At 71.1% G+C, this 97,475-nt stretch carries 76 protein-coding genes, 1 tRNA gene and 1 pseudogene; 44 read left to right on the plus strand and 34 right to left on the minus strand.

Annotated features, from left to right (window positions below):
- Positions 1–39 precede the first annotated feature (39 nt).
- Both KF708C_RS25745 and KF708C_RS25750 read left to right on the plus strand, forming a co-directional pair.
- Positions 40–261 carry a hypothetical protein gene (locus KF708C_RS25745; protein ID WP_029044416.1) on the plus strand — a complete coding sequence of 74 codons (222 nt, stop codon included), beginning with the start codon at positions 40–42 and terminating at the stop codon, positions 259–261.
- Between the two features lie 43 nt (positions 262–304).
- Positions 305–601, plus strand: coding sequence for an H-NS histone family protein (locus KF708C_RS25750; protein ID WP_059413782.1), 297 nt, complete (start codon positions 305–307; stop codon positions 599–601).
- A 23-nt stretch (positions 602–624) separates the two neighbouring features.
- Here the strand turns inward: KF708C_RS25750 and mdeB are convergent, their stop codons facing one another.
- The 3 genes from mdeB to KF708C_RS25765 form a co-directional block, all read right to left on the minus strand.
- The gene (gene mdeB, locus KF708C_RS25755) at positions 625–3,294 is read right to left on the minus strand and encodes an alpha-ketoglutarate dehydrogenase (RefSeq protein ID WP_059413784.1); all 2,670 of its coding nucleotides are present in this window, start codon (positions 3,292–3,294) and stop codon (positions 625–627) included.
- Positions 3,295–3,595: 301 nt separating this feature from the next.
- Entirely contained in the window at positions 3,596–4,117 is a 522-nt protein-coding gene (locus KF708C_RS25760; RefSeq protein WP_020206814.1) for a hypothetical protein, read from the minus strand.
- Positions 4,114–4,647 (minus strand): hypothetical protein, encoded by a 534-nt coding sequence (locus KF708C_RS25765; protein ID WP_029044415.1) that lies wholly within the window; start codon positions 4,645–4,647, stop codon positions 4,114–4,116. The genes KF708C_RS25760 and KF708C_RS25765 overlap by 4 nt, the downstream gene beginning before the upstream one ends.
- 195 nt (positions 4,648–4,842) lie before the next feature.
- Between KF708C_RS25765 and KF708C_RS25770 the strand changes: the two genes are divergently transcribed.
- Together KF708C_RS25770 and KF708C_RS25775 are read left to right on the plus strand one after the other, a co-directional pair.
- Positions 4,843–5,814 carry a 5'-nucleotidase gene (locus KF708C_RS25770; protein ID WP_059413786.1) on the plus strand — a complete coding sequence of 324 codons (972 nt, stop codon included), beginning with the start codon at positions 4,843–4,845 and terminating at the stop codon, positions 5,812–5,814.
- Entirely contained in the window at positions 5,811–6,128 is a 318-nt protein-coding gene (locus tag KF708C_RS25775; protein ID WP_020206811.1) for a YnfA family protein, read from the plus strand. The genes KF708C_RS25770 and KF708C_RS25775 overlap by 4 nt, the downstream gene beginning before the upstream one ends.
- A 147-nt stretch (positions 6,129–6,275) precedes the next feature.
- Here the strand turns inward: KF708C_RS25775 and KF708C_RS25780 are convergent, their stop codons facing one another.
- Positions 6,276–9,845 (minus strand): indolepyruvate ferredoxin oxidoreductase family protein, encoded by a 3,570-nt coding sequence (locus KF708C_RS25780; protein ID WP_059413788.1) that lies wholly within the window; start codon positions 9,843–9,845, stop codon positions 6,276–6,278.
- Positions 9,846–9,989: 144 nt separating this feature from the next.
- On the opposite strand from KF708C_RS25780, the gene KF708C_RS25785 reads away from it, so the two are divergent.
- From KF708C_RS25785 to KF708C_RS25860, 16 genes are all read left to right on the plus strand, one after another.
- Positions 9,990–10,937: a LysR family transcriptional regulator gene (locus KF708C_RS25785; RefSeq protein WP_059413790.1), complete on the plus strand. Its 948-nt coding sequence runs from the start codon at positions 9,990–9,992 to the stop codon at positions 10,935–10,937.
- A gap of 250 nt (positions 10,938–11,187) precedes the next feature.
- The gene (gene adh, locus KF708C_RS25790) at positions 11,188–12,708 is read left to right on the plus strand and encodes an aldehyde dehydrogenase (RefSeq protein ID WP_059413792.1); all 1,521 of its coding nucleotides are present in this window, start codon (positions 11,188–11,190) and stop codon (positions 12,706–12,708) included.
- A 122-nt stretch (positions 12,709–12,830) separates the two neighbouring features.
- Positions 12,831–13,862 carry an alcohol dehydrogenase AdhP gene (adhP, locus tag KF708C_RS25795; RefSeq protein WP_029043829.1) on the plus strand — a complete coding sequence of 344 codons (1,032 nt, stop codon included), beginning with the start codon at positions 12,831–12,833 and terminating at the stop codon, positions 13,860–13,862.
- A gap of 28 nt (positions 13,863–13,890) precedes the next feature.
- Complete coding sequence (locus KF708C_RS25800; RefSeq protein WP_059413794.1) at positions 13,891–14,277, plus strand: DUF779 domain-containing protein; 387 nt, start codon at positions 13,891–13,893, stop codon at positions 14,275–14,277.
- A 415-nt stretch (positions 14,278–14,692) separates the two neighbouring features.
- Positions 14,693–15,511, plus strand: a complete 819-nt coding sequence (locus KF708C_RS25805; protein ID WP_059413796.1) for a class II aldolase/adducin family protein — start codon at positions 14,693–14,695, stop codon at positions 15,509–15,511.
- 113 nt (positions 15,512–15,624) lie between these two features.
- Positions 15,625–17,190: an ABC transporter substrate-binding protein gene (locus KF708C_RS25810; RefSeq protein WP_059413798.1), complete on the plus strand. Its 1,566-nt coding sequence runs from the start codon at positions 15,625–15,627 to the stop codon at positions 17,188–17,190.
- Positions 17,191–17,221: 31 nt separating this feature from the next.
- Positions 17,222–18,196 carry an ABC transporter permease gene (locus tag KF708C_RS25815; RefSeq protein ID WP_059413800.1) on the plus strand — a complete coding sequence of 325 codons (975 nt, stop codon included), beginning with the start codon at positions 17,222–17,224 and terminating at the stop codon, positions 18,194–18,196.
- Complete coding sequence (locus tag KF708C_RS25820; RefSeq protein WP_059413802.1) at positions 18,193–19,035, plus strand: ABC transporter permease; 843 nt, start codon at positions 18,193–18,195, stop codon at positions 19,033–19,035. The genes KF708C_RS25815 and KF708C_RS25820 overlap by 4 nt, the downstream gene beginning before the upstream one ends.
- Complete coding sequence (locus KF708C_RS25825) at positions 19,032–20,753, plus strand: ABC transporter ATP-binding protein (protein ID WP_082079869.1); 1,722 nt, start codon at positions 19,032–19,034, stop codon at positions 20,751–20,753. Before KF708C_RS25820 ends, KF708C_RS25825 begins: the two co-directional genes overlap by 4 nt.
- Positions 20,750–21,742 (plus strand): 2-hydroxyacid dehydrogenase, encoded by a 993-nt coding sequence (locus KF708C_RS25830; protein ID WP_059413805.1) that lies wholly within the window; start codon positions 20,750–20,752, stop codon positions 21,740–21,742. Before KF708C_RS25825 ends, KF708C_RS25830 begins: the two co-directional genes overlap by 4 nt.
- Positions 21,743–21,850: 108 nt before the next feature.
- The gene (locus KF708C_RS25835; RefSeq protein ID WP_059413807.1) at positions 21,851–23,245 is read left to right on the plus strand and encodes an aspartate aminotransferase family protein; all 1,395 of its coding nucleotides are present in this window, start codon (positions 21,851–21,853) and stop codon (positions 23,243–23,245) included.
- Between the two features lie 25 nt (positions 23,246–23,270).
- On the plus strand, positions 23,271–24,248 hold the full coding sequence (locus tag KF708C_RS25840) for a DMT family transporter (protein ID WP_059413809.1): 978 nt from the start codon (positions 23,271–23,273) through the stop codon (positions 24,246–24,248).
- The gene (locus KF708C_RS25845) at positions 24,245–24,979 is read left to right on the plus strand and encodes a GntR family transcriptional regulator (RefSeq protein ID WP_059413810.1); all 735 of its coding nucleotides are present in this window, start codon (positions 24,245–24,247) and stop codon (positions 24,977–24,979) included. The genes KF708C_RS25840 and KF708C_RS25845 overlap by 4 nt, the downstream gene beginning before the upstream one ends.
- Positions 24,976–26,004 (plus strand): histone deacetylase family protein, encoded by a 1,029-nt coding sequence (locus KF708C_RS25850; RefSeq protein WP_059413812.1) that lies wholly within the window; start codon positions 24,976–24,978, stop codon positions 26,002–26,004. The genes KF708C_RS25845 and KF708C_RS25850 overlap by 4 nt, the downstream gene beginning before the upstream one ends.
- Entirely contained in the window at positions 26,001–27,089 is a 1,089-nt protein-coding gene (locus KF708C_RS25855) for a phosphotransferase (RefSeq protein WP_059413813.1), read from the plus strand. The genes KF708C_RS25850 and KF708C_RS25855 overlap by 4 nt, the downstream gene beginning before the upstream one ends.
- 32 nt (positions 27,090–27,121) lie before the next feature.
- Positions 27,122–28,417 carry an aspartate aminotransferase family protein gene (locus tag KF708C_RS25860; protein WP_059413815.1) on the plus strand — a complete coding sequence of 432 codons (1,296 nt, stop codon included), beginning with the start codon at positions 27,122–27,124 and terminating at the stop codon, positions 28,415–28,417.
- 104 nt (positions 28,418–28,521) lie between these two features.
- Here the strand turns inward: KF708C_RS25860 and KF708C_RS25865 are convergent, their stop codons facing one another.
- Positions 28,522–30,432 carry a sigma-54-dependent Fis family transcriptional regulator gene (locus tag KF708C_RS25865; protein WP_059413817.1) on the minus strand — a complete coding sequence of 637 codons (1,911 nt, stop codon included), beginning with the start codon at positions 30,430–30,432 and terminating at the stop codon, positions 28,522–28,524.
- A gap of 212 nt (positions 30,433–30,644) precedes the next feature.
- On the opposite strand from KF708C_RS25865, the gene KF708C_RS25870 reads away from it, so the two are divergent.
- Positions 30,645–31,052, plus strand: coding sequence for a VOC family protein (locus KF708C_RS25870; protein WP_029043832.1), 408 nt, complete (start codon positions 30,645–30,647; stop codon positions 31,050–31,052).
- Between the two features lie 6 nt (positions 31,053–31,058).
- On the opposite strand, the gene KF708C_RS25875 is transcribed toward KF708C_RS25870, so the two are convergent.
- Positions 31,059–31,313 carry a hypothetical protein gene (locus KF708C_RS25875; RefSeq protein ID WP_059413819.1) on the minus strand — a complete coding sequence of 85 codons (255 nt, stop codon included), beginning with the start codon at positions 31,311–31,313 and terminating at the stop codon, positions 31,059–31,061.
- Positions 31,314–31,500: 187 nt separating this feature from the next.
- Between KF708C_RS25875 and KF708C_RS25880 the strand changes: the two genes are divergently transcribed.
- From KF708C_RS25880 to KF708C_RS25890, 3 genes are read left to right on the plus strand one after another with little or no spacing between them, the layout of a single operon-like run.
- A complete protein-coding gene (locus tag KF708C_RS25880) occupies positions 31,501–32,460 on the plus strand; it encodes an alpha/beta hydrolase (RefSeq protein WP_059413822.1) in 960 nt (319 codons plus the stop codon).
- 9 nt (positions 32,461–32,469) lie between these two features.
- Positions 32,470–34,545 (plus strand): penicillin-binding protein 1A, encoded by a 2,076-nt coding sequence (locus KF708C_RS25885; protein WP_059413824.1) that lies wholly within the window; start codon positions 32,470–32,472, stop codon positions 34,543–34,545.
- A 58-nt stretch (positions 34,546–34,603) separates the two neighbouring features.
- Complete coding sequence (locus KF708C_RS25890) at positions 34,604–35,869, plus strand: arsenic transporter (protein ID WP_059413826.1); 1,266 nt, start codon at positions 34,604–34,606, stop codon at positions 35,867–35,869.
- Positions 35,870–36,086: 217 nt separating this feature from the next.
- Here the strand turns inward: KF708C_RS25890 and KF708C_RS25895 are convergent, their stop codons facing one another.
- Positions 36,087–37,880: a hybrid sensor histidine kinase/response regulator gene (locus KF708C_RS25895; protein WP_059413828.1), complete on the minus strand. Its 1,794-nt coding sequence runs from the start codon at positions 37,878–37,880 to the stop codon at positions 36,087–36,089.
- Between the two features lie 296 nt (positions 37,881–38,176).
- Here KF708C_RS25895 and arsN2 point away from each other — a divergent pair, with 296 nt between their 5' ends.
- From arsN2 to KF708C_RS25915, 4 genes are all read left to right on the plus strand, one after another.
- Positions 38,177–38,608, plus strand: a complete 432-nt coding sequence (arsN2, locus tag KF708C_RS25900) for an arsenic resistance N-acetyltransferase ArsN2 (protein ID WP_082079871.1) — start codon at positions 38,177–38,179, stop codon at positions 38,606–38,608.
- Positions 38,609–38,783: 175 nt separating this feature from the next.
- Positions 38,784–39,509, plus strand: a complete 726-nt coding sequence (gene folE, locus KF708C_RS25905; RefSeq protein ID WP_020204072.1) for a GTP cyclohydrolase I — start codon at positions 38,784–38,786, stop codon at positions 39,507–39,509.
- 50 nt (positions 39,510–39,559) lie between these two features.
- The gene (locus tag KF708C_RS25910) at positions 39,560–40,003 is read left to right on the plus strand and encodes a BLUF domain-containing protein (protein ID WP_059413830.1); all 444 of its coding nucleotides are present in this window, start codon (positions 39,560–39,562) and stop codon (positions 40,001–40,003) included.
- A 77-nt stretch (positions 40,004–40,080) separates the two neighbouring features.
- On the plus strand, positions 40,081–40,872 hold the full coding sequence (locus KF708C_RS25915; RefSeq protein WP_020204074.1) for a fumarylacetoacetate hydrolase family protein: 792 nt from the start codon (positions 40,081–40,083) through the stop codon (positions 40,870–40,872).
- 425 nt (positions 40,873–41,297) lie between these two features.
- On the opposite strand, the gene KF708C_RS25920 is transcribed toward KF708C_RS25915, so the two are convergent.
- The 3 genes from KF708C_RS25920 to KF708C_RS25930 form a co-directional block, all read right to left on the minus strand.
- Complete coding sequence (locus tag KF708C_RS25920; RefSeq protein WP_197090430.1) at positions 41,298–42,689, minus strand: dihydrolipoyl dehydrogenase; 1,392 nt, start codon at positions 42,687–42,689, stop codon at positions 41,298–41,300.
- A 194-nt stretch (positions 42,690–42,883) separates the two neighbouring features.
- Positions 42,884–43,615, minus strand: a complete 732-nt coding sequence (locus KF708C_RS25925; protein WP_059413834.1) for a glutathione peroxidase — start codon at positions 43,613–43,615, stop codon at positions 42,884–42,886.
- A 307-nt stretch (positions 43,616–43,922) separates the two neighbouring features.
- Positions 43,923–46,154 carry a hypothetical protein gene (locus KF708C_RS25930; RefSeq protein WP_059413836.1) on the minus strand — a complete coding sequence of 744 codons (2,232 nt, stop codon included), beginning with the start codon at positions 46,152–46,154 and terminating at the stop codon, positions 43,923–43,925.
- A gap of 817 nt (positions 46,155–46,971) precedes the next feature.
- Between KF708C_RS25930 and KF708C_RS25935 the strand changes: the two genes are divergently transcribed.
- Positions 46,972–50,268 (plus strand): ATP-binding protein, encoded by a 3,297-nt coding sequence (locus KF708C_RS25935; RefSeq protein WP_231586579.1) that lies wholly within the window; start codon positions 46,972–46,974, stop codon positions 50,266–50,268.
- A gap of 40 nt (positions 50,269–50,308) precedes the next feature.
- Here the strand turns inward: KF708C_RS25935 and KF708C_RS25940 are convergent, their stop codons facing one another.
- Positions 50,309–50,947, minus strand: coding sequence for a response regulator transcription factor (locus KF708C_RS25940; protein WP_020204079.1), 639 nt, complete (start codon positions 50,945–50,947; stop codon positions 50,309–50,311).
- Between the two features lie 570 nt (positions 50,948–51,517).
- Here KF708C_RS25940 and KF708C_RS36530 point away from each other — a divergent pair.
- Positions 51,518–52,228 carry a response regulator transcription factor gene (locus KF708C_RS36530; protein ID WP_059413839.1) on the plus strand — a complete coding sequence of 237 codons (711 nt, stop codon included), beginning with the start codon at positions 51,518–51,520 and terminating at the stop codon, positions 52,226–52,228.
- Positions 52,229–52,243: 15 nt separating this feature from the next.
- Here the strand turns inward: KF708C_RS36530 and KF708C_RS35950 are convergent, their stop codons facing one another.
- The 17 genes from KF708C_RS35950 to KF708C_RS26025 form a co-directional block, all read right to left on the minus strand.
- A complete protein-coding gene (locus KF708C_RS35950; RefSeq protein WP_156173951.1) occupies positions 52,244–52,441 on the minus strand; it encodes a hypothetical protein in 198 nt (65 codons plus the stop codon).
- A 307-nt stretch (positions 52,442–52,748) separates the two neighbouring features.
- Positions 52,749–55,184, minus strand: coding sequence for a polysaccharide biosynthesis tyrosine autokinase (locus KF708C_RS25950; RefSeq protein WP_059413841.1), 2,436 nt, complete (start codon positions 55,182–55,184; stop codon positions 52,749–52,751).
- Positions 55,181–55,990 carry a Crp/Fnr family transcriptional regulator gene (locus KF708C_RS25955; protein WP_020204083.1) on the minus strand — a complete coding sequence of 270 codons (810 nt, stop codon included), beginning with the start codon at positions 55,988–55,990 and terminating at the stop codon, positions 55,181–55,183. The genes KF708C_RS25950 and KF708C_RS25955 overlap by 4 nt, the downstream gene beginning before the upstream one ends.
- Before the next feature lie 188 nt (positions 55,991–56,178).
- Positions 56,179–57,921, minus strand: a complete 1,743-nt coding sequence (locus KF708C_RS25960; RefSeq protein ID WP_059413843.1) for an FAD-dependent oxidoreductase — start codon at positions 57,919–57,921, stop codon at positions 56,179–56,181.
- Positions 57,922–58,079: 158 nt separating this feature from the next.
- Complete coding sequence (locus KF708C_RS25965) at positions 58,080–59,321, minus strand: glycosyltransferase (protein ID WP_059413844.1); 1,242 nt, start codon at positions 59,319–59,321, stop codon at positions 58,080–58,082.
- On the minus strand, positions 59,318–60,784 hold the full coding sequence (locus KF708C_RS25970; protein ID WP_059413848.1) for a hypothetical protein: 1,467 nt from the start codon (positions 60,782–60,784) through the stop codon (positions 59,318–59,320). The genes KF708C_RS25965 and KF708C_RS25970 overlap by 4 nt, the downstream gene beginning before the upstream one ends.
- 226 nt (positions 60,785–61,010) lie before the next feature.
- Positions 61,011–62,315 carry a glycosyltransferase WbuB gene (locus KF708C_RS25975; protein ID WP_059413911.1) on the minus strand — a complete coding sequence of 435 codons (1,305 nt, stop codon included), beginning with the start codon at positions 62,313–62,315 and terminating at the stop codon, positions 61,011–61,013.
- Positions 62,316–62,371: 56 nt separating this feature from the next.
- A complete protein-coding gene (locus tag KF708C_RS25980; protein WP_059413850.1) occupies positions 62,372–63,550 on the minus strand; it encodes a glycosyltransferase family 4 protein in 1,179 nt (392 codons plus the stop codon).
- Between the two features lie 19 nt (positions 63,551–63,569).
- On the minus strand, positions 63,570–64,559 hold the full coding sequence (locus KF708C_RS25985; protein ID WP_059413852.1) for a GDP-L-fucose synthase family protein: 990 nt from the start codon (positions 64,557–64,559) through the stop codon (positions 63,570–63,572).
- Positions 64,560–64,600: 41 nt separating this feature from the next.
- Positions 64,601–65,719: a GDP-mannose 4,6-dehydratase gene (gene gmd / locus KF708C_RS25990; RefSeq protein WP_059413854.1), complete on the minus strand. Its 1,119-nt coding sequence runs from the start codon at positions 65,717–65,719 to the stop codon at positions 64,601–64,603.
- A 66-nt stretch (positions 65,720–65,785) separates the two neighbouring features.
- Positions 65,786–68,011 carry a polysaccharide biosynthesis tyrosine autokinase gene (locus KF708C_RS25995; RefSeq protein ID WP_059413856.1) on the minus strand — a complete coding sequence of 742 codons (2,226 nt, stop codon included), beginning with the start codon at positions 68,009–68,011 and terminating at the stop codon, positions 65,786–65,788.
- Positions 68,012–68,083: 72 nt separating this feature from the next.
- Positions 68,084–69,463 (minus strand): undecaprenyl-phosphate glucose phosphotransferase, encoded by a 1,380-nt coding sequence (locus tag KF708C_RS26000; protein ID WP_059413858.1) that lies wholly within the window; start codon positions 69,461–69,463, stop codon positions 68,084–68,086.
- Between the two features lie 110 nt (positions 69,464–69,573).
- Positions 69,574–71,067 carry a mannose-1-phosphate guanylyltransferase/mannose-6-phosphate isomerase gene (locus tag KF708C_RS26005; protein ID WP_043367387.1) on the minus strand — a complete coding sequence of 498 codons (1,494 nt, stop codon included), beginning with the start codon at positions 71,065–71,067 and terminating at the stop codon, positions 69,574–69,576.
- Between the two features lie 200 nt (positions 71,068–71,267).
- On the minus strand, positions 71,268–72,272 hold the full coding sequence (locus KF708C_RS26010) for a GlxA family transcriptional regulator (RefSeq protein ID WP_029044265.1): 1,005 nt from the start codon (positions 72,270–72,272) through the stop codon (positions 71,268–71,270).
- A 646-nt stretch (positions 72,273–72,918) separates the two neighbouring features.
- The gene (locus tag KF708C_RS26015; protein ID WP_020206126.1) at positions 72,919–73,608 is read right to left on the minus strand and encodes a PIG-L deacetylase family protein; all 690 of its coding nucleotides are present in this window, start codon (positions 73,606–73,608) and stop codon (positions 72,919–72,921) included.
- A 40-nt stretch (positions 73,609–73,648) separates the two neighbouring features.
- Positions 73,649–74,707 (minus strand): glycosyltransferase family 4 protein, encoded by a 1,059-nt coding sequence (locus tag KF708C_RS26020; RefSeq protein WP_059413860.1) that lies wholly within the window; start codon positions 74,705–74,707, stop codon positions 73,649–73,651.
- Complete coding sequence (locus KF708C_RS26025) at positions 74,707–75,984, minus strand: oligosaccharide flippase family protein (RefSeq protein WP_059413862.1); 1,278 nt, start codon at positions 75,982–75,984, stop codon at positions 74,707–74,709. Before KF708C_RS26025 ends, KF708C_RS26020 begins: the two co-directional genes overlap by 1 nt.
- 315 nt (positions 75,985–76,299) lie before the next feature.
- Between KF708C_RS26025 and KF708C_RS26030 the strand changes: the two genes are divergently transcribed.
- The 4 genes and pseudogenes from KF708C_RS26030 to KF708C_RS36535 all read left to right on the plus strand — a co-directional run.
- On the plus strand, positions 76,300–77,487 hold the full coding sequence (locus tag KF708C_RS26030) for a glycosyltransferase (protein WP_059413864.1): 1,188 nt from the start codon (positions 76,300–76,302) through the stop codon (positions 77,485–77,487).
- Between the two features lie 165 nt (positions 77,488–77,652).
- A complete protein-coding gene (locus KF708C_RS26035; protein ID WP_231586580.1) occupies positions 77,653–78,366 on the plus strand; it encodes a DapH/DapD/GlmU-related protein in 714 nt (237 codons plus the stop codon).
- Positions 78,367–78,440: 74 nt separating this feature from the next.
- Positions 78,441–79,586 carry an acyltransferase family protein gene (locus KF708C_RS26040; RefSeq protein ID WP_020423976.1) on the plus strand — a complete coding sequence of 382 codons (1,146 nt, stop codon included), beginning with the start codon at positions 78,441–78,443 and terminating at the stop codon, positions 79,584–79,586.
- Positions 79,587–79,632: 46 nt separating this feature from the next.
- Positions 79,633–80,067: pseudogene (locus KF708C_RS36535) on the plus strand (IS3-like element ISAzo10 family transposase); the annotation flags it as partial.
- Between the two features lie 46 nt (positions 80,068–80,113).
- Here KF708C_RS36535 and KF708C_RS26050 read toward each other — a convergent pair.
- Positions 80,114–82,108, minus strand: coding sequence for a hypothetical protein (locus tag KF708C_RS26050; protein WP_059413867.1), 1,995 nt, complete (start codon positions 82,106–82,108; stop codon positions 80,114–80,116).
- Between the two features lie 4 nt (positions 82,109–82,112).
- Entirely contained in the window at positions 82,113–82,736 is a 624-nt protein-coding gene (locus KF708C_RS26055) for a phosphatase PAP2 family protein (protein WP_020206134.1), read from the minus strand.
- A gap of 269 nt (positions 82,737–83,005) precedes the next feature.
- On the opposite strand from KF708C_RS26055, the gene galU reads away from it, so the two are divergent.
- Positions 83,006–84,019 (plus strand): UTP--glucose-1-phosphate uridylyltransferase GalU, encoded by a 1,014-nt coding sequence (gene galU, locus KF708C_RS26060; protein WP_082079877.1) that lies wholly within the window; start codon positions 83,006–83,008, stop codon positions 84,017–84,019.
- A gap of 16 nt (positions 84,020–84,035) precedes the next feature.
- On the opposite strand, the gene KF708C_RS26065 is transcribed toward galU, so the two are convergent.
- Positions 84,036–84,503: a GDP-mannose mannosyl hydrolase gene (locus tag KF708C_RS26065; protein ID WP_059413870.1), complete on the minus strand. Its 468-nt coding sequence runs from the start codon at positions 84,501–84,503 to the stop codon at positions 84,036–84,038.
- A gap of 476 nt (positions 84,504–84,979) precedes the next feature.
- Between KF708C_RS26065 and KF708C_RS35960 the strand changes: the two genes are divergently transcribed.
- From KF708C_RS35960 to KF708C_RS34890, 9 genes are all read left to right on the plus strand, one after another.
- Positions 84,980–85,135 carry a hypothetical protein gene (locus KF708C_RS35960; RefSeq protein ID WP_156173953.1) on the plus strand — a complete coding sequence of 52 codons (156 nt, stop codon included), beginning with the start codon at positions 84,980–84,982 and terminating at the stop codon, positions 85,133–85,135.
- Between the two features lie 692 nt (positions 85,136–85,827).
- Positions 85,828–88,896, plus strand: a complete 3,069-nt coding sequence (gene fdnG, locus KF708C_RS26075; protein WP_155888070.1) for a formate dehydrogenase-N subunit alpha — start codon at positions 85,828–85,830, stop codon at positions 88,894–88,896.
- A gap of 46 nt (positions 88,897–88,942) precedes the next feature.
- The gene (gene fdxH, locus KF708C_RS26080) at positions 88,943–89,881 is read left to right on the plus strand and encodes a formate dehydrogenase subunit beta (protein WP_020203093.1); all 939 of its coding nucleotides are present in this window, start codon (positions 88,943–88,945) and stop codon (positions 89,879–89,881) included.
- Positions 89,868–90,509 (plus strand): formate dehydrogenase subunit gamma, encoded by a 642-nt coding sequence (locus KF708C_RS26085; protein ID WP_020203092.1) that lies wholly within the window; start codon positions 89,868–89,870, stop codon positions 90,507–90,509. Before fdxH ends, KF708C_RS26085 begins: the two co-directional genes overlap by 14 nt.
- Positions 90,510–90,602: 93 nt before the next feature.
- Positions 90,603–91,565 (plus strand): formate dehydrogenase accessory protein FdhE, encoded by a 963-nt coding sequence (gene fdhE, locus KF708C_RS26090; RefSeq protein ID WP_059413872.1) that lies wholly within the window; start codon positions 90,603–90,605, stop codon positions 91,563–91,565.
- A 26-nt stretch (positions 91,566–91,591) separates the two neighbouring features.
- The gene (selA, locus tag KF708C_RS26095; RefSeq protein ID WP_059413915.1) at positions 91,592–93,019 is read left to right on the plus strand and encodes an L-seryl-tRNA(Sec) selenium transferase; all 1,428 of its coding nucleotides are present in this window, start codon (positions 91,592–91,594) and stop codon (positions 93,017–93,019) included.
- Positions 93,016–94,947 carry a selenocysteine-specific translation elongation factor gene (gene selB, locus KF708C_RS26100; protein WP_059413875.1) on the plus strand — a complete coding sequence of 644 codons (1,932 nt, stop codon included), beginning with the start codon at positions 93,016–93,018 and terminating at the stop codon, positions 94,945–94,947. The genes selA and selB overlap by 4 nt, the downstream gene beginning before the upstream one ends.
- Positions 94,948–95,000: 53 nt before the next feature.
- A tRNA-Sec gene (locus KF708C_RS26105) sits at positions 95,001–95,096 on the plus strand.
- A gap of 149 nt (positions 95,097–95,245) precedes the next feature.
- On the plus strand, positions 95,246–96,478 hold the full coding sequence (locus KF708C_RS34890) for a tyrosine-type recombinase/integrase (RefSeq protein WP_082079880.1): 1,233 nt from the start codon (positions 95,246–95,248) through the stop codon (positions 96,476–96,478).
- On the opposite strand, the gene KF708C_RS26110 is transcribed toward KF708C_RS34890, so the two are convergent.
- From KF708C_RS26110 to KF708C_RS36755, 3 genes are all read right to left on the minus strand, one after another.
- Positions 96,450–96,731 carry a helix-turn-helix transcriptional regulator gene (locus KF708C_RS26110; RefSeq protein ID WP_370552857.1) on the minus strand — a complete coding sequence of 94 codons (282 nt, stop codon included), beginning with the start codon at positions 96,729–96,731 and terminating at the stop codon, positions 96,450–96,452. The genes KF708C_RS34890 and KF708C_RS26110 overlap by 29 nt on opposite strands.
- A complete protein-coding gene (locus KF708C_RS35965; RefSeq protein WP_156173954.1) occupies positions 96,709–97,260 on the minus strand; it encodes a GcrA family cell cycle regulator in 552 nt (183 codons plus the stop codon). Before KF708C_RS35965 ends, KF708C_RS26110 begins: the two co-directional genes overlap by 23 nt.
- 9 nt (positions 97,261–97,269) lie before the next feature.
- Positions 97,270–97,475 (minus strand): hypothetical protein (locus KF708C_RS36755; RefSeq protein WP_231586581.1); only part of this gene is annotated, 206 nt, incomplete at its 5' end.

A 97,475-nucleotide genomic window follows, 5' to 3' on the forward strand; every position in this document is an offset into this window, starting at 1 on the left:
CCGCAACCCGACCGCAATCACACCGAACAGGCAACGCTCGTGAAAAATCTGACCTTGATGGCCGCCGGCCTGGCGGCACTCGCATGCTCGCTCGCGGCACTGGCCGGCCCGGACTTCGCCGTCATCGAAAAGGGCCGCGCGGCCAAGCGGGCCGAGCAGCGCGCCCAGCGACGGGTCCTGCAGAGCGACGCCGCCAGCGAGCCGGCCGCCGTCAGGCCGCAGCCGGAACAGGCCGGCGCGGCCGACCAGCGCGGCAGTTGAGCCGCATCGCCACGTTGTCGTCGTCCAACTCCCGGTCCCCCGCATGTCCGTCGAAATCGAACGCCTCTCGGCCATCATCTGGGTGCGCGAGCGCATGGCCGCATACGGCCTGACCATCGATGCGCTGGCCGCCGCCGGCTGCTTTCCGGCCACGATCCCGGCCCCGATCCGGACCACGATCCGGACCACCAAGCCGCCGCCAAAGAGAGAACAGAAGCACTACCGCAACGCCGACGGCCAGACCTGGGACGGCCACGGCGCGATGCCGCACTGGCTGCAGCGCGCCGTCAACGCCGGGCAGTCGATCGAGCATTTCCGCGCCGAGGCCGGCGCGGACTGAGCGGGCCAGGCACGCGGCCTGGCCTAGCGCAGCCAGGGCGCGTCCTGGCCGCCGCCCGCGCCGTAGCGCGCCAGCGCCTGCGCATGCAGGGCCGGCGACACCGCGCGCAGCGCGGCGAGCGCCACGTGATGCCGGTCGACCTCGAAGAAGCCGCGCAGCGCGTCGCGCGTGTCGCTGCGCCCGAAGCCGTCGGTGCCCAGCGCGGTGAACGGCGCCTGCACATAGGAGGTGATCAGTTGCGCGCAGGCCCGCACGTAGTCGGTGGCGGCCACCACCGGCGTGGTGCCGGGCAGGCAGCGCTGCACGTAGCTCCGGGCCTCGCCGCCGGCCGCGAACAGGCCGCCGCGCTCGCATTCGCGCGCGTCGCGCGCCAGTTCGGAGAAGCTGGTCACGCTCCAGATCTCGGACCGGATGCCCCAGTCTTCGGCCAGCAGTTCCGCCGCCGCGATGACCTCGCGCAGGATGGCGCCGGCGCCGAGCAGCCTGACCGCGGCGGCGCCCTCGCCCGGGCCGCGCGTGCCGAAGCGGTACATGCCCTTGATGACGCCTTCGCGCGCATCGGCCGGCAGCGGCGCCTGCGCGTAGTTCTCGTTGTTGACGGTGAGGTAGTAGAACTCGTCGTGCTGGTCTTCGAGCATGCGGCGCGCGCCGTGGTCGATGATGACGGCGGCCTCGCTGGCGAAGGCAGGGTCGTAGGCGCGGCAGTTCGGCACGGTGGAGGCGATCAGCTGGCTGGTGCCGTCCTGGTGCTGCAGGCCTTCGCCGGCCAGCGTGGTGCGCCCGGCGGTGGCGCCGATCAGGAAGCCGCGGGCGCGCTGGTCGGCCGCGGCCCAGATCAGGTCGCCCACGCGCTGGAAGCCGAACATCGAGTAGTAGATGTAGAACGGCAGCATGGCCACGCCGTTCACGCTGTACGAGGTGGCCGCCGCGGTCCAGGACGCCAGCGCGCCGGCCTCGGTGATGCCTTCCTCGAGCAGCTGGCCTTGCCGGCTTTCCTTGTAGTACAGCATCGAGCCGGCGTCCTCCGGCTCGTAGAGCTGGCCGGCCGGCGAGTAGATGCCGATCTGGCGGAACAGGTTGGCCATGCCGAAGGTGCGCGCCTCGTCGGCCACGATGGGCACCACGCGCGGGCCGACTTCGCGGTCCTTGATGAGGTTGGTGAACAGCCGCACCACCGCGGTGGTGGTGGAGACCGCGCGCGCGTCCGGCTCCAGCGCGAAGCGCGCGTACTGCATCAGGTCCGGCATGCGCAGCGCGTCGGCGTGGCGGCTGCGCGCCGGCAGGTAGCCGCCCAGCGCGCGGCGGCGCGCATGCAGGTAGGCCATCTCGGCGCTGTCCTCGGCGGGCTTGTAGAAGCGCAGCGTCTCCACCGCGGCATCGTCCAGCGGCAGCTTGAAGCGGTCGCGGAAGGCGCGCAGCGCGTCCACGTCGAGCTTCTTCTGCTGGTGCGCGGTCATGCGCGATTCGCCGGCCTCGCCCATGCCGAAGCCCTTCTTGGTCTTGGCCAGGATCACGGTGGGCGCGCCCGTATGCTCCTGCGCGGCGCGGAAGGCCGCGTGGAGCTTGCGGAAGTCGTGGCCGCCGCGGCGCAGCGCGTCGATGTCGGCACTGCTCATGCCGGCGGCCAGCGCCTTGAGCTCGGGGTCGCGGTTGAAGAAGTTGGCGAGGTTGTAGTCGCCGTCCCTGGCGCCGAGGTTCTGGTACTCGCCATCGACCATCGCGGCGAAGCGGCGCAGCAGCGCGTGGCTGGTGTCGCGCGCGAACAGCGTGTCCCACTCCGAGCCCCACACCACCTTGACCACGTTCCAGCCGGCGCCGGCGAACAGCGCCTCCAGCTCATTGATGACCTGGCCGTTGCCGCGCACCGGGCCGTCCAGCCGCTGCAGGTTGCAGTTGACGACGAAGGTCAGGTTGTCGAGCTGCTCGCGCGCGGCCAGCGACAGCGCGGCCAGCGATTCGGGCTCGTCCATCTCGCCGTCGCCGAACACGCCCCACACGCGGCGCCCGGCGGTCTCGGCGATGCCGCGATGCGCGAGATAGCGCAGGAAGCGCGCCTGGTAGATCGCGCTGATGGGGCCGATGCCCATCGAGCCGGTCGGGAACTGCCAGAAATCCGGCATCAGCCACGGATGCGGATAGGAGCACAGGCCGCCGCCGGCCACCTCCTGCCGGTAGTTGGCGAGCTGGCTCTCGGACAGCCGGCCTTCGAGGAACGCGCGCGCGTAGACGCCCGGCGCCGAGTGCGGCTGGAAGTAGACCAGGTCGCCCTTGCGCCCGCCCTCGTCGGCGCGGAAGAAATGATTGAAGCCCACTTCGAAGATTTCCGCCGCCGAGGCATAGCTCGACAGGTGCCCGCCGAGCTCGCCGTAGGCCTTGTTGGCGCGCACCACCATCGCCAGCGCGTTCCAGCGGATGATCGAGGTCAGGCGCTGCTCCATGTCGAGGTCGCCGGGATAGCGCGGCTGCTCGGCCACGCCGATGGTGTTCTGGTAGGCGGAGTACGGATGTGCGCGGTGGCCCAGGCCGAGATGGCTGGCATGCTCGGCCAGCCGCTCGAGCAGGAAGCGCGCGCGCGGCGCGCCGCCGGCGCGCACCACGCCGGCCAGCGCGTCGAGCCATTCGCGGGTTTCTTCGTGATCGGTGTCCTCGCCGTGGGCAAGGTCGCCGGCGGCGGCTTGGTGCTGCGCGTGCATGGCTGTCTCCGTGGGGTTGCGTGGCGGGCGGCGGCATCGATGGCGCCGCGTCGCCCCGGAGCGCGGACCGCCTTTCCGGCAAGGTCCGGGGGCCGCGCGGGCAGGAATTCATTGTAGGGAGAGGGGTGCCGCAGAAGCTGCCGAATTCGGGCAGCCGGCGAGCCGCGCGCAGCGGAACGTGCCGCGAAGTGGCGCGGCGGCGGCGTGTCTGTGCCGTGAAGCGGAGAATTGCCGGAACGACGTGCCGCGGCGCGCGCGCGTCAGGCCAGCGCGGCGCCGGCCACCGGCCGGTGGCGACCGGCTATTGCAGGTTGCCCCAGCGCGGCACCGCCGGCTCGGCCGCCGCCCACTTCCAGCCGCCAGGCTGCCTGCAGGCCGTGGTCAGGAACCAGCTGCGCTGCCGCTTGCCGTCGTCGTCCACCGAGAACAGCGCCTCGCGGCACTCGGCCAGCGGCGTGCGGATGACGCGCACCACGCGCACCCAGCCGTGCTGGTTGCCGTAGGGAATGGGATGGCGGATTTCCCAGCGCTGCTGCTCGTCCACCGGCATGGCGCCGATGGTGGCGGCGATGCTGTCCTGCTCGGCACGCTGCCAGTTGCGGAACACGTACTTGGCGCCGGCATCCGCCGCCGCCGCCACGCCGATGCCCACGCTGGCGCCGATGGCCGGGTTGCCGGTGACGGCGCCGGTGGCCACGCCGGCCACCGCGCCGGTCAGGTCGCCCACCGAGGCGCAGCCGCTGGCCAGCGCCGCGGCCAGCAGCGCGGCCAGGGCGGAGGCCGGCGCGGAGACCAGGATGCGCGGCCGCCGGCGGCCGCTCATTGCAGCGAGCCCCAGCGCTCGGTGGCCGGCTCGGCGGTGGCCCACTTCCAGTTCTGGCCGTCGCGGCAGATCGCCGCGATATAGAAGGCGCTCGGCTTGCCGTCCTCGTCCACCGAGAACAGGATCTCCTTGCACGGCAGCGACTTGCCGCCGATCTCGCGGCTGACGGTGACGCGGCCATGCTCGGCCGGCTCCAGCGGCACCGCATGGTCGGTCTTCCAGTCGGCCACCGCGTCCACCGCGAGGCCGCCGGCGGCCTGGGCGATGCGGTCCTGCGCGGCGGCATGCACGCGCCGCTGGCTGTATTGCAGGGCCGCCTTCGCGCCGGCCTGCACGCCCAGGCCGATGCCGGTGGCGACGGCGGCGTTGTCGGTCACCGCGCCGGCCACCGCGGCGCCGGCAATGCCCGCGCCGGCGGCCGTGCCCTCGTTGAGCAGGGAGCTGCAGCCCGCGGCGGACAGGCACAGCGCGGCGGCGGCCAGCACGGCCACGCCACGCAAGGCATGCAGGGGAAGATCGGGACGATTCATGGCAGCAGCGGACCGGCACGTTGACCGGCACGTCGGCCGGCGCATTCGCAAATGCGGGCGAGGATACCCGCGCGGGGTGCCGCGGCCAAGCGGGAAAGTGTCAAAGTTTGTAAACAGCGGACCCGGCGCGGACCCGGTGCCCTGTCGCAATGCGCTGCCTCGGTGCCCCGCCTCGATGCCCTTATACTCGCGCTCATGGCCTACGATCTCACCGACAAACTCGTCATCGGCATCTCGTCCCGGGCGTTGTTCGACCTCGAGCACGAGAACGGCATCTATCAATCCCAGGGCGTAGCGGCCTACGCCGCCTACCAGCGCGAGAACGAGGACCAGCCGCTGCTGCCGGGCACCGCCTTCCCGCTGGTGGAGGCCCTGCTCGGGCTCAACAGCCTGATCCCGGACCTGCGCCCGGTGGAGGTGGTGGTGATCTCGCGCAATTCGCCCGACACCGGGCTGCGCGCCTTCAACGCCATCGAGACGCACCGGCTCGACATCACGCGCGCGGCCTTCACCGGCGGCGCGCCGATCGCGCGCTACCTCAAGGCCTTCAAGGTCGACCTGTTCCTGTCGCGCGAAGCCGCCGACGTGCAGGCCGCCATCGACGGCGGCGTGGCCGCGGCGCAGTTGTACGACGCGCCCGCCGCCTACCGCGCCCCGCCCGGGCAGATCCGCATCGCCTTCGACGGCGACGCCGTGCTGTTCTCGCCCGAGTCCGAGCGGATCTACAAGGAAAAGGGGCTGGAGGCCTTCATCAAGAACGAAAAGCGCCATCGCCACAAGGCCCTGGCCGAAGGCCCGTTCGCCAAGCTGCTGCTGCGCCTGGCCCAGATCCAGGCGCATTTCCCGCCCGGCGAGAGCCCGGTGCGCATCGCCATCGTGACCGCGCGCAACAGCCCCGCCCACACGCGCGTGGTGCACACGCTGCGCGCCTGGAACGTCAGCATCGACGAAGCCTTCTTCCTCGGCGGCCTGCCCAAGGACCAGGTGCTGCAGGCCTTCGGCGCGCACATGTTCTTCGACGACCAGGAAGGCCACGTGGAACTGGCCTCCGCGGTGGTGCCGTCGGGGCGGGTGCCTTACCAGGGCGGCGAGCTCGGCAGCAGCAAGACGCGCAGGCGGGCCAGGAAAGCGCCCACCGCCGCGAAGGTGGAGGAACCCGCGGCGTGAAGATCTTCGGCCTTTACCTGATCACCGCCTGCGCGGAAATCCTCGGCTGCTACCTGCCCTACCTGTGGCTGCGCCAGAACGCCAGCGCCTGGGTGCTGGTGCCGGGCGCGCTGTCGCTGGCGCTGTTCGCGTGGCTGCTGACGCTGCATCCGGATGCGTCCGGGCGCGTCTACGCGGCGTATGGCGGGGTCTATATCGCGGTGGCGATCGCGTGGCTGTGGCTGGTCGACGGCGTGCGGCCCACGCCGTGGGACCTGGCCGGCGTGGCGGTGGCGATTGCGGGGATGGCGGTGATTGTGCTGCAGCCGCGGTGAGTGATCGGGCTGGGGTGGTTTGAGCGGTGGCGCTGTTTGCGGGCGCCGGCCCTCTCCCCCGGCCCCTCTCCCGCGGGCGGGAGAGGGGAGCAAACCCCGAGCGATTGACGAAGCCCGCGAATGGGCCCACGCCGCCCGAGCCAGCCCTCAAGCCGCCACCCGCGCCCCACCCTCCCGATACCGCGCCAGCAACTGCCCGCGCAGCACCGCCGCCTTCTCCATGCTGGCTTCCTTGACGTGGCCGAAGCCGCGGATGTCGTCCGGCAGGCTGGCCAGCGCCACGGCGGTATCGAGCCGCGCGGCGTCGAGCGTGGCGCAGAACTCGTCCACCATCCCGATGTAGTCCTCGATCAGCCTGCGCTCGGCGCGGCGCTCGGCGGTCCTGCCGAACACGTCGAACGCGGTGCCGCGCAGGCCGCGGGCGCGCGCCAGCAGGCGGAACACGCCGAGCGTGGCCGGGCCGAAGCGGCGCTTGACGAGGTGGCCCCTGGCATCGCGCCTGGCCAGCAGCGGCGGCGCGAGGTGGAAGCCGAGCTGGTAGTCGCGGCCCGGCTCGCCTTCGAACCGGGCGCGCAGCTTGTCGAGGAAGGCCGGGTCGGCGTACAGGCGCGCGACCTCGTATTCGTCCTTGTAGGCCATCAACTTGGCGAGGTTGCGCGCCACCGCCTCGGTCAGCGGCAGGCGGCCGCCGGCGCCGAGCGCTTTCTCCGCGCCGCGCACGCGCGCCACCACGGCGCTGTAGCGCGCGGCATAGGCGGCGTTCTGGTAGGCGGTGAGCGTCGTTTCGCGCTGGCGGATCACGCCGTCGAGCGTTTCCGGCATTGACACCACCTGCGCGCGCGCCGCCGGCCTGAGCCGCGCGCCCAATGCGGCTTCGCCGTGATGGGCGAGGTAGCGGCCCCAGTCGAACGCAAGCTGGTTCTTTTCCACCGACACGCCGTTGAGCACGATCGCGCGCGCCAGGCTTTCGCGGCGCAGCGGAATCCAGCCCTTCTGCCACGCAAAGCCGAGCAGCAGCGGGTTGGAGTAGATCGAGTCGGCCAGCAGCGTCACGGCCCAGGCGTTGGCGTCGATGAACGCGCAGGCGTCGCCGACGCTGGCGCGCAGGTCCTGCTCGGCCGAGGCGCCCGGGAATTGCCACCTGGGGTTGTGGATGAACTCCGCCGTGGGCGTGTTGGCGCTGTTGATGGCGGCGGCCGTCACGCCGGGCCGGGTCTTGGACAGGACCTCGGCCGAGGCCGAGACGATGGCGTCGCAGCCGATCACCAGCCGTGCCTCGCCCATCGCGATGCGGGTGGCGTGCAGCGCGGCCGGCGTGGGCGCGATCTGCACGTGGCTGATCACGGCGCCGCCCTTCTGCGCGAGGCCGGCCATGTCGAGCACGGTCACGCCCTTGTTCTCCAGGTGCGCGGCCATGCCGAGCAGGCCGCCGATCGTGACCACGCCGGTGCCGCCCACGCCCGTGACCAGCACGCCGTAGGCACGCTCGAGCGCCGGCAGCACCGGCAGCGGCAGCGCCGAGAAATCGACATCGGCACCCTTGCCGCCCGCGGCGGCCGGCTTCCTGAGTTGCGCGCCTTCGGCGGTGACGAAGCTCGGGCAGAAGCCGTTGACGCAGGAGAAGTCCTTGTTGCACGACGACTGGTTGATCTGCCGCTTGGTGCCGAGCGCCGTCTCCAGCGGCTCCACCGACAGGCAGTTGGACTTGACCGAGCAGTCGCCGCAGCCTTCGCACACCGCGTCGTTGATGAAGGCGCGCTTCGCCGGGTCGGGATAGGTGCCGCGCTTGCGGCGGCGGCGCTTCTCGGTGGCGCAGGTCTGGTCGTAGATCAGCACGGTGACGCCGGCGGTATCGCGCAACTGCAACTGGATCTCGTCGAGCCGGTCGCGGTGATGCACGGTCACGCCGGCGGGCAGCATGGCGCCGTCGCCGTATTTTTCCGGCTCGTCGGTCACGACCACGATCCTGCTGGCGCCTTCTGCCAGCACCTGGTGGGCGATCTGCGGCACCGTCAGCACGCCGTCGACCGGCTGGCCGCCGGTCATGGCCACGGCGTCGTTGAACAGGATCTTGTAGGTGATGTTGGCCCTGGCCGCGATCGACGCGCGCACGGCCAGCAGGCCGGAGTGGAAGTAGGTGCCGTCGCCGAGGTTGACGAACACGTGCTTCTCGCCGGTGAAGTGCATCTGGCCGGTCCACGCCACGCCCTCGCCGCCCATCTGGCTGAAGGTGTCGGTATTGCGGTCCATCCATAGCGTCATGTAGTGGCAGCCGATGCCGGCCATCGCGCGCGAGCCTTCCGGCACGCGCGTCGAGGTGTTGTGCGGGCAGCCCGAGCAGAACCACGGCTTGCGCTCGACCGCGATGCGCGGGCGCGCGGCCTCGCGCTCCTTGGCCTCGATCAGCGCCACGCGCGCGGCGATGCGCGCGCGCACGTCGGCCGGCAGGTCGCGCTTTTCCAGGCGGGTGGCGATGGCCTTGGCGATCAGCGCCGGCGACAGTTCATAGTGCGCCGGCAGCAGCCAGTCGCCGCGCGGCAACGACCATTCGCCGCCGTGGTTGCCGCGCTCGTCGAACTTGCCGTAGATCTTGGGGCGCACGTCGTCGCGCCAGTTGTACAGCTCTTCCTTGAGCGCGTATTCGAGGATCTGGCGCTTCTCCTCCACCACCAGGATCTCTTCCAGGCCGGTGGCGAACTCGCGCGCGTCCTGCGCGTCGAGCGGCCACACGCAGCCCACCTTGAACACGCGGATGCCGACGCGGCGGCAGGTGTCGTCGTCCAGGCCCAGGTCGGCGAGCGCCTGGCGCACGTCGAGGTAGGCCTTGCCGGCGGTCATGATGCCGAAGCGCGCGTCGGGCGAATCGAGCACCACGCGGTTGAGCTTGTTGGCGCGCACGTAGGCCAGCGCCGCGTACCACTTGTGGTCCAGCAGGCGTGCTTCCTGCACCAGCGGCGGGTCGGGCCAGCGGATGTTGAGGCCGTCCGGCGGCATGGCGACATCTTCCGGCAGCTTGATCCGCACGCGCTCGGGATCGATCTCCACCGAGGCGCTGGACTCCACCACGTCGGTCACGCACTTCATCGACACCCACAGGCCGGAGTAGCGGCTCATGGCCCAGCCGTGCAGACCGTAGTCGAGATATTCCTGCACGTCCGACGGGTACAGCACCGGGATGCCCGCGGCCATCAGCACGTGCTCGGACTGGTGCGCCACGGTGGACGACTTGGCGGCGTGGTCGTCGCCGGCCAGCAGCAGCACGCCGCCGTGCCTGGCCGAGCCGGCCGAGTTGGCGTGCTTGAGCACGTCGATGGAGCGGTCCACGCCCGGGCCCTTGCCGTACCACATGGCGAACACGCCGTCGCGGGTGGCGCCGGGAAACAGGTTGACCTGCTGCGAGCCCCACACCGCGGTGGCGGCGAGGTCTTCGTTGACGCCGGGCTGGAACACCACGTCGCTGGCGGCCAGGTGCGCCTTGGCCTTCCACAGCGCCTGGTCCACGCCGCCCAGCGGCGAGCCGCGGTAGCCGGAGATGAAGCCGGCGGTATTCAGGCCGGCGGCGCGGTCGCGCGCCTTCTGCAGCATGGGCAGGCGCACCAGCGCCTGGGTGCCGCTCAGGTAGACCCGGCCCTTCTCCAGCGTGTATTTGTCGTCCAGCGAAACCGTTTCCAGGGACGCCAGTTCGGCTTGCTGGGCGGGGGATAGGGGGGCATTCATCGATGCGGTCTCCGTTCTGCGCTCTGTGGGGGCTGCGCTGAGTGTAGGAAGGCGGCCCGTTATCGTAAAATCAAGAATTCAGAGAACAGGTATGCGCGAGACAGATAATACGCGTTAACCCTGTGACCCATCGGGAGCACAGCCATGCCGAAGGAACGCAGCAGCAGACAGGACGGCGCGCCGCGCCTTGCCAAGGAAATCACGCTGCGGCAGTTCCGCTACTTCGCCGCGGCGGCCGAGACCGGGCAGTTCTCGATGGCGGCCACCGCCCAGCACGTGTCGCAGTCGGCCATCACCAACGCCGTGCTGATGCTGGAGCAGCAGCTCAGCGTGCGCCTGTTCGACCGCCTGCCGCACGGCGTGGCGCTCACCGCCGAAGGCCATCGCCTGCATCAGCGCGCGCGCGACATCCTCGACGCGGTGCAGGACACCCTGCGCGAGCCGCGCTTCCAGGCGCACAACCTCGCCGGCACGGTGCGGCTGGCGGCGTCGTACACCGTGCTGGGCTACCTGCTGCCGGGGCTGCTGGCGCGCTTTCGCAGCAACTACCCGGACATCGACTTCGACCTGCACGACATGGACCGCCCCGGCATCGAGCAGGGCGTGCTGAACGGCGAGATCGAGTTGGGCATCTGCCTGCTGTCCAATATCGAGAAGCTGCAGCGCTTCGCCCATCACACGCTGATCCGCTCGCGGCGGCAGTTGTGGGCCTCGCCTTCGCATCCGCTGCTGGCGCTGCCGCGCCTCACGCTCAAGGACATCGCGGCCCATCCGTACATCCAGATCACCGTGGACGAGAGCGAGCGCGCCACCCTGCGCTACTGGCGCAGCAAGCGGCTGGCGCCATCGGTCGCGTTCCGCACCAGTTCGATGGAGGCGCTGCGCGGGCTGGTGGCGCATGGCTTCGGCGTGACCGTGCTGTCCGACATGGTGTACCGGCCGTGGTCGCTCGAAGGCCGCCAGATCGAGGCGCGGCCGATCGCCGACGGCGTGCCGGACATGGAAGTGGGCCTGCTGTGGCAGCCCGGCCGCGCGCTCGACAAGCCGGCCGACGCGCTGCGCGAGTTCCTGATCCACGCCAGCGGCAGCTAACCCGCGCCTGTGACACCGGCGTGTCACGCTGGCGCACGCGCTGTTCCAGATTGACACACCCGCGCGCGCCGCGTCGCCCGGCGGGCGCCCGCATCTGCGCGCCGCGTGGCGCCGCCACGCCCTTGCCACGCCCCTGCCACGCCGCCGCCCGCCGCGGGCATGCCTCTTGCGGATAAGGCGGCGTGCGCGCGGCATCGCCGCACGGCGGCTGTCGCCCGACAGCGGACCACATCAAAGAACGGAGCGAGACATGGACATGGCGGAAATCGCCCAGCTGGGCGTTGCGAACCCCTACAAGGACCAGTACGAGAACTATATCGGCGGCGCCTGGGTGGCCCCGGCCGACGGCCAGTACTTCGAGGCGATCACGCCCGTCACCGGCAAGCCGTTTACGCGCGTGCCGCGCTCCAACCAGAAGGACATCGACGCCGCGCTCGACGCCGCCCACCGCGCCAAGACCGCGTGGGGCCGCACCTCCACCACCGAGCGCGCCAACATCCTGAACCGCATCGCCGACCGCATCGAGGCCAACCTCGTCACGCTGGCGGTGGCCGAGACCATCGACAACGGCAAGCCCATCCGCGAGACCACCGCGGCCGACCTGCCGCTGGCGGTGGACCACGTCCGCTACTTCGCCGGCTGCATCCGCGCGCAGGAAGGCGGCATCTCCGAGATCGACCACGACACCGTGGCCTATCACTTCCACGAGCCGCTCGGCGTGGTCGGCCAGATCATTCCGTGGAACTTCCCGCTGCTGATGGCCACCTGGAAGCTGGCGCCGGCGCTGGCCGCCGGCAACTGCGTGGTGCTCAAGCCGGCCGAGCAGACCCCGGCCTCGATCCTGGTGCTGATGGAGCTGATCGGCGACCTGCTGCCGCCGGGCGTGCTCAACGTGGTCAACGGCTTCGGCCTGGAAGCGGGCAAGCCGCTGGCGTCCAGCCCGCGCATCAACAAGATCGCCTTCACCGGCGAGACCACCACCGGGCGGCTCATCATGCAGTACGCCTCGCAGAACATCATCCCGGTGACGCTGGAGCTGGGCGGCAAGTCGCCCAACATCTTCTTCGAAGACGTGATGGCCGCCGACGACGCTTTCTTCGACAAGGCGCTCGAAGGCTTCGCCATGTTCGCGCTGAACCAGGGCGAAGTCTGCACCTGCCCGTCGCGCGCGCTGGTCCAGGAATCCATCTACGAGCGCTTCATGGAGCGCGCGCTCAAGCGCGTGGCGGCGATCAAGCAGGGCCACCCGCTCGACAAGAGCACCATGATCGGCGCGCAGGCGTCGCAGGAGCAGATGGAGAAGATCCTGTCCTACCTCGACCTGGGCAAGCAGGAAGGCGCGCAATGCCTGATCGGCGGCGAGCGCAACGCGCTGGGCGGCGACCTGTCCACCGGCTACTACGTCAAGCCCACGGTCTTCGCCGGCCACAACAAGATGCGCATCTTCCAGGAGGAAATCTTCGGCCCGGTGGTCGCGGTGACCACCTTCAAGGACGAGGACGAGGCGCTGGAGATCGCCAACGACACGCTCTACGGCCTCGGCGCCGGCGTGTGGAGCCGCGACGGCGCGCGCGCCTTCCGCATGGGCCGCGGCATCCAGGCCGGGCGCGTGTGGACCAACTGCTACCACGCGTATCCGGCACACGCGGCCTTCGGCGGCTACAAGCAGTCCGGCATCGGGCGCGAGAACCACCGCATGATGCTCGACCACTACCAGCAGACCAAGAACCTGCTGGTCAGCTACAGCCCCAACGCTCTCGGCTTCTTTTGATCCAGCGCAAGAATGCGCGCGCGGCACCGCTGGTGCAGCGCGGCCCGCGCGCGCATGATCGGATCGGCGCCCGCCGCGCGGCGGGCGCGACCGCCAACCGAATCAGCTTCAGGAGTCGACATATGACAGCGATGATGAAAGCCGCCGTGGTGCGCGAATTCGGCGCCCCGCTCACGATCGATGAAGTCCCCGTGCCCGAGCCCGGCCGCGGACAGATCCAGGTCAAGATCGCAGCCTCCGGCGTCTGCCACACCGACCTGCACGCCGCCGAAGGCGACTGGCCCGTCAAACCCACCCTGCCCTTCATTCCCGGCCACGAAGGCGTGGGCTACGTCTCCGCCGTGGGCGCGGGCGTCACGCGCGTCAAGGAAGGCGACCGCGTCGGCGTGCCGTGGCTGTACAGCGCCTGCGGCTATTGCGAGCACTGCCTGCAAGGCTGGGAAACGCTGTGCGAAAAGCAGCAGAACACCGGCTACTCCGTCAACGGCGGCTACGGCGAATACGTGGTGGCCGACCCCAACTACGTCGGCCTGCTGCCCGACAGCGTGGACTTCGTCGAGATCGCGCCGATCCTGTGCGCCGGCGTGACCGTCTACAAGGGCCTGAAAGTCACCGAGACGCGCCCGGGCCAGTGGGTGGTCATCTCCGGCATCGGCGGCCTCGGCCACGTGGCCGTGCAGTACGCGCGCGCGATGGGCATGCGCGTGGCGGCCGTGGACATCGACGACAAGAAGCTCGAGCTGGCGCGCAAGCTCGGCGCCGAAGTCACCGTCAACGCACGCACCACCGATCCGGTGGCCTACCTGCAGAAGGAAATCGGCGGCGCCCACGGCGCGCTGGTGACGGCGGTGTCGCCCAAGGCATTCGGCCAGGCCATCGGCATGGTGCGGCGCGGCGGCACCATCGCCCTCAACGGCCTGCCGCCGGGCGACTTCCCCACGCCGATCTTCGACGTGGTGCTCAAGGGCATCACCATCCGCGGCTCCATCGTCGGCACCCGCAGCGACCTGCAGGAATCGCTGGACTTCGCCGCGCACGGCGCGGTCAAGGCCACGGTCTCCACCGCGCCGCTGGAGAAGATCAACGACATCTTCACGCGCATGCGCGCCGGCGACATCGAAGGCCGCGTGGTGATGGACTTCGCCGCAAGCTGAGCATCCCGACCCGGCAAGGAGCGCCCCCATGTCCGAAGCCATCCCCACCGGCGCCGTGCGGCGCGTGGTCGCCACGCCCGCCGCGCAGGCGCTGATCGAGCGCCTGCGCGCGCAGCACGGCGAGCTGATGTTCCACCAGTCCGGCGGCTGCTGCGACGGCAGCGCGCCGATGTGCTACCCGGCCGGCGAGCTGATCCTCGGCGAGGCCGACGTCCGCCTGGGCGAGATCGGCGGCGTGCCGTTCTACATGACGCGCGCGCAGTTCGAGTACTGGCAGCACACGCGGCTGGTGATCGACGCCGTGCCCGGCTCCGGCGGCATGTTCTCGCTGGAAGGGCCGACCGGCCTGCGCTTCCTGACGCGCTCGGAATTGTTCAGCGACGAGGAGGCGGCGCGGCTGGAGCACGAAGACTGAGCCGCCAGCCAATCCGTGGCGCACGGCGGCGCGGCGCCTGCGCCACGCATCCACGCATCGCCGCCACGCGGGCACCCCGTCCCGCGCGTCCCTTGCGCCACGGCACGCACCAATCGGTGCATCCCGACCGGCGCATCTCTCGTGCATCGCTCCCCAATGCCGGGCCCGGCATGCCGCGGTGCGCCAGCCTCGGGCATGCGCTCGCCGCCCCACGCGCGTGCATGCCGCCCGCCCCGCTCGAGTAAATCCCCGATAAATCAAACAGTTGCCACCGGCTCGCGGCGCCTTGCCCGAGTCCCGGCCGGCATGGCCTGAACTTTGCGTATCGGCGACGACTGCCGGCTGTCGACAGTTGGCAACCAGATCAGCGCGCCACCGATGGCGCCTATCCACGCCTAGCCAAAGGACAGAAAACATGGGCAACACGGTCCCCTCCCTCCACATCCAGGCCGCGGCTGCGGCCACGGTTGCGACCATCTCCGCGGCGGAGCAGCGCGTGCGCGAGGATCTCGCCGCCGCCTACCGCCTGGTCGCGCTGTACGGCATGGACGACAGCATCTACACCCACATCTCGGCGCGCGTGCCCGGCACCGAGGACCGTTTCCTGATCAATCCGTTCGGCACGCTGTTCCGCGACATCACGGCGTCGTCGCTGGTGTGCATCGACCTGGAGGGCCGCATCATCAGCGCGCCGCCGGGCTGCGACGTCAACCCCGCCGGCTTCACCATCCACAGCGCGGTGCACGCCGCGCGCCACGACGCGGCCTGCGTGCTGCACACCCACACGGTGGCGGGCGTGGCGGTGTCCTCGCTGGCGTGCGGCCTCAAGCCGTCGAACCAGTGGGCGCTGCAGTTCCACGAGCGCGTGGCCTATCACGACTTCGAGGGCATCGCGCTGGACCTCGACGAGCGCGAGCGCCTGGTGGCCGACCTCGGCCCGGACAAGCGCGCGCTGATCCTGCGCAACCACGGCCTGCTCACGCTGGGCCGCAGCGTGGCGGAGGCCTTCATCCTGATGCACAACCTGGAGCGCGCCTGCCGCGTGCAGGTGGCGATCCAGTCCAGCGGGCAGCCGGAATACCCGGTGCCCGAGGCGGTCCGCGAAAAGACCGCGCGCCAGTACGAAAGCGGCGACACCAACCGCCTGCCGGGCGCGCCCGATCCCTACGCGCGCGAATGGCGCGCGCTGCTGCGCCGGCTGGAGCCGGCCGCCGCGCCTTCGTTCCGCGACTGAGCGCCAGCGGCTGGACACCAGCGGCTGAACGCCGGCGACCCGGCGCCGGCGCTTCGCCCCGTTTTTCCCTTCTTGCCTGACCCACACATCCCTAGCCCCAGGAGAGTCTCGCCATGAATCGTCGCCAACTGATCAAGATGGGTGTTGCCACCGCGGGGCTGTCGCTCGCGGGCGTGCCCTTGCACGTGCTTGCGCAGGGCAAGAAGGGAGGCGTGATCAACGCGCTGGTGCAGCCCGAGCCGTCCGGGCTGATGATCGGCATCACCCAGAACGGCCCGACCCAGCTGATCTCCGGCAATATCTACGAGGGCCTGCTGCGCTACGACGAGAAGCTGGACCCGCAGCCGGCGCTGGCCACGTCCTGGACGGTCAACCCGGCCGGCACGCTGTACACCTTCAAGCTCAAGCGCAACGTGACCTGGCACGACGGCAAGCCGTTTACCGCCGCCGACGTGGTGTTCTCCGCCGACGTGTTCCTGCGCAAGGCCCACGCCCGCCTGCGCGCCAACCTGGCCGCGGTGGAAACCATCCGCGCGGTGGACCCGTACACGGTGGAGTTCAAGCTCAAGTACCCGTTCGGCCCCTTCCTCGGCATCTTCGAGGTGGGCTCGATGCCGATGGTGCCGAAGCACATCTACGAGGGAACCGATTTCCTGACCAACCCGGCCAACGCCACCCCGATCGGCACCGGCCCGCTCAAGTTCAAGGAGTGGGTGCGCGGCTCCTACATCCAGCTGGTGCGCAACGAGCACTATCACCTGCCCGACGTGCCGCTGGTGGACTCGGTCTATTTCCACGTGATCCCCGACGCGGCCGCGCGCGCGGCGGCGTTCGAGTCCGGCAAGGTGGACCTGGTGCCGGGCGGCGCGGTGGAATACTTCGACGTGGCGCGGCTGGCCAAGCTGCCCGGCGTGCAGGTCACCACCAAGGGCTGGGAGTTCTTCGCGCCGCACTCGTGGCTGTGGGTCAACAACCGCCGCGCGCCGATGGACAACGTCAAGTTCCGCCAGGCGCTGGCCTTCGCCATCGACCGCGACGCCATCGCCAAGGTAGCCTGGCAGGGCTACGCCAGGACCGCCACCGGCCCCTTCAACAGCCACATCAAGTACTACAGCACCGACGTCGCCAAATACCCGCGCGACCTCGCCAGGGCCAAGGCGCTGCTGGCCGAGTCGGGCTACAAGGGCGAGGCGCTGCGCCTGCTGCCGCTGCCCTACGGCGAGACCTGGACCCGCTCGGCGGAGATCGTGCGGCAGAACCTGCTGCAGGCCGGCGTCAAGATCGAGATGACGCCGACCGACGTGGCCGGCTGGGGCGAGCGCCTCAACAAGTGGGACTACGACCTCGCCTTCACCTACGTCTACCAGTACGGCGACCCCGCGCTGGGCGTGGCGCGCAACTACACCTCGGACAACATCGCCCAGGGCTCGCCCTTCAACAACGTGGAGGGCTACCGCAACGCCCGCGTGGACGAGCTGTTCCAGGCCGGCGCGCGCGAGATGGACCCGGCCCGGCGCGCGGCGATCTACCGCGACGTGCAGAAGATCCTGCTCGACGAAATGCCGGTGGTGTGGATGCACGAGCTGAACTTCCCCACGCTGTACCGCAGCCGCGTCAACAACCCGATCAATTCCGGCATCGGCCTGAACGACGGCCTCGGCCGCGCCTGGCTGGCGTGATGGCGGCGCGTTCCTGTTCGAGGGGGAAGCCATGAGTCGTACCCAGCGCATGCTCAACCGGGTGGTCCAGGGCGTGCTCGCCATCCTGGTGATCGCCACCGTCAATTTCCTGCTGATCCGCGCCGCGCCCGGCGATCCGGTCTCGGTGATGGCCGGCGAGGCCGGCGCCTCCGACCCGCAGTTCGTGGCGCAGCTGCGCGCGCAGTTCGGCCTGGACCAGCCGCTGCCGCAGCAGCTCGGCAACTACCTGCTGCACGTGGCGCAGCTGGACCTGGGCTACAGCTACCGCCAGCAGCAGCCAGTGCTGAAGCTGATCCTGGACCGCCTGCCGGCCACGCTGCTGCTGACCGGCAGCGCCTTCCTGCTCTCGGTGCTGTTCGGCGTGGCGCTGGGGGCGTGGGCCAGCCGGCGTGCCGGCAGCTGGACCGACAGCGCCATCACCACCTTCGCCCTGGTGTTCTACGCCACGCCGCTGTACTGGCTGGCGATGATGGCGGTGCTGCTGTTCTCGGTGCAGCTCGAATGGCTGCCCGGCTTCGGCTACTTCACCGTGGGCGCCGACCTGCACGGGCTGGCGCGCGTGGCCGACGTGGCCGCGCACCTGGTACTGCCCGCGCTGACGCTGGCGCTGTTCTACATGGCCGTGTACGCGCGCATGACGCGCGCCTCGATGCTGGAAGTGGCGCAGATGGACTTCGTCAAGACCGCGCGCGCCAAGGGCGTGCGCCCGGGACGGATCCAGCGCGCGCACATCCTGCGCAACGCGCTGCTGCCGGTGGTGACGCTGGCCGGCATCCAGGCCGGCGGCATGATCGGCGGCGCGGTGCTGACCGAGACCGTGTTCGCCTGGCCCGGCATCGGCCGCCTGATGTTCGACGCGCTGCTGCAGCGCGACTACAACCTGCTGCTGGGCTGCTTCCTGGTCACCGCCGCGATGGCGGTCGTGTTCAACCTGATCACGGATTTCGTCTACACCCTGGTCGACCCACGGATCGAGATGCAATGAAAAACACATTCTGGCGGCGCTTCTGCCGCAACAAGGCGGCCCTGCTCGGCCTGCTGGTGATGGCGTGCATCGCGGTGCTGGCGCTGTTCGGCCCGCTGCTGGCCGGCCACGATCCGTGGGACATGGTGCAGCAGCCCTTCCTCCATCCCATGCAGGAAGCCGGCTTCGCGCTCGGCACCGACACAATGGGCCGCGACATCCTGGCCGGCGTGATCCACGGCGCGCGCATCTCGCTGCTGATCGGCGTGGTCTCGACCATGGTCTCGCTGGCGATCGGCGTGACGCTGGGCGCCATCGCCGGCTATTTCGGCGGCTGGATCGACGCCGCGCTGATGCGCTTCACCGAGCTGTTCCAGGCGGTGCCGAGCTTCGCGCTGGCGCTGGTGCTGGTGGCCATCTTCGAGCCGTCCGTCGCCTCCATCGTCAGCGCCATCGCCATCGTGTCGTGGCCGCCGGTGGCGCGCCTGGTGCGCAGCGAGTTCCTGTCGCTGCGCCAGCGCGATTTCGTCGCCGCGGCGCAACTGGCGGGGCAGTCGACGCTGCGCATCATCGTGGCGCAGATCCTGCCCAACGCCGCCTCGCCGATCGTGGTGATGGCCTCGCTGATGGTGGCCACCGCGATCCTGCTGGAATCGAGCCTGAGCTTCCTCGGCCTGGGCGACCCCAACCACATGAGCTGGGGCTACATGGTGGGCTCGGCGCGCACGGTGCTGCGCCAGGCCTGGTGGATGGCGGTGTTCCCGGGCCTGGCCATCCTGCTGACGGTGCTGGCGCTGAACATGGTCGGCGAGGGCCTCAACGACGCGCTCAACACGCGCCTGGGCGGGAGGGGACGATGAACGGCGCCGCCGCGAGCCCGGTGCTCGACATCCAGAACCTCAGCATCCGCCTGCCGGCCGGCGGCGACCGCGCGCTGGCCGTCACCGATGCCTCGCTGACCCTGCACGCGGGCCAGACCCTGTGCGTGGTGGGCGAATCCGGCTCGGGCAAGTCGATGATCGCCAACGCGGTGATGGGCCTGCTGCCGCGCCCGCACGTGGAGCCGGTGGCCGGCCGCATCCTGTTCGGGGGGCGCGACCTGCTGCAGCTCGGCGAGCCGGCCCTGCGCGAGCTGCGCGGCCAGCAGATCGGCATGGTGTTCCAGGAGCCCATGACCGCGCTCAACCCGGTCATGCGCATCGGCGAGCAGATCGCCGAGGTGTTCGACGCGCACCAGAGCCTGGGCGCCGCCGAGAAGCGCCGGCGCATCGTCGGCGCGCTGGCCGACGTGGGCCTGCCCGATCCCGGGCTGCTCTACGACAGCTTCCCGTTCCGCCTGTCCGGCGGCCAGCGCCAGCGCGTGATGATCGCCTGCGCGATGGCGCTGCAGCCGCGCCTGCTGATCGCCGACGAGCCCACCACCGCGCTCGACGTCACCACCCAGGCGCAGATCCTGCAGCTGATCCGCGAGCTGCAGCGCAAGCGCGGCATGGCGGTGCTGTTCATCACCCACGATTTCGGCGTGGTGTCCGAGATCGCCGACCAGGTGGCGGTGATGCAGACCGGCACCATCGTCGAGGCCGGCCCGGCCGCGCAGGTACTGGGCGCGCCGCGGCACGCCTACACGCGCAAGCTGCTGGCCGCCATCCCGGGCGGCCAGGCGCGCGCGCCCGGGGACGGCGCCGAATTCCACCGCGTGCTGCAGGTGCAGGACCTGTGCAAGACCTACCGCAGCGGCGGCGGCCTGTTCAGGCCCCCGCGCGAAGTGCCCGCCGCGCGCAACATCAACCTGGAGCTGCTGCGCGGGCAGACGCTGGGGCTGGTGGGCGAATCCGGCTCGGGCAAGTCCACGCTGGGCCGCTGCATCGTCGGCCTGGCGCCGTTCGACAGCGGCCGCATCCTCTTCAACGGGCGCAACCTGTCGCAAGGCAGCGGCCTGCTGCAGCGCTCGGGCGGCAAGATCCAGATGGTGTTCCAGGACCCCTACGCCTCGCTCAACCCGCGCCACCGCATCGGCGCGGCCATCGCCTCCGGCCCCATCGCCCAGGGCGTGCCGCGCGCCGAGGCGCACGCGCGCACGCTGGCGCTGCTCAAGCTGGTGGGCCTGGGGCCCGAGGCCGCCGAGCGCTACCCGCACGAGTTCTCCGGCGGCCAGCGCCAGCGCATCGGCATCGCGCGCGCGCTGGCCATGCAGCCGGAGCTGCTGGTGGCGGACGAGCCGGTTTCCGCGCTCGACGTCTCGGTGCAGGCGCAGGTGCTGGAACTGTTCGCCCAGGTGCGCGAGCAGTTCCAGCTGGCGATGGTCTTCATCACCCACGACCTGCGCGTGGCCGCGCAGATGTGCGACCAGATCGCCGTGATGCAGCGCGGCGAGGTGGTCGAATACGGCGCCACCGCGCGCGTGCTCGACGCGCCGGCGCACGCCTACACGCGCAAGCTGATCGAGGCCATCCCGCGCCTGGCGCGCGAGGCCGCGCCGGCCGCGCAGCCGGCGCCGCCAGCCATGCCGATACCCGCCGCCGCCGACGGTTTCGCGCCGGGCGGCCTGCGCGCCAGCGGCGCGGGAGGCTACGCATGAGCGCGCAGCCGACGGAGATCGCGGCCGGCGGCGCCGGCAAGCCGCCCTGCATCGCCCTGCTCAGCAGCGTGCTCGACATGCACTACCTGGCCGCGGCCTTCCGCGCGCTGCTGCCCGGAGTGGACCTGCGCCTGGGCAGCACGCCGGAGAGCCTCGGCGCGCTCGGCGAGATCGAGGCCGCGGTGTGCTGGTATCCGCCGCCCGGCGTGCTTGCCGCCATGCCGCGCCTGCGCCTGGTGCAGTCGCTCGGCGCCGGCATCGACCACTTCCACACCGACCCCGAGCTGCCGCGCGAACCGGCGCTGTGCCGCATCGTCGATACCGACATGGCCGGCACCATGACGGCCTACGTGACCTGGGCGGTGATCCACCGGCAGCGTGCGATGGGCGCCTACCTGGACAGCGCCGCCGCGCAGCGGTGGCAGGAGCAGCCCATCGTGCCGCCGGCGCGCCACCGCGTCGGCATCGCCGGGCTGGGCACGCTCGGCGTGGCCTGCGCGCGGGCGCTGCTGGCGGTGGGCTACGGCGTGCGCGGCTGGAGCCGCGGCCCCAAGGCCGGCCTGCCGGCCGGCGTCGAGTCCTTCCACGGCCCGGACGGGCTCGACGCCTTCCTGGCCGGCTGCGACACGCTGGTGTGCCTGCTGCCGCTGACCGCGCAGACGCAGGGCTTCCTCAACGCCGCGGTGTTCGCCCGGCTGCCGCGCGGCGCGCACGTGGTCAACGTCGGCCGCGGCAGCCACCTGGTCGAAGCCGACCTGCTGCGCGCGCTGGACGACGGCACGCTGGGCGCGGCCACGCTGGATGCCTTCGCGCAGGAACCGCTGCCCGCCGGCCATCCGTTCTGGCATCATCCGCGCGTGGTGGTGACGCCGCACATCGCCGCGCGCACCGAAGCCGCCGCCATCGCGCGCCAGACCCTGGACAACCTGGCGCAGCTGCGGCGCGGCCAGCGCCCGGCGATGGCAGTGGACCCGCAGCTGGGCTACTGAGACGCGCCGCCACCGATCCCCCGATACCGATACCGATACCGATACCGATACCGATACCGATACCGATACCGATACCGATACCAACGCCGACCCCGGACCCCACCTGACATGAACGTCGCCCTGCCCCCGCACGCCGGCCTTGCCGCCAGCGACATCGCCGCGCACCTGCACCCCTTCACCAATCTCGCCGCCCACCCCGACGTGGGGCCGCTCGTGATCGCCCGTGGCGACGGCGTCTACGTCGAGGACGACCAGGGCCGCCGCTACCTGGAGGGCATGTCCGGCCTGTGGTGCGCGTCGCTCGGCTTCAGCCACGCGCGCGTGGTCGAAGCCGGCGTGGCGGCCATGCGCACGCTGCCCTACTACCACACCTTCAACCACCGCTCGAATCCGCCCGCCATCCTGCTGGCGGAGAAGCTGCTGTCGCTGGCGCCGGTGCCGATGTCCAAGGTGTTCTTCGCCAACTCCGGCTCGGAGGCCAACGACACCGCCGCCAAGCTGGTCTGGTACTACCACAACGCCATCGGCAAGCCGGCCAAGAAGAAGATCATCGCGCGCCGCAACGCCTACCACGGCGTGACCGTGGCCGCGGCCAGCCTGAGCGGGCTGCAGGCCAACCACCGCGATTTCGACCTGCCCATCGACCGCATCCTGCGCACGGCCTGCCCGCACCACTACCGCGAGGGCGCGCCCGGCGAGAGCGAGCAGGACTTCGCGCGCCGGCTGGCGCGGGAGCTCGAGGCGCTGATCCTGGCCGAAGGGCCGGAGACGGTGGGCGCCTTCATCGCCGAGCCGGTGATGGGCGCGGGCGGCGTGATCGTGCCGCCGGCCACCTACTTCGAGGAGATCCAGGCGGTGCTGCGCCGGTACGACGTGCTGCTGATCGCCGACGAGGTGATCTGCGGCTTCTGCCGCACCGGCGAGATGTTCGGCTCCACCACGTTCGGCATGCGGCCCGACATCCTGACCTGCGCCAAGGCGCTTTCCTCGGGCTACATGCCGATCTCGGCGGTGATGGTCACGGAATCCGTGCACGAGGCGCTGGCCGCCAACAGCGGCAGGATCGGCACCTTCGGGCACGGCTTCACCTATTCCGGCCATCCGGTCGCCGCCGCGGTGGCGCTGGAAACGCTGCGGGTCTACGAGGAAGAGCACCTGCTCGCGCACGTGCGCGAGCTCGCGCCGCGCTTCCAGCAATTGCTGCGCGGCTACGCCGGACGGCCGCTGGTGGGCGAGGCGCGCGGCGTGGGCCTGATCGGCGCCATCGAGCTGGCCGAGGACCCGGCCGCGCGCCGCGCCTTCGACCCGGCCCGCAAGGCCGGCGCGCGGCTGGCGCAACTGGCGCAGGAAGCCGGCCTGATCGTGCGCGCGATGGGCGACACCATCGCCTTCTGCCCGCCGCTGATCATCACCGCCGCGCAGCTCGACGAGCTGTTCGCGCGCTTCGACCAGGCCATGACGGCCTTCGAGCGCGAGCACGGGCACGGCGGGAGCGCGGCATGACGTGCCCGCGCCTGGCCCCGCGCTGATGCCCACCCCCGCCACCGCCGCCACCGCCGCCACCGCCCCGGCACCGGGCGCCGCCGGCGCGCTGCCGGCTTGCCCGGCCCGCGCGCGCCGCGACGGTATCGCGCTGTTCTTCTGCGCGCTGGTGGCGTTCGCCACCTACGACGCCTTCTGCAAGTGGATGCTGATGCGCGGCAACCCGCCGTCGCTGATGAACCTGGCGCGCTACCTCAGCGTCAGCGCCATCGCGCTCGCGTGGCTGCTGCGCCAGGGCGACCTGCGGCTGTGGCGCACGCCGTGCCGGTGGCGGCTGCTGGCGCGCGGGCTGGCGCTGGCCATCGTCGCCACCTGCTTCATGGCGGCGCTGGTGCAGATGCCGCTGGCCGAGGCCACCGCGATCTACTTCACCGCGCCGCTGATGATGGTAGCGCTGTCGCCGGCGCTGCTCGGCGAGCACGTCGGGCGCGCGCAGTGGGGCGCGGTGCTGGCGGGCTTCGCCGGCATGCTGCTGATCGTGCGCCCGGGCGGCGACCTGCCCGCGCTGGGCACCGCGCTGATGATCGTGTCGGCCGTGTGCTACGCGCTGTTCCAGCTGCTGACGCGGCAACTGGCCGGCCAGGTGGCGGGCGCCACCATGTACGCGTGGACCGCGCTGATCTGCCTGCTGGCAACCGGCGTGCCGGCGCTGCTGCTGTTGCCCGCGACCCTGCCGCCGGCTGGCGAGCTGCTGCTGATGACCGCCGGCGGCGCCTGCAGCGGCGCGGCGCAGATGCTGCTGCTGGCCGCGTTCCGCCGCGTGTCGGCGTCCACGCTGGCGCCGCTCAACTATTTTCAACTGCTGCTCGCCGTGCTGATCAGCACCTTCGTCTTCCAGCGCGCGCCCGACGCCGTGGCGCTGGGCGGCATCGTGCTGATCGTGCTGTCGGGCGGCTATCTGGCCTGGCGCGGCCGGCCCGCCGGCGGCGTGGCCATGCCGGGCACCGAAGGATCGAGATCATGACCAAGCCGTCGACCCCGCCGCAGGAGCCGGCCTCGCCGTTCGCCTCCATCGAAGTCTCCGACCTGGTGGCGGCGGTGGAAGCCCAGCTCACCCAGGCCATCGTGGAAGGCCGCCTGCCGCCCGGCAGCCGCATCGTCGAGGCCGACATCGCGCGCCGCATGAACGTCAGCCGCGCGCCGGTGCGCGAGGCCGCGCGCCGGCTGGAGCGCCAGGGCGTGCTGGTCTCGCGCCCGCGCCACGGCTTTGCCGTGCGCACCGTGACCGCGCGCGAGATCGACGACCTGTTCGCGGTGCGCCTGAACCTGGAGACGATGGCGGCGCAACTAGCCTGCCGCCACGCGCCCGAGGCCGGCCTGCAACTGCTCGGCGAGATGGTCGAGCGCATGGTGCAGGAGGCCGAGTCGCTGCCGCAGATCGAGCGCGTGGCGCGCGACCTGGCCTTCCATACCGCGATCTGCGAGCTGTCCGGCAACGCCTACCTGCACCGCGTGTTCTCGCACATGCAGACCGAGATCCGCATGATCGTGGCGCTGATCGACAGCGTCTACCACGATCCCAGGGCCGTGGCCGAGACCCACCGCCCGATCGTCGAGGCGCTGGCGCGGCGCGACGAAGCCGCCGCGGCGGCGGCGCTGCGCCTGCACATCGAGGATGCCCGCGTGCGCGTGCGGGCCGTGTTCATGCAAAAGCAGGGCGCCGCCGAGGCGCCGCAGATGGAGCCAACCCCATGAAAGTCGTCTACAGCGATCATCACCTGGCGCACGATCCGCGCGCCTTCATCGTGCGCGGCCGCATGCAGCGCAGCAACGAGCAGCCCGAGCGCGCGCTGCGCCTGCTGGCGGCCGCGCGCGCCGACGGCCACGAAGTGATCGCGCCGCCCGACCTCGGCGCCGGCCCGCGCGCGGCGGTCCACACGCCCGAATACCTGCGTTTCCTGGAAACCGCCTACGCGCGCTGGCGGCAATTGCCCGACGCCTCCGAGGAGGTGCTGCCCAACATCCACCCGTTTCCGGGCCAGCCCTGCACCTATCCGGAGAGCGTGGTCGGCCAGGCCGGCTTCCACATGGGCGACACCGCCTGCTCGATCGGCCCCGACACCTGGCGCGCCGCCACCGGCGCGGCCAACGCCGCGGCCCACGCCGCCCAGTTGGTGGCCGACGGCGAGCGCGCCGCCTACGCGCTGTGCCGCCCGCCCGGCCACCATGCCTACGTCGACCGCGCCAACGGCTTCTGCTACCTGAACAACTGCGCCATCGCCGCCCAGCACCTGCGCCAGTTCCACGCGCGCGTGGCCATCCTCGACATCGACATGCACCACGGCAACGGCACGCAGGGCATCTTCTACCGCCGCAGCGACGTGCTGACGGTGTCGCTGCACGGCGACCCGCGCCTGTTCACGCCGTTCTTCACCGGCCACGCGCACGAGCGCGGCGAAGGCGAGGGGCTGGGCTACAACCTCAACCTGCCGCTGGCGCGCGGCACCGGCGACGACGCCTACCTGGCCGCGCTGGCCGAGGCCTGCGCCACCATCCGCGCCTACGCGCCCGGCGCGCTGGTGGTGGCGCTGGGGCTGGACGCGCACGAGCGCGACCCGTACCAGGCGCTCGCCGTGACCACGCCGGGCTTCGCCCGCATCACCGCCGAGATCGCCCGGCTCGGCCTGCCCACCGTGCTGGTGCAGGAAGGCGGCTACCTGTCCGACGACCTCGGCCCCAACCTGTCGAGCGCGCTGCGCGGCTTCGCGGGGGCGGCATGAGCGCGGCGGCGGCCGCGCTGCCCGAAGCCGGCGTACCGGAAACCGGCGTGCTCGAAGCGGGCTCGCCCGAGGCGCCGCTGGCGTGGGCGCGCGCGCTGCTGGCCCGGCACTACGGGCTGGCCGGCAGCCTGAGCGCGCTCACCGGCGAGCGCGACCGCAACTTCCTGCTGGAGACGCCGGCCGGCGCGGGCGAGCCCGCGCGCTACATGCTCAAGATCTCCCACCCGGCGGAAACCCCGCTGGTGGCGGATTTCCAGACCCAGGCCCTGCTGCACGTGGCGCGCGCCGACCCGGCGCTGCCGGTGCAGCGCATCGTGCCGACGCGCGACGGCGCCCCTTCCTTCCTGGCCGAGGCGCCGGCCGGCGAGGCCCGCGTGGTGCGCCTGTTCAGCTACCTGCCGGGCCTGCCGCTGCCCAAGGCGCGGCGCTCGCCGGAGCAGGCGCGCGCGCTGGCGCGCATGCTGGCGCGGCTGGACCTGGCGCTGCGCGAGTTCCGCCACCCCGCCGGCGCGCTGGCGCTGCCGTGGGACATCCAGCGCGCCGACCGCGTGCGCGGCCTGCTCGGCAGCGTGGCCGATCCGGCGCGGCGCGCGCTGGCCCTGCGCGCGCTCGACCGCTTCGACGCGCAGGTCAAGCCGCGCCTGCCCGCGCTGCGCGCCCAGCCCATCCACAACGACTTCAACATCTACAACCTGCTGGTCGACCCGCACGACCACGACCGCATCGCCGGCGTCCTCGACTTCGGCGACATGGTGCACGCGCCGCTGGTCGACGACCTGGCCGTGGCCGCCGCCTACCAAGTCGATCCCGCCGCCGACACGCTGGCCACGCTGGCCGGCTTCGTCGCCGCCTACCACGCGGTGCTGCCGCTGCGCGCGGAGGAGATCGACGTGCTGTTCGACCTGGTGCAGGCGCGCCTGGTCATGGTGGTGACCATCAGCGGCTGGCGCGCCGCGCGCCAGCCGGACAACGCCGACTACCTGCTGCGCAACAACGCGGTGTCGTGGGCGCGGCTGGCGGCCTGCGATGCCATCGGCGCCGCGCAGGCCCGCGCGGCGCTGCGCCGCGCCTGCGGCATGGCGTGAATGCGCACACCACGCAACCGACAAGGAACGAGATGACCATCGCCCCGGCCGACCCCGGCACCGCCGCCCTGCTGGCACGCCGCGCGCGCGTGCTCGGGCCGGCCTACCGCCTGTTCTACGAGGAGCCGCTGCACGTGGTGCGCGGCGAAGGCGCCTGGCTGTACGACGCCGCGGGCCGGCGCTACCTGGACGCCTACAACAACGTGGCCGCGGTCGGCCACTGCCATCCGCACGTGGTGGAAGCCATCGCGCGCCAGGCGGCCGTGCTGAACACGCACACGCGCTACCTGCACGACGGCATCCTCGACTACGCCGAGCGCCTGCTGTCCACCATGCCGGACGCGCTCGGCCACGCCATGTTCACCTGCACCGGCAGCGAGGCCAACGACCTGGCCATGCGCATCGCGCGCGCCCACACCGGCCACGAAGGGCTGATCGTCACGCGCTTCGCCTATCACGGCGTGACCGAGGCGCTCGCCGAGGCGTCGCCCTCGCTCGGGCAATACGTCACGCTGGGCGAGCGCGTGCGCACGGTGCCCGCGCCGGACAGCTACCGCGGCACGCCCGGGCAGATCGGCGCGGCCTTCGCCGACGGCGTGCGCGCGGCCATCGGGGACCTGCGCGCCCACGGCATGCGCCCCGCCGCCCTGCTGGTCGACACGGTGTTCTCCAGCGACGGCATCTTCACCGACCCGCCCGGCTTCCTGGCCGAGGCCGTGGCGGCCGTGCGCGCCGCCGGCGGCATCTTCATCGCCGACGAGGTGCAGCCCGGGCTGGGCCGCACCGGCGATCATTTCTGGGGCTTCCAGCGCCACGGCCTGGTGCCCGACATCGTCACCGTGGGCAAGCCGATGGGCAACGGCCACCCGCTGGCCGGCCTGGCCGCGCGCCCCGAGGTGCTGGCCGCGTTCGGCCGCCGGTGCCGCTACTTCAACACCTTCGGCGGCAACCCGGTGGCGGTGGCGTCGGGCATGGCGGTGCTGGACGTGATCGAGCGCGAGCAGCTGGGCGCCAGCGTGCGGCGCGTGGGCGAGCACCTGCGCGGCCGGCTGCGCCAGCTCGCGCGGCGCCATGCGCCGGTCGGCGAAGTGCGCGGCGCGGGGCTGTTCGTCGGCGTGGAGCTGGTCGCGGACGCGCGCAAGACGCCCGCCACCGCGCTGGCCGCGCGCGTCGTCAACGAACTGCGGCGGCGCGGCGTGCTGGTCGGCACCACCGGCCCGCACGCCAGCATCCTCAAGATCCGGCCGCCGATGGTGTTCAGCGCCGCGCAGGCGGACCTGCTGGCGGACACGCTGGACGCGGTGCTCGGCGAGGTGGCGGCCGGCTGACGGGCGGCTGATGGCCGGCGGCGTACCCGCAATCCGGGCGACGGACGCGATGGCCGCCAGCCCGAAGAAAAACCAACTTCCGGGCCAGGATCTTGCCGAGGATCCTAGCCGCCCTGCTTCAGCCTTCGGTAGATGGTGTTGCGCGACACCCCAAGCTCGCGCGCGGCCAGGCTGACGTTGCCGGCATGCCGGGCCAGCGCCTGGCGGATCAGGCCGGCCTCGGCATCGCGCAGCGGGGCGGCCGCGCCGCACGGCGCGGCGGGCGCGGAGGGCGTGGCGAGCGGGGCAGCCGCGCCCGGCTCGTCGAGGAAATCCTCCGGCAGATGCGCCAGCCCGATCTCGGCCTCGCCTTCGGCCATGATCGCGGCGGTGCGCAGCACGTTGACCATCTGCCGCAGGTTGCCCGGCCACGGATGGCGCTGGAAGCGCGCCATCACCTCGCCCGACACGCGCAGTGGATGCGCGCCGCCGCCGTGCGCGGCCTCGCACGGCGCGAGCTGCTGCGCCAGGATGCGCGCCACCAGCACCGGCAGATCGGTGCGCTCGCGCAGCGCCGGCAGCGTGACCGCCAGCGCGTTGATGCGGTAGTAGAGGTCTTCGCGGAAGGTGCCGGCGGCGATCATCGCGCGCAGGTCGCGGTGGGTGGCGCAGATAATGCGCAGGTCCACCGGGACCGCGCGCGCGGCACCCAGCGGCGTGACCGCGCGCTCCTGCAGCACGCGCATGAGCCGCACCTGCTGCGCCAGCGGCATGTCGCCGATCTCGTCGAGGAACAGCGTGCCGCCGTGCGCCTGCACCAGCTTGCCGGGGCTGCCGCGCCGGCGCGCGCCGGTGAAGGCGCCGTCCTCGTAGCCGAACAGTTCCGCCTCGATCAGCGATTCGGGAATCGACGCGCAGTTGACCGCCACGAACGGCGCCTCGCCGCGCGGCGAGGCGCGGTGGATGGCGCGCGCCAGCCATTCCTTGCCGGTGCCGGTGCGGCCGAGGATCAGGATCGGGATGTCGCGCCCGCGCACCTTCTCCACGCGCTGCAGCACGGCGGCCATGCGCGCGTCGCCGGTGTCCAGCGCGGCCAGCGGCGAGGCCTGGCGCGGCGGCGCGGCGGGCGCCGCCGCGCGGCGCGCGGGCAGCAGCGGCGCGGTGCGCGCGAATACGTGCACGCGGCTCGGCAGCGTGAGGGTGAGCAACTGCCCGCTGTCCGCGCCGCCGCGCTGCAGCGCGGCGCCCAGCGGCATGCCGAACAGCGTGGCGAAGTCCTGCCGGTCCAGCATGCCCGGCGACAGCCCTAGCTGGAACAGCCCGCTGCGGTTGGCGGCGAGGAAGGTGCCGTCGGGCGCGAACGCGGCCATGCCTTCGAACAGCGTGCCGACGAACTCCGGCCTGGCATGGAAGCGCACCAGCGCGCCTTCGGTGAAATGCGTGGCGAACAGGTGGTTCTCGATCATCTGCGCCGACATCCGCACCAGCGCCATCGTGTGCTTGTGGAAGCCGCGGTGGTCGCCGCTGACGTCGAGCGCGCCGAGGATCTCGCCGTGGGGCCCGGCGATGGGCGCGCACGAGCAGGTCAGCAGCCGGTTGGCGCGCAGGAAATGCTCGCCGGCGTGGACCACGGCGGGGCGGGCCTCGGCCAGCGCGGTGCCGATGGCGTTGGTGCCCTTGCTCGACTCCGCCCACGACACGCCCGGCGCCAGCGCCACGCGCCGGGCGCGCTCGGCGAACTCGCTGTCGCCGAGGCTGTGCAGGATCACGCCGCCGCTGTCGGTGAGCAGCACCATGCTGTCGGTGCCGGCGATCTGCGCATGAAGCGTTTCCATCACCGGCAGCGCGTGCTTGTACAGCATCTGGCTGGCGTCGACCAGTTCGTGCAGCGCGCGCTGCGGCAGCGGATGGAAGTCCCCCGCGTGGGCGGCTTCGAGGCCGAAGCCGAGCGAGCGCGCGTGCGCGCGGGCCAGCAGGGAGGCGCGCTCCTGGTCGTCGGATGGTGCCGCGGCGTGGCGGGCAAGCGGGCTGCTCATGGCGGCTGGTCTCCTGTTCTGGATCCCGGCCTAGCCGGGTCTGGCCGTCTCGATGCGCGCGACCGGCGCGCATGGCAGCCTTGCCGCGAAACCTTATCACAAGCGGCCGGGGCCGGGCCAGCGCGCCGGCGCCGGCCGCGGGCCGGGTGTAAAGTACGTGCTTTCCCCGCTACCGCCGCGCCCGTGGCGCGCGCGCTTTCGAGAGGCACATGATGAGCATCGTGATAGACCGCTTCGACCACATCGTCCTCAACGTGAAGGACGTCGAGGCCAGCGCCGCGTGGTACGAAAGCGTGCTCGGCATGACGCGCGAGGATTTCGACTCGCGCACCGGCAAGCGGGTCTCGCTGCGCTTCGGCCAGCAGAAGATCAACCTGCGCCCGCTCGGCACCGACACCGTGGCGTGGTTCACGGGCGCGCGTCCCACCTCCGGCAGCGACGACCTGTGCTTCATCACGCGCAATTCGCCCGAGAGCGTGATCGCGCACTGGCTGGCGCACCACGTGCCGGTGGAGGCCGGGCCGGTGCACCGCACCGGCGCGCTGGGGCCGATGACGTCGGTCTACTGCCGCGATCCGGACGGCAACCTGATCGAAGTCGCGTCCTACCCGGCGCACTGAGCCGGGCTAGCGCTTGCCGTCGAGCAGGTCGTTGAGCAGGTCGTCGAACGCGGCCTGCGCGTCTTCGAGCGCCTGCAGCGCGGCGTCGAAGGTGGTCAGCGCCATCTTGGAGGGATTGCCGGTGCCTTGTGGCGGGAACTGCCCTTGCAGCGCCGTGAAGGCCACCTGCACCTGCCGCGTGGCGCCGACCACGCGCTCCATCGCCTGCGCTTCCTCGGTGCGTTTCTGGCCGGCCTGGGCCGGGTCGTTCTGCTCGCTCATGGGACTGGCTCCGTGCGCGGCCGCACGGGCCGCCGTTGATGTGTGGCCGTATCGTACAAGAAGACGCGCGGGAACCGGGCGCGCAAGAACTCGGCGGGGCCCGGCCCGGTCGAAGCCGTGGCCGCGCGCAATGCCGCGGGCCTGCGCGCCGTCCCCCGGCGGCGCCGGATAATTTCGCGAACCGAGCATGTCGTCATCCCTTTCCCGCAAGACGCTCGCCGCCGCCCTGCTCACGGCGGGCGGCTTCACCTTCTACTGGACCTATCTCACGGTGAACCAGGGCCGGCTGCTGTTCGACGCGCGCCGCCGGCCGCCGCGCGCGCTGCCCGCCGGCGTCGCCGCCTATTCGCACGAGGTGCCCGGCGGCCTGCTGCGCGGTTATGTGTACGGCGCGCCACCGGCGCCGGACGGCGAGCGGACGCTGGCACGGGAAATGGCACAGGAAATGGCGCAGGAAACCGCGCGCGAAACCGCGCGCGACCTGCTGTTCTACCTGCCCGGGCGCGGTGAGGACGTCCTCGTCACCATGCAATACCTGGCGTGGCTGCCGCCGGGGGTGGGTTTCGCCACGCTGGACTACCGCGGCGTGGGCCATTCGGACGGCGCGCCGTCCGAGGCCGCCGCCGTGGCCGACGCGAGCCAGTTCCTGCTGCACCTGCGCCGCGTCTTTCCCGGCACGCGCGTGCATGTGGTCGGGCGCAGCCTGGGCACCGGCGTGGCCATCCAGCTTGCGGACCTGCAGGATTTCGAAAGCCTGCAGTTGATCACGCCCTACGATTCGCTGCTGGAGATCGTGCGCAAGCGCTTTCCGCTGGTGCCGCTGCGGCAATTGATGCGCCACCACTTCGATTCCATCTCCCATTGCAAGAAGGTGGTGCAGAGCACCAAGGTGCTGCTGGCCGAAAGCGACGACGTGGTGCCGCACGCCTGCTCGGAGCGCCTGATGGCCGCGTGGCCGATGCCGGTGGCGCAGGAAACGGTGCCGGGCACCGATCATTTCACCATCATCGAGCGGGCCGAGACCTGGCGGGCGCTGGCGGCATTCGCGCAGCAGGTGGGCCTGCCGGGCGAGCGCCCGGCGCCGCTGGCGGCCGACGACGACGAAACCCCGGACCTGCGCGGCATGCCGGCGTGGGCGCCAAGGTAGAATGCGCGCATGAAACGAGTCGTAGCAAAGGCAGCCATCGCCACTTTGGCGCTGGCCGCCGCCTCCACCCTGCTTGCCGGGTTCGCCGCCGTGGTGAGCCTGCGCCAGCTTCCCGACGTCGACGCCCTGCGCGACTACCGTCCCGACCTGCCGCTGCGCATCTTCACCAGCGACAACGTCCTGATTGGCGAATTCGGCACCGAGCACCGCGATTTCGTCCCGCTCGAGCGCATGCCGCGCCTGATGTCGGGCGCGCTGCTGGCGGCCGAGGACGACCAGTTCTACCAGCATGCCGGCGTGGACATCCCCGGCATCTTCCGCGCCGCGCTGGCCAACATCGGCGAGGGCTACGCGCAGGGCGCCTCCACCATCACCATGCAGGTGGCGCGCAACTTCTACCTCTCGCGCGAGAAGACGCTGTCGCGCAAGTGGTACGAGATCCTGCTGGCCTGGAAGATCGACCACTCGCTGCCCAAGGACCGCATCCTCGAGCTGTACATGAACCAGGTCTACCTGGGCGAGCATGCCTACGGCTTCGGCAGCGCCGCGCAGGCGTATTTCGGCAAGCCGCTGGACGCGCTCTCGCTGGCCGAGACGGCGATGCTCGCGGGCCTGCCCAAGGCGCCCTCGACCATGAACCCGGTGGCCAACTTCCAGCGCGCCAAGCTGCGCCAGCAGTACGTACTCGGGCGCATGCAGGCGCTGGGCATGATCACGCACGAGCAATATCAGGCGGCCCGCCAGGAAACGCTGCAGGTGACGGGCGGGCGCAACGGCCGCTTCGACGGCCACGCCGAGTACGTGGCCGAGCTGGCGCGCCAGCTTGCCTACGAGCGCTTCGGCGACGAGGCCTACACGCGCGGGCTGAACGTCTACACCACGGTGTCGTCGGTGCGCCAGAGCCTGGCCTACGAGGCCGTGCACGCCGGCCTCGACCAGTACGGCCGGCGCCACGCCGGCGCGCAGCCGCCGCAGGCCGCGCTGGTCTCGCTCGACAGCAGGACCGGCGCCATCGAGGCCATGATCGGCGGCGCCGACTTCGGCACCAGCCGCTTCAACCACGCCACCCAGGCCGAGCGCCAGCCGGGCTCGACCTTCAAGCCGTTCATCTATTCGGCCGCGCTCGAGCGCGGCCTGTCGTCCAACACCATCATCAACGACGCGCCGCTCGATGCGTCGTCGCGCTGGCAGCCCGGCAACGACGACGGCAGGTTCCTGGGCGCGGTGAGCCTGCGCCAGGCGCTGGCCGAGTCGCGCAACCTGCCGGCCATCCGCACGCTGCAGGCCATCGGCATTCCCTACGCGGTGGACTACGCCGGCAAGTTCGGCTTCGCCGAGCAGCAGTTGCCGCGCTATCTGCCGATGGCGCTGGGCACCGGCACCACCACGCCGCTGCGGCTGGCCGCCGCCTACGGCGTGTTCGCCAGCGAGGGCTACCGCACCGAGCCCTACCTGATCGACCGCATCAGCGACGGCACCGGCAACGTGCTGTTCAGCGCGGCCAGCGAGCCGCAGCCGCGCCGCGTGATCCCCGCGCGCAACGCCTACGTCATGAACAACCTGCTGCGCAGCGTCGTGACCAGCGGCACCGGCGCCGGCCTGCAGCGCTACCTGCACCGCGCCGACGTGGCGGGCAAGACCGGCACCACCAACGACTCGGTGGACGGCTGGTTCGCCGGCTACGCGGCCGGCGTCGTCACGGTGGCGTGGATGGGCTTCGACGACAACCGCACGCTGGGCCGCCACGAATTCGGCGCCACCACGGCGCTGCCGATCTGGGCCTCGTACATGGAGGGCCGCCTCGCCGGCCAGCCCGAGGAAGCGCTCGCCACGCCCGCCGACCTGGTGCGCAGCGGCGACGACTGGCTCTATCCGGAATACGCCGACGGCAGCCACGGCATCGCCTCGCTCGGCTTCCCGCCGCCCGCGTCGGCGCCGGACCCCGCCGCCGACGCGCAGCAGGACGGCATGGCCGCGCCCGGCGTGCCCGGAGCGCCCTTCGGCGCGCCCGCCGACCCGCTCAAGGCCGCCTCGCCGGCCACGCCGGCGGCGACCGCGCCGCGCGCGCCGCAGCCGAGCACCTGACCACCGCCCCGCCGCGCGCCCACGCCGCCGGCCACACCGACCCGCTCGCCCCTCTTCGATGCCGACAAGCCTGTCCCCCTACAACGGCCTGCTGATCTGGGCCGTGGCCGCCGCGGCCACGGTCGGCGTGATCACGCGGCCGTTCCGCCTGCCCGAGGCCTTCTGGGCCGTGGCCGGCGCACTGCTGCTGTGCGTGACCGGCCTGCTGGCCGTGCCCGACGCGCTGGCCGCCGTAGCGCGCGGCTACGACGTCTACCTGTTCCTGGGCGGCATGATGCTGGCGGCCGAACTGGCGCGCAAGACCGGGCTGTTCGACCACGTGGCGGCGCTCGCGGTGCGCAGCGCGCGCGGCTCGGCGCGGCGCCTGTTCGTGCTGGTCTACGGCATCGGCACGCTGGTCACGGTGTTCATGTCGAACGACGCCACCGCGGTGGTGCTCACGCCCGCCGTGCTCGCGGCCACGCGCGCCGCGCGCGTCAGGCACCCGCTGCCCTACCTGTACAGCTGCGCCTTCATCGCCAATGCCGCGAGCTTCGTGCTGCCGGTCTCGAACCCCGCCAACCTGGTGGTGTTCGGCGAGCACATGCCCACGCTCGCGGGCTGGCTGGCGCGCTTCGCGCTGCCCTCGGCGCTGGCGATCGCCGCCACCTTCGCCGCCTTGTACTGGACCCAGCGCCACGCGCTCGCCGAGCGCATCGCCACCGAGGTGCCGGTGCCGCCGCTGTCGCCCGAGGCCCGGCTCACCGCGGCCGGCATCGTGGTCATGGGCGTGGTGCTGCTGGCCGCGTCGCTGCTCGGCGCCGATCTCGGCTGGCCGACCTGCCTGGCCGGCGTGGCCACGCTGGCGCTGGTGTGCGCGCGCCGGCCCGCCCTGTGCATGCCGGCGCTGCGCGAGATTTCCTGGGGCGTGCTGCCGCTGGTGGCGGGCCTGTTCGTGCTGGTGGCGGGACTGGAGAAGACCGGCGTGATCGCGCAACTGGCGGCCACCATGCAGGCGCTGGCGCGGCACGCGCCCGCGGCCGGCACGTGGCTGCCGGGCGCGGTGGTGGCGCTGGCCGCCAACGTGGTCAACAACCTGCCGGCCGGGCTGATCGCCTCGTCCGCGCTGGCGGCGGGCCATGCCGGCACCGGCGTCGCCAGCGCGGTGCTGATCGGCATCGACCTCGGGCCCAACCTGTCCGTCACCGGCTCGCTGGCCACGCTGCTGTGGCTGACCGCGCTGCGGCGCGAGGGCCAGAACGTGGGCGCGGGGCAATTCCTGCGCCTGGGCGCGCTGGTGATGCCGGTGGCGCTGGTGCCCGCGCTGGCCTGCCTGCTGTGGTGACGGACGGTCAGGACCGCGGCGGGATCATTTCGTCAGGCAGATGATGATGGCGATGATCCCGAGGCCTGCCAGGGTGAGCAGAAGATAAGCAAGCATCGGCAGCAGGTGATGTGGGCGTGCCTTCAGTATGGAGAGGCCGCCACGGCACTGCCGTAGGGCGCTGGCTGATTCGCGGCGGCGGGTGTCCTACAGGCCATCGCCCGCGCCCGCATCAAGGTCAGGGCTGGCCCAGCAGGTCCGCCAGCGCTTCCATCGCGAGCGGCTTGGCCAGGTGGAAATCGAAGCCGGCCGCCGCGCCGCGGGCGCGGTCGGCCTCCGAGGCGTAGCCGCTCAGCGCGATCAGCCGCGTGCGCGCGAACGCCGGCAGCTCGCGCAGGCGCCGCGCGAGCGCGAAGCCGTCCATGCCGGGCAGGCCGATGTCGATCAGCGCGAGGTCGGGCGCCAGCCCGGGCGCGCAGCCGGCCGCGATGGCGAGCGCGTCCTCGCCGCTGACCGCCAGCCTGACCTCGTGGCCGTCGAGCTCGAGCAGCGTGCCCAGCGCGCTCAGGCCTTCGGCGTTGTCGTCGACCAGCAGGATGCGCAGCGGCGCCAGCGCGCCGCGCGCGGCGGGCACCCCGGCCGCGGCCGCGCACACCACCGGCAGCCGCGCCTGCACCTCGGTGCCGAGCCCCTTGCCTTCGCTGCGCACGGCGACCGTGCCGTGGTGCAGCTCGACCATGCGCTTGACGATCGCCAGCCCCACGCCGAGCCCGCCGCCGTGGGCGTCGCCCGCGAACTGGCTGAACATGTCGAGCACGTTGGGCAGGTCGGCCGGCTCGATGCCGATGCCGTTATCCTTGACGGTGATCACCAGCATGTCGAAGCAGCCGGCGGCCCCGGCCTGCGCGTCCTCCGTCTCTGCCGTCTCTGCCACTGCCGCTGCCTGCGCCGGCTCGACCCGCACCGACAGATCTATCGCGCCGCCGCGCGGCGTGTACCGGATCGCGTTGGACAAGAGGTTGGTCACGACCTGCGTGAGCCGCGCCGCGTCGGCATGGACCGTCACCGGCGCATCGGGCAGGTCGGTCGTGAGCACGTTGCCGTGCCATTCGATGTCGGCCGCCACCGCGGCCAGCGCGTCGGCCACGATGTCCTGCATGCCGGCCCGGGTGCGCACGATCGGAATCTTGCCCTGCTTGATGCGCGAGGCGTCGAGCAGGTCGTCGGTGAGCCGCTTGAGCTGGCGCATCTGGCGCTCGGCGATGTCGAGCATGCCGGCCGCGGACTGCTGCTGCGCCGCGAGCCGGCGGCCGGCCTTGATCGCGCTGTCGATGGCGGCGATGGGATTGCGCAGCTCGTGCCCGAGCATGGCGAGGAACTCGTCCTTGCGCGTGTCCGACAGTTGCAGCGCCTCGCGCGCGGCCTTGGCCTGCGCCGCCTCGGCGATGGCGGCATCCTTGCTGCGCGACATGCTCAGCACCGCGCCGGCGAAGCTGGCAAGGCTGTCCAGCAGCCGGCCGTCTTCCTCGTCGAAACGGCGCCCCGGCGCGTGGGCCGCGACCCAGATGGTGCCCCACGGCTCGCCGTCGCCGGGAATCGGCACGACCAGCTCCTCGACCATCTCCGGCGCGAGCGCGGGCAGGCACGAAAAATACCGCTGCGGATAAGCGAACAGCTGCGCGCTGCCCAGTTCCAGCGTGATGCCGGAAGGGCTGTCGTCGCAGGGCACGGCATGGCCGGCCACGGCGGCGGCGAGGCCCGCGGTGGCGGTCCAGCGCAGCGCCGCGGTGCCGTCGCCCTCGGTCTCTGGCAGGCTGATGCCGGCGCTGCCCGCGCCGCATAGTTGCAGCGCGGAATCGGCCAGCGATTGCAGCAGCGCAAGGTCGGAGGACACCAGCGCGCGCGCCAGGCGGCGCAGCGCCACGCACTCCGCCGCGTAGTCGGGCGAGCGGGCCGCGCGCCTGCCCAGCTCGCCGGTCGTCAAGGCGCCCGCGCGGCGCGCGCGCAGCAGCGAAGGGGATGGTGAGGTCATGCGGGTCGCTCCCCGGAACCGCGGCGGGTTCCCTGGCGGACGCGGGCGCGCCGGGTGCGCGCGGGGCGTCCTGCCTGCGGGCAATGGTAGCGGATTTGCACCGGCCCCGACCGCGCGCAGGCTGCGCAGGGCACGCGGCGGCACACGCGCGGCCCCGCCCCGGTGGCGCGGCGGGACACCCCGCCACACGCTGGTGGCGAAAACGCGATACGCGAATCTACTTAAGAAGTTTCCCTAGGCACGATGAGAGTGGTCTGAATTTAAGATAGGGAGGACAGCCCGAAGTACAGGAGGGCATGATGCGCCCGCACAATGCAACGGAAAAGGATTGCCAGGACGTGCTGGATCTGCTGGCGGCCTGCGGCCTGCCGCTCGACGGCGTGGCGAGCCAGATCGACAACTTTCTAGTGGTCCGCGACAACGCGGGCCTGCTTGGCTGCGCCGGCGTGGAGAATCACGGGCAGGTGGCGGTGCTGCGCTCGGTGGCCGTGGCCGGGCGCGCGCGCTCGGCCGGGCTCGGCGAACTGCTGGTGGCCGCGATGCTGGCCGAGGCGCGCACGCGCGGCGCGCAGTCGGTGGTGCTGCAGACCACCACCGCGGCCGGCTATTTCGCGCGGCTGGGCTTCGAGCGGATCGAGCGCGCCTGCATGCCGCAGGAACTGCGCGACGCCATCTCGCTGCGCGAGGCCTGCCCGTCCTGCGCCACGGTGATGCAGGCCGCGCTCTAGCGCGGCGCGCGCCCGGCCCCGCGCCGCCCTCGTTTGCCGTGCGGCGCCGCCGCCCCGCCGCGCGCTGTTGCGCGCGGCGCACCCCGGCGCGCGGAACGGCGTAGGATATGGCCTTGCCGGCGCCGCGCGAGACCGCGCGGCGCCCGTCCTTCACCTTCGATCACCACCGCACGATATGGAATCCGACCACCAGGCATCTCCGCCGCAACGCGACGAGGCGGCAGACAGCGTGTCGTCCCGCATACGGTCGCGCCTGCAGGCGGCGCGCGAACGCTTCCACGCCAACGACAACATCGCGGCGTACATCGAGCCGGGCGAGCTCGACGCGCTGCAGGAGGAAGTGCAGTCGCGCATGGAAGACGTGCTGCGCAGCCTCGTGATCGACACCGAGAGCGACCACAACACGCGCGAGACCGCGCGCCGCGTGGCCAAGATGTACCTGAAGGAAATCTTCGCGGGGCGCTACGTCAGCCAGCCCAACGTCACCGAGTTCCCCAACGCCGAGCGCATCAACGAGCTGATGATCGTGGGCCCGCTGCGCGTGCGCAGCGCGTGCTCGCACCACCTGTGCCCGATCATCGGCAAGCTGTGGGTGGGCGTCATGCCCAACCAGCATTCGAACCTGATCGGGCTGTCGAAGTACGCGCGCCTGGCCGAATGGATCATGTGCCGCCCGCAGATCCAGGAAGAGGCCGTGACCCAGGTGGCCGACCTGCTGCAAGAGAAGATGAGCCCGGACGGGCTGGCCATCGTCATGGAGGCCGAGCACTTCTGCATGCACTGGCGCGGCGTGCGCGACACCGACGCCAAGATGACCAACAGCGTGATGCGCGGCTCCTTCCTCAAGGACGACAGCCTGCGCCGCGAGTTCCTGACCCTGCTGGGCCGGCACCGGGACTAGCCCGGGCCGCGCGCGCCACCGACCCGACCACCGACACCACGGGAGACATCATGCTCGTACGCCTGCTCTATGCCAGCCGCGCATGCCAGCCGGCCTATCCCGCGCTGGTCGACGACATCGTCGCCACCAGCGTCGCCAACAACCCGAAGCACGGCATCACCGGCGTGCTGTGCTACGGCAACGGCATCTTCATGCAGGCGCTCGAAGGCGGACGCAACGAGGTCTCGCGCCTGTATCGGCTGATCGCGCGCGACGCGCGCCATGAGGACGTGGTGCTGCTGCACTACGAGGAGATCCTCGAGCGCGAGTTCGCCGGCTGGGCGATGGGCCTGGTCAACACGGGCAAGGTCAACATGGCGACCATCCTGAAATACTCCGCGCACGGCGAGCTCGATCCCTACCGCACCAGCGGGCTGGCCTCGCAGGCCCTGCTCAAGGAGCTGATCGCGGGGGCGTCGATCGTGGCGCGCACCTCGGAGCGGCACCGCCTCTGAGCGCGCGGCCCGTGCCGGCGGGAGCGCAACGCAACGACATCGACCACATCAAACGACATCAACGACAGGAAGACTCTGTGAGCGCGAACTTCAATCCCGGCGCGGCAGCCGCACTGCTGGCCGACGCCTGCCAGCGCGGTGCGCAAATGCGCGACCTGCCCGCCGCGGCCAAGCCCGCCACGCTGGCCGAGGGCTATGACGTGCAGGACCGCTTCATCGCCGCCCTCGGCGATCCGGTGGCGGGCTGGAAGCTGGGCGTGGGCAGCGCCAGCGCCATGCGGCGCGCGGGGCTGTCGCGCCCGCTGGCGGGCCAGGTCGGCGCCTCGCGCTGCCTGGACGCGGGCGGCACCGTAACGGTTCCCGCGGGCGCCGTGGCCACCATCGAATTCGAGATCGCGGTACGGCTCGCGCGCGACGTGCCGCCGCAGGCGGAAGCGCTCGCGCCGGCCACGCTGGCGGCGCTCGTCGACAGCGCGCAGGTCGCCTTCGAGGTCGTGCTGTCGCGCTACGAGGACCGCGGCGCGGTCGGCATGCCGGCCTTTGCCGGCGACAACGTGGGCTTCCACGCGCTGGTGCTGGGCCCGCGCATCGACGCCGAGCGCATGGAGGACGTGCGCGCCAGCGCCAGCGTGACGCTCGACGGCGAGGTGCGCGCGCTGCCGCTGGCCGGCGACGACGCCATCTATCCGCTCGAAGCATTGCAGGCGCTGCTGGCGCATGCGGCCGAGCGCGGCATCACCTTGCGCCGCGGCGCCGTGATCACCACCGGCACCCTGACCCGGCCGTTCGACGTGCCGCCCGGCGCGCACGAGATCCGCGCCGTCTACGCGGGCGGCGAGCTGCCGATGCGGCTGGCCTGCCTGCCCTGACCGCGGGCACCGGTTGCCGGCATCGAGTACCGATGCCGGCTGCCGCTATTGACAATTCCTTAAGATTTCACATATTCCGACTTTCGCCCGACGCCCGGCCGCTCCCTGTTATCCACACTTTGTGTGGATAACACTGTCGACAAGCTCCGCAAACGGCGCTGGCAGGCGGACCCCATCGGACTGCCCACAAAACGGGCAACTGCCGCGCGGCGGGTTCGCCGGCGGCCCGCCTACTCTGGAACGGACACGTGCGTCAAGGAATGTGAAGGGCGCTCGCGCCATGCGATGCCGCGCCGGACGCGCGCGGGAAAACGGCGCCGAAGTGAGCGCGTGCCCGCGTGGCCGGCGCGCCGCCCCGGCCACGCGGGCGGGCACCGGCAAACCCGCGCGGCGGGCAGCGGGAGGCAGACATCGGCGGCGGCGGGCTAGGCGGCGAGCTTCGCCGCCGCGTCGCGCAGCGCGGTGCGCAGGCCCTCTTCCACCACCGGGTGGTAGTACGGCATGGCCAGCATCTGCTCCACGGTGAGCGCCTGCTGGTAAGCCCAGGCCAGCAGGTGCGCGATGTTCTCGGCGCGCGGGCCGGTCCATTCGGCGCCGAGGAAGCGCCCGCTGCGCTTGTCGGCATAGACGTGCATCAGCCCGCGGTTCTTCAGCATCACGCGGCTGCGGCCCTGGTCCTCGAAGCTGACCTCGCCGGTGACGAAGCTGTCCGGCGCGAGGTCCGCGTGGCGCTGGCCCACCATCGCGATCTGCGGGTCGGAGAACACCACGCCGATCGGCGCGCGGCGCGCCAGCGGGCGCACCGCGGGATAGGCGGCGGCGTTCTCGCCGGCGGCCTTGCCTTCGTCGGCCGCTTCGTGCAGCAGCGGCAGCACGTCGTTGGCGTCGCCGGCGATGAACACCGGCGCCGTGCCACATTGCAGCGTGGCCGGGTCGAACACCGGCACGCCGCGCCAGTCGAGCTCGAGGCCGCTGTTCTCCAGCCCCAGGTTGCGCACGTTGGGCACGCGGCCGGTGGCGGCCAGCGCGTAGTCGAAGCGCTCCGTGACCGGGTTGCCGTCGAGGCCGGTGAAGCTGATCACCACCTCGTCGCCGTCGCGCCGCATCTCGCCCAGCGCCGCATCGGGATCGATGTAGAACTCCTGGCTGAAGCTGGCCACGGCGTTGGCCTTGATGGCCGGATCGGTGAGCGGGCCGACGCCGCCGCGCAGGCCGAACACGCGCACGTGCACGCCCAGGCGCGACAGGGCCTGGCCCAGCTCGAGGCCGATCACGCCAGGACCGAACACCGCCACGCGGCGCGGCAGGTCGTCCCACGCGAACACGTCGTCGTTGACCACCAGGCGGTCGCCGAACGCCTTGAGCGGCGGCGGCACCATCGGGCTGGAGCCGGTGGCGATCACCACGCGGCTGGCGCGCACCGTGGTGTGGCCGTCCACCGCCAGCACGGTGTTGTCGATGAAGCGGGCGTAGCCGCGGATCTTGTCCTCGGCGGGAATGCCGTCCACGCTGCGCACCACGAAGCCGACGAAGCGGTCGCGCTCGCGCTTGACGCGGTCCATCACCTCGCGGCCGTCGATGCGGATGGCGCCGTCCACGTGCACGCCGAACGGCGCGGTGTGGCGCAGCTCGTGCGCGGCCTCGGCCGCCGCGATCAGCAGCTTGGAGGGCATGCAGCCCACGCGGGCACAGGTGGTGCCGTAGGGGCCGCCTTCGATGATGACGGCGCGCTTGCCGGCGGCGCGCGCGGCGCGGTACGCGGCCAGGCCGGCGGTGCCGGCGCCGATCACGGCCACGTCGGTGTGGATGGTCTGCACGGTCTGCTCGCTCTGCGTGGTGGTCATGACGATGTCTTTCCTGGTGGAGTCTGCTTCAATCAGCGGACCCGATGGCGGCAGCCGGTGCCGCCATCGGGTCCGCCGACTGGGGGCGCGGCACTCGGCGTGCCGCGCCCTTGCGGCGGTGAAGCGTCAAACTGGAAACGTGGGGCGTGCGCGGACGCCCGGCGCGCTCAGCGCGCGAGGTAGGCCTCGAGCGCCTCGGCGCCGCCGACCAGGCTGCCGTTGATGAAGATCTGCGGCGCGGTCATGTTGCCGGACACGGCGCCCAGTACCTTGCCGCGGACCTTGTGCTCGAGCGGCACGTCGATGTACTCGTAGCCGTTGTCGGACAGCATCTGCTTGGCCTTGGCGCAGAACGAGCAGCCCACCTTGGAGAAGACCACGACCTGGTCGGGCTTCCTGGCGTCCGGGGCGATGTAGCTCAGCATGGTGTCGGCGTCCGAGACCTTGAACGGGTCGCCCGGCTCTTCCGGCTCGATGAACATCTTCTCGACCACGCCGTCCTTGACCAGCATCGAATAGCGCCAGCTGCGCTTGCCGAAGCCGAGGTCGGTCTTGTCGACCAGCATGCCCATGCCTTCGGTGAACTCGCCGTTGCCGTCGGGGATCATGACGATGTTTTCCGATTCCTGGTCCTTGGCCCATTCGTTCATCACGAAGGTGTCGTTGACCGAGACGCACAGGATCGCGTCCACGCCGTGCCTGGCGAAGACCGGGGCCAGCTCGTTGTAGCGCGGCAGGTGGGTCGACGAACAGGTCGGGGTGAACGCGCCGGGCAGCGAGAACAGGGCGATGGTCTTGCCCTCGAACAGGTCGGCGGTGGTCACCGTCTTCCATTCATTGTTTTCGCGGACGCGGAACGAGACGTTGGGGACGCGTTGACCTTCACGGGATTGCAGCATGGGTAGGGCTCCTGGGTGGCTTGGGGGTGGATGGCCGCGTGTTGCAGCGAAGACCCGATTCTGGGGGGACGGTCTTTATTTGTACAATTTATCGTCACAAATACGGCGATTGCAAATTACTATCGAAACGCCATAGCACGGACCTATCGCGCCGAAAGCGGCGCGCGAACGGGCCGGGCCGGCGCGTCTTCGGCGCGGTCCGGCGGACCGGGGAGGCGGGGGAAGCGATGCGGGAGGGAAGGAAGGCACCCGGGCGGGCGCCCGGGCGAGGGGAAGCGAGGGGAAGCGAGGAGAGGCGAAGCGGGCGCTACATGTCCTTGAGCCACCGCGACTCGACAAAGCCGCGGTCGTTGTAGAGGCGCATCAGCGTGTCCTTGGGAACGGCCTTGAGGCGCGACTTGGCGATCTTCCCGCCGCCGCCCTCCTCCCACGCGGACTCCCAGACGGTCGCCAGCGTCAGCGCGCCGTCGACCATCCGGGCGATCGTCGCCTCGCCGAGTTCCGCCCACATGGCGTCGAGCTGGCCGCGCCCCTTGTTCCTGAGGTAGCAGTCCACCACCGTCTCGGGCGGCAGCGCGGCGATCGTGCGCCGCATGAGCTGGACCACGGCGTCGGCCGCGGCGTCGCCGCCGGTGAAGCGCTTCTTCACGCGCTTGCCCCTGGCCTGCCGCGCCATGCGCGCGACCAGGTCGGGCGCGTTCGCGTCCAGCATCGCGGTCTCGTAGACCGAATGGACCTTTTCCTCCTCCGGGTGGCCCGGATGCCCGTGGTGCAGCTCGGAGACGTGCAGCGGCTGGCAGCCGTCGCCGATGTAGTGGGCCAGCACGCCGGCGGCGCAGACGTAGCCCGCCACGTCGCCGTCGCCGGCGAAGCCGACCATCGCCTCGTAGAGCTGCCTGACGCGGAACGGCAGCGCCCCGCGGTGCTTGTCGGCCGGCGACGGCGCCAGGGCATCGTAGAAGCGGGTCCAGGCCTGCGCCGTGCGCGAGGTCTTGTCCGCCGCCCACAGCGCCAGCAGCGTCTGCCCGGCGAATTCGCCCTCGCCGGGCTGGTCCATGTCCGCGAAGTGGTTGGCCTCGTCCATCTTGCGCGTGTAGCGCCACACCAGGTCCGGCACGTCGGCCAGCGCGACGAAGGCGGTGCGGTCGCTCGCGCCGGGCAGGTTGCCGGCGCTGACGTCCTCGTCGCTCACCGAGATGCGCTGCGCGTTCGCGGCGAGCAGCGTGGCCAGCTCCGGCGCGCCGGCCATGAAGCAGGCCGCGTAGCCGATCTTGTAGTGGCCGACCTTGCCCCAGTACTGGCTGTGCCCGACGTTCCAGTCGCGCACGATCTCGACGTCGAGCTGGCGGCATACCGCGCTCAGCGTGCTGGCCAGCGCGAACTCCACCGGCTGCGCACCGGCGCCGAAGAAGCCCTGCCCGCCCCACTGGATGCCGACCGGGCGGTACGCCCGCGTGCGCGCGTTCCCGCCCTGCCCGTCCTCCGCGCCCGGTCCCTCCTCCCCGGCCTTGCCGTCGCCGAGCGCCAGCGCGTCCGCGGCTTCGTCCCAGAACCACAGGCTGCCGGAATCGCCCGGGCGCGTGTCCACCGAGGCGGCGCCGGCCCGCGGCCCGATCAGCAGCTCGGCCACGTGGTCCGTGCCGCCGAGCGTGGCATAACGGAAGAACAGCCCCTGTATCTCGCCGCGCGCGCCGCCCTTGTCCGCGCCGGCCGCGCGGGCGAACACCGGGCAGCCGATGATGTCGAGGCCGAGCGTGTTGGCGTTGATGTCGAGCGGCGCCCCGATGCGCCCGACGCCGAGCACCTGGCAGGTCCACGACTGGATGTCGTCGATCAGCACCAGCCCGGCATCCAGCGTGACCAGCGTCTGCACGCCCGCGAAGCCGGGATAGAGGTCGGACAGCGGGTACTTGCCCGCCATGCGGCCCTCGGCGGTGCCGAGCTGGCGCTTGCCGCCGCGGTCGTAGGTGTAGAGGCGCTCGCCGGCATCGCCGGCCACGTGGCTGCTGGTCAGCGCGTAGGAGTACGCGCCGTCGGACACGATGCCGCCGATGGTGCCGCGCAGGGTGGTGCCCTGCGCGTCGCGGAAGATCGGATAACCGCCGCCGACGAGACCGGTCGGAAAGGACAGGCCGGCGCCGGCGGACAGGTCGGCCTGCCGCCGCGAGGCCAGCACCACGCAGGTGGGCACCACGCGCCCGTCCGGCAGGTACAGCCGGGGCGGGACGATGGCCTCCGGATGCCGGCTGAGCGTGTCGAGGCCAACCCACATATCCACGAACACCAGCACCGCGGGCCACGACCAGTCCCGGATGACGCTGTTCTCGAGCGTCCTGGGCGGGGCGCCCGCGCCCGGCGGGCGGTGGCTCAGCCGCGGGTCGCTGGCGTTGTCGTCGTCCTTGCGGATGCGGTAGCGGCCCACCGCGGTGCCCACCACGTGCGGCAGGTTGGCGATGTGGACGTGATAGCGGTCCCGCGCTTCGAGCAGGTCCTGCACGGTCAGCGACTTGAATTCGGTGCGGCGCGCGAATCGGTCCACGGGCTCCCCTCCTGCGTGGCGTTTGTGGTGGGTCCGGTGCCGGGACGCGCGGATCTTCCCACCCTTTCGTGCTTCCGCCCGCTCGTCTCTTCGTGCTCTGGCCGTTGGCCGCAGGCGGCCCGCGGGCACGCGCGCGGCGAAGGCCGTCCACCGGTTGCTGGGAATTATGTGCAATGGCCGGGAATTACCCAATAACCAATATTTACATCTGATATTCGAAATGCTTGTCGCATCTCCCATGTCAATTCCGTGACAGGTGAATTTGATTTTTCATTCGAATTTCCGAATATCGGAATGCCGCAAAACATCGCCACGGCATACCGCCGAAAGCACCGTCCTCGGACCGCGTCGGATTCCTCCGTCACCGCGCAAAGCGCCACAACGCAAGCCATTTTCGCTAACGGCCCGCCGGAACGAGGCCGGCGCCGGAGCCGAGGCACGGGGAAAGCACCTGCCCTTCCCAGGCCGCGCGTCCTAGGCAATGGCGTACCCCAGCACCGGAAAGGGCCGACATCTATTTCGGATATTTCGCAACGCAACTGCCCAAGGCGGCCTTTACATTTGTCACAATTGCCGCCCCCGATCCAGCGGCCTCCTCCAGGCCCCGGCAGCTCACCCAGTTCCTGCCGGCCCCCCTGCCTTTGACGAGAAATGCCTTATGTGCCGCTGTTTTCCCCCATGCTCCGCCAATAGTCTGCCGCCTCGGGGAACGCATCTGCCGGCCACGTGGCAGCCGCGCCGCCTGGCCCGCTGCCTCGCGGCGTCGCTGCTGGCGCTGTGCCTGCCCGCGCAGGCGGATCCGGCCCCGGCCACCGCCGTGCCGCCCGCCGCCCCCTTCAGCCTGCAGCTTCGCCTGGCGCCCTCGCCGGCCGCGGGCGGTGCGCAGTGGGCGGCGCCGCTGCCGGACAGCCCAGAGCTGGCCGCCTGGCGCCACGCCGGCGCCGGCCTGCGGGTCGGCGTGGCGGGCAACTACCTGCCGCCGTTCGACCTGGTCGACCTGGAAGGGGAATACCGCGGGATCTCGGCCGACTATCTCGCCGTGCTCGCCGCGCGCATGGGCGTGCCGCTGCGCGTCATGCGCTACCCGTCGCCGCAGGCCGCGCGGCGCGCGCTCGACCAGGGCGCGGTCGACCTCGTCACCACCGTGCTGGACGGCCAGCCCGGCGGCCTGCGCACCGCGCCCTACCGCGCGCACCGCCTGGTCGAGGTCATCTCGCGCCGCGACAGCCGCCACAACGAGGCGACGCGCGCCATCGGCTACCTGCGCGGCGAGGTCTCGCCCGCCGCGCTGGAGCAGGCCTACCCGGACGCGCCGCTGCGCGCGTTCGACAACCTGCTCGGCGCGCTCGACGAACTGGTGCGCAAGGCGGACTTCGTGATGGTCACCAGCGCCGCCGCGGCCAGCTACCTGATCGACCAGTACAGCTACGGCGAACTGACCGCGCGCAACTTCGCGCCGATCACCCCGGAGGGCGTGCGCTTCGCCGTCGCCGACCCCGCCCTGGGCAGCCTCGTCGAGCGCGCGCTGGCCGGCCTGCCGGCGGCGCTGCAGCGCCAGATCGACAATGCCTGGGTGCCTGGCTCGCTCGAATTCCACCTCGCCGACAAGCTCAACCTGTCCGCCGCGGAAAGCGCCTGGCTGGCGCGCCACCGCGACGTGCGCTACCTGGCTTCGCGCGATCTCGTGCCGTTCCAGTTCATCGGCGCCGGCCAGCAGCTCGAAGGGCTGACCGAGCAGGTGCTGCAACTGGTCGGGCAGCGCACCGGACTGCGTTTCGTGCCGTACTGGCCGGCCACGGCGGCGACGGCCAGCGCCGACCTCGACAGCGGCGCGCTGGACGTCGTGCCGATCCTGCCGATCAACCATCCGGACGCCGGCACCGGCAGCCTGCCGGTGAGCGCGCCGTACTACTCGGGCAACTGGGTGGTGGTCGCGCAGGCCGGCGACGACAGCATCCACAGCGTGGCCGACCTCGCCGGCAAGGTCGTCGCGGGACCGCCGTTCAACGGCATCCAGGAACTGGTGGGCGCCAGCTACCCGGTCAGCCGGCGCGAGACCGGCACCTACGAGGAAGCGTTCCGCATGGTGGCCGCGGGCAAGGCGGACGCCACCATCGCCAGCGCCTTCATGGCCGACTACATGCTCAAGCGCGCCTACGCGGGCCGGCTGCGCATCGCCGCGGCGACGGGCGGCATGCCGCTCGAGGTCGGCCTCGGCGTGACCCGGCAGCACCCGGAGCTGCTGGCCATCCTCAACAAGGCCCTGCTCAGCATCTCGCGCGACGACCTCGGCGCCATGCGCGCGCAATGGACCCAGGCCGGCGTGCCGGTGCTGGCCTGGCGCCAGCTGCTGCCGTGGCTGATCGCCGGCGCGGCCGTGCCGCTGGTGGTGAGCGCGCTGTTCCTGGGCTGGGTGACGTCGCTGCGGCGCCAGGTCACGCAGCGCAGCGCGGCCGAGCACGCCCTGCTGGACCAGCTCGCGTTCCAGGCCACGGTGCTGGACGGCATCCCGCAGCCGATCTTCCTGCGCGACAGCGCGCTGCGCATGATCACCTGCAACCGCGCCTACGAGGCGGCGCTCGGCACCTCGCGCGAAGTGCTGCGCGGCACCGCGCCGTCCTATGCGCGCGCCGTGATCAAGCCCGATATCGGCTCGCAGGAGCAGATGGACATCTACCGGCGCGTGCTGGACACCGGCCAGCCCTTCGCCGCGGACCGCCGCCTGATGGTCGACGGCGTGGCGCGCAGCGTCACCAGCTGGGTGACGCAGTTGCGCCGCGCCGACGGCGGCACCGCCGGCATCGTGGGCGGCTGGATCGACGTGACCGAGCGCGAGCAGATGCTGGCCGAGCTGGCCGGCGCCAAGGACCGCGCGGAGGCCGCGAACCGCGCCAAGTCCACCTTCCTGGCCTCGATCAGCCATGAGATCCGCACGCCGATGAACGCCATCCTCGGCATGCTGGAACTGATGCTCACGCGCCGCCGCGGCGAGCACGACCGCGAGCAGCTCGGCACCGCGCACAGCGCCGCGACCTCGCTGCTGTCGCTGCTCGACGACATCCTCGACCTGTCCAAGATGGAGGCCGGGCAGTTCACGCTGCAGCCGCGCGCGGCGAGCCTGCGCGACGGCCTGCAGGAGGTGGTGCGCATGTTCCGCCCGGTGGCGTCGCAGAAAGGGCTGGCGCTGACGCTGGACGCCGACGCGGCGGTCGCGCCCGCGCACATGGTGGACATGCTGCGCATCCGCCAGGTCATCGGCAATTTCGTCTCCAACGCGATCCGCTTCACCGAGCGCGGCGGCGTGCGCATCCGCCTGCATGGCGAGGCCGTGCGCGAAGCGCGGCAGGCGCTGGAGATCGTCATCGAGGACAGCGGCATCGGCATCCCGGCCGAGGCCATCGGCAAGCTGTTCCGCCCGTTCGCCCAGGTGGAGTCCGCCGGCCGCCCCAACATCGGCGGCACCGGGCTGGGCCTGTCGATCTCGCACAACCTGGTGCGCAAGATGGGCGGGCAGGTCACGCTGGAGAGCCAGCCCGGCCAGGGCACGCGGGTCCGGGTGCGGCTGGAGCTGCCGGTATGCGCCGCGGCGCCGGCGCTGGCGGCCCCGCCCGGGCCGCGCGGCGGCTTCGCGCCGTTCCCGCCGGGCCGGCGCGTCCTGGTGGTGGACGACCACGCGCCCAACCGCCTGCTGCTGGTGCGCCAGCTGCAGCGGCTCGGCATTGCCTCGTGCACGGCAGAAGACGGCGCGCTGGGCCTGCAGGCGATCCTGCGGGAGTCGCCCGACCTGGTGATCTGCGACTGCATGATGCCGGTGATGGACGGCTTCGGCCTGGCCAGCGCGGTGCGCGCGCGGCACGACGCCGCCAGCCGGGTGCCGATCATCGGCTGCACCGCCAGCGGCCAGACCGAGGACCACCGGCGCGCGCTGGCCGCCGGCATGAACACGGTGATCGTCAAGCCGGTCGGGCTGGCGGTGCTGGAGCGCACGCTGCGCGGTTATCTCGGCGCCGGCGCGGAGGTGGCGGAGGTGGCGGAGGTGGCGGCGGAGGTAGCGGCGGGGATGGCGGCGGGCAAGACCGCGGCGGAGATGGCGGAAGAACGGCCCGAAGACTGACTAGAGGCCGGCGCCGCCGCGCCGCGGCGCGGTCATGGCGTCACTGCCCCGGCGAGAGCCGGCAGCGCCGCGCGAAGTCGACCAGGTCCACCAGCGAGTTGACCTGCAGCTTGCCCATGATGCGGGTCTTGTGGCTGCTTACCGTCTTGTTGCTGATGAACAGCAGCTCGCCGATGGCCTTGTTGGACAGGCCGCGCACGAGCATCTGCAGGATCACGATCTCCTTGTCCGACAGCAGCATGAGCCGCTCCTCGTCGGCGCGCTGCGACACCGGCGGCAGGTCGCGCTCGTGGCGCATCTCGGGGAACACGGTGTAGCCGGCCATCACCGCCTCGACGCAGCGCACGATCTCCTTCATGTCCTGCATCTTGCTCACGAAGCCCTGCGCGCCGGCCTGCCGCGCGCGCGGCGCGAAGGTGGCCTGGTCCTGGCCGGAGATCACGAGGATGCGGATCGGCGGGTGCAGCAGCTTGAGCCGGGGAATCACGTCGAGGCCGCTGATGCGCGGGATGTCCAGGTCCAGGATGGCGAGGTCGGGCTCGAACTGCCGCACGGCCTCGATGGCCGCCTGGCCATTGTCCGCTTCCAGGATGTTGCTGACCCCCAGCACTTGCGACAACTGTGTCTTGATCACCAGGCGCAATGCCGGATGATCGTCGACGATCAGGATCGTTGCCACGCGCGTTCTCCCCAAGATTCCCAAAGACAGCTCATTCTCCGACTGCTCACGCTCCGCCCGCCTCCGGCGCCTTACCGTGATTTTGCGGGTGAAGCGCGGATTATGTTATGAAATTACGCCACGGGCGCCGGGAATTGTCTGCACAAAATGTCGGAAATTTCCCAAAAGAGTTGCGGCACTGCGGAATATGCACTTCCCCGACGGCGCCCGGGCGGGGGCCGGAAGGTGGCCAAGAGGTGGCCCGAAGGTGGCCGACGGCGCCCCGGCGAGCCGTCCGGCGCATGGCCGCCGCGCCCGCGGCCGCGATGCGGAAGTTTCAGCGGGGGTTGGCGGAAAAAACGCGGCGCGCCATGCGAAACGGCGCCGCGGCATGCCATGCGCGGCCGGCGCGCCCGCCGCGAAAGCCGCGAGCTACGGCGATTTGCCGAAATTTCGCAAACCGCCGCCGCGCCGTCGGGGATAAAGTCTGAAGCCGATGTCCTTGCCGGCGCCCCGCGCCGCCGTGCCCACCACGATCCCCGCGTGCCCGCGCACCGTCTTCCCGGATATGAGCCCATGCAGGCCGATGCTATGTCCTCCAAAACCCTAATCGTCATTGCCGACGACCATCCCGTCATGCTGCTGGGCCTGCGCGGCCTGCTGGCACAGTTCGACAGCGTGGAGATCGCCGGCGTCGCCCGCAACTCCACCGAGCTGCTCACGGTGCTGAGCCGGCGTCCGTGCGACATCCTGCTGACCGATTTCGTCATGCCGGGGGGTGCCCACGGCGACGGCATGCACATGCTCGAACTCGTGCGCAGCCACTATCCCGAGCTCTGGATCCTGGTCGTGACGATGATGGACAACCCCGGCCAGATCGGCAAGCTGGCGCGGTTCGAGCGGCTGTCGGTGGTGAGCAAGCTCGACGATGCGTCGCACATCGCGACCGCGCTGGGGCAGATGCTGGTCGGGCGCCGCTACCTGTCGCCAACCATCCAGGCGCTGCAGGACAGCGCCGGCATGCAGGTGGATCCGCGCGTGCGCTTCGGCGCGCTCAGCCCGCGCGAGATCAGCGTCATCCGCCTGTACCTGACCGGCATGTCGGTCAGCCAGATCGCGGCCAACCTCGGCCGCAGCATCAAGACCATCAGCACGCAGAAGATGTCGGCCATGCGCAAGCTGGGCCTGCGCGGCGACATGGACCTGTTCAGCTACGCCACCTCCACCGGCCTGCTCGGCCAGACGCGGCCGCACGCCGACGGCAAGCCCGCGGATGCCGCGGGCGAGGGCAGCCTGCCTTAACCCGCGGCGGCGGCCTCAGGCCTGTCCGCGCGGGTGGCGCTGCGCGGCGCCGGCATCGGTATCGACCCCGGCGCGCCACGGCTGGCCGGGGCCGACGTGGTCGCCGGGGGCCGCGGGCGCGGCCTGCATCTCGAAACCGGGATCGGGCAGGGGCACGGTGATCGTCGCCATCAGGGACAACGGGCACCACCAGAGCGCTTTCAACAGATTCATTTGTCCCCTCCTTGCCCGCATCGGGGCCGAAGACCACGGCCGGTGACGACTGACCGGCTATCCGGCTTTATTCGATGCATTTCACCATGAATGCCGTGGACTGTTCCACCGCATAACGGCTGCCGGAAGGCCTCAATTGAGGGTTGTCACAAACATTTCATCGTGCTACGCGCGGAACGTGCCGTCCCGCGCACGTGCAAGCATGGACGCGGCCGCCGGCGCGCGGCGCGAGGCGGTCCGCGCGAACCCCGGCACACAGTGAGTTCGAGGGTTCACGGGTTCGCGCGCGGCGCCGGCGAGGCGGCGCTCAGCAGATCCGCCAGCCGGGCGTGCCGGGGTCTTCGAGCGGCGTGGCGCGCAGGTAGCTGGTGGTCTCGCCGCAGCGCTCGCGGTTGCTGCGGCGCAGCTGCAGGCCGTTGAGCACCCCGCCGATCACGTTGGCGCGCGCGCGCTCGAGCTGCTTGAGGGCCTCGCTCACCTTCTCCTGCGGCGTGCAGTCGGCGCGCACGAACAGCAGCGTGGAGCCGGCCAGGCGCCCCACCAGCGCCGCGTCCGCCACCGCCAGGATCGGCGGCGTATCCACCAGGATCAGGTCGAAGCCGGCGTCGCAGGTCAGCAGCAGCTCGCGCAGCGCCGGCAGCATCAGCAGCTCGGACGGGTTCACCGGCCGCGTGCCGGCGGCGAGCAGCCACAGGCCGGGCACCGCGGTGGGCCGGATCGCATCGTGCAGGGCCAGCGTGCCGCACAGCAGGTCGGCCAGCCCCGGCATGCCCTCCAGCCCGAACTGGCCGGCCACGCGGGCGCGGCGCAGGTCGCCGTCGACCAGCAGCACGCGCATGCCGGCCTCGGCCGCCAGCACCGCCAGGTTGACCGCGCCGAAGGTCTTGCCGGCGCCCGCCGACGCGCTGGTGACGGCGACGATGTGGTTGGCCGCGCCCTCCATCGCGAAATGCAGCGCCGCGCGCAGCGTGCGCAGCCCTTCCACGGCCGGCGCGTGCGGATATTGCCGCGCCAGCAGGTAGCGGTCGTGCAGCGCGGGCGGCGGCTCGCCGGCCGCCTCCGGCTGCATCGTGGCCGGTGAGACCGCGCCGCGCAGCGCCGCGCGCGCGCCGTCCACGCCCGACGGCAGGCACATGGCCTGGGCCCGCTCGCCGGCCAGCAGCGTGGGCGCGATCAGCGAGCGCGGCGACGCCTGGCTGCGGCGCTCGAGCTCGGCCTGCTCGGGACTGAACACCACCTCGCCCACCATCGGCAGCGCCAGCGTGCTCTCGATCTCCGGCGCGCTGTCCATGCCCTGGCGCGCGCGCCCCTTGTAGACCGCCAGCGCGGCGCTGGCCAGCAGGCCCAGCAAGGCCGCCAGCGCGGTCAGCAGGCCCCGCTGCGGGCCGACCGGCAGCGCCGGGGCCACGGCGAAGTCCACCAGCCGCACGTCGCTGGTGCGGTCGGACTGCGCCAGCGCCAGTGCCTGCGCCTGGCGGCGCAGGGCCATGTAGGTGTCCTCGGCCACCTTCACGTCGCGCGTCAGCGAGGCCGATTCGCGCTCGGCCTCGGTCAGGCCCTTGCGCTGCGTCTCCAGGTTGCGGCGGTCGCTGGCGAGCTGCTGGAGCTGGTCGTCGACGGCCTGCACTTCCTGGCTTTCGGTGGTGTACTTGCGCAGCAGGCGCGCGCGCTCGATGCGCAGCGCGGAGATCTGCTTCTGGTAGTCGATGCTGCCGCTCAGGTACGACTTCGATTCCTCGGTGGGCTGCATCGAGCCGGCGCGGGCGCGGTAGCGCGCGAGCGCGGCCTCGGCCTGCTCGAGCTGCGCCTTCACGCGCGGCAGCTCGCCGGTGATGAAGTCGAGCTGCTGGTCGGCCTGCTCGCGCCGCTGGCCGACCTCGGTGTCGGAGATCGAGTGCGCCACCGCGTTGACCACGGCGGCGGCGCGCGCGGGGTCGCCGTCGCGCCAGGCGATGCGCACCGCCTGCGGCGCGGCGCCGGCCGTGCCCGCGACCGTGCCGGCCGTGCCCGGCTGCGCTTCCACCATGAGCCCGCGCACCAGCAGGTCGTAGGCCGTGACCGGGTCGCGCCGCGTCAGCGTGAAGCGCGTGCCCGCGCGCGCGTCCAGCCGCGCCAGCTTCATCGACACGCCTTCGCCGCGCACCACGTCGCCGGCCTTGCCGGCGAGCAGCGTGGCGCCGTCGGCGCGCTCCAGGCGGAACTCGCCGTCGCCGAGCGCCACCAGCGTGAGCGGCTGGTTGAGCAGGGCCTCGGGCACGTTCAGCGCCAGCACGTCGATGCGCTCGCCGCCCCAGGCATAACCGGACAGCGCGTCCAGGCCCGCCGGCGGCGCCAGCGGCGCGCCGTCGGCGGCGCCGGCGAAGCGCGCCCACAGCGGCCCGATGAGCGGCACCACGCGCGGCGCCGCGACGATGTCGAGCCGGGACTCGCGCACCACCGGCGTGAGCACCGCGCGGCTGGTCAGCGCGTCCGGGCGCAGCTCGCCGGCGGGCGGCGCGGCGGACTGGCCGCCCGGGCCGCTTCCCTTGCCCGCCTCGGGCCGCGCCTCGGGCCGCACCAGCACGTCGGCCTGGTAGACCGCGGGCAGCGACCACGCATAGATCGCGCCGCACAGCGCCGCGCCGGCGGTGGCGCCGGCGATCATCCCGGCATGGTCGTGCCATGCGCGGGCCATGCCGCGGCGCACGGCCGCGGCCGGCGCCCGGAATGCCGGCGCGGGGCCGGCTTGGGTGAAGGTATTCACAGGCAGCTCCCTGAATGGGCTGAATGCGACGGATGCGCGCCGGCGGAGCCGGGCCGTGCCCGGCCGCCGCCGTCGAGCAGGCACAGCTCGGCGGGCCGCCCGGACAGCAGGCGCCCGTACTCGCGCGTGACCAGGCCATAGCATTCGCAGGCGTGCAGCTCCAGCCGGCGCCGGTCGATTAGCGTGATGTGGCCCCGGCTGTAATGGATCAGGCCCAGGTCGGCGAGCTTGCCGGCGGCCTCCGTCACCCCTTCGCGGCGCACGCCCAGGCGCGCGGCGATCACCTGCTGGGTGATGGCGATCTCGTTGGAGCACAGGCGGTCGGCGGTCAGCAGCAGCCAGCGGCACACCTGCTGGCTCAGCGAGTGGTAGCGGTTGCACACCGCGGTCTGCGCGATCTGCGTCATCAGCGCCTGCACGTACAGCAGCGCCGCGCGCAGCGTGGCCGGCGAGCGCAGCAGTTCCTGCCGCAGCCGCACCGAGCTCAGGCGGAAGCCGTAGCCCGGGGTCTGCACCTCGAAGCGGAACGGCATGGCCTGCCCGCCCGTGACCACCGGGATGCCGACCATGCCCTCGCTGCCCACGGTGGCGATCTCGATGGCGGTGCCGTCCTCGAGGAAGGACAGCATCGACACCACCGCGGTGGTCGGGAAGTAGACGTGGTTGGTGTGCTGGCCGGTATCGCAGAGCAACTGCCCCGGGCGCATGCGCACCAGCTCGACGTAGTCGGAGAGCGCGCCCCAGTCTTCGCGCGGCAGGCCGCGCAGCAGCAAGTTCACGTCCGGAGACAGTCGCTGGCCGTACATAGTCGTTCCCTCCGCCAATCCTGGCCGCTCTCCTGGCCGCTCTCGTGGCCGCCCGCGCGCGGCGCCGGCCGGCGGCACGCCACGCATGCCGCAAGATCTGCGCCAATGCCGGCCCGCCGCGGCTGCGTTCGTGATTGCTGGCAACACCGTCACGCCTGTCACCTCCCGCTGCGTCAAGTGACGCCCGGCTACTCCTTCGGCATCGGCATCAGCCCGGGCCCGGCCGGCGCGATCGCGGCCGCCGCGAGCGCCAGGCTCTCCTCCGGCACGGCCGCGGGTGCCTTGCGCGGCGCCTCCGCGTCGCTCTTGTACGTCGCGCCCGGCATGGCGACCTCGCGCGCGATATGCTCGCCCAGCCGCAGCGACAGCGCGGCGATGGTGATGGTGGGGAAGTTCGCGCCCACGGTCGGGAACACCGAGCTGCCCGCCACGTAGAGGTTGGCCAGGCCGTGCACGCGGCAGTTGCGGTCCACCACGCCCGATCTTGGCGAATCGTGCATGCGCGTGGTGCCCATGTGGTGCCACGTCCCTTCGAGCGAGGCCGGCCACGGCTGCCCCTCGGTGGGCGGATCGAGCGTGACCTGCGCCACGCCGCTGCGCTGCAGCTCGTCGGCCAGCAGCGCGAAGGTGCGGTCGAAGGTGCGCTGCACCAGGCTGCCCACGCGCCAGTGCACGCGCACGCGCGGCAGGCCGAGCCGGTCGCGCTGGTCGCACAGCGTCACGCGGCTGTGCGGATCGGGCTCCGCTTCCACGATGGCCTGCATCTTGACGCCGGTGATCAGCGAGCGCGGCTGCAGCAGCCGCGTCAGCCCGAAGCCCACGGTGTCGATCGGGTGCGCGGCCATCGTCAGCAGGTCGCGGCTGACCTTGCGCCCGGGCTGCTCCTTCTTCAGCAGCGCCTGCTTGGCGCGGATCAGCGCCTCCGCGCCGCGGCTGCCCTCGCCGTAGAACAGCGAGAAAAACCACACGCGCGAATTGAGCAGCCCCTCGCGCTCCAGCACCGCCGGCTTGAGCGCGAACTGCGAGGACACGTGCGTGCCGTGGGCTTTGACCGCCGCGTTCTGGTAGTGGTATTTGATGTCGTACAGCTTGTTGCGCTCCCACGCCCTGCTGAAGCGCACGCTGCCGGACATCAGGCGCGGATGGTCCATGAAATAGCGCCCCACGAGGTCGGCGCCGTTGCCCAGCCCGGCCGGCTGCACGCCGTTCGAGGCCAGCAGCAGGCGCGCGTTCTCGATGCCGCCGGTGGCCAGCACGAACAGCCGCGCCGCCACCTTGAGGCGCCGCCCGCTGAGCGTGGCCACCGACACCCGCGTGACCGACGAGGCATCCGCATTGGCGTCGATGTTGACCACGTTGGCGTACAGGTAGACCTTGACGCGCTGCGACTTCTCCAGTTGCGGGCGGTACAGCTTGCCGAAGCGCGCCGGCGGGCTGAACTGCGAGATGGTGTCGCGGATGTGCCCGCCGGTGAGCGGCAGGCGCCGCACGTCGTGGCGCCGGATGGAAGCCTCCCAGTAGGCCGGGTCGAAATTGTTGGGCCCGAGCTTGAGCAGCGCGTGGGTGCGCTCGTAGAACGGCGTGAGCTCGTCGAGCCCGAACGGCCAGCCGCTGTGCGCGACCCAGCTGCGCCGCTCCAGGTCCCACGGGTCCAGCGGCCGGCACCAGCCGCCCCAGCAGTTGCTGCTGCCGCCGAGATAGCGGCTGCGGCAGCCGTCGGCGAAGGCGTAGGGCAGGCCGGTGTTCTCGCCGCGGTAGAGGTCGCGGGTGTCGTCGTCGGCGCTGTAGCCGCCGCTTTCCAGCAGGCAGGCATCGATGCCCAGGCGGTCCATCTCCAGCGCCAGCGTGATGCCGGCCACGCCGGCACCGATGATGCAGACGGTGCTGTGCACGACGGTGTCGTCCTGCAGTTTTCTTGTGTCGATGAACATGGCCTGCTCCCCGCTCGCCGGACGCGCGGCCCGGCGGCAACCCCTTCGCTGTCGATCCATCTTCCTACGGCGTGCTCGCCGGCGTTCGCCAACATTGCGCCAACGGCGGCCAAGCGCGCCCGCCCTCGCCTCCCCTCGCCTGTTCTTCCGCGCCGGCGTCAGCCGTCGCCGGCGCGCCAGCCCGGCACCGGCACCGCGCGCGCGGCCTCCTGCGCCGGCTTGCGGCCATGCTCGTGCGCGGGCGGCTCGGCCTGCAGCACGCGCAGCAGGTCGCCGGCCATGCCCTCGACCGAGAAGCGCCGCGCGAAGCTGGCCTGCGCGCACGCGCGCATGGCACCGCGCTCGCGCTCGCCCAGGGCGAACCAGCAGCGCAGCAGCGCTTCCGTGCCCTGCGCCGTGTCCGGCGCGGCCAGGCCGGCGCCGTCGCCCTCGACCTCGCGCCAGATGTTCACCTTGTCGGAGATCAGCACCGGCACGCCGCACGCCATCGCCTCGGCCACCGCGATGCCGAAGTTCTCCTGGTGCGAAGGCAGCACGAACACGTCGCTGGCGCGGAACGCGCCCCATTTCATCGGGCCGTCGAGCATGCCGGGCCAGCTCACGCGCGCGCCGATGCCGGCCGCCGCCGCCTGCGCGCGCAGCCGTTCGCCCCAGCCCGCGCCGTCGGGGCCGGCCATCACCAGGTGCGCGTCGGGATAGCGCGCGGCGGCGCGGCCGAACGCCTCGATCAGCAGGTCGCAGCCTTTTTTCTCGTGGATGCGGCCGAGGAACAGCACGATGCGCTTGCCGCGCAGCTCGGGATGCGCGGCCAGGAAGCGCTCGCGCGGCGGCACGCCGGGCGCGTCTTCCGGCGGCGGCGCCTGCGTGCCGAAGCTGACCACGCGCGCGCGCGCCCGGTACAGCCAGAACGACCGAGCGGCCAGACGGCGCTCTTCCTCGGCGGTAAACAGCACCGCCCGCGCGTCGCGCAGCACGCGGTATTCCGCCCACGGCCAGTACAGCCATTTCTTCAGGTGCTTGAGCGGATAGGCGCGCTTGAACCACGGGTCGAGCATGCCGTGCGGGTAGACGTAGTAGGGCACGTCCAGCTTGCGCAGCGCGCGCCAGGTCCCGAAGCCGTGGTATTGCCACAGGCCGTTGACGATCACCGCGTCGAACTCGCGCGCGTGCGCGCGCAGCCACGGCACCAGCCGCGGCGAATAGTGATAGAAGCCGCGCGCCGGCCCGAGCGCATGCAGCGGCAGCGTGAAGCCGGCCACGCCGGGCGCGTCCGGCGCGTCGAGCGACAGCACCTCGACCTTGTGGCCCAGCGCCAGCAGCTGGGCGCTGCCCTGGCGCACGCTTTCCACCGGACCGCCGCCGCGCGGATCGACCGACGCCAGTACATGGAGGATCTTCATGTGGACGCCCCGCTCGGTTGATGGCGCAGGCGCGGCACCTGCGCGGCCGGGTCCGCCGCGGCTGCCGCGACCACCGCCGGCGCCGGCAGCGGCAGCGGATGCGGGTAGGCGCCGCCGGGCAGCGGCGGCCACGCCGGCGCGACCGGCCCGGCAGCCTCGGCAGCCGGCGCTTCCTGCCTGCCGCGGGCCTCGGCGCGCAGCAGGCGCGCATGCGTGGCCACCAGCAGGCCCAGCGCCACGCCGTACAGCAGGCCCGAGAAGCGCGGCCCGAGCGGATTGCCGCCGATCGAGGCGGCCGGCAGCGAGGCCAGCACCAGCAGCGCGCGCCCGAGCACGGCCAGGTACGGCGCGTCCGGCGCCACGCGGCGCCAGTGGCGGTAGGCCACGCTGCCGCGGTACAGCGCGTACAGCACGATCGCCGGCAGGGCGATGCCGAACAGCAGGCCGCCGGCGAACAACTGGTAGACCCAGAAGTTGTGCCCGGCCGTCCATTCGTTGATGGCGTAGAACTCCTTCTCGGTCATCTGCCCGGTGAGCGCCGGCAGGTAGGCCGGCGAATAGCGGTAGTAGTGCCCGTAGCCCTTGCCGACCAGCAGCGAGGTCTTGTTCTGCGTGACCTGGTCGTACTGGTCCTTGAGCTCGGCCAGGCGCGTGGCGGTGGTCGGGTCGATGCCGGACTCGGTCGCCTTGGCCGCGGCGAGGCGCTGCGTCCAGTGCGCGGCGACGCTCGGGAACAGCGCCGAGCCGATCAGCGCGGTGCCGCCCGCGAGCGTGGCCGTGATGACCGTGGCACGCAGCGCCGCGCGCATCAGGTGCCGGATCGACGGCGCGCTGAGCCAGGTCGCGAACAGGAACAGCAGGGCCGTGCCGACCAGCAGGCTGCGCGTCACGCTCAGCATCTCGATCACCACGCTGACGATGAACAGCAGCAGGTTCATCTTCGTCACCCGCCGCGCGATGACAAACTCATGCAGCAGCACGCCCTGCAGCACCAGGAAGGCCGGCGAGACGATGCGAAAGCGCACGTTCTCCAGCCCGCCGCCGACCGCCATGCCATAGGCGAAGGTAAACAGCAGCGACACCGCCACCGCGTTGAACATGACGCCCTCGATGTACGCCAGCCGGTCCTCCGGCCACGGATGGCGCGCCGCCAGGTAGCCGAGCAGCAGCAGCAGGAACGGCAGCAGCACGCGCAGGTAGTTGCCGAGGTCGTTGCCCTGCACGAGCTGGGCCACCAGGCTGCCCGGCACCGTCAGCAGCAGCGCCGCCATCGCCAGCCGGCTCAGTTGCGTGCGCCCGGTGAAGCGCGGCGCGATCAGCGCCAGCGCCGCGGCCGCGCCGACGGCGGGCACCGTCAGCAGGATCTGCAGGATCCGCGTGCCGTTCTCGTCCACGCTCTTGAAGTCGAGCGCGAGCGGATACAGCATCAGCCAGATCCACAGCGGTGCGAAGCGGTTGCGCATGGCGGCAGCCCTCCGTCAGCCGCGGCGGGCCCGCGCGGCGCGCGCGCGCCGCCGCGCCGGCCGGCCCGCGCATGGCGCGGCCATGCCGCTGCCCGCGGGCAGCGCTGCCTGTTGTGTAGCGGACATCTTGCTTTTCCCCCAACTGTTCTTGTACCCGTCCAGCCCGGCTTGCCTGTTCCTCCGCTCTCCCCTTGTCCTTTGCCTGTTCCCTACGTGTGTTGCGGCGCTACTCCGTCTTGCCCGGCCGCAACGCGTGCGCCGCCAGGTCTTCCGCGCCGCGCGGGTCCGCCGCCTGCGGCTGCTCGGGGCCCTCGCCGCACAGCGCGCGCAGCCGCGCGTCGAGGCGCGCGAGCACGGCGCCGGAGGACAGCGTGGCCTCGGCATAGGCGCGCGCCGCCGCGCCCAGCCCGGCGCGGCGCGCGGCGTCCGCGGCCAGCGTCTTGATGGCGGTGGCGAGCGCATCGATGTCGTCGGGCGGCACCGCCACGCCGCGCCCCGCCACCGCGGCGAACAGCTCGGTGCCGGCATTGGCCATCGCCACGGTCGGGCGGCCGCTGGCCAGCATGCCGGTGAGCTTGGACGGCATCACGAGGTCGGCCGCGTCGCCGCGCTGCGGCAGCACGTGGATGTCCGCGAGGTTGAGCAGCTCGTTGAGGCGGTCGGCCGGCTGCAGCGGCAGGAAGCGGCAGTTCTCCAGGCCCGCGCAGTAGGTCTCGAGCATGGGCCGCGCCGGGCCGGTGCCGCAGAACACGAAGGTGATGCCGGCATGGCCGGCCAGCGCCGCCACCGCGCACACCAGCACTTCCAGGCCCTGCTTCTCGCCCATGTTGCCGGCGTACAGCACCACGATCTGCCCGGGCGCGATGCCGAGCTCCCCGCGATAGGCGCTGGGCCGCCCGAGCGGAAAGATCGCCGCGGTGTCGACCCAGTTCGGCAGGCGGAACACGCGCGCGGCGCTCACGCCCTTGCGCGCGGCGTGCTCGGCCATCTTTTCCGAGATGGTGGACACCACGTCGAAGCGGCGCATCAGGAAGCGCTCCACCGCCAGCGCCGCGCGCCGCAGCCACGGGCGCCGCAGCAGGCCCAGCCCGAAGGCGGCGTCGACCTCGTAGTCCTGCACGTGCAGCCAGCTCCTGGCGCCGGCCAGGCGCGCCAGCGCCAGCGCCGCCGGCACGCTCATCAGGCTGGGCGCCACCGCGATGACGGCGTGCGGGCGCCACGCGGCCTGCGCCGCCAGCGCGGGCAGCGCGCCCAGCGCGAAGCTGGCCAGGTGCAGCAGGCGCGTGGCGCCGGTGGGCCGGCGCGGCACCCACAGCGGGGCGCGGTAGACCCGCACCCCGCCGCGCCACTCGCGGCTGTAGCGCGTGGCCGAATAGCCTTCGCCGACGCGCCAGTCCGGGTAGTAGGGCGGCGCGCAGACCACGCGGACCTCGTGGCCGGCGGCCGCCAGCGCCTCGGCCATCTCGGCCGTGTACTTGCCGGTTCCGGTCAGCTCCGGTGCGTAGTTCTGTCCGCAGACGAGGATTCTCACGGGTCGCTCCATCGAATTTGCGCGCGTGGCCCTGGGGCCGGGATGCCGCCGGCGCTTCAGGTCCGCACGCCGCCGGCGTGCTGGCGCAGGTCCGGCTCGCTGAGCATCGCCGCGCAGCCGCGCGCGATGTTCGATGCCGCGCTGGCGGGATCGAAGCGCCGGATCACGGCCAGGCAGCGCTCGGCGGTGGCCTGGGTATCGGCGAAGGCCGCCACCGCGCGCGCCATGCCGGCCTGCAGCGCGGCGGCGTCGCGCACCGGCACCGCGAAGCCGGTCTCGCCTTCCAGCACCAGTTCGGGCACGCAGCCGCAGATGTCGCTGGCCACCGTCGGGCAGCCGTGGCTGAGCGCCTCGTTGACCACCAGGCCCCACGGCTCGCTGTAGCTCGGCAGCACCATGCACAGCGCGCGGTAGTACTCCTGCGACAGCTCCTCGTCCTGCTTGCTGCCGACCAGCTCCACCGCGTCCTCGATGCCGAGGCTGGCCGCCATCTGGCGCAGCGTGCCGGCCAGCGGGCCGGTGCCGACCATGCGCAGCGTCGCCGCGGGCAGTTGCCCGCGCAGCCCGGCGAAGGCGACCAGCAGGGTATCGAGCCCCTTTTCCTCGGACAGCCGGCCCACGTAGAGGAACACCGGCTTGCCGTCGGCGCGGTGGCTCAGCCGCTGGCGCACCACCTGCTCGGGCTGGTACGTGGCCGGCATGGCGGCCGCCTGGCATGGCGTGAAGATGCGCTCGGGCCGCGCGCCGAGCGACATCAGGTATTCGCGGCTGCGCTCGCCGAAGCCGAAATAGCCGTGGCACAGCGAGAAGAACAGCCGCTTGGGAATCGACGTCACCATGCGCCGCGGCCGGTCGTGCCCGGTGGAGTCGCAGAACACCGCGCGCCGCTTGCCGGTGACGATGCAGGCCAGCAGCATGGCCCAGTATTCGGGCCGGTGGTAGCCGGGCAGCACCACCAGCTCGCTCCTGGCCTTGATCACTTCCCAGGTCAGGCGCGCGGTCATCTTCCAGCGCGGCACGTCCTCGTAGCAGCCGGCGTAGAGCTGGTGCATCGGGTACTTGTGGAACGAGTAGTCGACGTCGGAGAAGCCCACGCGGTAGTACTCGGTCTCCGCGATCTGCACCATCGTGTAGCGGATCGGGCTGGCCGCCGACTGGCTGTACAGCGCCGACAGCACGGCGCCCTTGTGGCGCGACCAGACGACGTTGTGGAATATGGTCACTGAAGCTGCCATGATTCGCTCCTTTATCTCGTCACTCGATGACGGCGCTTGCCTGTGCGCCGGCCTCGGCCGGCGCACCCCCGGGCATCACGCCGTCCCTGCGCGCCGCGTACTCCCGGTAGACGGCTTCGAGGCCTTGGTCGAGGCCGATCGCGGGCTGCCAGCCAAGCTGCGCGAGGCGCGACACGTCGAGCCGCTTGCTCGGCGTGCCGTCCGGCTTCGCGGCGTCGAACACCAGGCCGCCGCGAAAACCCGCCACGCGGCAGATGCGCTCGGCCAGCTCGCGGATCGGCAGGTCGGCGCCGGTGCCCACGTTGAACACGCCTTCGGCCACGCCGCGCTCGAGCACGAACAGCGTCGCCGCGGCGAGGTCGTCGACGTGGAGGAATTCGCGCCGCGGCGTGCCGGTGCCCCAGACCTGCAGGCTCGGCGCGCCCTCCTTGACCGCGGTGTAGGCCTTGCTGACCAGCGCCGGCAGCACGTGGCTGGTGGCCAGGTCGTAGTTGTCGTTGGGGCCGTACAGGTTGGTCGGCATCAGCGAGACGTAGCGCGTGCCGTACTGCCGGTTGTAGGCCTCGCACAGCTTCAGCCCGGCGATCTTGGCGATGGCGTAGGCCTCGTTGGTGCGCTCCAGCGGCCCGCTCAGCAGGTACTCCTCGCGGATCGGCTGCGGGCAGTCGCGCGGATAGATGCACGACGAGCCGAAGAACACCAGCCGGCCCACGCCGGCCTGGTAGGCGGCGTGGATCACGTTGGTCTCGATCGCCAGGTTCTCGTAGAGGAAGTTGACCGGCCGCAGCGCGTTGGCGAGGATGCCGCCGACGCGCGCCGCGGCCAGCAGCACCACGTCGATGCCCTCGTCGGCGAAGAAGCGGTGCACCGCGCCCTGGTCGGTCAGGTCCAGCTCGGCGCGGCTGCGCGTGACGAGGTTGCGGTATCCCGCGGCGCGCAGCCGGCGCAGCAGCGCGGAGCCCACCATGCCGTTGTGCCCGGCGATATAGATGACGGCGTCTTTTTTCATGGCTCTCGATGCTCGATGGTCGTTTCGCTTGCGGATCGGCCCTACTCGTGGTGTTCCAGCGCCTGGAAGCCGGCCAGCGTCACCAGCGCGTCGCGCCGGGCGATCTGGAAGTCGGCCCGCACCATCTCCTTGACCAGCCTGGAGAACGGCGTGGCGGGCGACCAGCCGAGCTTGTCGTGGGCCTTGGACGGATCGCCGAGCAGCGTCTCCACCTCGGTCGGGCGGAAGTACTTGGGATCCACGCGCACGATCACCTTGCCCGGCGACAGGCGGGTCTCCTTGCCCTGCACGCGCTCGACCACGCCCACCTCGTCCACGCCCGTGCCTTCGAAACGCACCGTCACGCCGAGCTCGGCCGCGGCGCACTGCACGAACTCGCGCACGCTGTATTGCACGCCGGTGGCGATGACGAAGTCCTCGGGCTTTTCCTGCTGCAGCATCAGCCACTGCATCTCGACGTAGTCGCGCGCGTGGCCCCAGTCGCGCAGCGCCGACAGGTTGCCCAGGTAGAACTCGTCCTGCAGCCCGACGGCGATGCGCGAGATCGCGCGCGTGATCTTGCGCGTGACGAAGGTCTCGCCGCGCACCGGGCTTTCGTGGTTGAACAGGATGCCGTTGCAGGCGTACATGCCGTAGGCCTCGCGGTAGTTGACCGTGATCCAGTAGGCGTAGAGCTTGGCCACCGCGTAGGGGCTGCGCGGATAGAACGGCGTGGTTTCCTTCTGCGGAATCTCCTGCACCAGGCCGTACAGCTCGGAGGTGGAGGCCTGGTAGAAGCGCGTCTTCTTCTCCAGCCCGAGGATGCGGATGGCCTCGAGCAGACGCAGCGTGCCGAGGCCGTCGGCGTTGGCGGTGTACTCGGGTTCCTCGAACGACACCGCCACGTGGCTCTGCGCCGCCAGGTTGTAAATCTCGTCGGGCAGCACCTGCTGGATCACGCGCAGCATGCTGGCCGCGTCGGTCAGGTCGCCGTGATGCAGGAACAGGCGCCGGTCGGGGTCATGCGGCTCGCGGTAGAGATGGTCGATGCGGTCGGTGTTGAACAGCGACGTGCGGCGCTTCACGCCGTGCACCTCGTATCCCTTTTCCAGCAGCAGCTCCGCGAGGTAGGAGCCATCCTGTCCGGTGATGCCTGTGATCAGAGCAACCTTGTGCGACATTGCGTTTCTCCTGCCGTGCGTTGGTGTTGGTGGGGCGGGTGTGAGGAAGAGGCGGCCGGCGCCCGGCTAGCGCGCGCCGCCCTGGTAGCCGTAGTAGCCGCCGTAGCTCGAGCGCAGCTGCAGCGGCGGCTTGGGCACGTCGGTCAGCAGCACGCCCTGCAGCAGCACGCTGCCGTTGTTCAGGCGCCGCGCGGTCTCGGCCACCTCGTTGGCGGAATGGCGGCCGTGCCGCACCACCAGCAGCGTGGTGCCGGCGTGCCGGCCCAGCAGCGCGGCGTCGGTCACGGCGAGCACGGGCGGCGTGTCGATGATCACCATGTCGTAGCGCTGCTTGAAGCAGTCGAGCAGGGAGTCCAGGCGGTCGCCCATCAGCAGCTCGGCCGGGTCGCCCGGCAGCGTGCCGCGCGGCAGCACGTCCAGCCCCGGCAGCACGTCATGCGCGACCGCCGATTCGATGTCGGTGCCCATCAGCGCGTCCGACAGGCCCGGCACCTGCGGCAGGCCGAAATGCGAGTGGACCTCGCCGCGGCGCATGTCGCCGTCGATCAGCAGCACGCGCTTGCGTCCGGTGGCCACCAGCGCGGCCAGGTTGACCGACATGAACGACTTGCCCGCGTCCTGGCTGGCGCCGGTGAGCATCACCACGTTGTTCCTGGCGCTGGCCAGCGCGCCCTGCAGGCTGGTGCGCAGGCTGCGCACGCCCTCCACCGCGATGTCGTCCGGCGCGCGCGCGGCCAGCACGCTCTGGCGGCTGCGGCCCAGGCGCAGCTCGCGCTGCAGGCGCAACTGGGTGCGGCTGCGCGGCACCACCGCGCACACCGGCACGCCCAGCATCCGCTCGAGCTCCTGCGGGTTCTCCACGCCGCCCCACAGCCCCTTGCGCAGGAACGCCAGCAGCGCGCCCAGCACCAGCCCCACGCCGCCGCTGATGAGCACCAGCACGGCGCGCTGCGGGCGCACCGGCTCGTCGGCCGGCTCGGCGAAGTCCACCACGCGCACGTTGCCCACCTGCCCGGCCTTGATCACGCGCAGTTGCTGGGCGTTGTTGAGCAGGTTGGTGTACAGCTCGGTGTTGACGCGCACGTCGCGTTCGAGCCGCACCGCGGTCTGCTCGGTGTCGGGCAGCACCGAGACGCGGCGCTTGAGCGCGCCCTGCTGCGCGGTCAGCGTGGCGATCTGCGCGGTGATCGCGCTTACCGCCGGGTTCTCGTCGGTATAGAGCGTGCGCACCTCGGCCAGGCGCGTGGTCAGCTTGTCGAGCGAGGCCTTGTTGTCGACGATCTGCTGCAGCAGCAGCCGGCTTTCCTCGCCCAGGTTGACGGTGCCCTGGCGGTTGCGGAAGGCGTTGTAGCGCTCCTCGGCCTGGTCCACCTGCTTGCGCAGCGCCGGCAGCTGCTGGTCGAGGAAGGCCAGCGTGTGCTCGGCCTCGGCCGAGCGGCGGCCGATGTCCTGCTGCACGAACTGGCGCGCGATGGTGTTGATGATGTCGGCGGTGAGCTTGGCGCTGGGCCCTTCGATGCTGGCGCGGATGATGCCGGACTGCAGCGCCAGCTCGCCCACCGAGAGCGCGCGCTGCACGCGCTCCACGGTGCCCACGGTGGAATAGCGCACCAGCTCGAACTGCGAGCCCTTGCGCCCGGCCAGCTCGTCCACGCGCACGCTGACCGGGCCCAGCGGCGTGGCGGCGCTGGCTTCCTCGCCCACGCGCCCCTGCAGCACGGCCTTGCCCTCGGGGTCGCGCACGGTGAAGCTGCGCTCGCCGTCGGACACCAGCACGAAGCGCTTGCCATAGAACTTCTGCGGCGTCTCGAACGACGACACCGTGATCGACTCGGCGCCCCAGGCGTAGTCGGACAGGCCCAGCAGCGTGGTGGGCGCCGCCATGCCGTCGTTGAGCGACGCCAGCCAGCGCCCGACCACGGGGAAGTAACGCGGCCCGGCGGCGATGTCCAGATGCAGCTTGCGCACCGCCTCTTCCACCACCAGCCGCGAGCGCAGCAGCTCGGTCTCGGCCGCCGCGGTGGACTTGGAGTCGAAGATCGACGACAGCGTCTGCAGCGAATTCTGGTTCTGGTTGTTGGGGTTGCCCTTGCTGTCCTCGACCTGGATCAGCGCGTCGGCGCGGTAGACCGGGCTTTGCAGCAGCGCGAAGGCGGTGCCCGCCAGCAGCGCGACCAGCGTGACCGCCGCGATCATGCGCCAGTTCTCCAGCAGCGTGACGAGGTAGTCGGACAGGCGAAGCTCCGTGGCGCTGGAGACGTCGGTGTACTGGGTATCGAACTTGGCAGCCATAACAAGCGACTCCCTGATGGCGATTGCTTCCCGCCGGGGGCTGCGCCAGCGCAGTCCCCGGTCCCCTCTGTGTCAGTACGCGTTGCGGTGGATCAGCCCCTTGGCCACGGTGGCCGCGATGATGCGCATGTCCAGCGCGAACGACCAGTTGCCGAGGTAGTACAGGTCGCAGGCGATGCGGCCTTCCATCTTCTCGATGCGGTCGGTCTCGCCGCGGAAGCCGTTGACCTGGGCCCAGCCGGTGATGCCGGGCTTGACGCGGTAGCGGTGGATATAGCCGCTCACCAGCTTCTGGTACTGGTCGTCGTGCTCGATGGCGTGCGGGCGCGGGCCCACCACCGACATGTCGCCGCGCAGCACGTTGAAGAACTGCGGCAGCTCGTCCAGGCTGGTGCGGCGCAGGAAGGCGCCCACGCGCGTGATGCGCGGGTCGTCGCGGGTGGCCTGCGTGACCACGCCCGTGGCTTCCACGTGCGCGCGCATCGAGCGGAACTTGTAGATGGTGAAGATGCGGCCGTCGGTGCTCTTGCGCTTCTGCTTGAACAGCACCGGCCCCGGCGACGAGAGCTTGACCGCGATGGCGATGGCCAGCAGCAGCGGCGACAGCCCGACCAGCGCGGCGGCGGCGAACAGGCGGTCGAACACGTCCTTCTGCCGCAGCGCGCTGTCGGACAGCGGCGAGGCCACCAGGTTGATGGCGGGCATGCCGATCAGGCTGATGGTGCCGCTGTCGAACAGCGCCAGGCTGCGCAGGTCCGGCATGAAGCGCACGTTGACCAGTTCCTCGCGGAACTCCGCCACGAACTCCAGGATGGTGCGCTCCTCCGACAGCGGCAGCGCCAGCCACACTTCATGGATGTCCTGCGAGCGGATGTAGCGGTGGAACGCGGCGCGGTCCTCGAAGGTGGGCACCTTCACGTTGAGGCTGCCCACCGCCGGCGCCACGTTGAACGCCGCCACCACGCGAAAGCCCGAGGCCGGCGCCGCCGCGCTGCGGCGGATCACCGCGCTGCAGTGCGCGCCGCAGCCCACCACCGCGACCTTGTGCAGGTTCATGCCGGCGCTGCGCATCTGCCCCAGCACGCCGTGCGTGAGCAGGCGCGAGAGGATCAGCAGCGCGCCGGTGGAAGCCGTCCAGTAGACGAACCACAACCGCGACACGGTGGCGGCGTGGTGCAGCGAGAACAGCACCATGATGCCGCACAGCTGCACCAGCAGCCAGGCCAGCGCGAGGTGTCCGGCCAGCCCGAACTTGGAGCGCCCGCGCCACGACTCGTAGATGCCGAAGGCCGGGAACAGCGCCAGCGTGAAGGCCACCGACAAGGCGAGGAAAACGTCGTAGAAGGTGCGCTGCGCCATCTCGTCGAAGCGGATGTGCGAAGCGATGGCGGCGCCCGCGAACACCAGCGCGACGTCCAGCAGGCGCGCCAGCAAGCCTTCGATCTTCAGCATTTCCCCTCTCCCGATGCCTTCCCGCCACGGCCCGGGACCACGCCCGCGCCACGTCTTGCCGCCCGTTCTTCCGCCGCCTCCCCGCGGCGCCCCCGCCCGTGCGCGCCGCGTCAGGCGCAGCGCCCGTAGGTGTCGTCCACGCGCACGATGTCGTCCTCGCCGAGATAGCCGCCGGACTGCACCTCGATGATTTCCAGCGGCAGCTTCCCGGGGTTTTCCAGCCGGTGGAGCACGCCCAGCGGGATGAAGGTGGACTGGTTTTCGCTGAGCAGGAACTTCTCCTCGCCGCGCACCACCAGCGCGGTGCCGCTGACCACCACCCAGTGCTCGGCGCGGTGGTGATGCAGCTGCAGCGACAGGCGCGCGCCGGGCTGCACCACGATGCGCTTGACCTGGAAGCGGTCGCCGTGCTCGATGGAGTCGTAGAAGCCCCACGGGCGCCGCACCTTGCGGTGGGCGTCGGCTTCCGGCGCGTGCTGGATCTTCATGCGCGCCACCACGTCCTTGACGTCCTGCACGTGCGAGCGGTCCACCACCAGCACCGCGTCGGCGGTCTCTACCACCACGATGTTGCTGGTGCCCACGCAGGCCACCAGGCGGCCGTCGGAATGCACGTAGCTGGAGTGCGCGCCCTCGAACACCACGCGCCCGCGCGCGGCGTTGCCGGCGGTGTCCTTGTCCATCGCGTCCCACACCGCGTCCCACGAGCCGAGGTCGGACCAGCCCGCCTCGAGCGGCACCACCACGCCGCGGCAGGGCGCGTCGCCGCAGTCGAGCCGCTCCATCACGGCGTAGTCGATCGAGTCCGAGGGGCTCAGCAGGAACTGCCGCGCGCACGGCCGGAAGAACTGGCCGTCCTGCTCGCCTTCGGCGGCCGCGGCGACGCACATTTCGTGGATGGCCGGGTGCAGCGATTCGATGGCCTTGAGCCAGACCGAGGCGCGCACCACGAAGATGCCGCTGTTCCACCAGTAGTTGCCGCTGGCCACGTACTGCGCGGCCAGCTCCAGCGCCGGCTTTTCGACGAAGCGCTCCATGTGGCGCACGCCGTCGGCCATCGGCTCGCCGAGCTTGATGTAGCCGTAGCCGGTGTCGGGCCGCGTGGGCGGCACGCCGAGCGTGACGATGGCGCCCTGCTCCGCGTGGCTGGCGGCCAGCGCCAGCGCGCGGTGGAAGGCGCCGGTGTCGGGGATGGCGTGATCGGCGGGCATCACCACCAGGATCGCGTCGGCGCCGTCGGCGCGCGCCAGCGTGGCGGCCAGTGTCAGCGCGGGCGCGGTGTTGCGGCGCGCCGGCTCCACCACCAGCCGGCCCTGCATGCCGCCGGCCTGCAGCTGCTCGGCGGTGACGAAGCGATGCTCGTCGCCGCACACGATGATGGCGGTGGCGTCCACCGGGTGCCGGCCGGAGAAGCCCTGCATGCGCCGCACGGTGGCCTGCAGCAGCGAGTCCGGGCCGACCAGATCGATCAGCTGCTTGGGAAAGTGCTCCCGCGACAACGGCCACAGCCGCGTGCCGGCGCCGCCGGCCAGCACCACCGGCGTGATGCGCAGGCGCGCGGCCACGTCCTGCGCCTGCGCGGGCGCCGCTGCCGGCGCTTGCATGGATGGCGCCGACTGCATCGGCAACGTCCCGGCCACGGCTTCCACGAGCGTCTTCGACATATCCCTGCCCTCCTCGATCGGGAGCCGCGCTCCCGGCGCGCCGCGCAGCGCGTCGCCCGTTGTCCGATGCGGCATCGCGCATGCGCGGCGATGCCGCCTGCGCTGCGCCCTGTGCAGCTGCCGCGGTGCGCGCATGGCGCTCACCCCGCGCAGGCGATGCCGGCCTTGCTGCGCTGGCGGTACTCGGTCGGCGAGATCGACATGCGCTTGCGGAAGATCTTGGCCAGCCGGTCGCCATTGCCCATGCCGCAGCGGCGCGCCACCTTGTCGACCGGCAGCTCGGTCTCGGCGAGGAAGCTGCAGGCGGTGTCGAGCCGCGCATGCAGCAGGTAGTCGGACGGCGTCACGCCCATCTCGAGCTTGAAGCGGCGCAGGAAGTTGCGCTCGCTCATGGTCGCCACCTGGGCCGCGTCGGACACGGAGATCTGCTGCTCGCAGTGCTCGTGCAGCCACCGCGCGGCGGCGCGGATCTTGTCGCCCACGCTGGTGGTGCCGGTGTCGGCCAGGCGCGGCATCAGGCGCGCGGTCCAGGCCGGCATCACGCGGCTGCCCACCGCGCGCGCCACGTCCAGGCCGAGATCGCGCTTGATGAGCGTGAGCGCGCTGCGCACCAGCTCGTACTGCTCGCCCGATTCGTCGGCGCTGTGCAGCCCGTAGACCACATTGCCGTGCTCGCCGCCCTGCGACTTGAGGATGCCCGCGGCGGCCAGCACCGCGCGCCCTTCCGCGATCGGACGCACCGTCGCGGTCCGCGGCGTCACCACGCGCAGCCAGCGCAGCAGCCGCTCGTCGGCCGCGGCATTGCGCGCGCCGGCGCCGCCGGCGATGAACAGCACGTCGAAGCCGGCGAACTCGCGCGGGTCGAGCCCGTCGGTCCAGACCCGCAGCGCCGACGAGCAGGCCACGCTGCCGCCATCCACGGACAGCAGCTGGACGTCGTAGGCGGCTTCCTTGCCCGCGCCGGACGCGGAGCATTCATTGGCAGTCTGGAACAGCTCTGCCACCAGACCGGCACCTAGTAGTGAAAATCCGTCGAACAGGAGAATACCGACGCGTCGCGCGGCGCACTTGGAACGATTAATGGAAGTACTAAACGAGGAACTGAGCCAACTAACCGTCGCCGGTTCGAGCTGCGCATAGGGCATGGTTTTCCCCCCATTGAATTGACCGTTTCCTTCGAGAATTTTTTAATTGGTGTTGCGTTGCATCGTAGACATCCCGAAACCGTAGGAATACGGCGGTGTCGGAAAGTAGCGAAGTGTTGGCGGAAGGCGTCCGTCTATCAGAATAATCCCTGAAAAGTCCGTGCGACTCCCACTCCACCAGCAGGATTTAGGCCTGCTCGACGGTGCCAGCCCGGCTCCGGGGCGGCTTTGGACAACGCTCTTGCACTGTAGTGCAGCATGTTGCGAAGCAGCAAATATGGCGTAAAAACCAGTGCGCGCCAGCGAACATAGTGACCAATTAAAGTGCATGCCGGCATATAGGCAAGCCATTAACTTTTGCTTACAATTTTTCACTAGGCAGGCGCATGGCGTTGCCTGGTTATTTACAAATAAAAAAATTCGGAAAAAATAATTAATATGCTCCATTCGATATGGCCGGAGGCGGCGCGCAGTTCGCGTGATTCTTCCACTGTTACCGCGTCTTTCAGCGCGCAGGTGCCGTGCGCGCCGCCCGCGCGGCGGGCGGCGACATGGAAAGAAACGGCGGGAACGTAAGAGGCAGGCCCGCCCGGCTGGCGGGCAAAGCCAGGCGGCGGGCGGGCGATCGCGGCCGCGCGGCAGGCGTTCAGTCGCCCCAGCGCATGCGCAGGACGTGCAGCACCTCGGCCAGCGCGAAGCCGGATTCGGCGCCGCGCCACTGCGCCAGCGCGGTGACGCCGGCCACGCCGACGAGGTGGCCGGCGCCTTCGTGGATCTGCGAGACATGCCTGCGCAGCGCGTCGATCTTGCGCTGCCAGGTCGCGCTCACGTCGATGTACAAGGTGCCGCCGGCGACGTCGACGATGCCGCCGCCGCCCCAGCACGTGGCCGGGTACTCGTAGGCGGCCACCAGTCCCGGCGCGTGCTTGGCGCGGCTCGGCCGCGTGGCGGCCAGCCCGACCTCCCAGCAGTAGCGGTGGTCCTGGTGCGAGGACGCCAGCGGGATCAGCACCTCGTCCGGCTCGAAGCGGTTCTGCAGCATGTCCAGCCGGTGGATCATCTGCGCGCGCGGCACGGTGTCGAGCGCGCCGTCGAAGCCGGTGGTCAGGACCTCGGTGGCCTGCACGCCCAGCACGTTCATCGACTCCAGGAACTCGTTGAGGCGCTCGCGCTCGCCGACCACCCGGCCCAGGTTCAGCGAGCGGCTGGTGCCGGCCGTGGCCAGCACCACCATGACCTCACCGCCGGCGTCGACCACGCGCGCGAGGTAGCCGCCCACGCCCAGCTCGGCGTCGTCGGCGTGCGGGCTCAGGACAAGTACACGCTTGCGTTCCATCTCTGCCTCCTCCTGTTTCTATGCCTCCCCGCGGCGGCGCTCAGGCCGAGCTCACCAGCCGGCGCGCCAGCGCGCGGTACTGGCCGGCGGTGTCGTTCAGCGTGAGGCCGTCGAGCGAGCGCGCCATGCGCGGCTGGGCCAGCGCGCGCGTGAGCGCCGCGCCGTAGGCGGCGGCGTCGCCGGTATCGAGCAGTTGCACGCCCGGGTAGTCGCACGCGAAGGCGAAGGCGGGAATCGCGCTGGCAACCACCGGCACGCCAGCGGCCAGCGCCTCGAGAAAGGCGATGCTGTGCGCCTCCGAGGCCGACGGCATGGCGAACACCGTCGCCGAGGCCAGCAGCTCCGGCACGTTGTTCTGCGGGCCGTTGACCCACACCTTGTCGCCCAGGCCAAGACCGGATACCTGCGCGCAGACCTCGGCGTAGTAGGCCGGGTCCTCGATCACGCCGTACATCTCCAGCCGCGCGTCGGGCACGTCGCGCAGCGCCTCGCGGAACGCCAGCACGGTCTGCAGCTGATTCTTGATGGCCGCGTAGCGGCCCACCTGCACCACCAGCGGCGCGCGCGCCGGCACGGCCGGGCGGATGAAGAAGCGGCCGGTGTCCACGCCGTTGGGGATGACCGCCATGAGCGGATGCTCGCCCACCGCGCCGATGTAGTCGCGGAGGTTCCCCTGCGACACGCCGATCACGGCGCGCGCGCGCGTGGACAGCAGCCGCTCGACGTTGCGGAACAGCTTGCGCTCGAAGTCGTTGGCGGCCGAGTGCATCACGTACACCACCGGCACGCGCGACGGCAGCGCGCGCGCGTAGAACGCCGGGATGGTGGCGTGGGCGAACAGGATGTCGGGCCGGCACGCGCGCAGCACGCCGCGCAGGTGCCACAGCCGCCCGGGCAGCTTGTGCGGCCGGGCGGGGAACAGGCAGCGCACGCCGGCGGCGTCGAGCTGGGCGCGCAGCGGCGCGAAGTCGTCCTGCTGCGGCATCAGCGCCGACACGCACACGGTGTCGCCGTGGGACTGCTGGTGGATCGCCAGGTCCTTGGCCAGCATCTCCGCGCCCGACAGGCGCGGGGTCAGCACCAGATGAAGAATCCGCATCATGCCTCCTTGTGCGTGCGCGCGCCGCGTATCCGGTGGATGCGGTAGAGCATCCAGGCCGCGGCGCACGACAGGCCCAGCGTCATCGCCCACGCGAGGCCGGCCGCGCCGCGGTAGTGCGTGGCCGGCGGCACCGCGGCGAGCAGCACGCAGATCTGGATCACCGAGGCCTCGGTGGCCGCGCGCGGCAGGCCCACCGCGCGCAGGTACGCCACCAGCACCGCGATCAGCGCGCCGATGGCCATGTAGATGGCGAAGATGCGGAACAGCGGCACCGCGCCCAGCCACGCCGGCCCCAGCACCAGCAGGAACAGCGGCTCCGCAGCCAGCCGCAGCGCCACCACCACCGCGGCCAGCCCCAGCCCGCCGAGCAGCACGAAGCGCCGCAGCAGCGTGGCGTCGGAGCCGTCCTGCTTGCGAAAGCGCGCGGCGAAAGTGGGGAACAGGTACTGCGACATGGCGATGCCGGCATCGGCCAGCAGCATCTGCGCGAACTTGGACGACATCTGGTACACGCCGAGCTGCGCCGGCCCGAGCAGCTTGCCGACGATGACCTTGTCGAACTGGTTGAGCAGCAGGTTGACCACGCTGCCGGCCCAGATCCAGCGGCTGAAGCCCATGTAGTGGCCGATGCCGGTCCAGCGCGGGCGCAGCGGCGGGCGCGGCTTCATGCCCAGCCACGTGAGCGCGCTCTTGAGCGATTCGCCGGCCAGCAGGCCGATCAGGATGGCGCCCGCGCCCGCGCCGGCCAGCGCGCAGGCCACGCCGACCACGCAGTCGGTGGCGGCGGCGGCCACCTCGATGCCGGCGATCTGCTGGAAGCCGCGCTCGCGCGTGACCACGAAATAGGCCGGCGAGGCCAGCCCGCGCACCAGCGGCAGCGCGGCGGCCATCAGCAGCGGCAGCAGCGCGCCGTCGAGGTGGAACTGCGCCTGCAGCACCGGCGCCAGCGCCGCCAGCAGCAGCGCCACCAGCGCGCCGCGGCAGGTCAGCACGGTCCACAGCGCGCCGAGCTGGTCCGGCGAGGGCGGCTGCTGGCCCTGCACCACGGCCTGCGGCAGGCCGGTGTCGCTGAGCGCCTCGGCGATGGCCACGGCCAGCAGCGCCACCGCGGCGATGCCGACCGCGGACGGGCCGAGGATGCGGCCGACCACCAGGAACTTGACCGCCACCAGCCCGCGCACCATCACCTGCTGGCCCAGCACCCACGCGGCCGAGCTGGCATGCAGCCCGGACCGCGGCAGGAAGGCGGCTGCGCCGCGCAGGGATCTGGCCATGTTGCTGTGCCCCTCGGTGACGTCGTGGACAGGCGCTCGGGCGGCGCGCGGCGGCGGCCGGCGCCGGGGATGCCGGTGACGCGGCCAACGCTTGCGAGCCATGCGGCCCAATCTACCGCAGCCGCGCGGGCGGCAATCGCCAGGGCATAGCTTTAATCCGTCACCCCGCGGCGCCGCGCGCGGGCCAGTGCTTTTCCGCCAGCGGGGCGCAGATTGGCGGCTGGCGCGGCAGGCGCGGTGCTAATGTGAAACGGAGGATTCTCCGCAACCCGCTGCACGGCGGCCCGCGCCGGGCCCGCTGCGTCCGGACCCGCCATGCCCGACCCGACCGCACTGATCATCGAGCACGACTTCACCGGCCACCGCTGGCGCTACGTCGAGTGGGCGATGCAGGCCTACCGCGAGGCCGGCTACCACTGCATGGTAGCCACCGATCCGGCCAACCGCGAGCACCCGCTGGCGCGCCGGCTGCTGGCCGGGCAGCAGCCGCACACCACGCTGCTGTTCGTACCGGCCCCGGCCGGCGCGGGCGCGGGCGCCGGCCGCGTGGCCTATGTGCGCTTCTGGCGCATGTTCCGCCACGCGTTCCGCATCGCCGGCGCGGAGCGGCCCGCCTCGCTGGTGGTGGTGCCGTATGTCGATTACTTCCTCTACGCGCTGCCGCTGCTGGGCTCGCCGTTCGGCGCGGTGCCGTGGGTCGGCATCACCATGCGCGCGAGCTTCCATCACAGCAAGGTGGGCGTGAAGGCGCCGCGCCAGCCGCTGGTCAACGCGGTCAAGACCTGGCTGTTCCGGCGCGCGCTCGACACCGGCGGCATGAAGACGCTGCTGTCGATCGACCCGACGCTGCCGCAGTGGGTGGCCTCGGCCAGCGGCCGCGCCCAGGCCGTCGCCTACCTCGCCGACCCCTGCCCCGAGGCGCTGCCGGCCGATCCCGCGGCGGCGCGCGCGCGGCTCGGGCTGGGTCCGGGCCGGCACCTGCTGGTGTATGGCGCCATCAGCGAGCGCAAGGGCATCCGCGAGCTGGTGGCGGCGCTGGCGGCGCATCCGCGCGCGCCCGCGCTGGTGGTGGCGGGCCAGCAGGACGCCGACGTGCGCGCGTTCCTGCGCGAGGCCAGCCGCGCGCTGTCGCCGCCGATAGTGATGCTGGACCGCTTCATCTCCGACGAGGACGAGGCCGCCCTGTTCTGCGCCTGCGACGCGGTGTGGCTCGGCTACAAGGGCCACTACGGCATGAGCGGCGTGCTGGTGCAGGCCTACCGCGCCGGCAAGCCCGTGATCGCCACCGCCGACGGGCTGATCGGCTGGTTCTGCCGCGGGCGCGAGCTGGGGCCGGTGCTGGACGATCTCTCCCCCGCGGCGATCGGGCGCGCGCTCGACCAGCTCGGGCAGTCCGCGTGGCCGGCGCCGGCGGCGCCCGCCGCCGCCCCGCCGCGCGCGCACCTGCTCGCGCGCAACACGCTCAGCGAATTCAAGCAGACGCTGCGCCGCGCCGCGGCCTAGGCCGCGGCCGGCCTGGCGCCGTAGTGCCAAGCCGCCAAAACGCCCCTTGCGAAAGGCCATTCCCGGCAAATAGCGATTCGCCCGCTGTTTCACGTTCGATAATTTTCCCGACAGGAACGAAATGAATGAAATCGCGAACGGTGCGCGAGGGGCGAAGGACCGGACATGAAGACCGAAGCATACGCAGACTACCTGGAACGCGCGGCCGGCCCGCGCGAGGCGGCCACGCCGGAAGTGCGTGATGCGCGCGACACGCGCAATGCGCGCGACGGCACCCGGGCCGCGTCCGCCGGCCGCGTGGTCGACCTCGACCTGGCCGGGCCCGGCAACTACGTGCGCCGCCGCGGCGTGCTGGTCGAGGCGATGTGGTTCGTGATCGAGGCCGCCATCATCAGCAACAAGCTGATCCCGTTCTCCGGCCTGCGCGCGGGCCTGCTGCGGCTGTTCGGCGCGCGCATCGGGCGCCGCTGCCGGCTGCTGCACCCGATCCGGGTCAAGTCGCCGTGGAACCTGGAGGTCGGCGACAGTTGCTGGTTCGGCATGGACGTGTGGATCTACAACCAGGCGCCGGTGCGCATCGGCTCGAACGTGTGCATCTCGCAGGGCAGCTTCCTGACGGCCGGCTCGCACGCGCTGGACGGCAACATGGACCTGCAGGTCGCGCCCATCGTGATCGAGGACGGCGTGTGGATCACCGCCGGCTGCGTGGTGCAGAAGGGCATCACCATCGGGCGCTCGGCGGTGGTCACGCCGCTGTCGGTGGTGCACCGCTCGCTGGAGCCGGAAGGCATCTACGGCGGCAATCCGTGCCGCTTCATCCGCAAGCGCTTCGGCGCGCCCGCGGACATGAGCGAAGCGGACGCGCCCGGCATGCGGTAGGCGGCGCGCGCACGACCCGCGCCGGCCGCGCCAGGAGCAAGACCATCCCGACAGCGCGCTTGGAGGAGAACAGCATGGAAAACCCGGCAACCCGCGGCAAGCACATCGGCAGCCGCTCGATCGAACTCGACTTCGTGCGCGGGCTGGCCATCATCGCCGTGATGGGCATGCACTTCCATGCCGTGAGCACCGGCAACCCGCTCATCGCGCTGATCGAGTATCCGCTCAAGAACTTCGGCCGCGAGGGCGTCAACCTGTTCTTCACGCTGAGCGGCTTCCTGGTCGGCGGGCTGCTGCTGCGCCAGTACGCGCAGAACGGCCACGTGGACGCGCGCCGCTTCATCATCCGCCGCATCTTCAAGATCTGGCCGGCCTACTACGCGCTGATCCTGTTCCACGTGCTGGCCGGGCGGCACCCGACCAGCACCTTCCTGTACCAGAACCTCACGCACCTGCAGAACTACCTGGGCAGCTCCATCACGCAGACCTGGAGCCTCGCCGTCGAGGAGCACTTCTACCTGTTCCTGCCCGCGGTGCTGCTGCTGGTGGCGCGCCTGTCGCTGCGCGCCGGCACCATCCTGTGGATGACGGCGGCGCTGTGCGTGGTGGTGCTGGCCGCGCGCTGCTTCGCGGTGGCCAGCGGCGACCTCGAAGGCGCCTCGGCCTACACGCAGTACCGCATCGACAGCCTGCTGTACGGCGTCATGCTGGCCACCCTGTACTGGATGAAGCCCGAGCTGTACCACCGCATCGCGCGCCGCAAGATGCTGCTGGTGGCCATCGTGGCGGCCACGGCGGCGTGGCTGGTGCTGCTGCAGCGGAACCTGGTGCTGGAGGAGACCATCGGCTACACCATCCAGTCGATCGGCTTCGCCGCGCTGATCGTGCTGGTGCTCGAATACTCGGGCAAGCTGCGCACCGCGTGGCTGTACCGCGCGGTGGCGTGGACCGGCGTGTACTCGTACGGCATCTACCTGTGGCATTCGGTGGCGCTGGCCCCCGGCGACCTGTTCATCCGCAAGGCGACCGCGCTGGGCGTGCCGGCGGTGCCGCTGTGGGGCCTGGCGCTGGCGCTGCAGTTCGCGGTGGCCATCGTGGTGGGCTACGCCGCCACGCGCGCGATCGAATTCCCGTTCCTGCGCATGCGCGATGCGCTGTTCCCGGCCAACAAGCGCAGCGGCGAGCCGGCTCTGCAGCCAAGCGAGCGCCCCGCCGCTTGAGCGCGCCGGGCCCGCGCCGCGCACGGAGAAAACAGGGTGAACCACTGTGGCTAGGTACGCTCAGTCCATCAAAGACCGCGCCGTGGCGCGGATGCTGCCACCCGAGAGCGCCAGCGTCGAGCAGGTCTCCGCCGAGATGCGCATCTCGATGGCCGCGCTCGGGCGCTGGCGCGCCGACGCGCTGGCCATGCCGCCGGCCGACCCCGCCGCCGCCGGCGAGGCCCGGCTCGAGGCCGTGCTCGCCACCGGCACGATGGGCGAGCAGCAGAAGTCGCAGTGGTGCCGCGACAACGCCGTCGACCCGCTCGAGCTGGAATACTGGCGCCGCAGCGCCGCCGCGGCGCTTTCCGACAGCCGCGGCATGGGCGCGGTGCGGCGCCTGCACGAGCAGGACCAGCGCCGCATCCGCGAGCTGGAGCGCGAGCTGCGCCGCAAGGAGCAGGCGCTGGCCGAGGCCGCCACGCTGCTGGTGCTGACCAAGAACGTCACCGCGCTGTTCGAGACCTCGGGCAACAAATAGGCAGGCCCTACTGCGCCACGTAGCCTTCGGGCGTGGTCACGCCGGCCTGCGCCACCGTCGCGTTGGCCGAGATCACGTACAGCGGCGCCTCGGTCAGCGCGAGCGTGAGCGCGCCATTGGCGTACGGCACCGTGGCCGCGTTGCCCATCATGTCCAGCACCGTCACGCTGCCGCTGGTGCCGGGCGCGTCCACGGTCAGCGTGTAGGGCACGCTGTAGGTCGCGCTGAAGCCGCTCGCGGCGCTCCAGCTGGCATTGTCGTGGGTCCACAGCGCGGTCACGATGCTGTTGCTGCCCAGGCGCTGGAACGCATAACCGTAGACGCCCTGCGGCAGGCCCTTGAGCGGACCCAGCGTGTTGGTGCCGTCGACCAGCCGCGTCATCGCCGCCACCGCCATCGCCGCCGGCTTGGGGCTGACGCGCGCCGGGCCGTGGCTGCCTTTCGGGTTGTCCAGGTTGAAGAAGATGCCGTAGCCGGGCTCGTCGGGCGGGTCGGCGGCATAGAACACGAAGCTCACGTCGGCGCCCTCGCCGAGCAGGATCAGGTGCGCGCGCGCGACCACCGCGCCGTGCGCGTAGAGGATGTTCTGGGTCGGGTAGTCGGGGCCGTAGGTCGCGCCGAGGTCGTAGCTGATGCCGGTCTCGGTGACGAACAGGCGGGCGCCGCGCTTGAGCCGCGTGGCCACCACGTGGCGCAGTTCGCGCATGGCCGCCGGCAGCGCGTTGGCGGCGTCCGCGGCGCTGGGCGCGCCGACCAGCCGCTCGGGCGGGTGCGACGGCGAGGTGCCGGCGTCGTAGTAGCCGTGCGCGCTCAGGCCGTCGAGGTACTGCGCGATGCCCAGCGGCGCCAGGCGCTCGATCCACACCGAGTTCTGCCGCAGGAAGGCATTGGTGGTGCCCATCACCACCGCGTTGGGATCGTTGGCGTGGATGCCCTGCCACGTCGCCTTGTACATCGCCACGAAGTTCGCGTCGGTGTCCTTCCACGGCCGGCCGCCGTCGTAGTCGGGCTCCCACGTCACCTGGTAATAGTTGGCCGACTGCGCCGGGAAATAGCGCGCGCGCGCGGCGGCCGACTCCAGCCCCACGCGCGTCATGTAGTCCTGGTACGCCGGCATGGACTTGGGCGCGTAGCCATAGGTGGGCTGGCCGGTCGGGCTGGCCCAGCCGGGGATGCCGTCGAGCTGGATCAGCCGCATCAGGTCGCCGGGCTGGAAATAGGAAGCCAGCGGATAGGTGGCCGGGTTGAAGGTGTTGGGGCCGCTCGGCTCGGTGACGGACCAGTTGCGGTTGTCGTTGGCCCACGACAGGCCCAGCGCCGGATAGATCGGGCGATAGCCGTCGCCGTCGCAGCAGGTCTGGCCGGGCGCGACGAACGCCGTGCCCTGCCCGCCGAAGCGGTGCAGGTCCTGGCGCGCGTAGCTGGCCGCCGGCAGCACCGCGGAGACGTCGGGCAGCACGCCGAAGGTGGCGATGCCGTTGGGGCGCGTGCCGCGCGAGCGCAGGCCGCCGCCGGCCGAGGCCAGGCTCACCGACACGGCGAAGTAGCCGGCGGCGCTCGCCCTGCAATCCATCGTCGACACGCGCGGGCCGGCGTCCACCGGGAACTGCCCGTTCGCGCGGACCCGGCCCCAGGTGTCGGCGATGGACCAGTTGGCGACGTCGGCGCCGGCCGCGCGCGTGGTGATGCTCACCTCGAAGGTGCTGCCCGGCGCGAACATGCGCGAGCCGTCGCTGCCGGGCGTGTCGGCCTCGATGGTGTCGCCGTCGGGCGGGGCGTCGGCGCCGGCGGCGGGCGCGGCGCAGGTGATGGTGCCGCTGTCCGCCAGCCCGGCCGCGGCCGGCGGCGGCGCGCTGCCGGCCGGCCTGGGCTTGTCCGCGCCGTGGTCGCCGCCGCACGCGGTGGCGGCGAACAGGCACAGGCAGGCGAGCAGCGCGGCGGGCAGGGTATGGCGCGCGGCGCGGCGCGGCGGGCGGGGGGCGGCGGGACAAAGCAGACGCATCGCGCTAGTCTCCCTGGTAGCAGATCACCTGCGCGTAGTACGGAGAGTAGTGCCAGATGATCTGCTGCAGCGGCGCGTGGCGACCGTAGGCGACCGTGGCGACCGTGCACAGGCCGAGCAGCGCCGCCCCGGCGATCACGCTGCTGCCGGGCCGGCGCGGCGCGGGCGCGCAGGCGCGCAGCACCCAGCCCGCGATGGCGGCGCCGAGCAGCCAGCCGGCCACCACCTCGGCCGGCGTGTGCGCGCCGAGCAGCACGCGGCTCAGGCAGATCAGGGCCGCCAGCGCCAGGCCCAGTGTCAGCCCCGGCAGCAGTCCCCGTGTCGGGCCGGCGGCGCGCCAACCCGGCCGCGCGCCGCGCAGCAGCAGCGCCAGGAACACCGACCACACCGCCGCCGAGAGCATCGCGTGGCCGCTGATCACGCGCATGTCGAAGCGCTCCAGCGCCAGGCCGCAGCCCGCGTGCAGCAGCTTGCTGGCCAGCACCACCGCCGAGCCCGCCGCCAGGCACGCGACCCAGCGCAGCGCGGCGCGCCACCCGTCCGCGCGCAGCAGCCACAAGGCCGTGGCGAACGCCAGCGGCAGCGTCACGGCAGCATCGCCAAGGTCTGTGATGCGATACCAGTTCATCGTGCTTGTTCGTTGTGCTTGCCCGTCGTGCGGCAGTCCGGCTTGATGGTCCGACCGACGATCCGACCTGATGGCCCGACCTCATGGCCCGACCTGATGGCCCGACTCTAAGGCCGCCGCGCCGCGCCGTGGCGCTCGCGCGCGCGCACTGTCTGAATAGGGCGAACTGTTGGCAGATGCCCGTCTGGCCACGGCGATACGCTGGCTGCACCTGGGCAAGCCGCGCCGCGGCCGCCTCGGCCGGGCAACCACACGACGGGGGTAGATCCATGCTCAAGATCAGGAAAGCCGTATTTCCGGTGGCCGGCCTAGGCACGCGCTTCCTTCCCGCCACCAAGGCAAGCCCGAAGGAGATGCTGCCGGTGGTCGACAAGCCGCTGGTCCAGTACGCCGTGGAGGAAGCCATCGCGGCCGGCATCACCGAGCTGATCTTCGTCACCGGGCGCAGCAAGCGCGCCATCGAGGACCACTTCGACAAATCCTACGAGGTGGAGGCCGAACTGTTGGCGCGCGGCAAACAGGCGCTGCTGGACCTGGTGCGCGGCATCAAGCCCGCCCACGTCGACTGCTTCTACGTGCGGCAGGCCGAGCCGCTCGGGCTCGGCCACGCGGTGCGCTGCGCCAGCAAGCTGATCGGCGACGAGCCGTTCGCGGTGATCCTGGCCGACGACCTGCTCGACGCGCGCACGCCCGTGCTCAAGCAGATGATCGAGGTCTTCGACCACTATCACAGCAGCGTCATCGGCGTGGAGGCGATCGCGCCGCGGGACTCCCGCTCCTATGGCGTGATCGACGGCAAGCCGTGGGACGAGCGCGTGTTCAAGATGTCCGGCATCGTGGAGAAGCCCGCGCCCGAGGCGGCGCCGTCCAACCTCGGCGTGGTGGGCCGCTACGTGCTGATGCCCAGCATCTTCGCGCACCTCGGCGCGCTCGCGCCGGGCGCGGGCGGCGAGCTGCAACTGACCGACGCGATCCAGGCGCTGCTCGCCCACGAGCAGGCGCTGGCCTACCGCTACGAAGGCCGGCGCTTCGACTGCGGCAGCAAGCTCGGCTACCTGAAGGCCACGGTGGAGTTCGCGCTGCGCCATCCCGAGGTGGCGGCGCCGTTCGCCGAATACCTGCGCGAGGAATGCGCCGTGTTCGCGCAGCCGGCGCCCGCGAAAACCGGCGAAGCCGCGCAAGCCACTCAATCCGCGGAAGCCACGGAAGCCACGCAGGCCGCGGCCAGCACGGCCGCCGCCCGCGCCGCGCAACGCGCCGGGCTGGTGCCCGAGGCCGCCTGAACGGCGCGGGCCGGCTTCAGCGGAAGTAGGCCTTGGTGTTCTCGTGCACGTCGTCGCGGCCGAGCAGTTCCCCGGGCGTCATCCAGCGGTAGGCGCTGTGCTGTTCCGGCATGCCCGCCGCCTCCCCGCTGTCCTGCGCCTCGTCCGGCATCGTCCAGGCGTAGGCCAGCACAACGTAGTGCGTGGTGACGCCCGGCTCCCCGGCGAAGTTGTCCGGGTAGTGATGCTCGAACACGCCGCGCGCCACCGCGCCGGCGCGCTCGGCGCCGGCAATGCCGAGCTCGTCCGCGACGATGCGCCGGAATGCCGCATCGAGGCTTTCGTCCTTGCGGATGCGCCCGCCCGGCACGAACCACGTGTCGCGCGCGGGACGGTTGCGGCGGCGGCCGAGCAGCGCGCGGCCCCGGGCATCGGTGACGATCAGGTCGATCGACACCAGCGGGGCGTGGCGCACCACGGCGAGGAAATCCATAGCACCGAGCATGGATGGCGGCTCCAGGAAAAATGATGGCGTTGGAAAAAGCGGCAGCGGCGCGGCAGCCGGCGAAACGCGGGACGACGCCGGCGAAAGGGGGAATGACCGGGAACCGTCGACGCACTCTCGCCGGCGCAGAAAGGCGCCCCGCCCACCGGGGGATAGGCGAGGCGCAAAACGCGCGCAAGTGGGTCAGACCTGAGCGCGACGTTCCGAGCCTAACCGCGTCCGCGCGATCATAACGTGGGCTAGCGCACCGCGCGCTGCCACAAGCGAACGATTGGCGGAAGGCGACGGTCCGGTCCGCGGGCCACCGGCGGGCGCCGGATTTTTCCAATCCACCCAGAGGTTGGGTATCCCTTCAGACTGCCCGGCGGCTGACGTTATTGCGGGAGCGGCCGGGAGTGGCCTGCCGCATGCCCGGCGCAGGCGCCCGGGTATCACCGCGCGCCCGCGGGGCACGCCCGAACCCCACGCAGACCCCCATGCAATCCGACCTGACCCTCCTGACGGCGCTGTGCGCCGTTACCGCAGTGCTGTTCGCCGCGCTCGGCATCCGCTATCTGCGCAAGCGCTCGCGCGTGGACCTGTGCATCTCCCGGCTGGAACAGCAGTTGCGCGAGCGCCGGATGGGGCAGTGATGCCCGTTTTATGATTTAAAAATCACATAACGACCGGATCAGCCACGAGGTGGCCCGGTCCGAGTGCCGGAACAGAGCCCGAAAATATGGGTTATTCTCGACATCATGTCTTATAGACGATACTTATGATTTCCCACGTAACGAGCCGCAGTAAATGTATGCATAAGTCTGAGAACTGGGCCACCGGCGAATTGTCCGCGTGGACGGCATCGTTACCGATCTTCGCAGCGGGGTTCCAGGGTACCCGATGCAGGCCATAGAGCGTGCAGGGTTGGAACGACGGGGTGTGGATGTCGCGGGGTGTAAAGGGCCATTCTTCGGAGTGGCCTTTTTTATTGGTTTTTTTGCTTGTTTCTTGGGTTTCGGGAGTCGCTTTTTTCTCCTGGGTCGGGTTTTCTGTTTGGGCTTTCTGTGGGCCTTGAGGCTCGGGCGGTTTGGGTGGTTCGGGCTGCTGCCGCGACCGGTTTGGGTCGCCACGGCGTAGCACCGGCGTGGTTTCGTGGCGGGCGTGGTGGCTCCCGCTTGACGGGCGGTGGCCTCGGCGTCACCTGCCATCGTTCCGCACTGTCGTATCCACCAACGACCATGCTTGATCGGGAAAGCACGCGTCCCGCTTGTGCATTTCCCTGCCTATACTCTCTGGAACAAGACGCAAAAACCCCACCGTTGTCGCCATGTCCAGGAGAGTTCTCATGGTTACGATGAACAGGCGCCAGTTTCTGAAGATAACCGGCGCATCCCTGGCAGGCTCCAGCCTGGCCTTGATGGGATTCTCGCCGGGCGAGGCGCTGGCGGAGGTGCGGGCCTACAAGCTGGCCCGCGCCACCGAGACGCGCAACACTTGCCCGTATTGCTCCGTGGCCTGCGGCCTGCTGATGTACAGCCTGGGGGACGGCGCCAAGAACGCCACCGCCAGCGTGATCCACATCGAGGGCGACGCGGATCATCCGGTCAATCGCGGCACGCTGTGCCCGAAGGGCGCCGGGCTGATCGACTTCATCCACAGCCCCAGCCGGCTGAAATACCCGGAATACCGCGCGCCCGGCTCGGACAAGTGGGTGCGGCTGTCGTGGGACGATGCGCTGGACCGCATCGCCAAGCGCCTCAAGGAAGACCGCGACGCCAACTTCGTCGACAAGACCGCCGACGGCAAGACGGTCAACCGCTGGCTGACCACCGGCATGCTGGCGGCCTCGGCCAGCAGCAACGAGGTGGGCTACCTCACGCAGAAGACCATCCGCAGCATGGGGATGCTGGGCTTCGACAACCAGGCGCGCGTCTGACACGGCCCGACGGTGGCAGGTCTTGCCCCGACGTTTGGCCGCGGTGCGATGACGAACCATTGGGTCGACATCAAGAACGCGGATGTGGTGCTGGTGATGGGCGGCAACGCGGCCGAGGCGCACCCGTGCGGCTTCAAGTGGGTGACGGAGGCCAAGGCGCACAACAAGGCCCGGCTGATCGTGGTGGACCCGCGCTTCACGCGCTCGGCCTCGGTGGCGGACCTGTACGTGCCGATCCGCACGGGCAGCGACATCGTGTTCCTGGGCGGCGTGATCCGCTACCTGCTGGCCAACGACAAGATCCAGCACGAGTACGTGAAGCACTACACGGACTTCACCTTCATCGTGCGCGAGGACTTCGCCTTCGACCAGGGCATCTTCTCCGGCTATGACGCCGGCAAGCGCAGCTACGACAAGACCACCTGGGACTACGAGCGCGGCGACGACGGCTTCGTCAGGACCGATCCCACGCTGGCGCACCCGCGCTGCGTCTTCAACCTGCTCAAGCAGCACTACGCGCGCTACACGCCCGAGATGGTGGAGCGCGTGTGCGGCACGCCAAAGGACAAGTTCCTCGCCGTATGCGAGATGATGGCGTCCACCGCCACGCCCACGCGCGCCATGACCATCATGTACGCGCTGGGCTGGACGCAGCACTCGATCGGCTCGCAGATCATCCGCACCGGCGCGATGGTGCAGCTGCTGCTGGGCAATATCGGCGTGTCCGGCGGCGGCATGAACGCGCTGCGCGGCCACTCCAACATCCAGGGCCTGACCGACCTGGGGCTGCTGTCCAACCAGTTGCCCGGCTACATGACGCTGCCGAGCGAGCCCGAGCAGGACTACGACAAGTACATCGCCGCGCGCGCGCTCAAGCCGCTGCGACCCAACCAGCTCAGCTACTGGCAGAACTACCCCAAGTTCCACGTCAGCCTGATGAAGGCGTGGTGGGGCGACGCCGCCACCGCGGACAACCACTGGGCCTACGACTACCTGCCCAAGCTCGACAAGCTGTACGACCTGCTGCAGGTGGTCGAGTTGATGAACCAGGGCAAGATGAACGGCTACATCGCGCAGGGCTTCAACCCGCTGGTGGCCGCGCCCAACAAGGCCAAGCTCGCGGCCGGGCTGGCCAGGCTCAAGTTCCTGATCGTGATGGACCCGCTGGCCACCGAGACCTCCGAGTTCTGGCGCCACGCCGGCGAGATGAACGACGTCGACCCGGCGCGGATCCAGACCGAGGTGTTCCGCCTGCCCACCACCTGCTTCGCCGAGGAAAACGGCGCGCTGGTCAACTCCGGGCGCTGGCTGCAATGGCACTGGAAAGGCGCCGAGCCGCCGGGCGAGGCGCGCAGCGACCTGGAGATCATGGCCGGGCTGTTCCTGCGCATGCGCAAGATGTACCAGGCCGACGGCGGCAAGTTCCCCGACCCGATCCTCAACCTGACCTGGCCCTACGCGGACCCGTACAGCCCGAACCCGGAAGAACTGGCCCGCGAATACTCCGGCCGCGCCATCGCCGAGCTCAAGGATCCCAAGGACCCCGCCAAGGTGACGCGGCGCGCGGGCGAGCAGTTGAGCGGCTTCGCCGAGCTGCGCGACGACGGCAGCACCGCCAGCGGCTGCTGGATCTTCTGCGGCGCCTGGACCAGCGCCGGCAACCAGATGGCGCGGCGCGACAATACGGACCCCACCGGCATCGGCCAGACCCTGAACTGGGCCTGGGCGTGGCCGGCCAACCGCCGCGTGCTGTACAACCGCGCCTCGTGCGATCCGGCCGGCAAGCCGTTCAACCCGGCGCGCAAGCTGATCGGCTGGAACGGCACCGCGTGGGGCGGCGCCGACGTGGCGGACTTCAAGGCCGACGAGGACCCGGCCGGCGGCATGGGGCCGTTCATCATGAACCCGGAAGGCGTGGCGCGCTTCTTCGCCCGCGCCGGCATGGCCGAGGGGCCGTTCCCGGAACACTACGAGCCGTTCGAGACGCCACTGGGCTACAACCCGCTCAACGACAAGCAGCCGCAGGCCACCAGCAACCCGGCCGCGCGCGTGTTCAAGGACGACCTCGCGGCGATGGGCAAGGTCGCGCAGTTCCCGCACGTCGCCACCACCTACCGGCTCACCGAGCATTTCCACGGCTGGACCAAGCACGCGCGCATCAACGCCATCCTCCAGCCCGAGCAGTTCGTGGAGATCGGCGAGGCGCTGGCGAAGGAGCTCGGCATCGTCGCGGGCGACCGCGTCAAGGTGTCGTCCAACCGCGGCTTCATCAAGGCGGTGGCGGTGGTCACCAAGCGGCTCAGGGCGCTGCAGGTGGACGGCAAGACGTTGCACACGGTGGGCATCCCGATCCACTGGGGCTTCACCGGGCTGGCGCGGCCGGGCTTCATCACCAACACGCTGACCCCGTCGGTGGGCGACGGCAATACGCAGACGCCGGAGTTCAAGTCCTTCCTGGTGAAGGTCGAGAAAGCCTAGCGAAGACGCGGGAACATAGAGGACATAAGGGGCACAGGGGAACGTCATGGCACTGCAGTCTCTCGACATCCGCCGGCGCTCGGCCACCACCACGCCGTCGACACAGGTGCGCGCGCCGGCGACCGGCACCGTGGCCAAGCTGATCGACACCACCAAGTGCATCGGCTGCAAGGCCTGCCAGGCGGCGTGCATGGAATGGAACGACCTGCGCGACGAAATCGGCCACAACGTGGGCGTCTACGACAACCCGGCCGACCTGAGCGACCATTCCTGGACCGTGATGCGCTTCTCCGAATACGAGAACCCCAACGGCAACCTCGAATGGCTGATCCGCAAGGACGGCTGCATGCACTGCGACGATCCCGGCTGCCTCAAGGCCTGCCCCTCGCCGGGCGCCATCGTGCAGTACACCAACGGCATCGTCGACTTCCAGGAAGAGAACTGCATCGGCTGCGGCTACTGCATCACCGGCTGCCCGTTCAACATTCCGCGCATCTCGAAGCAGGACCACAAGGCCTACAAGTGCACGCTGTGCTCGGACCGCGTCGGGGTGGGCCAGGAACCCGCCTGCGTGAAGACCTGCCCGACCGGCGCCATCGTCTTCGGCACCAAGGAAGACATGAAGCAGCATGCCGAGGAGCGCATCGTCGACCTCAAATCGCGCGGCTTCGACAAGGCCGGCCTGTACGACCCCGCGGGCGTGGGCGGCACGCACGTGATGTACGTGCTGCACCACGCCGACCAGCCTTCGCTCTACCACGGCCTGCCCGACACGCCGCGCATCAGCCCGCTGGTGGGCCTGTGGAAGGGCCTGGCCAAGCCGCTCGCGGTGGCCGGCATCGCCGTCACCGCGCTGGCGGGCTTCTTCCACTACATCCGCGTCGGCCCCAACGAGACCAGCGAGGAAGACGAGGAAGCCGCGCGCGCGGAACTGGCCCGCGAGCCGCGCGCGGCCGACGAGGAGGGACGCCATGAAACCCGCTGACAGGCCCGGCCTGATCCTGCGCTACACCGCCGGCGAGCGCACCAACCACTGGATCGTCGCCATCAGCTTCGTCCTGCTGGCGCTGTCCGGGCTGGCGCTGTTCCATCCGTCGATGTTCTGGCTGAGCAACGTGCTCGGCGGCGGCACCTGGACGCGCATCCTGCACCCGTTCCTGGGCGTGCTGATGTTCGTCTCGTTCGTGCTGCTGGTGCTGCGCTTCTGGCGCCACAACATGCTCAACGCCAACGACCGCGTGTGGCTGCGCCACGCCGGCGACGTGCTCGCCAACCACGAGGAAGCGCTGCCCGAGGTCGGGCGCTACAACGCCGGCCAGAAGCTGCTGTTCTTCCTGATGGTGCTGTGCATGCCGTTGCTGCTGCTGTCGGGCATCGTGATCTGGCGCGTCTACTTCTCCGCGTATTTCCCCATCGAGGTCATCCGCGTCTCGGCGGTGGTGCACGCCATTTGCGCCTTCGCGCTGATTTGCGGCATCATTGTCCACATCTATGCGGCGTTGTGGGTCAAGGGCTCGGTCGCGGCCATGACGCGCGGCACGGTGACTTACGGATGGGCCTGGAAGCACCACCGCGCGTGGTTCCGGGAAGTCTTCAGGCAAGGCAACAAGTAGCGCCACAAACAGCGCCGGACGCAGGCTGCCGCCCGCACCGGCGGCGCCTGCGGCGTCCCCGCCGGGATGCCGTTCCACGGAACCGGGACGATCATGGTGCAGCGCATTCTCCAACCCCACGAAATCGAGTCGCTCGACCACGTCGCGCTGGCGCGCCTGCGCCTGCCGCCGCGCGCCGGCATCTTCGCCGCGCGCGCGCAGCGCCTGCGCCAGCTTGCCGGCGGCAACCCGATCGGCGCCTATCTCGCCCTGATGGCCACCGTGGCCGAGGCCCAGGAAGCGGCCGCCGCCAGCCTGGACTTGCCGCCGCCCGACGCGCACGCCATCGCGCTGGCGCGCGAGCATCGCATGCCGCCGCTGGCCGCCGCCGGCGGCCACGGCGACGGCGCGTGGCACGCCGCGCTGGTGGCGCTGCTGGCCGCCTTGCAGGTCGCGCCCGGCCTGCCGGCGGCGGCCACCGCGGCGCTCGCGCGGCTGGCCGCGCTGCCGCCGCATGCGCTGGCCGCCCAGGCGCAGGCCCTGCTGGGCGGGCGCGACGACGAAGCCGACCCCGCCATCGCGCCGTTCCTGATGGCCGCGCTCCAGGTCGGCTGGACCAGCCGGGCCAGCCAGCTCGCCGAGGCCGACGTGCCGGCGCTCGACGTGCACACCGTGTGCCCGGCATGCGGCACGCTGCCGGTGGCCAGCATCGTGCGCATCGGCGGGCGCTACCAGGGCCTGCGCTATCTCCATTGCGCGCTGTGCGCCACCGAATGGCACATGGTGCGCATCAAGTGCAGCCATTGCGAATCCACCGAGGGCATCGCCTACCACGTCGCCGAGAACGAGACGGCCCAGCGCGAGGCCACGGAAAAAAGCGACGGCCTGCACGTGGTCAAGGCCGAGTCCTGCGAGCACTGCCATACCTACCGCAAGATCTGCTACATGGAAAAGGACATGGAGGTCGAGCCCGTCGCCGACGACCTCGCCACGCTGGCGCTGGACGTGCTGATGGGCGAGGCCGGCTACGCGCGCGCCAGCGGCAACCCGCTGCTGTGGCAGGGAGCGCAGTCTTGAGCGCGCTCGACGACGACACGCCCGCCATGCCCGCCGCGCCCGCCCTCGCCGGGCCGGCGGACATTCCCTCGCTCGACCGCCTGCTCAACGCGCCCGAGCTGCAGCCGCTGCTGGCCAGCCACGGCCGCACCCAGGTCACGGCCACGCTGCGCGGCCTGCTCGACGGCTGCCGCGCGCAGGCGCTCGCCGGGCGGCTGGCGGCCGGCGCAGTGGCGCCCCGGGCGCTGGCCGAAGCGCTGGGCGCGGCGCTGGCGCGCGCCGCCGAGCCGCGCCTGCGCGCGGTGTTCAACCTCACCGGCACCGTGCTGCATACCAACCTCGGCCGCGCCCTGCTGCCCGACAGCGCGGTGCAGGCGGTGGCGCGCGCGCTGACCGCGCCGGCCAACCTGGAATTCGACCTCGCCAGCGGCGCGCGCGGCGACCGCGACGACCTCGTCGAGGACCTGCTGTGCGAGCTCACCGGCGCCGAGGCCGCGACCGTGGTCAACAACAACGCCGCGGCCGTGCTGCTGATGCTCAACGCGCTGGCGCAGCGGCGCGAGGTGGTGGTCTCGCGCGGCGAGCTGGTCGAGATCGGCGGCGCCTTCCGCATCCCCGACATCATGCAGCGCGCCGGCGCGCGGCTGGTCGAGGTGGGCACCACCAACCGCACCCATCCGCACGACTACGCCGACGCCATCGGCCCGCGCACCGCGCTGCTGATGAAGGTCCATTGCAGCAATTACCAGGTGACCGGCTTCACGCGCAGCGTGGAGGTGGCCGAGGTGGCGGCGCTGGCCGCGCCGCACGGCCTGCCGGTGGTGGTGGACCTCGGCAGCGGCACGCTGGTGGACCTCACGCGCTGGGGCCTGCCGCCCGAGACCACGGTGCGCGAGACCATCGAGGCCGGCGCCAGCCTCGTGACCTTCAGCGGCGACAAGCTGCTCGGCGGGCCACAGGCCGGGCTGATCGTCGGGCGCGCCGAGCTGATCCGCAAGATCAAGAAGAACCCGCTCAAGCGCGCGCTGCGCGTGGGCAAGCTGACGCTGGCCGCGCTCGAGCCCGTGCTGCGGCTCTACCGCGCGCCCGAGCTGCTGGCCGACAGCCTGCCCACGCTGCGCCTGCTCACGCGCGCGGCGCCAGACCTGCACGCGCAGGCGCTGCGCCTGCGCCCGCTGCTGCAGCCGGCGCTGGGCGACGCCTACCTCGTCGCGGACGCGCCGATGTTCAGCCAGGTCGGCAGCGGCGCGCAGCCGGGCAGCCAGTTGCCGAGCCACGGCCTGGCCATTACGGCAGCAGGCGGGCGCCGCGTCGGCGCCGGGCGCCAGCTGCAGCGGCTCGAAGCGGCGCTGCGCGCGCTGCCCCGCCCCGTCATCGGCCGCGTCGCCGACCAGACCCTGTGGCTGGACCTGCGCTGCCTGGAACAGGCCGACGAGGCCGCCTTCTGCGCCCAGTGGCAGGCGCTGCGCCCATGATCGTCGGCACCGCCGGGCACATCGACCACGGCAAGACCACCCTGGTGCATGCGCTGACCGGCGTCGACACCGACCGCCTCAAGGAAGAGAAGGAGCGCGGCATCTCCATCGCGCTCGGTTATGCCTACACGCCGCTGCCCAACGGCGACGTGCTCGGTTATGTCGACGTGCCCGGCCACGAGCGCCTGATCCACACGATGGCCGCCGGCGCCAGCGGCATCGACCTGGCGCTGCTGGTGGTCGCCGCCGACGACGGCGTGATGCCGCAGACGCGCGAGCACGTGGCCATCGTCGAGCGGCTCGGCATCGCGCGCGCCGCGGTGGCGCTGACCAAGGCCGACCGCGCCGGCGCCGCGCGCCTCGACGCGGTGCGCGGCGAGATCGCGGCGCTGCTGGCCGGCACGCCGTTCGCCGGCGCGCCGGTGTTCGCGCTCGACGCCACGCGCGCCGGCGACGCCGGCGTGGCCGCGCTGCGCGCCTGGCTGCACGAAGCCGCGCAGCAGGTGCCGCCGCGCGGCGCGGACGGCCTGTTCCGGCTGGCGGTGGACCGCGTGTTCACGCTGCCCGGCCACGGCACGGTCGTCACCGGCACGGTCCTCGGCGGCCAGGTCCGCGTTGGCGACACCATGCAGGTCGCGCCGTCCGGCAAGCCGGTGCGCGTGCGCAGCATCCACGCGCAGCAGCGCCCCGCCGACACCGGCCGCGCCGGGCAGCGCTGCGCGCTCAACCTGGCCGGCATCGACAAGGACGCGGTCAACCGCGGCGACTGGATAGCCGATCCCGCGCTGGTCGCGCCCTCGGTCCGCATCGACGTCTCGCTCGCCCTGCTGCCGCAGGCGGACCTGCGGCTGGCGCACTGGACCCCGCTGCACGTCCACCTCGGCACCACGCACCAGTTGGCCAACGCCGTGCTGCTCGACACCGAAGCGCTGGAACCGGGCGGCACCGCGCTGGCCCAGCTGGTGTTCGCCGCGCCGGTCTGCGCGCTACCCGGCGACCGCTTCATCGTGCGCAACGCGCAGGCCAGCCAGACCGTGGGCGGCGGCACCGTGCTCGACCCGTTCGCGCCCGAGCGACGCCGCCGCACCGCGCGGCGCCTGGCGTGGCTGCGGGCGCTGCGGGAAATGACCGAAGGCGCCGGGCTGGCGCCGCTGCTGGCGCAGGCCACCCACGGCATCGCCACCGCGCGCCTGGCCTGCCTGACCGGCAGCGGCCCGGCCGGCTGGCGGCTGCCGGCCGACGCGCTGACCGTGCCCGCGGCGGGACATGCCGATGCCTGCGTCATCCTCGCCGCGCACTGGCAGGCGCTGCAGCGCACCGTGCTCGACACGCTGGCCGCGTTCCACGCGCGCCTGCCCGACGAACCCGGCCTCGACGCCGGCGCCCTGCGCCGCGCGGCCCTCGCCGGCGCGCCGGCGCTGCCGGACGCGGCCTGGGGCGCGCTGCTCGACACGCTGGTCGGACAAGGCGCCCTGCGCCGCAACGGCGCATGGCTGCAACTACCGTCGCACGCCGTCACGCTGTCGGACGAAGACCTCGCGCTGGCGCAGCGCATCGCGCCGATGCTGGCGGCCGGCGGCTACGACCCGCCCTGGGTGCGCGAACTCGCCGCGGCCCGCAACGTGCCGGAAGACAGGATGCGCCAGCTATTGCGCCGGATGGCGCGCCAGGGCACGCTGCACCAGATCGTGCCCGACCTGTTCTACGACGACGGCCGCGTGCGCGAACTGGCCGCGCTGGTCGCCACGCTGATCGCGCAACATGGCAGCGCCGACGCGGTGCGCTTTCGCGACGCCACCGCGCTGGGCCGCAAGCGCGCCATCCAGATTCTGGAGTTCTTCGACCGCGTCGGCTACACTCGGCGCGTCGGCAACGGCCGCGTGCTGCGGCCCGGCAATGCGTGGCAGGCCGGTGCCGGCCGCGTGTAGTCCGTGCAGTCCGTGCAGTCCTGTAGCACCCGCAAGTCCATGTAGTCCGCGAAGGAAGGCATGCGTATCCGGTGATGCGGCCGGGCTTCAAACCCGGTTGGGGGCGTCAGCCGTTCCCAGGTAGGTTCGACTCCTGCTGCTTTCCGCCAAGTAACGCTCTCGTTGGTTCCCAATTTTTCCCGTTAGCCCCCATAAAGCATGGCGCCTTGGGTGATCCGTGGGTATCAATCCTCTTGCCCATCCCCATCTGTTACCGCACAATCCACTCATCAAATGTGGGTAGGAAAGGGGGTAAGAGATGGCTGCACGTCAACTGAACCGGCTATCGGCCATCGGTATTTCCAAGGAGGTCAACCCCGGCTACTACGCCGATGGTGGCGGCCTCTATCTCCAGATATCCCCGAGCGGCTCCCGGTCATGGATCTTCCGATTCACTATCGGCGGTCGGACGCGTGAGATGGGACTCGGCCCGCTGGCGCTCTTGCCGCTGGCTGCGGCGCGCAAGGAGGCCGCGGATTGCCGCATGCTGGTCAAGCAGCGCATCGACCCAATCGAAGCCCGCAAGGCCCGGTCCGTGGCCGCTGCTTCGTCTGGCGCTAGTCGCCTGTTCCGCGATGCAGCCACCGAGTTCATCACAGCCCGTCGCCCAGGCTGGAAGAGTGCCAAGCACGCACAGCAATGGACCAACACCATCGTGACCTATGCGAATCCAGTCATAGGTCATCTTGACGTGTCTGTCATCGATACTGAGATGATTGTGCGCATGCTGCAGCCAATCTGGTCCAAGAAGGCCGAGACAGCGCGGCGTGTGCGCGGGCGGGTGAAAGCGATTCTAGATGCTGAAATGGTGCTCGGTAATCGACTTGGCGACAATCCGGCGCGTTACGTCGATCATCTAGACCGCGTGCTGCCACGCACAAAGAAACGTCGGCAGGTGAATCACCACCCCGCTCTTCCGTGGGAACAGATTCCTACCTTCATGTCTGACCTGAAAGATAGACCGCGGCGCGCTGCTCGAGCGTTACATCTATTGATCTTGACAGCGGCTCGCACCAATGAGATTCGCTTAGCCACCGCCGATGAATTCGATCTCGATGCGAAGGTCTGGATAGTACCCGGCGAACGTATGAAGGGGGGCATGGCTCATCGAGTCCCGCTCTGTGATCAGGCCGTGGAAATCGTGCGTGCTGCAATGGAAAAGTACCGTTCCGTATACCTATTTCCAGGTTTCAAGGAAGGGAAACCACTCTCCAATATGGCGATGCTAAAGGTGCTGGAGATGATGAAGTGCGATGACATCACGGTGCATGGATTCCGATCAACGTTCCGGGATTGGGTGGCGGACTGCACAGACTATCCGGATTCGCTGGCAGAGCAGGCGTTAGCTCACACAATCACATCGTCCACAGAAGCAGCCTATCGGCGCCGAGATATGCTCGAGCGCCGCCGTCCTATGATGCAGGATTGGGCGCAATATTGCGCCGGGCAGACCGGTCAGGTGCTCACGCTCGCGCCATCGCAGGCATCGTGAGATCGAAGTCTGGGATGACTCGCGCGGCCGGCATGAGCTTCCCGGCCTTCTCTGCAAGCCATGCATCGACATCTTCTTCCAGCCACGCGGTACGATTGCTGTAGACATTGAACGGTTTCGGGAATTCGCCGCGCTCGATCATTCGATAGATAGTCGACTGCCCAAGCGATAGCTTTTCAGCGACCTGCTTTATGTTTAGTGCTTTCATATCGTGTTCTCCCTTGTCGATTCTAGATCCATGCCGCGGCTGGATCGCGGCGGATCAAAGTCCCGGCACGCTCGGCATACCGCAAGCGCCTACGTGCATTCTTTGCATCGATCATTTCTGGCCTCTCATTGAGCATCTTCTTGCGCCATTTCGCTGAGGCTGCACTATGAGATATCGGCGCCGGCTTCGGTGTATCTTCGCCAGGCCCAAGCGTATAACGGGGCATCTTCGCACGGTGCCCAACCCATTCACTGATGTGTAAATGCTCCCGATGATGTCGCTTCAGTTGGAGCGAAATATAGGCGCTGTGGAATCCGGTGAGGATAGAGAGTTCCTTGGACGAGCGTGCCACCCCATCGGAAAGCACTCGCTGAATCATGCGCCATGTAACGCACTCATCGCGCTGCACTGTCTTGTTGCGCGCAGGAAGGCCAAGAGCATGCGCCCGGCAGAAGATCGAGGATTGGCTGCGCCCCGGAAAGTCCGTGAACCACTTCCGCACAGGAATGCCATTCGCCCAATACTCACGCAGTTTGGCGTCATCTTCTTCTGTCCAGTGTGTCCAGGCTTTCATCTCCGCCCCTTATCTCCTGCCGTTGTCGCGCATCACTAAGCACTCCAATGCACTCGCTTTGATCTCTGCGGCTTCGGCGCGCCCTTTGGCGTTGTCGAGCGCGTATCGGAGCCTCCGAATCTCATCAGCGGCGTCCTTTCTTAGCTGCCTAGCTTCGGCGCTTTCGGTGAACTCGTTGTGCGAGTCGAGACGTGATAGGAGATTCATGATGCGCA

This window comes from Cupriavidus basilensis, from assembly GCF_000876015.1.
GTDB lineage: Bacteria > Pseudomonadota > Gammaproteobacteria > Burkholderiales > Burkholderiaceae > Cupriavidus > Cupriavidus basilensis_B.

Excerpts from the sequence above, each read along its gene's own strand:
- KF708C_RS25750 (WP_059413782.1), top strand. The coding sequence starts at position 305 with ATGTCCGTCGAAATCGAACGCCTCTCGGCCATCATCTGGGTGCGCGAG.
- mdeB (WP_059413784.1), bottom strand. The coding sequence starts at position 3,294 with ATGCACGCGCAGCACCAAGCCGCCGCCGGCGACCTTGCCCACGGCGAG.
- KF708C_RS25760 (WP_020206814.1), bottom strand. The coding sequence starts at position 4,117 with ATGAGCGGCCGCCGGCGGCCGCGCATCCTGGTCTCCGCGCCGGCCTCC.
- KF708C_RS25765 (WP_029044415.1), bottom strand. The coding sequence starts at position 4,647 with ATGAATCGTCCCGATCTTCCCCTGCATGCCTTGCGTGGCGTGGCCGTG.
- KF708C_RS25770 (WP_059413786.1), top strand. The coding sequence starts at position 4,843 with ATGGCCTACGATCTCACCGACAAACTCGTCATCGGCATCTCGTCCCGG.
- KF708C_RS25780 (WP_059413788.1), bottom strand. The coding sequence starts at position 9,845 with ATGAATGCCCCCCTATCCCCCGCCCAGCAAGCCGAACTGGCGTCCCTG.
- KF708C_RS25785 (WP_059413790.1), top strand. The coding sequence starts at position 9,990 with ATGCCGAAGGAACGCAGCAGCAGACAGGACGGCGCGCCGCGCCTTGCC.
- adh (WP_059413792.1), top strand. The coding sequence starts at position 11,188 with ATGGACATGGCGGAAATCGCCCAGCTGGGCGTTGCGAACCCCTACAAG.
- adhP (WP_029043829.1), top strand. The coding sequence starts at position 12,831 with ATGACAGCGATGATGAAAGCCGCCGTGGTGCGCGAATTCGGCGCCCCG.
- KF708C_RS25800 (WP_059413794.1), top strand. The coding sequence starts at position 13,891 with ATGTCCGAAGCCATCCCCACCGGCGCCGTGCGGCGCGTGGTCGCCACG.
- KF708C_RS25805 (WP_059413796.1), top strand. The coding sequence starts at position 14,693 with ATGGGCAACACGGTCCCCTCCCTCCACATCCAGGCCGCGGCTGCGGCC.
- KF708C_RS25810 (WP_059413798.1), top strand. The coding sequence starts at position 15,625 with ATGAATCGTCGCCAACTGATCAAGATGGGTGTTGCCACCGCGGGGCTG.
- KF708C_RS25815 (WP_059413800.1), top strand. The coding sequence starts at position 17,222 with ATGAGTCGTACCCAGCGCATGCTCAACCGGGTGGTCCAGGGCGTGCTC.
- KF708C_RS25820 (WP_059413802.1), top strand. The coding sequence starts at position 18,193 with ATGAAAAACACATTCTGGCGGCGCTTCTGCCGCAACAAGGCGGCCCTG.
- KF708C_RS25825 (WP_082079869.1), top strand. The coding sequence starts at position 19,032 with ATGAACGGCGCCGCCGCGAGCCCGGTGCTCGACATCCAGAACCTCAGC.
- KF708C_RS25830 (WP_059413805.1), top strand. The coding sequence starts at position 20,750 with ATGAGCGCGCAGCCGACGGAGATCGCGGCCGGCGGCGCCGGCAAGCCG.
- KF708C_RS25835 (WP_059413807.1), top strand. The coding sequence starts at position 21,851 with ATGAACGTCGCCCTGCCCCCGCACGCCGGCCTTGCCGCCAGCGACATC.
- KF708C_RS25840 (WP_059413809.1), top strand. The coding sequence starts at position 23,271 with ATGCCCACCCCCGCCACCGCCGCCACCGCCGCCACCGCCCCGGCACCG.
- KF708C_RS25845 (WP_059413810.1), top strand. The coding sequence starts at position 24,245 with ATGACCAAGCCGTCGACCCCGCCGCAGGAGCCGGCCTCGCCGTTCGCC.
- KF708C_RS25850 (WP_059413812.1), top strand. The coding sequence starts at position 24,976 with ATGAAAGTCGTCTACAGCGATCATCACCTGGCGCACGATCCGCGCGCC.
- KF708C_RS25855 (WP_059413813.1), top strand. The coding sequence starts at position 26,001 with ATGAGCGCGGCGGCGGCCGCGCTGCCCGAAGCCGGCGTACCGGAAACC.
- KF708C_RS25860 (WP_059413815.1), top strand. The coding sequence starts at position 27,122 with ATGACCATCGCCCCGGCCGACCCCGGCACCGCCGCCCTGCTGGCACGC.
- KF708C_RS25865 (WP_059413817.1), bottom strand. The coding sequence starts at position 30,432 with ATGAGCAGCCCGCTTGCCCGCCACGCCGCGGCACCATCCGACGACCAG.
- KF708C_RS25870 (WP_029043832.1), top strand. The coding sequence starts at position 30,645 with ATGAGCATCGTGATAGACCGCTTCGACCACATCGTCCTCAACGTGAAG.
- KF708C_RS25875 (WP_059413819.1), bottom strand. The coding sequence starts at position 31,313 with ATGAGCGAGCAGAACGACCCGGCCCAGGCCGGCCAGAAACGCACCGAG.
- KF708C_RS25880 (WP_059413822.1), top strand. The coding sequence starts at position 31,501 with ATGTCGTCATCCCTTTCCCGCAAGACGCTCGCCGCCGCCCTGCTCACG.
- KF708C_RS25885 (WP_059413824.1), top strand. The coding sequence starts at position 32,470 with ATGAAACGAGTCGTAGCAAAGGCAGCCATCGCCACTTTGGCGCTGGCC.
- KF708C_RS25890 (WP_059413826.1), top strand. The coding sequence starts at position 34,604 with ATGCCGACAAGCCTGTCCCCCTACAACGGCCTGCTGATCTGGGCCGTG.
- KF708C_RS25895 (WP_059413828.1), bottom strand. The coding sequence starts at position 37,880 with ATGACCTCACCATCCCCTTCGCTGCTGCGCGCGCGCCGCGCGGGCGCC.
- arsN2 (WP_082079871.1), top strand. The coding sequence starts at position 38,177 with ATGATGCGCCCGCACAATGCAACGGAAAAGGATTGCCAGGACGTGCTG.
- folE (WP_020204072.1), top strand. The coding sequence starts at position 38,784 with ATGGAATCCGACCACCAGGCATCTCCGCCGCAACGCGACGAGGCGGCA.
- KF708C_RS25910 (WP_059413830.1), top strand. The coding sequence starts at position 39,560 with ATGCTCGTACGCCTGCTCTATGCCAGCCGCGCATGCCAGCCGGCCTAT.
- KF708C_RS25925 (WP_059413834.1), bottom strand. The coding sequence starts at position 43,615 with ATGCTGCAATCCCGTGAAGGTCAACGCGTCCCCAACGTCTCGTTCCGC.
- KF708C_RS36530 (WP_059413839.1), top strand. The coding sequence starts at position 51,518 with ATGTCCTCCAAAACCCTAATCGTCATTGCCGACGACCATCCCGTCATG.
- KF708C_RS35950 (WP_156173951.1), bottom strand. The coding sequence starts at position 52,441 with ATGAATCTGTTGAAAGCGCTCTGGTGGTGCCCGTTGTCCCTGATGGCG.
- KF708C_RS25955 (WP_020204083.1), bottom strand. The coding sequence starts at position 55,990 with ATGTACGGCCAGCGACTGTCTCCGGACGTGAACTTGCTGCTGCGCGGC.
- KF708C_RS25960 (WP_059413843.1), bottom strand. The coding sequence starts at position 57,921 with ATGTTCATCGACACAAGAAAACTGCAGGACGACACCGTCGTGCACAGC.
- KF708C_RS25965 (WP_059413844.1), bottom strand. The coding sequence starts at position 59,321 with ATGAAGATCCTCCATGTACTGGCGTCGGTCGATCCGCGCGGCGGCGGT.
- KF708C_RS25970 (WP_059413848.1), bottom strand. The coding sequence starts at position 60,784 with ATGCGCAACCGCTTCGCACCGCTGTGGATCTGGCTGATGCTGTATCCG.
- KF708C_RS25980 (WP_059413850.1), bottom strand. The coding sequence starts at position 63,550 with ATGGCAGCTTCAGTGACCATATTCCACAACGTCGTCTGGTCGCGCCAC.
- KF708C_RS25985 (WP_059413852.1), bottom strand. The coding sequence starts at position 64,559 with ATGAAAAAAGACGCCGTCATCTATATCGCCGGGCACAACGGCATGGTG.
- gmd (WP_059413854.1), bottom strand. The coding sequence starts at position 65,719 with ATGTCGCACAAGGTTGCTCTGATCACAGGCATCACCGGACAGGATGGC.
- KF708C_RS25995 (WP_059413856.1), bottom strand. The coding sequence starts at position 68,011 with ATGGCTGCCAAGTTCGATACCCAGTACACCGACGTCTCCAGCGCCACG.
- KF708C_RS26000 (WP_059413858.1), bottom strand. The coding sequence starts at position 69,463 with ATGCTGAAGATCGAAGGCTTGCTGGCGCGCCTGCTGGACGTCGCGCTG.
- KF708C_RS26005 (WP_043367387.1), bottom strand. The coding sequence starts at position 71,067 with ATGCAAGCGCCGGCAGCGGCGCCCGCGCAGGCGCAGGACGTGGCCGCG.
- KF708C_RS26010 (WP_029044265.1), bottom strand. The coding sequence starts at position 72,272 with ATGCCCTATGCGCAGCTCGAACCGGCGACGGTTAGTTGGCTCAGTTCC.
- KF708C_RS26015 (WP_020206126.1), bottom strand. The coding sequence starts at position 73,608 with ATGGAACGCAAGCGTGTACTTGTCCTGAGCCCGCACGCCGACGACGCC.
- KF708C_RS26020 (WP_059413860.1), bottom strand. The coding sequence starts at position 74,707 with ATGCGGATTCTTCATCTGGTGCTGACCCCGCGCCTGTCGGGCGCGGAG.
- KF708C_RS26025 (WP_059413862.1), bottom strand. The coding sequence starts at position 75,984 with ATGGCCAGATCCCTGCGCGGCGCAGCCGCCTTCCTGCCGCGGTCCGGG.
- KF708C_RS26030 (WP_059413864.1), top strand. The coding sequence starts at position 76,300 with ATGCCCGACCCGACCGCACTGATCATCGAGCACGACTTCACCGGCCAC.
- KF708C_RS26035 (WP_231586580.1), top strand. The coding sequence starts at position 77,653 with ATGAAGACCGAAGCATACGCAGACTACCTGGAACGCGCGGCCGGCCCG.
- KF708C_RS26040 (WP_020423976.1), top strand. The coding sequence starts at position 78,441 with ATGGAAAACCCGGCAACCCGCGGCAAGCACATCGGCAGCCGCTCGATC.
- KF708C_RS26050 (WP_059413867.1), bottom strand. The coding sequence starts at position 82,108 with ATGCGTCTGCTTTGTCCCGCCGCCCCCCGCCCGCCGCGCCGCGCCGCG.
- KF708C_RS26055 (WP_020206134.1), bottom strand. The coding sequence starts at position 82,736 with ATGAACTGGTATCGCATCACAGACCTTGGCGATGCTGCCGTGACGCTG.
- galU (WP_082079877.1), top strand. The coding sequence starts at position 83,006 with ATGCTCAAGATCAGGAAAGCCGTATTTCCGGTGGCCGGCCTAGGCACG.
- KF708C_RS26065 (WP_059413870.1), bottom strand. The coding sequence starts at position 84,503 with ATGCTCGGTGCTATGGATTTCCTCGCCGTGGTGCGCCACGCCCCGCTG.
- KF708C_RS35960 (WP_156173953.1), top strand. The coding sequence starts at position 84,980 with ATGCAATCCGACCTGACCCTCCTGACGGCGCTGTGCGCCGTTACCGCA.
- fdxH (WP_020203093.1), top strand. The coding sequence starts at position 88,943 with ATGGCACTGCAGTCTCTCGACATCCGCCGGCGCTCGGCCACCACCACG.
- KF708C_RS26085 (WP_020203092.1), top strand. The coding sequence starts at position 89,868 with ATGAAACCCGCTGACAGGCCCGGCCTGATCCTGCGCTACACCGCCGGC.
- fdhE (WP_059413872.1), top strand. The coding sequence starts at position 90,603 with ATGGTGCAGCGCATTCTCCAACCCCACGAAATCGAGTCGCTCGACCAC.
- selA (WP_059413915.1), top strand. The coding sequence starts at position 91,592 with ATGCCCGCCGCGCCCGCCCTCGCCGGGCCGGCGGACATTCCCTCGCTC.
- selB (WP_059413875.1), top strand. The coding sequence starts at position 93,016 with ATGATCGTCGGCACCGCCGGGCACATCGACCACGGCAAGACCACCCTG.
- KF708C_RS34890 (WP_082079880.1), top strand. The coding sequence starts at position 95,246 with ATGGCTGCACGTCAACTGAACCGGCTATCGGCCATCGGTATTTCCAAG.
- KF708C_RS35965 (WP_156173954.1), bottom strand. The coding sequence starts at position 97,260 with ATGAAAGCCTGGACACACTGGACAGAAGAAGATGACGCCAAACTGCGT.